Genomic DNA, 91,163 nt, shown 5'->3' with positions numbered 1-91,163 from the left:
CAGGAGTAAAGGAGCGGCGTTGTTTGGTCATCTGACACCTCGATCTGGCGAGCATTCTCGCCTAAATGGGTGTCCGGTTTCATTAGACCACTACAGAATTGGGCTATGTTCGCCTGCACCGACCGATTGAGCGATTCCTTGAGCCGAACCAGCCCGGAAAACGCGTAGCCAGGCGGAACAGTCCCCTCCGTGTAGATTTCTTTTTCAAACAGGGTCTTCCCTGTACGGCGGCTCACAACGGTGTAGCGCGCACGCGCGGGCGTGACCATGGTGATGCCACCGGCTGGTGGATCTAGCTCCAGTACCTTTACGAAGATGTTGACCTTGTCCGGGGCGTCGTCGCTGAACACCCCAGCCTTGTCTATCGCTTCCACCAGCGACTTCTCCCATAGGATGGGGAAACCTTCACCGTAGGTTGGAATGTCGCCCTTGAGTTCGCTGGGGAGGCCATAGGAAACGGAAACGGCCTTGAGTTCTACTGCCTGCTGGTTGGCGGTCCGCTGGACGCCTGGAACTGAGAAGTTCGTTGGCGGAGCTGTGACGCAACCAGTTAGTGTCGCTCCCATTAAGGCGAGTAATGCGATTCTCTTGAGCATGTCGAAGTCCCTTTCATAGTTGCGCGGATGATACCGATACATTTCGGGCGCGTCCTACAACATCAATGGACAGGACGCTGACGACATCGAGCGGGTTCACAAAAGCGTTGCCCTGGACCTCCCCGTCACTTCCTCCCTGAAGCTGATGATTTACGTGCAGCAAATGACACGCCGCCTGCACACAACCAGGCCGATGCTGGAGGCCTCGGAATGAGCTACCTTCAAAAGTTCGCCTTTGACCCCTTAGACGTCCGCCTGGTGGAGCGGGATGGTAGCCCCAGGTTTGTCGCCGCCGACGTCCACCACTCCCTGGGCATGGCTCAAGCTGGCACGAACTTCAGCTTCCTATCAGCCGATGAGATACGCCCTCTAGCCAGAGGTTTAACCTCTACCAAAGGAATGGGAACGGCAAAAAACCTTACGGAGTCCGGCGTGTACAAGCTAGTGATGCGCAGCGATAAGCCTGCAGCCCGCGCCTTCCAGGATTGGGGAACACGGGTAGTCCTCCCGGCCATCCGCAAGGACGGCGCATATGTCCTGGGCGAAGAAAAGGTAGCGACCGGTGAGATGCGCGAAGACGAGTTGGTCATGTAGGCAATGAACATCATCTCCAGGAAGGTCGACCGACTGACCCAGGAACGTGACATCCCGACCAAGAAAAGAGAACGGGGCAGTTCCCCACCCCGTGGATGCTTAGAAGTCGAACATCAACTGCGTCCAAGGTGGACTGCGGTAATGCTCACACACGCTCTCCCGCTGCCCGTAACGAGTACGACTGTAAGAGCTGACATGTACGGTCCGGAGGTACTGCGGTGTGCGACGCCTAACACGTCGTCGTTTCATATCTCTCATGGCTGATTCCCTTGTGGGTCGCCATGACAGGAGAGCAGGAAATGTGTGCCAGCTATCTGCTAGAAGTTATACGGTATTGTATTAGCATACCGTATAGCCCACACTTCCCCCACAGCCCCTGCCTATGGCATTGGTTGAGTCGCTGAAGGGCTATTACCTGCAAGTTTTCCCCCTTCAGCAGCGCTGATACCCTGTCCCCTCACGGGACGGGGTTTTTTGTGCCTGGCAATAAGCCAAACAACAAAATTTTTTATCTTTCAGATCGTATCTTGTCACCTTTATGTTGAAGACAAGCCCCGCGAACAAGGCTGTCAAGGCATGTTGCGCATGGTAACAGCAAAGGCCAGCCAAAGTGCAGCCAGCCCGGCGCATCCGAGGAACACAACCGACAAACCGCCATGCTGAAACATCCACCTATTCAATTTTCATAGTGAAGCCAGGCTCACCATCTCAATCACGGGCGCTAGAACATCCGGTTTAAAGTCCTTCCCGTAGCGACCGAACGTGATTCCACCTGACTGATGACCCAGCACGCCACCAACTAATGACTCAGAGACACCTTTCTGCTTTAGGTGGTCAGCCAAAGTATGACGAAAGCTGTGAAAGTCCTTCTTGGCAGCGTCATCGCGGAAGCCCAACTGCTCACGTACCCGAGTAAACCACTTCGACGGCGCAGCACTGTAACCGTGCTTCTTGTGGCAAGTCAGCTCCGGGAACACACGCTCGTTGCCCGCATCTTTCACCTTCGTCACGTACTCTAGGAAACCCAATGCCAAAAGCTTGAAATGGATCGGCACAAGTCGCTCGGATGACGCCGTCTTTAGCTTCTGGTCCGGCCTCGTAGCCCGTATGTGGATGCAGGCAATACCGTCGATGGTCACCACGTCGTCAGTGTAAAGCTGGCACAGTTCGTTGAGCCTGGCCCCCGTATAGAGCCCCAGGAGAGGGAGCCAGTATTGATTTGGTTTACCACCATGGGCCGGCGCATACGTGGCTGTATGAAACAAAGCCTTCAGGTCCTCGGCACTGAAAGCACTTCGCTCCTCGCTGACCTTGCGCCGAATATGCACACGCAGACCATCGAACGGATTGCGACTGCAATAGCCCTCCTTGACCGCGTACGAAAAGAAGGTCGTCAAGTTCTTCACGTAGTTGTTGAAGGTCGTCACACTGATGGTCGTGGTCGCCTCCGCAATCGGCTGCTCAAGGGGCTGGTCCGGCAACTGGTGCAAGCGCGGCGGAAGCTTCAGCGCCGTCTCCCGGAACAGGTGGGCGTCCTTTCGGGTTATCTGATCGATGGGCATGTCACCGATGATTCGGGTCAGCAGCACGGCTACCGCACGCTTGTCGTCTAGCGACTTGACCGCGACGCCTTCCCGGCGCTGCTGGACCAGTTGTTCGTCGACCACTGCAAGGAAGCCAGGCGATTGCTGTACCGACCCTTTTGCTATCACGGAAGGCGTAGCTGTGGGGGCCTGTAAGGCGACTGGGGGCGCTTCCCGCAAGACTTCAGGCGCAGAGGCATGGCGACGCCAAGCAACTGCTGCTGACGCAGCCACGACGCCCAACACGCGAGGCGCTTGCCCCCTGCCTCCCAGGCACCGCGCAGAAGCTCAACAGAGGGTCTACTCCCCTGGAACGCTTGCGTGAACAGACCTTGGACCTGAGCCAGAATGTCACGCCCACGAATCAGCGCCTCCCGCTTGCAACGAGTTTGCAGGGAGCGACGAATTTCTCTTTGAGCGAATAACGGACGAATGACATCCGGCACCACGATTCGGAAGTAGTAGACCGAGTGGCGGGACAGCAATAGGTAGGACGGGATGGTCGACACGGATGTATCACTCCTTGTACCACCGCGTGGCAAAGGGTGAAAAACCGTTAAGAATCAATCACTTGGATGATTGGAGGCAACCCCACCAGCCACACCCCGGCACACAATGTTCCCGCTGTGGCTGCTGCCTTCCGGCTCTGACCAGGTTCACGGGTAATCGTTGCGGGGGGACCGATGGGGTCACCATAACGACGCTGGCCTCTCGGCAAGCGGGGCCATTGTACCGATCTCATCGGAAGTTACAACCGTTGGGGCCGGATTAAAAAATGAGGGGGTTCAAGTACTTGTCATAGCTCTGGAGATTGGCGTGTTCTCCTGTGGGAGGGAGCAAGCCCCCTCCCACCTTGGCTCATCACTGTGCGTGCACGACCTCATCTGCCCTTCCGCCCTCTTCCTGGATCACCAGGTGAATAAAGTGCAGCTTGGCGATCACCGCCGGTGGTAGCACGAAGGGATAGAAATCTGGCTGGCCCATGCTGCGCGACAGTTCGTTGAGCATTCCGGCCAGTTCGATCCAGGCGTTGACGAACGATAGGAACGCCGCGCCGCCAGGGTGCTCGGGGTCGTAGAGCGTGCTGAGGGGGAATGGCTGGTAATCCAGGTCCATCTCGCGACCGCTCATGCCAAAGCCGAGGGCGGTGTCGACGGCGTCCATCATGTGCAGGTAGTGGGCCCAGGTTTCGGCCCAGTCTTCCCAAGGGTGCATGGTGGCGTAGGCACTGACGCAGGTTTGCTGCCAGTCGGGGCGCGGGCCGTTCTGGTAGTGCTGGTCGAGCGCCTCGGCGTAACTGGCGCGTTCATCGCCGAACAGGGCGCGAAAGGCTTCAAGCCAGTGCGTATCGGCGATCAGGCGGTCCCAGTAGTAATGGCCGACCTCATGGCGAAAATGGCCGAGCAGGGTGCGATAGGGTTCGCGCATTTGTACGCGGACTTTTTCACGGTGGGCGTCGTCGGCTTCCTTGATGTCGAGGGTGATCAAGCCATTCGCATGACCCGTCATCGGCGCATTGCCTTCCAAGTCGATACCGACGAAGTCGAAGGCCAGGCCGTTGTCTTCGTCGGCGGTTTTGGGCACGACTTGCAGGCCGAGGCTGATCAATTGCGCGACCAGGCGGCGCTTGGCGGTTTCTACTTTGCGCCAGCGCTCATGGTTTTCCGGAATCGACAGGTCGGGGATGGTGCGGTTGAGGCTGCACGCCACGCACAGCGGCGCAGTGCTGTGGGCCGGGATCAGCCAGTTGCAGGCAGCCGGCGTGTCGAGGTTGGCGCAGCGGCGGAAGGCGCCGGCGTCGAGATTGTCATCTTGCAGCCACGTGCCTTCTACGGGGCCGGGCTGCAGGGACGCGAGTCGACTTTGTTGCGGTTGATAACCCAGCAGTGCCTGACAAGCCAGGCACTGGCTGTTGCGAAAGAACAGGGATTGGCCGCAGCGGCACTGCCATACCTTGCTGTCGCGAGACGGGCCGGCCGCGAAGGGCGCAGCAATACGCGAACTGAGTTGCTCGAAGTAGCGGAACATGGCGATCTCTCCCAGGGTGACTGAGACTAGATCATTTCGCCGCCGAAATCGTTCCACATTATTGTAGTGAGCGGGCTTGCCCCGCGCTGGGTGGTGAAGCTGCCCCAGATCCAGGCACTTCGGTCTATCTGAAACACCTCAGCGTCTGTGTGGGGGCTGCTTCGCAGCCCGGCGCGGGGCAAGCCCGCTCACTACAACAAGCCCGATCACCACAGCAATCGGGCTCACCACAAAGGTCCCGAATCAGACGGGGATGTTGTGTTTGGCGAGGAAGGCGACGAAAGCTTCTTCATCCAACACCTTCAGGCCCAATTCACTGGCCTTGGCCAGCTTGGAACCGGCACCCGGCCCCGCCACCACGCAGTGGGTTTTCGCCGAGACCGAACCCGCCACCTTGGCGCCCAGGCTTTCAAGTTTATCCTTGGCCACGTCACGGCTCATCAGCTCCAGCGAGCCGGTGAGCACCCAGGTATGCCCGGCCTCGGGCAAGCCTTCGACTACCTTCTTCTCGCTGTCCCAATGCATGCCAAAATCCTTGAGCTGCTGCTCGATGGCCAGGGCGTGGTTGGCGTTGTCTGCGTTATCGAAGAATTCGCGCACAGCCTTGGCCTGCTTCTCGGGCAGTGCCTGACGCATATCCAGCCAGTCGGCCTTGATCACGCCTTCCAGGGTAACGAACTTGTCCGCCAGCTTCTGCGCAGCGCCAGGGCCGACGCTGGGCACGTGGAGCTTGTCGAGCAAACCACCCAAGGTGGTGCTGGCGGCGAATTCGGCGCTCAGTTCGCCCTGATCTTGCAATTGCAGGCCGCATGCCTGCGGCGACAGCAGCGCGCCGATCACGTCCTGGTTGTGGCTGTCTTCGAAGAAGCTGTGAATCTCGTGCGCCACTTCCAGGCCCACGTCCGGCAGGTACGTCAGCACTTCCGGCAAGGCTTTTTGCACGCGCTCCAGAGACGCCAGGGAGCGCGCCAGCACCTTGGCGGTTTCCTCGCCTACGTCGGGAATGCCCAAGGCGTAGATAAACCGCGCCAGGGTCGGGGTCTTGCTGTTTTCGATGGCGGTGATCAGCTTTTTGCTGGAAATATCGGCAAAGCCTTCCAGGTCGATGATCTGCTCGTACTTGAGCGTGTAGAGGTCGGCCGGCGAGCCGATAAGCTTTTCATCCACCAGTTGCTCGATGGTCTTGTCGCCCAGGCCGTCGATGTCCATGGCGCGGCGCGAAACGAAATGGATAATCGCCTGCTTAAGCTGGGCGCCACAGGCCAGACGGCCGACGCAACGGTACACCGCGCCTTCGCTGACGGTTTCCTTGCCCTTGCTGCGCTTGACCAGTTGCGTGCGCTCCACATGGGAGCCACACACCGGGCAGCTTTCGGGGATCTGCACCGCGCGGGCATTTTCCGGGCGGCGCTCGGGGACGACCGACACGACCTGCGGAATCACATCACCGGCGCGGCGGATGATCACGGTGTCGCCGATCATCAGCCCCAGGCGCGCAACTTCATCCATATTGTGCAACGTGGCGTTGGACACGGTCACACCCGCGACCTTGACCGGTTTAAGTCGCGCGACCGGCGTGACGGCACCGGTACGGCCGACCTGGAATTCCACGTCGAGCAGTTCGGTCAGTTCTTCCATGGCCGGGAACTTATGCGCGATGGCCCAGCGCGGTTCGCGGGCGCGGAACCCCAACTCGCGCTGGGAGGCGATGCTGTTGACCTTGAATACGACACCGTCGATTTCATACGGCAGGCTGTTACGCCGCTCGCCGATGTCGCGGTAGTAATCCAGACAATCCTGGATACCCTTGGCCAGTTTCAGCTCGTGGCTGATCGGCATGCCCCACTTCTTCAGTTGTTGCAGGTTGCCGATATGGGTATCACTGATGTCGGTGGTCACACCGTAGCAGCAGAACTCCAACGGGCGGCTGGCAGTGATCTTCGAGTCCAGCTGGCGCAGGCTACCAGCAGCGGCGTTACGCGGGTTGGCGAAGGTCTTGCCGCCGACGTCCAGTTGCGAGGCATTGAGCCGTTCGAAACCGGCCTTGGACATGAACACTTCACCCCGCACTTCCAGGGTCGCCGGCCAGCCGCTGCCGTGCAGCTTCAACGGAATATTGCGCACGGTGCGTATGTTGACGCTGATGTCTTCGCCGGTGGTGCCGTCGCCACGGGTGGCGCCGCGTACCAGCTCGCCGTCCTGATACAGCAGGCTGACCGCCAGGCCATCGAGCTTCGGTTCGCAGCTGTACTCCACCGCTGCCCCGCCGCCAAACAGATCGCCCACCGGCAGGTCGAGCCCTTCGGTCACCCGGCGATCAAATTCGAGCATAGTGGTTTCATCGAAGGCATTGCCAAGGCTGAGCATTGGAATGTCGTGCTTGACCTGGGTGAACGCCGACAACGCCGCACTGCCGACCCGCTGCGTCGGTGAATCACGCGTGACCAGGTCCGGGTGCTCGGCCTCCAGGGCCTTGAGCTCGTGGAACAGCCGGTCGTACTCGGCGTCCGGAATGCTCGGCTCGTCAAGGACGTGGTAACGGTAGTTGTGCTGATCCAGTTCAGCGCGCAGTTCGAGTATGCGGGTGTGGGCGGCGGTCATGGGTGTTCTCTCATAAAGCAAAAGAGCAGCCGAAGCTGCTCAATATGTTAGTGCACGGATTCTACAGACAACGCTTAAGATCGAACCTCAACGTTTCTGTGTCAGGGCGCGACGCTCGAACTCGACGATGCGCTGACGGTAGTGTTCGATGGTTTGCGCGGTCAAGACGCTGCGCTGGTCATCCTTGAGCTCGCCGTTCAGTTCCTGGGACAGCTTGCGGGCTGCCGCCACCATCACGTCGAACGCCTGTTTCGGGTGACGCGGGCCTGGCAGGCCGAGGAAGAAGCTCACGGCCGGGGTGCTGAACAGGTCGATATCGTCCAGGTCGAACGTGCCCGGCTTGACCGCATTGGCCATGGAGAACAGCACTTCGCCGTTACCCGCCATGCTTTCGTGACGGTGGAAGATATCCATCTCGCCAAACCGCAGGCCGCTTTCCAGGATGTTCTGCAACAGGGCCGGGCCTTTGAAGCCGGCGGCGTCGCGGCAGATGACGCTGATCACCAGCACTTCTTCGGCGGGCGGCTGATCGTTCACGGACTGGCGCGGCGCGTTCTTGCCCGCGTTTTCATCCGGGAAATCATCATCGCGGCTGCTGAAGCTCGGGCCTTCATCGACGTCGAGGTTCAGGTCACCCTGATGCGGCTCGGCCACGCCGGCGTTGGCGCGTTTGCCACGCTTGGAGGATGGCTCGCGGGCTTCACGCACTGGCGCGCTCATCGACGGCAAGTCGTGCTCGTCCAGTTGGGGTTCTTTATGGGTATCCAGCACGCGGGGCGGCCCCAGCAGCTCGGCGCTGCCGTCGTCGTCGGGCAAGTTGGACAGGTTGCGGTCCAGACGGAATTTGAGCTTGCCCTTGCCACCGCGCATTCGGCGCCAGCCATCAAAAAGAATACCGGCAATGACAATAATGCCGATGACGATCAGCCACTCGCGCAGACCGATTTCCATGTAATCCCGTGCCTCTAATAAAAAATGCTGAAAAATAAGGGGTTTAGCACCGTGCAAACCGCTTTAAAACGTGGCGCCAACTCTATGTTCTGACTGACGTTTTGCCCACGCATACGAAAAATTGACATTAAACTAGCACGACCAAAGGTAACTTTACACCGTCTGTCAAAATGCCTTGAACAAATATGTCCATTTGCCACTTTCGCCAGACCGGTAAACCGTCTTACAGCGTGCTAAAAAAATTCTCTCGCGACAGGGTTCAAGACTCCACCATCGCCATCGCTTCTTCCACATCCACGGCCACCAAACGCGAACAGCCCGGCTCATGCATCGTTACCCCCATCAACTGATCAGCCATTTCCATGGCGATCTTGTTGTGGGTGATATAGATGAACTGCACGGTCTGGGACATCTCTTTGACCAACCGCGCGTACCGTCCAACGTTAGCGTCATCCAGCGGAGCGTCAACTTCATCGAGCATGCAGAACGGCGCCGGGTTCAACTTGAAGATGGCAAATACCAGGGCCAATGCGGTCAGGGCTTTCTCGCCGCCGGACAACAAATGGATGGTGCTGTTCTTCTTGCCCGGAGGCCGCGCCATGATCGTTACCCCTGTATCGAGTAGATCTTCGCCCGTCAGTTCCAAGTAAGCGCTGCCACCGCCGAAAACTTTTGGGAATAAGGCCTGTAAACCGCCATTAATCTGATCAAAGGTATCTTTGAAGCGGTTACGGGTTTCCTTGTCGATCTTGCGGATCACGTTTTCCAGGGTGTCCAGGGCTTCCACCAGGTCGGCGTCCTGGGCGTCCAGATAACGTTTACGCTCGGATTGCTGCTGGTATTCGTCGATGGCGGCGAGGTTGATCGCGCCGAGTCGTTGGATACGTGCAGCAATGCGCTCAAGTTCTTCTTCGGCGTCTTTCTCGTTGGCCTGGGCGGTCAGGGTGTTAAGCACGCCGTGCAGGTCATAGCCGTCTTCCAGCAATTGGTCCTGGAGGGTCTTGCGGCGCACTGTCAGGGCTTGCCATTCCATGCGCTGTTGTTCGAGCTGGCCGCGGATCAGCTGGGATTGCTGCTCGGCCTGGGTCCGGCGTTTTTCGGCGTCGCGCAGTTCGCGGTCGGCGTCTTCCAGGGCGATCTGTGCGGTCTTGAGTTCCTCGTCGACGGTCATGCGCTTGTCGAGCAACTCTTCGAGCTTGAGGCGCAACTCTTCCAGCGGCGCCTCGCCTTCTTCCAGGTTGAGGCTCAGTTGCTCGCGCTTTTCGGTCAGGCGCTCGGACTGCATCTCCAGGCGCTCAAGGGCCTGGGCCGTGGACGCGTGCTGGGCCTTGAGCGACCCTAAGCGTACCGCCAACTGGTGAGCGTGGTCCTTGTGCTGCCGCGCTTCCTGGCGCACGCGGTCAAGGCGCTCGCGCAGGCTGTCGCGCTGGGCCAGCAGCAATTCGCGCTGCTCGGTGTCCAGCGCCATGCTGTCGAGGGCTTCCTGCAACTGCAGGCGGGCTTCGCCGATCTGTTCGTGTTCGAGGGCGCGTTGCTCGCCCATCTCGGCAACTTCTTCGTCCAGACGGGTGCGGCGCAGGGTCAGTTGCTCGACCTTGGCTTTGCTCGCGGAGAGCTGGGCTTTCAATTCGCCTTGCTGGCGCGCTTCGTCCTGCAACAGGCGGCGCAGGTGTTCACGACCGGTCTCTTGCTGGCGCTGGGTGGCCCGCAGGGTTTGCAGTTCGGTTTCCAGGCTCTCCAACGTGGCTTCGCGCTCTTCACGCTCGGCGATCAGGTTGACGATTTCCTGGCCACGGGCCAGAACACCGCTTTCCGCTTCACTGGCGCGCCGTACACGCAGGAAATGGCGACCCACCCAATAGCCGTCGCGGCTGATCAGGCTTTCGCCGGCCGCCAGTTGGCCACGTTGGGCCAGGGCCTGCTCAAGAGATTCGACCGGTTTGACTTGGCCGAGCCACGGCGACAGATCAATCGCCGCCTCAACTTTATCCAGCAAACTGCCCGGCACCCGCGCGCCGTCAGCGGCCGGGCTGAGCAAACGCAAATCGCCCTGGGCAAAACCGGCCAGGTCAAAACCGCCAAAATCGTCCACCAGTACGGCTTGCAGGTCGGCGCCTAAAACGGTCTCTACCGCCAGCTCCCAACCGGCTTCAACTTTTAATCCTTCAGCCAGGCGCGGGCGTTCGGCCAGGTGCTGGTCGCGCAGCCATTCGGCGGTACCGGTGCCTGGGTCCAAAGCGGCTTGCTGCAACGCCTCAAGGGATGCCAGACGGCCATTGAGCCGCTGCAAATCCCCCTGGGCCTGTTGCTGAGCCTGGGTCGCTTGTTGCAGTTGCTGACGCAATTGCTCAAGGCGCTCCACTTGTTGTTCTTCGCTGGCTTCCAGTTCCTCCAGCGTCATTTCGCTTTCGGCCAGTTGTTCGCTCAGCTCCATGATCGCCGCGTCTTCCGGGTCGGCGGCGAGCAACACGCGCTCTTCCTGCAGACGACGCTGGCGCTCGGCCAGGCGCTCCATGCTGGTTTCCAGCTGTTGGATGCGTGACTGCTGCACCTCGGCCTGGCGGCGTGGCTCGGCGGACTTCAGGTTGAAGGTGTCCCACTGTTCCTGCCAGCCGTGCATGGTGGTTTCGGACTCTTCCAGGGCGGCGGCGGCTTCTTCGGCGGCGGCGCTGGTGAGTTCCTGCTCGGGCGTGAGCATGTCCAGCTCTTCGCCGAGGGTCAGCAGCAAGGTGCGATCGTGGCCCAGGTGCGATTCGGTTTCCAGGCGCGCGCGTTCGGCTTCCTTCAGGTCATCCTGCAATTGGCGCAGGCGCTGCTGACCGTGCTGGATGCTCTGCTCCACGCGAGCAATGTCGCCACCCACCGAATAGAAACGGCCTTGCACCAGATTGAAGCGCTCGGACAGGTCATGGTGGCCGTCACGCAGGCGCTCGATGCTGGCGTCGGCATTGCGCTGCTCGGCCACCAAGGCTTCGAAGCTGATTTCCTGGGTGCCAATGATCGCTTCGCGCTGCCCCACCTGGTCATTCAGCGCCTGCCAGCGCAGGGCCGAGAGTTGTGCCTTGAGCTGGCGCTCCTCGCCTTTGTATTCCTGGTACTTCTCGGCGGCCTGGGCCTGGCGGTGCAGGCGCTCCAATTGGCGCTCCAGCTCTTCACGCAGGTCGGTCAGGCGGGCGAGGTTCTCGTGGGTGCGGCGGATACGGTTTTCGGTCTCGCGGCGGCGCTCCTTGTACTTGGAGATACCGGCCGCTTCCTCGATAAAGTTACGCAGGTCTTCGGGCTTGGCTTCGATCAGCTTGGAGATCATGCCCTGCTCGATGATCGAGTAGCTGCGCGGGCCCAGGCCTGTGCCGAGAAAGATATCGGTGATGTCCCGACGGCGACACTTGGTGCCGTTGAGGAAGTAGCTGTTCTGGCTGTCGCGGGTCACTTTGCGGCGGATCGAAATTTCCGCGTAGGCCGCGTACTCGCCGATCAACGTGCCGTCGGAGTTATCGAACACCAGTTCGATGCTCGCCTGGCTCACCGGCTTGCGGCTGGTTGAGCCGTTGAAGATGACGTCGGTCATCGACTCGCCACGCAGGTTTTTAGCCGAGCTCTCGCCCATCACCCAGCGTACGGCGTCGATGATGTTCGACTTGCCGCAACCATTGGGCCCGACCACCGCCGCCATGTTACTGGGGAAGTTGACCGTGGTCGGGTCGACGAAGGATTTAAACCCCGCCAGTTTGATGCACTTGAGCCGCACGCTTAGGCGTCCGCCAACGCAGCGATGACCAGCGAGGAACTGCGCTGGCAGTAAGCCGACAGCACGAGGCGAATCTGCGGCAGGTCACGGGCGAGTACGGCGGCGAGCAGTTGCTCGAACAGCGCCAGGTACTCGCTCATGGACGCCTTGCGTTGATCCAGGGCTAGGTAATAAGCACGGTTCATCGCCGGCTGCAGGTTCTCGACTGTCTCTTGCAGATACGGGTTGTTGGCGAAGGGGTAAGCGGCGCGCATCACATTGAAGCACTCTTCGACGAAGGCGCGGATGTCCTGGCGCTCGAAATTGGTCACCAGGCGCTGTTGGATCTGCACAAAGGGCGCCATGTCCACCTGGGTTTGCCAGCCTTGGGCAACCGCATTGCCCAGGAGGATGTACAACTCGCTCATCAAGGTGCACAGGCTCTGCACTTTGTGCGCGGTGAGTTCGGTGACGTGGGCGCCACGGCGCGGCAGGATCGCGATCAGGTGACGGCGCTCGAGGATCAGCAAGGCTTCGCGCACGGAACCACGGCTGACATTGAGTGCCAGCGTGACCTTTTGCTCCTGGATCCGCTCCCCAGGCTTGAGATCGCCGCGAATGATGCGTTCGGCGAGGTGGTGAGCAATTTGCTCGGCGAGACTGTCCGGCGCCTTGAACGTCATGTTTTCCCTTCAAAATCTTCTATCGGTACAAGCGCGGCAGTGTAGCGCATTGGCCCGCTGATGGCGCTACGCCCACGGCGGCGAATTTGGCATGAAATAAGCAACGTTGAACACCCAAAAGCCTTTAAAAACACCGGTTCCAGAAGACTGAACCATAATTGAAAGTGTTGTGACTGCATTTTCTTGACCCTTAAGTCAGAAAACCATTGACCGAAAAGTCAGACATGACTAGATTCGGCGCAAAGCGGTTAACAACAATAATGAGTCTGCGAGGCCTTCCGTGATCCAGTTTTTACTTAACCAGGAACTCCGTAGCGAGCACGCCCTGGACCCCAACCTGACCGTGCTCAACTATTTGCGTGAGCACCTGGGCAAATCCGGTACCAAGGAAGGCTGCGCGAGCGGCGATTGCGGTGCGTGCACTGTGGTGGTCGGCGAACTGCACACGGATGACCAAGGCACCGAGCAGATTCGTTATCGCAGCCTCAATTCCTGCCTGACCTTTGTATCATCGCTGCACGGCAAACAACTGATCAGCGTCGAAGACCTCAAGCACCAGGGCCAACTGCACAGCGTGCAACAGGCCATGGTCGAGTGCCACGGGTCGCAATGTGGCTTTTGCACCCCCGGTTTTGTGATGTCATTGTTTGCCCTGCAAAAGAACAGTGACGCCCCCGACAGCCAGAAAGCCCATGAAGCCTTGGCCGGCAACCTGTGCCGCTGCACCGGTTATCGCCCAATTCTCGCCGCCGCCGAGCAGGCCTGCTGCAACAAGCCCCAGGACCAGTTCGACAGCCGGCAAGCTGAGACCATCGCCCGCCTTAAAGCCATTGCGCCGACGCAAACCGGTGAACTCAACAGCGGCGATAAACGCTGCCTGGTGCCGCTCACCGTCGCTGACCTGGCCGACCTCTACGACGCCTACCCGCAAGCCCGCCTGCTGGCCGGTGGCACCGACCTGGCGCTGGAAGTCACCCAGTTCCACCGCACGCTGCCGGTGATGATCTACGTCGGCAACATTGAAGAAATGAAGCGCATCGAACACTTCGACGACCGCCTGGAAATCGGCGCCGCCGCCGCCCTCTCCGACTGCTACACCGCGTTGCACCACGCCTACCCGGACTTCGGCGAACTGCTGCACCGCTTCGCCTCCCTGCAGATCCGCAACCAGGGCACCCTCGGTGGCAACATCGGCAACGCTTCGCCGATTGGTGATTCGCCGCCGCTGCTGATCGCTCTCGGCGCGCAGATTGTGCTGTGCAAGGGCGAGACACGCCGCACCCTGGCGCTCGAAGACTACTTCATCGACTACCGCGTCACCGCCCGCCAGGACAGCGAGTTCATCGAGAAGATCATCGTGCCGAAGGGCCACGCGTTGTTCCGTGCCTACAAGGTATCCAAGCGCCTGGACGATGATATTTCCGCCGTCTGCGCCGCGTTCAACCTGAAGATCGACAACGGCGTGATCCGCGAGGCCCGCGTTGCGTTCGGCGGCATGGCCGCCACGCCCAAACGCGCCAAAAGCTGCGAAGCCGCCTTAGTCGGCGCCACGTGGAACAGCGCCACCGTGGAGATAGCCTGCGCCGCCCTGGCCGAGGATTTCACCCCGCTGTCGGACTTCCGCGCCAGCAAGGAATACCGCCTGCTCAGCGCGCAGAACCTGCTGCGCAAATACTTCATCGAACTGCAAACGCCGCACATCGAGACTCGGGTGACCGCTTATGTCTAACCATCACGCCGTCGTTAAAACCCAGGCCGAGCTTGCCGAGCTGTTCGCCCAGGACCTTACCTCCGGGGTCGGCCGCAGCGTCAAGCATGACAGCGCCGCCAAACACGTGTCCGGTGAAGCGCAGTACATCGATGACCGCCTGGAATTCCCCAATCAGTTGCACCTGTATGCGCGCATGTCCGACCGCGCCCACGCGAAAATCATCAGCATCGACACTGCGCCCTGCTACGCCTTCGATGGCGTGCGCATTGTCATCACCCATGAAGATGTGCCGGGCCTGAAAGACATTGGCCCGTTGATGCCCGGCGATCCGTTGCTGGCCATCGACACCGTGCAGTTTGTTGGCCAGGTGGTGCTGGCGGTGGCCGCCCGCGACCTGGAAACCGCACGCAAGGCCGCGATGGCCGCAGTGATCGAATACGAAGACCTGGAACCGGTGCTGGACGTGGTCGAGGCCTTTCGCAACAAACATTTCGTGCTGGACAGCCACACCCATCAGCGCGGAGATTCGGCCGGCGCACTGGCGACCGCGAAACATCGTCTCCAGGGCACGCTGCACATCGGCGGCCAGGAACACTTCTACCTGGAAACCCAGATCTCTTCGGTGATGCCCACCGAAGACGGCGGCATGATCGTCTACTGCTCCACGCAGAACCCCACCGAAGTGCAGAAGCTGGTGGCCGAAGTGCTGGACGTGTCGATGAACAAGATTGTGGTCGACATGCGCCGCATGGGCGGCGGTTTCGGCGGCAAGGAAACCCAGGCCGCCAGCCCGGCATGCCTGTGCGCGGTGGTGGCGCGCCTGACCGGCCAGCCGACCAAGATGCGCCTGCCGCGCGTCGAAGACATGTTGATGACCGGCAAGCGCCACCCCTTCTACATCGAATACGACGTGGGCTTCGACGATAGCGGCCGCCTGCACGGAATCAACCTGGAACTGGCGGGTAACTGCGGCTGTTCACCGGACTTGTCCAACTCGATTGTCGACCGCGCGATGTTCCACGCCGACAACTCGTATTACCTGGGTGATGCCACCGTCAACGGTCATCGCTGCAAGACCAACACCGCCTCCAACACCGCCTATCGCGGCTTCGGGGGCCCGCAAGGCATGGTTGCCATCGAGGAAGTGATGGACGCCATCGCCCGTCACCTGGCGCTCGACCCGCTGGCGGTGCGCAAGGCCAACTATTACGGCAAGACCGAGCGCAACGTCACCCACTACTACCAGACCGTCGAGCACAACATGCTCGAAGAGATGACCGCCGAGCTGGAAGCCAGCAGCCAATACGCCGAGCGCCGCGAAGCCATCCGCCGGTACAACGCCCACAGCCCGATCCTGAAAAAAGGCCTGGCGTTGACCCCGGTGAAATTCGGTATTTCGTTTACCGCCAGCTTCCTCAACCAGGCCGGCGCGTTGATCCATATCTACACCGACGGCAGCATCCACTTGAACCACGGCGGCACCGAGATGGGCCAGGGCTTGAACACCAAGGTCGCGCAGGTGGTGGCCGAGGTGTTCCAGGTCGAAATCGACCGCGTGCAGATCACCGCCACCAACACCGACAAAGTGCCCAACACCTCGCCGACCGCGGCGTCCAGCGGTGCCGACTTGAACGGCAAGGCCGCGCAGAACGCCGCCGAAACCATCAAGCAGCGCCTGGTGGAGTTCGCCGCCCGCAAATACGACGTGAGCGAAGCCGATGTGGAGTTCCGCAACGGTCATGTGCGAGTGCGTGAGCAGATCCTGTCCTTCGAGGCGCTGATCCAGCAGGCGTATTTCGCTCAGGTCTCGCTGTCGAGCACCGGGTTCTACAAGACCCCGAAAATCTTCTACGACCGCAGCCAGTCACGGGGTCGGCCGTTCTATTACTACGCGTTCGGCGCGGCGTGCTGCGAAGTGATCGTCGACACCCTCACCGGCGAATACAAGATGCTGCGCACCGACATCCTCCACGACGTGGGCGCCTCGCTGAACCCGGCCATCGACATCGGCCAGGTCGAAGGCGGCTTTATCCAGGGCATGGGCTGGCTGACCATGGAAGAGCTGGTGTGGAACAACAAGGGCAAGCTGATGACCAACGGGCCGGCCAGCTACAAGATCCCGGCAGTGGCAGACATGCCGCTGGACCTGCGGGTGAAGCTGGTGGAAAACCGCAAGAACCCCGAAGACACGGTGTTCCATTCCAAGGCCGTGGGCGAGCCGCCGTTCATGCTCGGGATTGCATCGTGGTGCGCGATCAAGGATGCGGTGGCGAGCTTGGGTGAGTATCGCCATCAGCCCAAGATTGATGCGCCGGCGACGCCGGAGCGGGTGTTGTGGGGTTGCGAACAAATGCGCCAATTGACTGTGGCGAAGGTGGTTGAGGCTGATACCGAGATGGCTTCGCTTTAGATCGAGGCGCTGCCATCGGGGGCAAGCCCCCTCCCACACTGGAATGTATTCGCAGCTCTAAATGTGGGAAGGGGCTTGCTCCCGATGACGGCCGAACTGACAACAGAAATGTTGAGGTAAACATGAACAATTGGATCAGCGCCCTCGCCGACCTGCAAAACAGCGGCGAACCCTGCGTCCTGGTGACCATCATCGAAGAGCTCGGCTCTACACCGCGCAATGCCGGTTCTAAGATGGTGATCAGCGCCACCCAGACCTTCGACACCATCGGCGGCGGGCACCTGGAATACAAGGCGATGCAGATCGCCCGCGACATGCTCGTGCGTGGCCAGCAGAACACCCACCTGGAGCGCTTCAGCCTGGGCGCGAGCCTGGGCCAGTGCTGCGGTGGCGTGACCGTGTTGCTGTTCGAACCCATGGGCCAAGTGCAAGCGCAGATTGCCGTGTTTGGCGCCGGCCACGTGGGGCGTGCGCTGGTGCCGTTGCTGGCAAGCCTGCCGTGCCGGGTGCGCTGGATCGATTCGCGTGACCAGGAATTTCCGGAACAGATCCCGCAAGGCGTGCGTAAAATCGTCAGCGAAGAACCGGTCGACGAAATTGCCGACTTGCCGGTGGGCAGTTACTGCATCGTCATGACCCACAATCACGCGCTGGACCTCGAACTGACCGCCGCCCTGCTCAAGCGCAATGACTTTGCCTACTTCGGCCTGATCGGTTCGAAGACCAAACGCGTCAAGTTCGAACACCGCCTGCGCGACCGTGGTTTCGACGCCGCGCAATTGCAACGCATGCGCTGCCCCATGGGCCTCACCGAGGTGAAGGGCAAGTTGCCGGTGGAGATCGCCATCTCCATCGCCGGCGAAATCATCGCCACTTATAACGCGAATTTCGGCCAGCACACTGCCGGCGCCGAACCCATTGCCAAACTGCTTGTGGCTTCGCGCCGCAGCCAAGCTTTGACTTCTTTTGCCAAGAATTGAGACGACCATGCCTTTGACCCGCAAAGCCTACCGTGCCGCCCTTCTGCACAGCCTCGCCGACCCCGCTGAAGTGGGCATCGAAGCCTCCTACGAGTATTTCGAAGACGGCCTGCTGGTCATCGAAAACGGCCAGATCAGCGCCGTCGGCCACGCCAGCGACTTACTGCCGACCCTGCCCGCCGATATCGATATCACCCATTACCAGGACGCGCTGATCACCCCCGGCCTGATCGACACCCATATCCACCTGCCGCAAACCGGCATGGTCGGCGCGTATGGCGAGCAGTTGCTGGATTGGCTCAACACCTACACCTTCCCGTGCGAAAGCCAGTTCGCCGACAAGGCGCACGCCGAAGAAGTCGCGGATATTTTCATCAAGGAACTGCTGCGCAACGGCACCACCACCGCGTTAGTGTTCGGCAGCGTGCATCCGCAATCGGTGAATGCGTTTTTCGAAGCGGCCGAAAAGCTCGACCTGCGCATGATCGCCGGCAAGGTGATGATGGACCGCAACGCGCCGGACTATCTCACCGACACCGCCGAATCCGGCTACCAGGAAAGCAAAGCACTGATCGAGCGCTGGCACGGCAAGGGCCGCCTGCACTATGCGGTGACGCCACGCTTTGCGCCGACCAGCACGCCGGAGCAACTGGCGCTGGCCGGGCAACTGCTGGGCGAATACCCGGATCTGTACATGCAGACGCACATCAGTGAGAACAAGCAGGAAGTGGAATGGGTGAAGGAACTGTTCCCGGAGCGCACGGGCTACCTGGATGTGTACGACCACTACAAACTGCTGGGCGAGCGCTCGGTGTTTGCCCATGGCGTGCACCTGTGTGATGACGAATGCGCACGGCTGGCGGAAACAGGTTCGGCGATCGCGTTCTGCCCAACCTCGAACTTCTTCCTCGGCAGCGGTTTGTTCAACCTGCCGATGGCTGAGAAACACAAACTGAATGTGGGCCTGGGCACTGACGTGGGCGGCGGTACCAGTTTTTCGCTGCTGCAAACCCTGAACGAAGCGTACAAAGTCATGCAGTTGCAGGGTGCACGGTTGAGCCCGTTCAAATCGCTGTACCTGGCCACCCTGGGCGGTGCGCGGGCGCTGCGGTTGGAAGACAAGATCGGTACGTTGCAACCGGGCACGGATGCGGACTTTCTGGTGCTGGACTACAACGCCACGCCGCTGCTGAGCTACCGCCTGAAGCAGGCGAAGAACATTGCCGAGACGTTGTTTGTGTTGATGACGCTGGGGGATGATCGGACGGTGTTGCAGACGTATGCAGCCGGGCAATTGGTGCACCAGCGCTAATTCCACAAACACCCCAAAACAAATGTGGGAGGGGGCTTGCCCCCGATAGCAGAGTGTCAGTCTCTGGATTAATTGACTGATGCACCGCTATCGGGGGCAAGCCCCCTCCCACATTGTTGGTCGTATTTACAGCTTGATGGAAGAGCGACCTGGCTTTTTCGTCTGCAACAAATGCGAGAACACCGCATGCAAATCATCCGACGCACTTTCCTCATCGAGGTTGAGCTTGCTGTCGATATGGTCCATGTGGTGCATCATCAGGTTCACCGCCAGCGCCGCATCCCGTGCTTCGATCGCATCGATCAATTGGGTGTGTTCATCGTACGAACAGTGCGAGCGGTTGCCGCTTTCGTACTGGGCGATGATCAATGAGGTCTGGGACACCAGGCTGCGCTGGAAGCTGATCAACGGCGCGTTCTTCGCCGCTTCGGCCAGCTTGAGGTGGAATTCGCCGGAGAGGCGGATACCGGCACCGCGATCGCCACGGGAGAAGCTGTCGCGCTCGTCATTGACCATCTGACGCAGCTCGGCCAGTTGTTCGGCCGTTGCGTGCTGCACCGCCAATTCAGTGATCGCCCGCTCCACCAGACGCCGCGCGAGGAACACTTGGCGCGCTTCCTCGACGCTCGGGCTGGCCACCACCGCACCGCGATTGGGCCGCAGCAACACCACGCCTTCATGGGCCAGGCGCGACAGGGCGCGGCGAATGATGGTGCGACTGACGCCGAAAATTTCGCCCAGAGCCTCTTCACTCAACTTGGTACCGGGTGCCAGGCGTTGTTCGAGGATCGCCTCGAAGATATGCGCGTAGACGATATCGTCCTGGGTTCCGCTGCGACCGGCCTTGCCGGCTCGCGGTTGTTTCTTGAGAGGTTGCAACTGTTCGTTCATGGGCACTCGGGTTTGGAGAACGGCGGCGAATTAACGGTAATACGGCAACGGCGTGTCGCTGGCAAGTATCACCTAAAAACAGGGCACATTGTACACAACCGGATGCGCCAACACACTGTACGGCTGTTTGCGGCGCCGGCTGTATTGCAATGACTTGTCAGGTTTGAGTTTAGGCTTGAATCCGTGCCGCCACCGGCAAACTTCCAGGTAAAAGGAACACCGCTCCATGACCGACGCCACCCAAGCGCCTTTGCGCCCGCTGGCCGACACTTCTGCGTCGGCCGTCGTCGCCGGCTTCATCGCCATGATGACCGGCTACACCAGCTCCCTGGTCCTGATGTTTCAGGCCGGACAAGCCGCCGGTTTGACCACGGCGCAGATTTCTTCCTGGATCTGGGCGATTTCCATCGGCATGGCGGTGTGCAGCATCGGCCTCTCGCTGCGCTATCGCACGCCCATCACCATCGCCTGGTCGACGCCGGGCGCAGCGCTGCTGATCACCAGCCTGGGCGGTGTGAGTTATGGCGAGGCCATTGGTGCCTACATTACCTGCGCCGTGCTGGTGACGATTTGCGGGTTGACCGGCAGCTTTGAAAAACTGGTCAAGCGCATCCCGGCATCGCTGGCAGCCGCCTTGCTGGCGGGGATTCTGTTCAAGATCGGCAGTGAGATCTTCGTCGCCGCGCAGCATCGCACCGGGCTGGTGCTGGGGATGTTCTTCACCTACCTAGTGATCAAGCGTCTGTCGCCGCGTTATGCGGTGCTGGCCGCGCTGCTGATCGGCACCGCCTTGTCGGGGTTGATGGGGCTGTTGGACTTCAGCGCTTTTCACCTGGAAGTGGCGACGCCGGTATGGACCACGCCACACTTCTCGTTGGCGGCGACCATCAGCATCGGCATCCCGTTGTTTGTGGTGGCGATGACGTCGCAGAACATGCCCGGCGTCGCGGTGCTCAGGGCCGACGGCTATAACGTGCCCGCCTCACCCTTGATCACCGCCACGGGTCTGGCCTCCCTGGTGCTGGCGCCCTTCGGCTCCCACGGCATCAACCTCGCGGCGATCAGCGCGGCGATCTGCACCGGGCCGCATGCCCATGAGGACCGTAACAAGCGCTATACCGCGGCGGTGTGGTGCGGGGTGTTCTACGGGATTGCAGGGGTGTTCGGCGCGACCTTGGCGGCCTTGTTCGCGGCCTTGCCCAAGGAACTGGTGCTGTCGATTGCAGCGTTGGCGTTGTTTGGCTCGATCATCAATGGCTTGAGTATCGCCATGAATGAGCCGAAGGAACGGGAAGCGGCGCTGATCACCTTTATGGTCACGGCGTCTGGCTTGACGCTGTTTTCCATCGGCTCGGCGTTCTGGGGGATTGTGGCGGGGGTGTTGACGCTGCTGATTCTGAATGGGCGCAAGGCATAAAAAAACGGCGACCCTGAGGTCGCCGTTTTTTTAGTATCACTTAGCCGCGTTGATCGGCTTTTCCGGATACCAAACGTCCAGCAGCGGGCTGACTTCAGCGCTTTTCAGTTCGCTGCGGCCTTTGAGCCAGCTTTCAACAGCTGCGCGCTGTTCTTCGTTGACCGAGCCACGCTTCTGCAGGCAAACCAGACCGAAGTCATCGCCGCCGACATAGCCCAGACCATTGGCTTCCATGGCTTCTTTGATGAATGCTTCGAGGAAAGCATCGGTAGCTTCTTCACTCAGGCCTTCTTTGAAGTCCAGGTTCAGTTCGAAACCCAGCTCTTGAAATTCATCAACGCACAGTTTTTTGCGCAGACGCTGGGAACGGTTAGTCGCCATTGGAACAATCCTCATAAGTAATAACGGGCGGCACTTTAGCAGTTTAAGGCGGCGATTGCCCGACTCTCTGGGACAGGCGGCCATTTACCGGTAAAAAAAACGCCCATAACCCGCTATCGTTCAGCTACAAGTGGCTACGCCTTGGGGCATAATGCCGACACTTTCATGACCATTGAGGGATTTTCTTATATACCCCTCGCCTTTTTCACCCTCCTCAGCAGTAGGGTTTTACTTCTTATGATCAAATCTTTGCGCTCCGTACTACTCGCCGGTTTCCTCCTTCCACTGGCTTTTTCCACCTCCGCTGCCCCCGTCAATAACACCCTGCCACCGAATGTTCAGCAGGCGCTTGCGAAAGCCAAGCTGCAAAACACCGCGCTGTCCCTGGTGATGATCCCCCTGAACGGCCCCGGCACGCCGACCGTGTTCAATGCCGACGTGTCGGTGAACCCGGCCTCGACCATGAAGCTGGTTACCACCTATGCGGCCCTGGAAATGCTCGGCCCCAACCACCAGTGGAAAACCGAGTTCTACACCGACGGCACCCTCAGCGGTGGCGTGCTGCACGGCAACCTGTACCTCAAGGGCGGCGGCGACCCCAAGCTGAACATGGAAAAACTCTGGCTGCTGATGCGCGACCTGCGCGCCAACGGCGTGCAGCAGGTCACCGGTGACCTGGTGCTGGACCGCAGCTTCTTCAACCAACCGCTGTTGCCCGAATTCAATGACGATGGCAACGACGAGAACAAACCGTTCCTGGTCAAGCCGGACGCGCTATTGGTCAACCTCAAGGCCCTGCGCTTTGTGACCCGCAATGATTCCGGCCGGGTGCTGGTGTCGGTCGAGCCACCGATCGCGAGCATTCGCATCGACAACCAGGTCAAGGTCTCCAACGCCAAGCAGTGCACCGGCGACGTACGTTACAACCCGGTCACCGCCGCCGATGGCAGCGTGACGGTGACGGTCAGCGGCCAGTTGGCCGATGGCTGCAGTTCGCAGACCTATCTGTCGTTGCTGGATCACGCCACCTACACGGCCGGTGCCGTCCGGGCGATCTGGAAGGAACTGGGCGGTACCATCCAGGGCCGTGACATCCAGGCGCCGGTGCCCAAGGATGCCAAAGTGCTGGCTCGGGCGTTTTCGCCGGACCTCGCGGAAATCATCCGCGACATCAACAAATACAGTAACAACACCATGGCCCAACAGCTGTTCCTGAGCCTGGGTGCGCAGTTTCGCAACGATGCCGACGGCGACGATGCCAAGGCCGCGCAACGCGTAGTGCGCCAGTGGCTGGCGAAAAAAGGCATCACCGCGCCGCACCTGGTGATGGAGAACGGCTCCGGCCTGTCCCGTGCCGAACGGGTCAGCGCCCGCGAGATGGCCGCCATGCTGCAAGCGGCGTGGAAAAGCCCTTACGCGGCGGAGTACATCAGCTCGATGCCGATTGCCGGCACTGACGGCACCATGCGCAAGCGCCTGAAAACCACCGCCATGCGCGGCGAAGCCCACGTCAAGACCGGCACCTTGAACACCGTGCGCGCCATCGCCGGGTTCAGCCGTGACAACAACGGCAACACTTGGGCCGTGGTGGCGATCCTCAACGATCCGAAGCCATGGGGTGCTTCGTCGGTGCTGGATCAGGTGCTGCTGGATTTATATCGCCAGCCAAAGGCAGTGGCGGCCGCTCCGGTCCTCTGAAACCGAGTGAGCAACTGTGGTGAGCCCGCTCACCACCACAATCCAGTGCATCACACACAATCCCGAGCACCACAACAATCCCGCGCATCACACAACAGGGCCGGTCAGCAAACCGGGGGCGCTTCGACCCGGTCGCGGCCGCCCTGCTTGGCCACGTACACCGCCGAGTCGGCGCGCAGCAACAGCCCGTCGATACCTTCATCCACCCGCCAACTGGCCACGCCAAAGCTGGCGGTGACAATGCCGACCGGCTCCATCGGCGCACTGCGCAGCGACGCCCACAACTCCGTCGCCAGGCTGTAGGCCTGCTCGCCGTCCGTGTGAGGGCACAGCACCATGAATTCCTCACCGCCCAGGCGGCAGAACACATCGGTGCGGCGCAGGCGCTGGCTGATGCGTTTGCACAGCTCCTGCAACACCCCATCGCCAACGGCATGCCCGTGCTGATCGTTGATACGCTTGAAGTGATCGATATCAAGCATGATCACCGACAATGCCCCCGAGGTGCGGTTGAGCCTCACCATCTCGGCCTTGAGGCGATCCTGGAAATAGCGGCGGTTGTGGATGCCGGTCAATGAGTCGGTGATGGACAGCGCGCGCAGCTCTTCCTCCACCCGTTTGAGATCGGAAATATCCGACACGTAGCCATGCCACAACGTGCCGCCTGCGGGTAACTCTTCCGGCGTCGCCTCGCCACGAATCCAGCGCAGGCCGCGTTGCGGCAACTGCACCCGGTACTCCTCGCGCCAATGACTCAACTGCAATGCCGACAAGCGAATCGAGGCGCGCACCCGTTCCGCGTCCAGCGGGTGGATACGCTCGAAGACCTTCTTCGCATCCTGCTGCAACACACCAGGCTCGATTTCATAGATGTCGCGCATGCCATCGCTGGCGTAGATGAATTTCCAGTTGTCCTGGGGCTCCAGGGTGAACTGGAAGATTCCGCCGGGGACATGGGCGCTGAGCTTTTTGAGCAGGCGATCCCTGGCAGCCAAGGCCTCGTAAGCGCGCTTTTGTTCGGTGATGTCCAGGTAAATCGCCAGGTGACCGATCCACAAACCATGGTCGTCCAGCAACACCGTGGCCAACATGTTCACCGTCAACGGGCTGCCGTCTTGGCGGATCAGGGTCCATTCACGGGCTTCGTGCAGGTTGTCAGGGCTTTCCACCAGCATGGCCTGGCTCGCCGGAATACGCTTGCCCAAGGCCACACTCAAGCTGGCCGCACGCACTTCCAACTCCGTCGCCAGGTGCAGGCTTTCCAGGGTATATGTCCCCACCACGTGCTCGGCCTGGAACCCCAGCATCTGTTCCGCACCGGCATTGAAGGTGTTGATGATGCCGCGCAGGTCGGTGGCAATAATCGCCACCTGCGTGGCCGCGTTGAGCACGCTGCGCAACTGACCATGGGCACCGCGCAACTCCTGCTCGCGCAGACGCAGTTGTACGGTACGTTGCTCAACCAATTTCAACGCGCGCTGGCGTTGGCTCACCAGCATATAGAGCAAGGCGCTGAGCAGCAGGCTGAGCAGGCCGCCCATGGTCAAGACAGTGGACAACGAAGAGTGGTTCGCTTGGTCGAACACCTGGCTCGGACGCAGGCTCAAGGCGTACACGTGATCGCCCAAGGTGAGACGACGCGCGCCGACCAGGTCACTGTCGGACACAACCGTGCCGGACTCGAAGAGCACGCGCTTTTGCAGGTCGGAGGTATCGACTATCTGCATCGTCAGGTTGTCCCGGTCGGGCTTGGGCAAACCGTCGGCCACCAGCTGGCGCATGCTGATCACCGCCATCACGTAGCCATAGGGCTCATTCTGGGACTGTTCGGATGTGGGCAGGCGGCTCACCGGCGCGACCAGTAAAACCCCGGTGGAATAAGCCGGCTCGACCCCCACTAATTGCATCGGCTGAGAGACCGCCAGCTTGCCGGTCTTCTGCGCACGCTCAAGGGCCGAGCGCCGCACCGGCTGGGCCAGCAGATCAAAGCCCAGCGGCGCCCCCAGCAAGCTTTGAGTCTGGCTGTACAGCACCGGCACGTATTCATCGCGCTCGGGCGCAGGCGCCAGTTCACCGGCCGAATTCAATTCACGGATAACAAAGGGTGTGCCGCGCTGGTCGGACACCGTCTGCTCAAATTGCTCGCGCTGCTCGCGATACACGCGGGGCGCCCAGGAGTAAGCGCGGGCGCGCAACAACAAGGGCAGTGCAAACCCGTCGAATTCTTCACGGGACACCTCGTCGGAATTGACGAAGAAACGCCGTAGGCTGTTGAGGCGTTGCTCCTGGTCTTCGAAGCGTTCCTGCAAGCGGGTATAACGCTCGTTGACCAGCAACTGAAAGCGCTGGCGCACCTGTTGCTGATAAAGGTCGGACGCGGCCCAGGCGACGATTGCCGTCAGGGTAAACCCTGCCAGCAACACCACCAATGCCACCAGCCAAGCCGACGCCTGCTCACTGATAAAGCCTAGGATTTTCGGGCGAACGGCTTGCAACGGCATAGGCAACACTCACAACGCCAGCCTGCGGGGGGGTGTCACTTTGGCTAGGCCTTAAGTTATAGCTACCGACCCAGCGTTTGACCAGCGTAAAAAAGCCGCAAGGCCGGAATAATCCAGGCTTGCGGCTTTGGGTGACGGCGATCAGCGCGCGGTGATTTTCCACGCCCGGTGGATCTTCGCGTTACGCGCGAAATCCGGGTCGAGGGTCTTGTCGCTGATTTCCTCGACCGCATAGCGCTCGCTGAGGTTGTCCTCGAGCACAAACTTGCGGAAGTTGTTCGAGAAGTACAGCACGCCACCCGGCGCCAGGCGGGCCATGGCCAAGTCGAGCAACTGCACGTGGTCGCGCTGTACGTCGAAGATGCCTTCCATGCGCTTGGAGTTGGAGAAGGTCGGCGGGTCGATGAAGATCAGGTCGAACTCATCACGGCTGGCCTCCAGCCACGCGATCACGTCACCCTGCTCCAGACGGTTCTTGTCGGAGAAACCGTTGAGGGAGAAGTTGCGACGCGCCCAGTCCAGGTAAGTCTTGGACAAATCGACGCTGGTAGTGCTGCGCGCGCCGCCCTTGGCCGCGTGCACGCTGGCGGTGGCGGTGTAGCAATACAGGTTGAGGAAGCGCTTGCCGGCCGCTTCCTTCTGGATGCGCATGCGCATCGGACGGTGGTCGAGGAACAGGCCGGTGTCCAGGTAGTCGGTGAGGTTGACCAGCAGCTTCACGCCGCCTTCGCTGACTTCAGTGAACTTGCCCTGGGCGCTCTGGCGCTCATACTGCTTGGTGCCGCTCTGACGCTCGCGACGCTTGACCACCACACGGCTCTTGTCGATGTTCAGCGCCTGGGGAATCGCCGCCAAGGCATCGAACATACGCGCGGAGGCTTTTTCCGGGTCAATGGACTTCGGTGCGGCGTATTCCTGTACATGGACCCAATCGTGGTACAGGTCGATGGCCATGGAATATTCCGGCATGTCGGCGTCGTACACACGGTAGCAATCCACGCCTTCACGCTTGGCCCACTTACCCAGCAGCTTGAGGTTCTTCTGCAGGCGGTTGGCAAACATCTGCCCGCCTTCGCTCAGGCGCGCCTGCTCGACCACCGGTGCCGGGGCGGGTTTGATCGGGTTGCCGTTCTTGTTGTACTGACGCTCTTGCGGCTCGACCGGGGCTTGATCGTAAGCGGCTTGCTCACGCTCGGCCTGGCGCTGCTCCGGGGTGCGACGCTCGCCGGTGACGAACTGGTCAGGGTTGACCTTGATCAGCAGCAATTTGCACGGCAACGCGCCGTTCCAGAACGAATACTGTTTGTGACTGCGAATGCCCATGCGCTTGCCCAGGTCCGGCGCGCCGGTGAACACCGCCGCCTCCCAGCCCATGCACGCTTGGCGCAAACGCTCGCCGAGGTTCTGGTAGAGGTACAACAGGCTGGCTTCGTCACCCAGGCGCTCGCCGTACGGTGGGTTGCAGATGACCAGGCCTTTCTGGTTCTGGTCCGGGCGCGGCTCGAAGGTACCGACTTCGCCCTGGTACACCTTGATCCAGTGGCTCAGGCCGGCGCGCTCAATGTTGTTGCGCGCGGGTTGGATCAGCCGAGGATCAGCTTCATAGCCACGCACCCACAGCGGCGGCTTGTTCATGCCGATGGCCGCGCGCTCAGTCGCCTCAGTGTGCAGCTTCTTCCACAGCGCCGGGACGTGACCGAGCCAGGTGGTGAAGCCCCACAGTTCGCGATTCAGGTTGGGCGCCATATCGGCAGCAATCATCGCGCCTTCGACCAGGAAGGTACCGACGCCGCACATCGGGTCGGTCAGCGCGCCGCCTTCGGCAGCAATGCGCGGCCAGCCCGAACGAATCAGGATCGCGGCGGCCAGGTTTTCCTTCAACGGTGCCGCGCCCTGCTGCAGGCGGTAGCCACGCTGATGCAGGCTGTGGCCGGACAGGTCGAGGGACAGGATGGCTTCGCCACGGTCCAGGCGCAGGTGGATGCGCAGGTCCGGGTTGATCTTGTCGATGGACGGGCGCTCGCCGGCCGGGGTGCGCAGCTTGTCGACGATCGCATCCTTGACCTTCAGCGCACCGAAGTGGGTGTTGTCGATGCCAGAACCGTGGCCGCTGAACTCAACCGCCAGGGTGCCATCCGGCACCATGTGGTCGGCCCACTCGATATCCAGTACGCCGTGGTAGAGGTCTTCGGCGTCCTTCATCGGGAAGCGCTTGAGCACCAGCAGCACGCGGTTGGCCAGTCGCGACCAGAGGCACAGGCGGTAGGCGGTTTCCATGTCGGCCATGCCGCGCACGGCCGAGGTGTGCTCGCGGGCTTCCTCAAGGCCAAGCCCGACGGCTTCCTCGATCAGCAGGCCTTCGAGGCCCTTGGGGCAAGTGAGGAAGAGTTCAAAACGGTCCGACATGGGGCAATCCAGGCTTTTCAGCAATAAATGAACGGGCGACGCATCGCCGGCTCGGTTTTCAATCAAGCACTTTTCTTGAAGAGTGCTCGCGTGGCACGAATGTGCCGTCCCACCCCGTCTAACGAGCCCTTGGGCCTTTATCGACGGGGCAGAGAGAGAATTTGCAGCAACAAAAAGAAATATTCCGACCCTTCGTCGAATAATAACCGACCGCAACGGGCGGACATTCTCACTAAAGGATTAAACCCATCCTCTTTGCAGGGTGCATCATAGCTGGCTTTGCCCAATAAAAGGGGCGAAAAGCCATCCCAGCTTATGGCTATAGCATCGTTATCGTTACGTGCTTATGACAAAACGATCATTGAATCCATGTGACCTATTGGTTAGAACTCAACACAGGTTGGCGCCGTAACGACGCCGACACCTAGGCTCGCCACGCCGGCAGCGAGCCCACCAACGGCAGAAAAACTCTGCCCGGCCTCAGACGAGGCCGAAGGATATCAAGACAGTCAACAAGTGAGGGAAACACCCTATGAGAAGACTTAAGCGTGATCCGTTGGAAAGAGCATTTTTACGCGGATATCAATATGGCGTTCATGGCAAATCCCGTGAGCTTTGCCCATTTACTCTACCGTCGGTACGCCAAGCCTGGATCAACGGCTGGCGAGAAGGACGCGGCGACAACTGGGACGGTATGACTGGCACTGCGGGCATCCACAGACTCAACGAACTTCACGCCGTCGGCTAATCAAGGGCAATAAATTCCGACACCACCACGAATATGTAACGACTTAACCACGCACGCCCTATCCAGGCGGCGGGCTTCGGCCCAGGGGCTCCTTTTGAGGAGCCCTTTTTAATGGGCGCTGTTTAGGGTTTCTCAGGCTTTGGGCAGGGCTGCAATCGCATCCACCGACTGGCGAATCAGTGCCGGCCCCTTGTAGATAAAGCCGGAGTACAACTGCACCAGGCTCGCGCCGGCAGCAATCTTCTCCGCCGCGTGCTTGCCTTCGGTAATGCCGCCGACCGCGATGATCGGCAAGCGCCCGGCCAGCTCGGCAGCCAGTACCTTGACAATATGCGTGCTCTTGTCACGCACTGGCGCACCCGACAGGCCGCCCGCTTCGTCGCCATGGGCCAGGCCTTCGACACCGACGCGGCTGAGGGTGGTGTTGGTGGCGATGACTGCATCCATGCCGGAATCGACCAGGGCCTGGGCCACCAGTACGGTTTCTTCGTCGCTCATGTCCGGGGCAATCTTGATTGCCAACGGCACGCGCTTGCCATGGCGCACGGCCAGGTCTTCCTGGCGCTGGCGCAGAGCCTCGAGCAATTGCTTGAGCGAGTCGCCGAACTGCAGGCTGCGCAGGCCCGGGGTATTGGGTGAGCTGACGTTAACGGTGACATAGCTGGCGTGGGCGTAAACCTTGTCCAGGCAAATCAGGTAATCATCCACTGCACGCTCAACCGGGGTATCGAAATTCTTGCCGATATTGATGCCCAGGATGCCCTGGTACTTTGCCGCTTGAACCCGCGACAACAGATGATCAACGCCCAGGTTGTTGAACCCCATGCGGTTGATGATCGCCTCGGCTTCCGGCAGGCGGAAGATACGCGGCTTGGGGTTGCCCGGTTGTGGTCGCGGGGTCACGGTGCCGATCTCGACAAAGCCGAAACCCAACTGTGCAAAACCATCGATGGCCGCACCGTTTTTATCCAAGCCAGCCGCGAGCCCGACCGGGTTGGGGAAATCGAGCCCCATCACCGATACCGGCACCTTTGCCGGTGCCTTGCAAACCAGGCCATTGAGCCCCAGGCGACCACCGGCACCGATCAGGTCCAGGGACAGATCGTGGGAGGTTTCCGGGGAGAGTTTGAACAACAGCTGGCGGGCCAGGGTATACATGGGCGGGCTAGACTCGGATGGCGGCGAAAGGTGGCGGCGATTATAGCCGGGGTGATAGGGAGCGTGCGAGGCGTGAACCTCAATCGTCAGTAGCGATGCGCAACCAGTTGCTCATAATACGCCCAGATTTTCTGTGCATACTGCATGCGCAACGCCTCACGCTCGGGCCCGGCCCCCGTCCCTGCGTTATATGACCCTACCGCTGTCCAGTTGTAGCCAAAGCGCTGGATGAACTCGGCGAGAATCGAAGCCCCCACCTCCACCGACAGGCAGGGCTCATTGAGCAACCGATCCTCGGTAATGCCCTGCTTGAGCAGGCGAGGCAAGTGGATACTGTTGATCTGCATCAGACCGATGTCTCGGGTGCCATTACGGTTGGCATGATTCATCGCTTGCGCCCGATAACCCGACTCTACGGCGGCGATCGCTTGCAGTAACTCCGGCTCGATATTGTAGTGACTGGCCGCCTCCTCCCAGCAATAGGCCAGCGCCTGGTTGCTGGTCATCATCACACTCAACACCCAGCCCTTGCTCCAGAACCTAGCCACGGGTTACCGAACCACGCTTTAACCCGCCATGGCTGACTTGGCCGCATACCGAGCACACATGCGCCCTATGACCCGGCGCATGCCCTTCGACGCTCACCGGGCAGGTAAAACGGTAGCCACGACCGTATATCGTCTTGATAAACCCCTTGTCGGCGCCAAGGTACTTGCGCAGCGAGTATATGCAGCGTGTCAGTGACTCCTCGGCGACCTCCCCCTGGGGCCAGGCCAGCTCCAACAACCGATCCTTGGTCATCAAAACGCCCTCGGACTCCAGCAGCAATCGCAACACCTGCAGTTCCTTGGGCGGTAACTGGTCGTCCGACCCCTCGCCGATCAGGCGACCATCGTCATACAAGGCCCAATGCGAAAAAAACAGGGTAATGGCCGTCCCTCCATTATCCATGACGGCCATTACCACCTCGACCTCCGACGAATGACATTGAAGTCCCCATTTCCATTTCTGGCTCAAGTACCGATGTCACGACTATATAGAGCCTGCCTCGCCGCTCACGTTAGGAAAAGGCTCATACGCGCAGCGCTTTTCAAAGTCATGTTGTAAGACGTTTCGCTATTCACCTGATGCAGGTGCGAGATCACGCTCCGGCCGTACAAATGCACGTTGAACACGGTCGTATTGCGCAGCCGTCAAGGGGGGTGGGCCTGCGCGCTCGACCGCGTCCTTCAACTCGCCGCCCACGGCTCTGGCCTGGACCACAAATAGCCGCACTTGGGCCGGACGCCCTCGCCCTTCTGACTTGCGGTTAAACGCGCCCAGCCATAGGCGCCTGCCTGGAGGTAAACGCACCACACTGTTGACACCCACTCGCCCCACCGCCGTGTTTTTTTCACGCCCCGGCGCCTCACTCATCTGGCGTCCGTCCTGAACCTCAAGGCGCATCTCGATCTGGTTAGCCTCGGCAAAACGCGGCAGTACGCTGACCTGGGTGCCATAACGCACAGGTTTCCAGTCAGTTCGGTCACTTCCGGGAGGTGGCATATAGAACGTGTGGTTATCTTGAAACACCGCGGGTACGTTCTCCTGGGTGAGAATCACCGGCAATGTCGCCACCGTCGCCCGCCGCCGACGCTCCAATGCGCCGATGCTGGCCATCAAGTGACTGTCGTCCACGGGCGCCAGGACACGCGTGGTCGAAGTGTTGGTGTCGTCGCCCCAGTCCATGCCCAGCTTCTTCAGTTCGTCGCGCTCCAGATCCACCAGCCACAGCGAGACTTCGATCGATCGCTTGGGTATGTCGAGTTCCGCCACCAGTTTCTGGATGAAACTCACCTGCGCCGGCTTGCCCTTGATCAGTAGGCTGTTGCTATCCGGGTAAGCAATCACGCCAAGGCTCTTGTCGGCCAGCATCCCCTGGTGCTCAGTGGCCAGCAGGGTTTCGATCATCGACGCCATCCCCGGTAGGGTGACCGGGCTGTCGCTCGTGCCGTACTGTCGGTCGGCCACATCGGTATTGAGCACCTGCACCACGCCAAAAGCCTGCTTGCCCACCCGCAGATCGGCCCTTTGCCGGTCCATCAATTGGGTCAGGCGCAGCACTTGGTCGACATAGTTTGGTGGGCCGGACACATAAAATGTGCGCACTCCACTTTCACGCAAGGGATAGCGTGACTCATCGAGACCCGATCGGCGCATGAGGCTACGCAGCCTGTCGACGGAAATATGCCGCAAGGTCACCGCAGAGCTTTTCGCCTCGTCAGCGTCATAGACATAGAGCGCTTGACCGTCGCTGTACCAGATCAACCCTTGTTGCAGTGCAAGCGCCTCCAGGGCCGGCTGCGGCGTCTCGAAATCAAGCGCTGCGCTGACGCGTTTGCGCGCCACCGCGGCGCTGACAACGATGGGCAACCCCAGCGGCTCCGACAGGGCGGTGAACACGGTATGCAGGCTTTCGTCCTGCGCCTGGTAAAGCTCGCCCCAGACGAGCGCACTTTCCGACACCAGCACGGCAAGCAGCACGGTAAACAACAACCGACGGCACAGCCAGAGACGGGGCATCGTTGCAATGAAGTCGGCGTACACCGGGGGGATTCCTGGGCAGTCTGGCATTGAGAGTGCCGCCATACTGAAAGGCCCCCCGGTTTCAATCTTGATGGAAAGTTGATGGCTGCCCGAGGCGCACCGCCCGTGGCATGTGCCTTGCTATGAACTCGGTATCAGAGCACGCACCAACGGCGGCGCGAGCTGACAGACAAAGGCGTCGTTACTCGCAGTGGCTTACATCGCCATCTGGGGGAACGACGCTTTTTTTTGAATGAAAAGGTAGGTGTAGATGAACGATTCGGTTGGCAACAGCCCGATGAACGACCCGCTGGCCTGGGTCAACGGCAGTGATGCCCCGGAAAAGAGCAGCCTCGACCTCGGCTTCATGGCCCTGAGCGACTGCGCCTCGATGGTGGTGGCAGCCACCCAAGGGTTCGCTCAACCTTACGGCCTGACCCTGAACCTCAAGCGTCAATCGTCCTGGGCCAACCTGCGCGACAAACTGGTCAGCGGCGAACTGGATGCCGCCCACAGCCTGTACGGGTTGATCTATGCCGTGCACCTGGGCATCGGCGGCGTCGCGCCCACCGACATGGCTGTACTGATGGGACTCAACCAGAACGGCCAGAGCATCAACCTGTCCCACGGTTTGCAGCAGCAAGGGGTGATCACTCCTGAGGCGCTGGACCGTCACGTGCACCAAAGCCGAACAAAACTGACCTTCGCCCAGACCTTTCCTACGGGCACCCACGCCATGTGGCTCTATTACTGGCTGGCGAGCCAAGGGATTCATCCATTACAGGATGTGGACAGCGTGGTGGTGCCGCCACCGCAAATGCTGGCGCACCTGCAAGCCGGGCGCATCGATGGGTTTTGCGTCGGCGAACCCTGGTGTGCCAGCGCGGTAAAGCAAAACCAAGGATTTACCTTGGCAACCACCCAGACGATCTGGCCGGATCATCCGGAAAAAGTGCTCGGTTGCACCCAGGCGTTTGTCGAACAGTACCCCAACACCGCGCGTGTACTGGTGATGGCGATTCTGGAAGCCAGTCGGTTTATCGAAGCGAGCAGCGAAAACCGCCGCTCCACCGCGCAATTGCTCAGTGGCCGCGAGTACCTCGACGCCCCGCTCGATTGCATCGAACCGCGCCTGCTGGGCGCCTATGACGACGGCCTGGGCAACCGGTGGCAGGATCCGCACGCCCTGAGGTTTTTCGCCGGTGGTGACGTCAACCTGCCCTACCTCTCCGACGGCATGTGGTTCATGACCCAATTCCGACGCTGGGGCCTCTTGCGCGAAGACCCCGACTACCTCGGTGTCGCACGCCAGGTGCAGCAACTTGGGCTCTATCGCCAGGCCGCCGAGGCGCTGGGTATCACCACGAAAGACCAGGACATGCGCAGCAGCCAACTGATCGACGGCAAAATCTGGGACGGCTCCGACCCCGCCAGCTATGCCCGCAGCTTCCGCCTGCATGCCCTGGCCGATCACACCCACCGCCAAGCCTTGCGCTGACAGGAGGACGTCCATGCTGCGAATCCTGTTAATCAACGACACCCCGCGCAAGGTCGGCCGTCTCAGGGCAGCGCTGATCGAAGCCGGTTTTGAGGTGATCGATGAGTCCGGCCTGACCATCGACCTGCCCGCGCGCGTCGAAACGGTGCGCCCGGATGTCATCCTGATCGATACCGAGTCACCGGGCCGCGATGTGATGGAGCAAGTGGTGCTGGTCAGCCGCGATCAACCTCGGCCCATCGTGATGTTTACCGACGAACACGACCCGAACGTGATGCGCCAGGCGATCAAGTCCGGCGTCAGCGCCTACATCGTCGAAGGTATCCAGGCCCAGCGCCTGCAGCCGATCCTCGACGTGGCCATGGCCCGCTTCGAAAGCGACCAGGCCTTGCGCGCCCAACTCCAGGCGCGGGACCAACAGCTCGCCGAGCGCAAGCGCATCGAGCTGGCCAAGGGCATGCTGATGAAAATGAAGGACTGCAACGAGGAAGAGGCATACACGCTGATGCGCCGCCAGGCCATGAGCCGCCAGCAGAAGCTGATCCAGGTAGCGGAGCAGATTATCGCCATGAGTGAGTTGCTTGGCTGATTTGGCGCAGCTCTTGCTAAGTAAACATCACAGGTAGCCAACGGCGGTTGCCCCTCCACGACAAAGACGTCGCACACCCGGTTTGCCCTCGCGAACCCGGTGGCGGCGTTTTTTTGTTTTGGCCCCGGAAACGGGGCCGGTGGGGCGGCCTTAGCCGGCTGTTCCATCACCAGGCCTTCTTACAAGACTCCCAACCGTTGAGGTGCGTGATGAAATCAAGCTTCTGGAAATCCGGGCACACCCCGACCCTGTTTGCCGCCTTCCTGTATTTCGACCTGAGTTTCATGGTCTGGTACCTGCTTGGCCCACTGGCAATCCAAATTGCCGCCGACCTGCACCTCACCACCCAGCAGCGCGGCCTGATGGTGGCGACGCCGATTCTCGCCGGCGCGGTGCTGCGCTTCCTGATGGGCATGCTCGCGGACAAACTGTCGCCCAAGACCGCCGGCATGATTGGACAGGTGATAGTCATCTGCGCCTTGTTCGGCGCCTGGAAACTGGGCATCCACAGTTACGAGCAAGCCTTGTTGCTGGGCGTGTTCCTGGGCATGGCCGGCGCGTCGTTTGCGGTTGCACTGCCGCTGGCGTCCCAGTGGTACCCGGCCGAGCATCAGGGCAAAGCCATGGGCATCGCCGGTGCAGGTAACTCCGGCACGGTGTTCGCCGCATTGCTGGCGCCGGTATTGGCCGCTGCATTTGGCTGGAGCAACGTCTTCGGCTTCGCATTGATCCCACTGGTGCTGACCCTGATCGTCTTTGCCTGGCTCGCCCGCAACGCCCCTGAACGGCCCAAAGCCAAGTCCATGGCCGACTACTTCAAGGCGCTGGGCGACCGTGACAGCTGGTGGTTCATGTTTTTCTACAGCGTGACCTTCGGCGGCTTTATCGGCCTGGCGAGCGCTCTGCCCGGCTATTTCAACGACCAGTACGGCCTGAGCCCGGTGACTGCCGGCTACTACACCGCCGCGTGCGTGTTCGGCGGCAGCCTGATGCGCCCACTGGGCGGCGCCCTGGCGGACCGTTTCGGCGGGATCCGGACCCTGTTGGGCATGTACAGCGTAGCGGCGATCTGCATCGCGGCGGTGGGCTTCAACCTGCCGAGTTCCTACGCGGCGCTGGCCCTGTTCGTCTGCACCATGCTCGGCCTGGGGGCAGGTAATGGCGCGGTGTTCCAACTGGTGCCACAGCGTTTTCGGCGTGAGATCGGCGTGATGACCGGCCTGATCGGCATGGCCGGCGGCATCGGCGGCTTCGCCCTGGCGGCGGGCATGGGTGCGATCAAACAAAGCACCGGCAGCTATCAAATGGCGCTGTGGCTGTTTGCCAGCCTGGGCGTGTTGGCCTGGTTTGGCCTGCATGGCGTGAAACGTCGCTGGAGAACCACCTGGGGTTCGGCCGCTGTGACGGCTGCCCGCGTCTGATGAGCCTGCAACTGAGCGTCGCCCAGGCCAGTGCCATCGGCCCACGCACGGAAAACCAGGACGCGCTGCGGGTGGTGACGCCCGTGGCCGAACTGGCGGCCAGCAAAGGCTACCTGTGCGCCATCGCCGACGGCGTAAGCCAGTGTGCCGATGGTGGCTTGGCCGCACGCTCGACCTTGCAGGCGCTGGCCCTGGATTACTACGCCACGCCGCAAACCTGGGGCGTGGCCCAGGCCCTGGAACGTTTGCTACTGGCACAGAATCGCTGGTTGCAAGCCAATGGGGGTGGCCAGCCCTTGCTGACCACCCTCAGCGCCCTGGTGTTTCGCGGCCAGCGCTTTACCCTGGCGCATGTCGGGGATTGCCGGGCGTATCGCTGGCTGGACGGTGAGTTGCAGCGCATCAGCGAGGATCACGTCTGGGAACAGCCGGGCATGCAACACGTGCTGAAGCGCGCATTGGGCCTGGACCAGCACCTGGTGCTGGACTTCCTGGATGGCCAATTGCGCGAAGGCGAGTGTTTCCTGCTGCTCAGTGACGGCGTGTGGGCAACCCTGGGCGATCACAGCATCAGCGCCATCCTGCGCGAACAAACGGACTTGGATCTGGCGGTCAACACGCTAGTGAACGCCGCGCACCTGGCGGGCAGCCAGGACAACGCCAGCGCCCTGTTGGTGCGCGTGGACACCCTCGGCGCGGCCACGTTGGGCGATGCGCTGGTGCAATTACAGCAATGGCCACTGCCGCCAGCCTTGAAGGCCGGACAACGTTTTGAAGGCTGGCAGGTAGAAACCGTGCTGGCGCAAAGCCGACAGTCGTTGCTGTACCGGGTGCGGGATGCCCAACAGCAACCCTGGCTGCTGAAAACCCTGCCGTTGAGCCGCGACGATGACAGCGACGCCGGCCAGGCGTTGTTGTCGGAGGAGTGGTTTTTACGACGCGTCGCCGGGCGGTCCTTTCCTGAAGTCCATCCCGCCAGCGGGCGTCAGCATTTGTACTACGTCATGCGCGAATACCCAGGGCAAACCCTGGCTGAAGTGTTCAAGCAACAGGGTACGTTGCCCCTGGCGCAGTGGCAGTCCATTGCCGAGCGCTTGCTGCGGGCGGTGGGCATGCTGCATCGACGGCAAATCCTGCACCGCGACATTAAGCCGGAGAACCTGCTGCAAGGGGACGACGGTGAACTGCGGGTGCTGGATTTCGGCCTGGCCTACTGCCCCGGCCTTTCGGAGGACCGCGCTCACGTACTGCCTGGTACGCCGAGCTTTATCGCACCCGAGGCATTCAATGGTGACCCTCCTACCGCTCAACAGGATTTATATAGCGTCGGCGTCACCCTCTATTACCTGCTGACCGGGCATTACCCCTACGGTGAGATCGAGGCCTTCCAACGCCCCAAGTTTACCCAGCCGGTCAGCGCCAGCCGTTATCGCCCCGACTTGCCGGATTGGCTGCCGCTCAGCCTGGAGCGAGCCGTGGCCGCCCAGCCTGCGCATCGATATGAAACCGCTGAGGAATGGTTGCTGGTGCTGGAACAGGCAGACCGCCAGGAACTGAGCATCCGGCCCAGGCCTTTGCTGGAGCGCGAGCCATTGAAAGTCTGGCGGACTCTGGCGCTGGCTTCGCTGCTGATCAATCTGGTGTTGCTGTATTCACTCTTTCACCGCTGACGTCATCTCTACACGAGGGAAAACACATGAACGCGAAAGTCTGGCTGGTAGGCGCAGGTCCCGGTGACCCAGAACTGTTGACCCTCAAGGCCGTACGGGCCATGCACGAAGCCGATGTGGTGCTGATCGATGATCTGGTCAACCCGGCCGTACTGGAGCATTGCGCCGGGGCACGAGTGATCACCGTCGGCAAACGCGGCGGCTGCCGCTCAACGCCGCAAGACTTTATTCACCGCCTGATGCTGCGCTATGCCCGTCAAGGCAAGTGCGTGGTGCGACTGAAGGGCGGCGACCCATGCATTTTCGGGCGCGGTGGCGAAGAAGCTGTTTGGCTGCGTGAACGAGGTGTCGAAGTGGAGTTGGTCAACGGGATTACGGCGGGGCTGGCGGGCGCGACGAATTGCGCGGTTCCGTTGACGTTGCGCGGCGTGAGTCGCGGCGTGACCCTGGTCACAGCGCACACCCAGGACGACAGCAGCCTGAATTGGCGTGCACTGGCAGAGGGCGGGACCACCTTGGTGGTGTACATGGGCGTAGCGAAGCTGGAGGAGATCCGTCAGCAATTGCTCGACGGCGGGATGGCGGCGGATATGCCGGTGGCGATGATCGAAAACGCATCGCTGCCCCAACAAAGGGAATGCCGCAGCGAGCTGTCCCGGATGTATGAAGATGCACAGGCATTTGCCCTGAAGAGCCCCGCGATCCTGGTGATCGGCCGTGTTGCCGCCGCCGAACAGGCCGCCTACCTCGCAGAAGCCGTACGCGCCTGAGGCAAATTGCAGGCGAAAAAAAGCCCGGCCTAAGCCGGGCTTTTTTCTACCACTCAGTAATTACTGAGCTTGAGCTTCAACCGACGCTTCTACGCGACGGTTAACAGCACGACCAGCTTCAGTTGCGTTGTCAGCAACTGGGCGGGATTCGCCGTAACCTACTGCGGTGATGCGGCTTGGAGCAACGCCATCTTTAACCAGGACTTGCTTAACAGCGTCAGCACGACGCTGGGACAGCTTCTGGTTGTAAGCGTCTGGACCTACGGAGTCAGTGTGACCAGCAACTTCTACGTTGGTAGCTGGGTACTGAGCCATGAAGTCGGCCAGGTTTTTCACGTCGCCGTAGCTGTTAGGCTTAACAACCGACTTGTCGAAGTCGAACTTAACGTCCAGCTCAACACGAACAACCTGAGCAACTGGAGCTTCTGGCTCTGGAGTTGGCTCTGGAGCTGGTGCTGGGGTAGGAGCTGGAGCAGCTGCGCCAGCGTTACCGCCGAAGTTCACGCCCAGGCCAACCAGTGCGGAGTAGTCCCACTTGCCGTTGTCCAGACCGTAGTCAGCTTCAACACCGGCACGAGCGTACAGGTTGTTGGTGAAGTAGTACTTCACGCCAGTACCAACGGTAGCGAAGGTAGTCTGGTCGCGACCGCTGTGGCCATCAGCCTGAACGTTGGTACGGCTCTGGTGGCCGAAACCGCCTTCTACGTATGGACGCAGGCTGTCTACGCCAGCTTGACCGAAGTGATACTGGGCAACCAGGCTGCCGGTATCGCCTTTGATCTTCTGGTTACCAGTACCGTCGTTCGAACGGGTGTGGTTGGTTTTGTCGTAGGACAGGTTCAAGGACAGGTCGTCGGTCAGGAAGTAACCGATGCGAGCGCCAGGATTGAAGCCGTCTTCGATGTGCTTGACGCTATCGTTGTACTGCTTCTTGTAGAACAGCTCGCCTTCAACTGCGCCTTGGCCTTGTGCCAGAACGCCGAAAGAAGTAGCGGCAATAAGAGAACCAATGGCCAAGCCCAAGGTGTTTTTCAGTTTCATCCGTTAAATCCCCATCTGGTGATTGTAAAGCAGTCCCACAAACCGGGGGACAACTCGGCGACAAGTCTAACAGAACTTGCCTACACGTAAGAGATATTTGCCACGCACTAAGTTTCAGTCTCGCCCGCAAATTTCTCACGTAATTTATCAAGAGCACGTTTGTAACGCATTTTTGTAGCACTCAAACCCATGTGCATGATGTCGGCGATTTCCTGAAATTCCAGCTCTGCGACAAATCGTAGCACCAGAATTTCCCGGTCAATCGGATTCACATACACCAGCCAGCGATCGAGTCCGCCCTTCTCCTCGGGTGCCGGCGCCTTTTCTTCAGACGCCTCCTCAAGGGGGTCCAGACTCAAAGCGTCCATCAAGCGACGCTTTCGCCGTTCCTTCCGATACTGCGTGATGCACTCGTTGTACGTGATGCTGTACAGCCAGGTCTTGAACTTCGATTTGCCCTCGAAGTTCTTCAGGCCGTACAACACCTTGAGCATCACTTCCTGACAGACATCATCCGCATCTCTATCGTTCCCTAAATACCTTGAACAAACGTTGAACAAAGTGCGTTGATATCTGCGCATCAATTCTTCGTACGCGCGAGTTACGTGAAACAGCTCCGTGTGCGCACGCGCGACCAACTCCTCATCAGAGAGCTCACGGGGGTCATAGCGCGTGGACAGCGTTTGGGCTTTATTCAAAACAAGTCGTGCCGACAGTCAGGTCAATGTCCGCCACAGCCCGATCAGCCGGGTTCGCGGCGGCGTACATTAGCAGGGTTTGCCGGGTTAGCGGCTACTGACCTGCTGCTCAAGGAGAATCCGATTGGACAGCGACACCAGGTCGCCGTCATCGGTCAGCACCGTTGTCTTGACTGTGCCGATCTCCTCGATTTGCCCTTCGACCTCGCCCACACGCACCTGTTGCCCAACCTGATACAGCTCACGCACATAGATTCCCGCAAGAATCTGACCGGCAATTTCCCGGCTTCCCAAGCCCATCGCCAGCGCAACTGCCAGACCAACGGTAATCAAAACGATCACAATCACATGGTTGAGCAGGTCAGTCTTGACCTCCAACTGGCTGATCGCGACCGAAATACTGATGATGATCACCAGCCCTTGAGCGATTCGCCCCAAGCCGGCGGCGTAATCCAGTCCCACGCCTTCGGCGGCGCCACGCACCAGCCCATTGGCCAATTGTGCCAGCAAAACGCCTACCAGCAGTACCAGCGCGCCGCCAAAAACCTTCGGCAAATACAGCGCCAGCATGTCGAGCGTAGCTGAAACTCGCTCAAGTCCAAGGGATTGAGCCGCAGAAACCAGAAAAATCAGCAAAACAAACCAATAAACAATCTTGCCGATCAATGTTGAGATCGGTACTTGCAGCCCGGCACGGCCCAACAGCTTGGTCAGGCCGGTGCCTGCCATCAGCCGGTCCAGGCCCAGTTTTGCCAGCAATTTGGACAGCAGGGTGTCGAGCAGCTTGGCTACGACAAAACCCAACAGCACCAGCACCAGCGCACCAAACAGGTTGGGAATGAAATTCGCCACCTTGGTCCACAATGCGGTCATCGCGGTGACCAGGCTCTGCGTCCAGAGATCAAGTTCCATATTCAATCAGCCTTATCAGCAGTACGAGCAAGAGGTTTACGACGGGAAACAGGCGATACGTGGGCCGAACCATTGTTCAGCGCCATCATCAGCGCCGGCATCCAGCGGCCGAGCAGACCGAACAGGTCACCCGCACCCACCTGGCGGTTGGCGGTTTTCAACACGCGGCCCAGGCAGGCATCGTCATCCCGGTTGGACGGCGAGGCATTGAGCATGTCACGCAAAGACTGTTCGAACGGATCGTGCATAAAGACCTCTCGCAAGTGATTTAAAAGACGAGGGTAAAATTCCTGAGGTCACATAGGACCCTTCATACGTTCAGGTCATATTCAGCTCAAACCCAGCGCAACCGTCGAAAAAGCCACCATTGTCCAAGCGCAACCGAGACCATCAACAGGCACGCAATCATGAATCCATAGGGGCTGGCAGAGAACGGAATCCCGCCCACATTTATACCCAGCAGCCCCGTGAGAAAACTCATCGGCAGGAAGATCCCGGTGATGATCCCGAACCGGTACATGGTGCGGTTCATGCGTACGCTCAAGCGCCGGTCTTCGGCCTCAAGCACAAGCCCCACGCGCTCCCGGGTCAATTCGAGCTCTTCCAGGTAGCGGGTCAGGCTGTTGTTCAATTCGTTCCAATAGTCGGCATCGTCGTCACAGAACCACGGCAATTTGATCCGCGTGAGCTGGGCAAAAATATCTCGCTGCGGTGCGAGGAATCGCTTCAGCCCAGCGGCGCGTCGACGGATCTGCAAAACGCTGCCATGTTCCGGCGTATACCGTTCGTCGGTATCGAGTTTTTCTTCCTCTGCATCGACGACTTCAGACAAGTCCGTGACCAGATCCTGCACTTTATTGGTCAGGTACTGCGCCATATAAAGGATAAGTTCCGAGGCCGTTTTCGGGCCCTTGCCGTCCGCCAACTGCACCAGCAGCTCGTCAGTAGCGCGCAACGGGCGCAAACGCAGGGAAATCACACGACTGGCTGCGGCGAAGATACGCACCGACACCATGTCTTCCGGTTCAGCCCCTGGGTTGAGGTTGACCCCACGCAGAAACAACAGCAGTTCCGACTCCGGCAACGGCAACAGACGCGGACGAGTGTTCTCCTCCAGCAACAGGTCACAGGCGAACTCGCTCAACCCACTGGATTTACGCAGCCAGGTCTGGGTCTGCGGATGGCTGCGATCCCAATGCAACCACAGGCTTTCCTGAGGTTGCAGTTGCAAGTCGTCGAGCTCTGTCCGGGCAATCGAACGCGCACCGCCTTTACCGTCCAGCACCAGGGCATGCACCAGCCCCCATTGCGCGTTTTCTTCCTCGAACATCCTCACCCCGTCGGTTATTGCGGTTTATTCAGGCATTTTCAGCGGGCTGGGCGACACGATCACGCCGTTGTTGTCGGCGTAGATGTACTCACCCGGACGGAACGTCACACCCGCAAACGTGACCACCACGTTCAAGTCACCGATGCCGCGTTTGTCGGTCTTCATCGGGTGACTCGCCAAGGCCTGCACCCCCAGGTCGGTCTGGGCGATCACATCGACGTCACGGATGCAGCCGTAGATCACCAGGCCTTCCCAGCCATTTTTTGCGGCTTTCTCGGCGATCATGTCGCCCAGCAGCGCGCGGCGCAGGGAACCACCCCCATCGACCACCAGCACCTTGCCGGCGCCAGGCTGGTCGGCCTGTTCCTTGACCAAGGAGTTATCTTCGAAGCATTTGAGGGTGACAATTTCACCACCAAAGGAGTCTCGGCCGCCGAAATTGCTGAACATCGGCTCAAGCACCTGCACCAGTTCCGGGTAGGCGTCGCACAGGTCAGGGGTCACGTAATGGTTCATTGAAAAATTCCTTTCTGTCAAAGAGGTGTCTTTCGAAAGAAGCGCCAGCCCAAGCAGGGGCGAAACATCCCATCCGCATCGCCGCAACGCAATAGCCACTGCGCGACTGAATATGACCAGAAGCGTTTAACGCGTCATATCTTAGCCGCAACCACACACGAGTGAAACGCCCTTGGCAGAGCGTTGCCTCAAACCGTGGCCAGCACCTCGGCCTGCACACCGAACAAGGGTGTGAGCGGATCTTTCAACCACTGCTCCACCAATGGCCACACTTGAACCTGTGCGGCTTTGCTGACGAGCATTTCCACGTGCCCGAAATCCTCGGTAAACCCTTGCTGGCGCCCCAGGCACAGGTATTGGCGGTGCTCGGATCCGACTTGCTCGAATAGTCTGCGACACGCCCAGTCAGGGTCCTGATGGTCGCCGGCGGCGCTGACCGCCAACAACGGCACATCGACACTTGCCAAGCCTTTCCACCAGTCGTTTTTACCCTCGCCAAAGCGGCCGAACAGACCATTCCAACGCATGGCTTCGATCAACACGCCCGCGGGCTCGTCCTCCGGGCCACGCTTGAACCGTGAGCCGGACAGTTCGCCGAAGCGTTTCAGCAGCAAGCGGCCAGTCCACTCCACCGGTGGCAATTTCAACGGCCAGTGGGTGCGGCTGACCTGGCAACCAAACAAGGCCACCGAAGCCACTGCCGGCGCGCCAAGGTGTTGCCCACCCAGCGCTGCAGCCAGGCTTGTGCCGCCCAGGGAGTGGCCGATCCAGTGGGGAATCTGCGCACTTTGCTCACGCACAAACGCGCCAATCGCCGGCAAGTCATAGCGTGCATAGTCAGCGACGCGATTGCGGGCGTAGTCATGATTGCGCTTGGACAAACCATGGCCGCGCATTTCCGGGATCCACACATCAAACCCCTGGCGTGCCAGATAAGCCCCCAGGCCAATGCCCTTGGGTGAGTACCAGAAGCGCCGGTTGGAAAAACTGCCATGCAACAAAATAACCGGGATGCCCCGGTTTTCCGGGACATCGGCCAAGCCCAAACGAGTAACGGCCAGCTCGACGGTACCGTCGGGGCTGTTACCGGGTTTGAGGCGGTACACATCTTCACTCAGGTCGCCACGACGTTCAGCGCTGATCAGGGCGACGGGAAACAGGTTGCTGCTGCTTTGCATAATGCTCTTGCACAAAAAAGGGCGGCGTCCGGAAGGAATTCCGCCCTGCACAGATAAGAATGCCGGTCACCCTCGAGAGGTGACCGGCACTTTTGACGTAACGACCTTAGACGGACGCTTGGCCTTCCGCCAGGAAGAACCAGGTTTCCAGCACGGAATCGGGGTTCAGAGAGACGCTTTCGATGCCCTGCTCCATCAGCCATTTGGCCAGGTCAGGGTGGTCGGAAGGGCCTTGTCCACAGATACCGATGTACTTGCCGGCCTTGTTACACGCCTGGATGGCATTGGCCAGCAGCTTCTTGACCGCAGGGTTACGCTCATCGAACAGGTGCGCGATGATCCCGGAGTCGCGGTCCAGGCCCAGGGTCAGCTGGGTCAGGTCGTTGGAACCGATGGAGAAACCGTCGAAGAATTCCAGGAACTCTTCGGCCAGGATGGCGTTGGACGGCAGTTCGCACATCATGATCACGCGCAGACCGTTTTCGCCACGCGACAGACCGTTTTCAGCCAGCAGGTCGACCACCTGGCTCGCCTCGCCCAGAGTGCGCACGAACGGCACCATGATCTCGACGTTGGTCAGGCCCATCTCGTTGCGCACGCGCTTGAGGGCGCGGCATTCGAGTTCGAAGCAATCACGGAACGCTTCGCTGATGTAACGCGAGGCGCCACGGAAGCCCAGCATCGGGTTTTCTTCTTCCGGCTCGTAGAGCTTGCCGCCGATCAAGTTCGCGTATTCGTTGGACTTGAAGTCCGACAGGCGCACGATGACTTTTTTCGGGTAGAACGCCGCCGCCAAGGTGCTGATGCCTTCCACCAGCTTCTCGACATAGAAGCCGACCGGGTCGTTGTAGCCGGCGATGCGCTTGTCGACGCTTTCCTTGATATCCAGCGGCAGGCCGTCGTAGTTCAACAGGGCCTTGGGGTGCACGCCGATCATGCGGTTGATGATGAACTCCAGGCGGGCCAGGCCCACACCGGCGTTCGGCAACTGCGCGAAGTCAAAGGCGCGGTCCGGGTTGCCGACGTTCATCATGATCTTGAACGGCAGGTCCGGCATGGCGTCGATGGAGTTTTGCTTGATGTCGAAGCCCAACTCGCCTTCGAAGATGAAGCCGGTGTCGCCTTCGGCGCAGGACACGGTCACGCCCTGGCCATCCTTGAGCAGTTGGGTGGCGTTGCCGCAACCCACTACGGCCGGAATCCCCAGCTCACGGGCGATGATCGCCGCGTGGCAGGTACGCCCGCCACGATTAGTGACGATGGCGCTGGCGCGTTTCATCACCGGCTCCCAATCCGGGTCGGTCATGTCGGAGACCAGAACGTCACCTGGCTGGACTTTGTCCATTTCGGACACGTCCTTGATGATCCGCACCTTGCCCGCGCCGATGCGCTGGCCGATGGCACGACCTTCCACCAGCACGGTGCCGGTCTCTTTCAACAGGTAGCGTTCCATGACGTTGGCCGAAGTACGGCTCTTCACGGTTTCCGGACGGGCCTGCACGATGTACAGCTTGCCGTCGTCACCGTCCTTGGCCCATTCGATGTCCATCGGGCACTTGTAGTGCTTTTCGATGATCATCGCTTGCTTGGCCAACTCGCTGACTTCCGCGTCGCTCAGGCAGAAACGGGCGCGTTCGGCCTTGTCCACCTCAACGGTTTTAACCGAGCGACCGGCTTTGGCCTCGTCACCGTAGATCATCTTGATGGCCTTGCTGCCCAGGTTGCGGCGCAAGATGGCCGGGCGACCGGCCTCAAGGGTATGTTTGTGTACGTAGAATTCGTCCGGGTTGACCGCGCCTTGTACGACGGTTTCGCCCAGGCCGTAGGCACCGGTGATAAACACCACGTCACGGAAGCCCGATTCGGTATCGAGGGTGAACATGACGCCGGCAGTGCCGGTTTCCGAACGCACCATGCGCTGTACACCGGCAGACAAAGCCACCAGCTTATGGTCGAAACCCTGGTGCACACGGTAGGAAATCGCGCGATCGTTAAACAGCGAGGCGAAGACTTCCTTGGCTGCGCGAATCACGTTTTCGACGCCGCGTATGTTCAGGAAGGTCTCTTGCTGGCCGGCGAAGGAGGCGTCCGGCAAGTCTTCGGCGGTGGCCGAGGAGCGCACGGCAACAGCCATATCCGGGTTGCCGGCCGACAGGGTGGCGAAGGCGGTGCGGATTTCTTCGTTGAGCTTCTCGGGGAACTCGGCGTCCATGATCCATTGGCGGATCTGGGCACCGGTCTTGGCCAGGGCATTGACGTCATCAACGTCCAGAGCGTCCAGCGCGGCGTGGATCTGAGCATTGAGGCCGCTCAGTTCGAGGAAATCGCGGTAAGCCTGGGCCGTGGTGGCGAAACCACCGGGCACCGATACACCTGCGCCTGCAAGATTACTGATCATCTCGCCGAGGGATGCGTTCTTGCCCCCCACGTGCTCTACATCATGGACGCCGAGCTTATCGAGGGAAACTACGTACTCTACCAAGGTGATCTCTCCACTTTCTGTGTTGGAAAAGCTCAGGACGCCGGCTGCTCAGTAGGAGCGTTCGCCAGCGCTTGTGGCCTGGACCTGGAAAATAAGTGAGAATGCGGCCCACCGCGGGACGGCAAAATCGCGCCTATCATATCCAAGATTCGCCATCAGCTTAAGGCCCAGGGCTCAAATGAAACGATCTGCTTTCTTTATCTCCGACGGCACCGGCATCACAGCCGAAACATTGGGCCAGAGCCTGCTCGCGCAGTTCGAAAACATTACCTTCGCCAAATTCACGCGCCCGTACATCGACAGCGTGGATAAAGCGCGGGCCATGGTACAACAAATCAATCTGGCGGCTGAAAAAGACGGTTTCCGGCCGATCATTTTCGACACCATCGTCAATCAAGACATCCGTGAGATTCTCGCAACGTCGAATGGTTTCATGATCGACATTTTCTCGACCTTCCTGGCGCCGCTGGAGCAGGAGTTGAGTGAACACTCCTCCTATTCGGTCGGAAAGTCCCATTCCATTGGGCATAACTCCAATTATATGGAGCGTATCGAGGCGGTGAACTTTGCCCTCGACAACGACGACGGCGCCCGTACCCATTACTACGACAAGGCCGACCTGATCCTGGTCGGCGTGTCGCGCTGCGGCAAAACGCCCACCTGTCTATATATGGCCATGCAATTTGGTATTCGCGCAGCCAATTACCCGCTGACCGAGGACGACATGGAGCACCTGACGCTGCCGGCCGCCCTGCGCGCGCACTCGCACAAGCTGTTCGGCCTGACCATCGACCCGGACCGTCTCACAGCGATCCGCAATGAGCGCAAGCCCAACAGTCGCTATTCCAGCTATGCGCAGTGTGAGTTCGAAGTGCGCGAAGTAGAAAATCTGTTCCGTCGCGAGAATATTGCGCACATCAATTCCACGCATTTTTCGGTGGAGGAGATTTCGGCGAAGATTCTGGTGGAGAAAGGCGTGGAGCGGCGCTTCAAATAGTCATTACCGCCTGCCGCTTTTGTAGTGAGCGAGCTTGCCCCGCGCTGGGCAAGCCAGCTCACCACAATAAAGCGAGCCCGCCGTTACAGGTGGAAGCGCCCGCCTCCCTGCCCCAATGCTGTAGCCAGCGCATCAAACCCCGCCCGTAACAACTGATCATCCCCCGACGTATTGCAGATACTCGCCCGAATGAACTGAGGCACCGCCGTCTGCCCCACCGCAAAGGCTTCAGCGGTAGCGATCAGGTAATTATTCTGCTTGAGCTCCGCCTCGATTTCCGACGCACGCCACGGCTCCGGCACCTCAATCCAGAAATGCGGGCTGTTGAGATGGGTGCGGTATTCCAGCCCGGTCAGCAGGTCGCGGACCAGGGCTTTACGTCGGCTGATTTCGTTGATCTGCTGGCGCAGCAGGTATTCCGCCGTGCCATTTTCGATCCACTGGGTGGCCAGCTCAAGGGTCACGGGCGTGGCCATCCAGCAGGTCGAACGCAGGGCTGCCGAAATACGGCTGACCAACGCCGGCGGCGCATGCACATAGCCCACGCGCAGCCCGGCGGACACCGCTTTGCTCAGGCTGCTGATCAGAATCGTACGCTCAGGGGCGAAATAGCTGAGTGGCGGCGGCCGGTCTTCGACCAACACACCGTGGGCTTCATCCTCAAGAATCAGCAGGTTGTGTTCCCTACACACTTTGACCAGCGCTTCGCGACGCGCGACCGAGAGCACCGCCGTGGTCGGGTTCTGGATCGTCGGCGTGCAGTACAGCGCTGAAATCCGGTGATTACGACAGACTTCGTCCAGCGCGCTCGGCAGCACGCCCTCCTCGTCCATGTCCAGGCCGATCAGGCGGATACCCAGCATGCGCGCGGCCGTAATGAGGCCAGGATACGTCAGCTGTTCGGTGACCACCGTATCGCCCGCCCGCAACAGCGCCATCATTGAGCACAGCAGGCCGTGCTGGCCGCCGTTGACGCAGATGACTTGCTCGGGAATCGGATGAAAATCACGCTGCACCAGCCATTGCGCGCCCGCTTCACGGTAGCGCGGCAGGCCGGCGTCCGGGGTGTAGGCACTGATGTCCTGGAGGAACTTGGCGTTGGTCGACAGGGTTTGGAAGCTCTGGGCCAGGAACACCGTCTCCTGTCCGGGGATGTGCATGTTGCGGCTCATGTCGAAGTACTGGCGCGGCTCTTCGCTGAAGTTGCGAAAACCTTCATCGCGCTGGCGCTCCATCCCACGCTTGCGCACGAAGGTGCCGTCGCCGACTCGCGCCACAACCAACCCCAGGCGTTCCAGTTCGCCGTAGGCCCGGCTGATGGTGCCTATCGTCACACCCAGGTTGTCGGAAAGCACCCGATGGGGCGGCAGTTTTCTTCCCGGTTCAATCAAGCCTTCAAGGATGCCCCGTTCCATGACATCGGACAGGCGCTTGTACTTCACGCCCTGCCCGTTGGACAACCCCTCACGCATAATTGACACCATGTCAATATTTGTTTTGACAGCCATCTTTCGCCCTAATAGTGTGCTTTTACGGGTTCAATCGCCGATTTTTACAACTCATTACAAGCTCAATATAGAGTTCAATTCCGGCTCAGGGAAGCAATAAACGATGCCAATGTCCGCCGTTCTCGAAAACACCGCCAAGACCAAAACCCAAAAACAGTGGCTGGCCGGGCTGATCACCAGCGTGATGTTCCTGATCGTTTGCCTGAGTTGGGGCACTACGTGGCTGGGGATCAAGATTGCCGTGGAGAGCGTGCCGCCGCTGACGTCCGCCGGCCTGCGCTTCCTGATCGCTTTCCCGCTGTTCCTGTGTTTTGCCATGGTGCGCCGCGAGCCGATCCTGTTTCCCCGTGAAAGCCGCTGGTTCTTCGTGTTCGTAACCCTGTCCTACTTCAGCGTGCCCTACTACCTGCTCAACTACGGCGAAATGCATGTCTCGTCCGGCCTTACCGCGCTGCTGTTCAGTTGCATGCCGGTGTTCATCCTGATCTTCTCCGCGCTGTTCCTGCGCGAGCGCATCTACTTTTCCCAGGTGGTCGGTATCGGTATCGGTTTCGGCAGCCTCTACATGATCATCAAGAGCCAGGGCCTGCACCTGGACCACGCCGAGTTCTTCGGGGTACTGGCGATTCTGACCGCTGCGATCATGCATGCCTTGTGCTACGTCATTACCAAGCAGAAAGGCAGCGCCATCAGCGTGATCACCTACAACACCCTGCCCATCGGCATTGCCGGGCTGATGCTGTTCGTCGCCGGGCTGTGGTTTGAAGCGCCGACCTTCGACGCCATCACCCTGCGCTCGTGGGGCGCCCTGTTCTACCTGGGCCTGGTGGCCTCGGTGGGCGGGTTCATCGTGTACTTCATGCTGCTCAAGCGCTTGAGCCCGATCATCCTGTCATTCGTGTTCATCATTTTCCCAGTGTTCGCGGTGATCATTGGCGCCTGGTACGAAGGCGTGTCGATTTCCCGTGACCTGATGCTGTACTCGGCCATCCTGCTGGCCGGCTTTGCGATCACCAAGTTGCCGGTTGAAAAACTCCTGGCCAAGAAAAAATGACCCCTTCCCTGCCCCATCAACATCAGCAACGCGAGAGCCACATGGACGTCCTCCGCCCCACCGCCCTGGAACAGATCTACGCCCACGCCCGCCGCAGTTACCCCGAAGAATGCTGCGGTTTCATCTTCGCCGACGGCAGCGTGTACCTGGGCAGCAATATCCAGAATGAACTGCACCGCAAGAACCCCGAGATGTACCCGCGCAGCGCAGCCAACGGCTACACGTTCTCGGTGGCCGACACCCTGCTGATGAACAAAGCCTTTCGCAGCGACAACCCAGTGGTGGTGATCTACCACTCCCACCCGGACGTCGGTGCCTATTTCAGTGACGAAGACCAGGACAAGGCGCTGTTCCTGGGCGAGCCGATCTACCCCGTGAGCTACCTGGTGGTCGACGTTCGCCAGGGCCAGGCCCTGGGCTCCAAGCTGTTTGCCTGGGATGGCAAGCATTTCGCCCTTCAACCTTTCAACGACCTGCACACGGAGTTGTCCATGAACGCTGTCTCTTTCCCCGACATTCTGGTTCGCGTGGCCAAGCTGCCGGAATCGACCCTCGAGGGCACCGGATCGACATTGCGCGAAGTCATTGAAAACCTCTGCAGCAGCCACCCACAGTTGCGTTCGCACCTGTTCCACGAGAAGAACAACCAGCTCAAGGAACACTTCCTGTTTACGGCCGAGGAAGCGCTGATCGATGCCGACGAGCCCTTGCCGCAAAAGGCCAAAATCGAAGTCCTGCTCGCGACCTCTGGCGGCATGGATGTCGACGCACTGAGCAATGAAGAAGTACAGCGCTACGTGCGCCATATCACCCTGCCCGGCGTAGGTCGCGAAGGTCAACTGAACCTCAAGAAAGCCAAGGTGCTGATCATCGGCACCGGCGGCCTCGGCTCACCGATCAGCCTGTACCTGGCCGCCGCCGGCATCGGCACCCTGGGGCTGGTGGACTTTGATGTGGTGGAAAGCAGCAACCTGCAGCGCCAGATCGTCCACGGCAACAGCACACTCGGCATGCCCAAGGTCGAGTCCGCCAAGCAACGCCTGCAAGACCTCAACGGCCATATCCAGATCAATGCCCACGACACCGCGTTGAACGCTGACAACGCCCTGGAATTGGTAGGCGCCTACGACCTGGTGATCGACGGCACCGACAATTTCGACACCCGCTACCTCGTCAACGATGCCTGCGTGCAACTGGGCAAACCCTTGGTGTACGGCGCCATCTACCGCTTCGACGGGCAGATCAGCGTGCTCAACTATCAAGGCGGGCCTTGCTATCGCTGCCTGTTCCCCAGCCCGCCGCCCGCCGAACTGGCACCCAATTGCAGCGCCGGTGGCGTGATCGGGGTATTACCCGGCGTGGTCGGGATGATCCAGGCCACCGAGGCCATCAAACTGCTGATCGGTATTGGTGAACCCTTGTCGGGCCGCTTGATGCGCTTTGACGCGCTGGCGATGAAGTTCAGCGAGATCCGCTTCAAGCGCCGCGCCGATTGCCCCTGCTGTTCCGAGGCACGCCACAGTGAAACCCTGGCGCCCGCTGTCTGCGCGGATGCCGTGCCCAACCCACCGTCCCTGGCCGAAGAGCGCTACATCAAGCCCCGGGTACTCAAGCAAGTGCTTGAACACCCCAGCAGCGCCGACGTGCTGCTGGACGTGCGCGAAGCCAGCGAATTGGAGGTGTGCAAGTTGCCGGGGGTGGTGCACATCCCCCTCGCCGAACTGGACGGCCACCTCGACAGCCTCAGCCGTGACAACACCCACTACCTGATCTGCTACGCCGGCAGCCGCGCCGAGCAAGCCGCCAGCACCTTGCTGGCCGCCGGTTTCGCCAACACCAAAGTCCTGCAGGGCGGCATGAAACATTGGGTTCGCGACGTCGAACCCGACATGCCTTTGTATTGAACCGAGGGTTGAATGATGTTGCATAACTCCATTCTTGAGGTGATCGGCCAAACGCCGATCGTGCGTTTGGCGCAGTTCTCCGAAGACCTCGGTATCGAGGTCTACGCCAAGCTCGAATCCCTCAACCCCGGCGGCAGCCACAAGGCGCGCATCGCCTTGGGCATGATCCTCGACGCCGAGCGCCGGGGCGTGCTGATCCGTGACTCCGGGCAAACCATCATCGAGCCCAGCGGCGGCAACACCGGTATCGGCCTGGTGATGGCCGGCAATGTGCTGGGCTACAAAGTGGTGCTGGTAATCCCTGACAACTACAGCCCCGAAAAACAGAAGCTGCTGCGTTTATATGGGGCCAAGGTGGTGCTGTCGGACAGTCGTCTGGGTAACAATTCCCACGGCGAAAAGTGCATGGAGCTGCAGCTGGAAAACCCCAGCTACGTGATGCTCAACCAGCAGCGCAACGGTGCCAACCCGCAGACCCACCGCGACACCACCGCACCGGAAATCCTCCGCGCCTTCGGCGAGCGACGCGCAGACTACTTTGTCAGCGGCATCGGCACCGGCGGGCATATCACCGGCATCGGCGAAACCCTGAAAGCCGCCTGGCCTGGCCTGCGCGTCATGGGCGTGGAACCGGAAGAATGCGACCTGCTGAAAAACCAGCACGCGCCGCATCATATCCAGGGCCTGTCGATCGGCCTGATCCCGAGCATCCTCAACCTGGACGTGATCGACGGCATGCTCAAGGTCTCGCGCCAGGACTGCATCGATATGATGAAACGCATCATGCGCACCGACGCCATCAGCCTGGGTCTGTCGTCCGCCGCCAACATGGTGGCTATCGCCAAGCTCGCTCCCGAACTACCGCCCGACACGGTGGTGTTGACCATGGTCTACGACAATGCCGACAGCTACCTGCCCAGTTTTGAATAACGGGTTTTCCAACCACATAGAATGCGGGGGTGCCTCGATGGGCGGCTTTATCGACATGCAACAATTGCACGATGAGTTGCTGACTCACCTCATCAAGACCCTCACACCCGTACAGATGAAACAGCTGGAACCGCACCTCGCGCCGCTGATCCAGAATGCCGCCCAGGCGGTGGCCGAAGACCTGATCGCCTATGCCTACCGTGACCCGGCGTCGCGTGGGCGCGGCGAGTTGATCCTGGAGTCCTACGCTTCGTTCAAGGCGGTGCTGTATTACCGCCTGGCACACGTGGTATGGAATTTCCCCGACCAGCACAATGGCGTGTTCTCGCGCATCGCGCTCAAGCTAAGCAACCAGGGCAAGATCCTGTCCGGCGCCGAAATTCACCCGGCGGCGCGCATCGGGCGACGCTTCGTGCTCGACCACGGCTACGGCACTGTGATCGGCGAAACCTGCGAGATCGGTAACGATTGTTACATCCTCTGCGGCGTGACCCTGGGCGCCCGCGGCATCGCCAACAACCCCGACGGCAAGCGCCATCCACGCCTGGGCAATAACGTTGAGGTAGGCGCCGGCGCACGCGTGCTGGGTTATGTGTTGATCGGCGACAACGTATTTATCAGCCCATCCTGCGTGATCACCCAGGACGTGCCCGCCGGCACCAAGGTCAAGGTGGTCAACCAGATTCAGCTGCAAAAAAACGATGAATCGGACAACAGCAACTACCTCGGTGCATTCGCCCTGGACGAGCGGTTGCATGTGGTCGGCGAGATCAACGCCAGCCACAAGGTCACCGTGCTGGACGCCGATTTTCATCCGTTGCAGGGGCTGATGCTGGAGCCCACGGTGAAGGAGCGTCATCACCTGCAATTTCGCCTGCACCGCGTCGAGTCGGGCAACCACTTGCCGCGCCTGCCGCTGAACCTGAAGGTCTGCGGCCCCGAATTTGAAATCACCCTGCTCTCCCCCCCTGGCTTGAGTGCAATGGTGCGTCACCTGCTGCAAGCCAGCCCATTGATCGTCGGAGGTTGAACATGTCCGTGCATACCATGGAAACCCTGGCGCTGTTCGACAGCGCGCCTTATCAGAACGCGTTCAGCGCCCGGGTGATTGCCGTCAGCGAACACGGCATTGCCCTGGAACACACACTGTTCTATCCCACCGGCGGCGGGCAGCCGGGAGACACCGGCCACCTGACATTGGCGGACGGTACGCGCGTCGAGGTGACCGGCACAGTGCGCGACCCGGTGCTGCGCTCGATTATCTGGCACCAAGTGGAGCACTGGCCCGAGCAGTTGACCGCAGGGGTGCAGGTGGACGCCGGCCTCGATTGGGAACGTCGTTACCAGCACATGAAAATGCACACCTGCCTGCACCTGCTGTGCTCAATCATTGATGCCCCGGTGACCGGTTGCAGCATCAGTGCCGACAAGGGCCGCCTGGATTTCGACCTGCCGGAAATGACCCTCGACAAAGACAGCATCACCCGCGACCTCAACGCCCTGATCGAACAGGCCCACGCGGTGAAAACCCTGTCGATGCCGGCCTCCGAATATTCCACCCTGCTGCAGATCACCCGCACCCAGGCGGTGGCGCCGCCGGTAATCCAGGGCTCGGTGAGGGTCATTGAAATTGCCGGGATCGATATCCAGCCCTGCGGGGGCACCCATGTGCTCAATACCGAGGAAATCGGCCGGGTGTTCTGCGAGAAGATCGAGAAGAAGAGCAAGCACAATCGCCGGGTGATTCTGCGATTCGAGTGAACACGGTCAACTGTGGGAGGGGGCAAGCCCCCTCCCACATTTATTGGGTTTACACAGATGAATACGGGGTGTCTGCTAGATCACGAACAAGTCCACAAACCGATTGACCGCTGTGGCTTCAAGCGTCGCCTGGTCCTTGCACAACGCAAAAATCTCGGCGCTGCGCTGCGCGGTAAACCGTGTGGCCAGGTTGGCCTTGAACTTGTCTTCCAGCAACGGAATGCCATCGACTCGACGGCGGCGATGGCCGATCGGGTACTCCACCGCCACTTGCTCGGTGCAGCTGCCGTCGTTGAAAAACACCTGCACCGCGTTGGCAATGGAGCGCTTGTCGGCCTCCAGGTATTCCCGGCTGTAGCGTGGGTCTTCGACGATGACCATCCTGTCGCGGAGCGCATCGATGATCGGGTGGGCAGCATGGAATTCATCTTCGTACTGCTCCGCCACCAAATTGCCGAACGCCAACGGCACGGCGGTCATGTATTGCAGGCAATGGTCGCGGTCGGCGGCGTTGGCCAGTTGACCGACCTTGGAGATGATGCGAATTGCCGACTCATGGGTCGTGATCACGATACGCTCGATTTCGTGCAGGCGATCTTTCACCAACGGGTGCAAGGTCACCGCCGCTTCGCAGGCGGTTTGCGCGTGGAACTCGGCGGGGAAGCTGATCTTGAACAGCACGTTTTCCATCACATACGTGCCGTAGGGCTGGGAAAGGCTGAACGCGCGCTTGTCCTGCGGCTTGAGTGCCAGGTCCTTGTTGGTGTGGCTGAACAGCACGTCATAGAACCCCCACTGCGGCGCGCTCAATACCCCGGGAATGCCCATCTCGCCGCGCAACGCGATATCCGCCAAACGCACGCCCCGGCTCGACGCATCCCCCGCCGCCCAGGATTTGCGCGAACCGGCATTCGGTGCATGCCGATACGTACGCAACGCCTGCCCATCGACAAACGCATGGGACAACGCCGCAAGCAACTGCTCACGGTTGGCGCCCATCAGCTTCGCGCTCACCGCCGTAGAGGCGACTTTCACCAACAGCACATGGTCGAGGCCGACACGGTTAAAAGAGTTTTCCAGGGCAATCACCCCCTGGATTTCGTGGGCCATGATCATTGCTTCCAGTACCGCGCGTACTGTCAGCGGTGCGTCGCCGTTGGCCACGCGCTTTTGCGACAGGTGATCAGCCACGGCGAGGATGCCACCGAGGTTATCCGAGGGATGACCCCATTCGGCGGCGAGCCAGGTGTCGTTGTAGTCGAGCCAACGCACGATGCAGCCGATGTCCCACGCGGCCTTGACCGGGTCCAACCGGAACGACGTGCCCGGCACCCGCGCGCCAAACGGCACCACCGTGCCCTCGACGATCGGCCCCAGGTGCTTGGTGCATTCCGGGAAACGCAAGGCCAGTAGGCCGCAGCCCAACGTATCCATCAGGCAGTTGCGGGCGGTGTCCAAGGCGTCCTGCGAGTCGATCCGGTAGTTGAGGACATAGTCGGCGATGTCCTGCAGGACCTGGTCGTAGTCGGGACGGTTGTTCTGGTCGACGTTGGCGCTCATGGCAGTTACTCCTAAAAGGTTGGGTTAGTCCTCAGGATCACGGTTGATCGCTCCATCGCAGATCTGGCCGCCTGCTTGGGGGTATGGAGATCCAATGTGGGAGGGGGCAAGCCTCCTCCCACATTGGAGACAGTGTGGGTTGCTAGAAAGCGTCGCCCGGCACGCGGACGAAGCCTTCCATCAGCACTCGGGCGCTGCGGCTCATGATGGCTTTCTTCACCACCCATTCGCCGTTCACCTGAGTGGCTTCAGCACCGACACGCAAGGTGCCGGACGGATGCCCGAAGCGCACCGCATTGCGTTCAATACCGCCCGCCGCCAAGTTGACCAACGTCCCGGAAATCGCCGCGGCCGTGCCAATCGCCACGGCCGCCGTGCCCATCATCGCGTGGTGCAATTTGCCCATGGACAGCGCGCGCACCAGCAGGTCCACATCACCGGCCTTGATCGCCTTGCCACTGGACGCCACGTAATCCGCCGGCTTGGCCACAAACGCCACCTTCGGCGTGTGCTGGCGCTGGGCAGCTTCGTCCAGGTGCTTGATCAGGCCCATGCGCAACGCGCCGTAGGCCCGCACGGTTTCGAACATCGCCAGGGCCTTGGGGTCGCTGTTGATCGCGCCTTGCAGCTCCGTGCCGGTGTAGCCGAGGTCTTCGGCGTTGATGAAAATCGTCGGGATACCGGCGTTGATCAACGTGGCCTTGAAGGTGCCGACACCGGGCACTTCCAGGTCGTCGACCAGGTTGCCGGTGGGGAACATCGAGCCGCCGCCGCCCTCTTCTTCCGCCGCTGGGTCCATGAACTCCAACTGCACCTCGGCGGCCGGGAAGGTCACGCCGTCAAGCTCGAAGTCGCCGGTTTCCTGCACCGCGCCGTCGGTGATTGGCACGTGGGCGATGATGGTTTTACCGATATTGGCCTGCCACACCCGTACCACGGCTACGCCGTTGTGGGGCACGCGGGCGGGGTCGAGCAGCCCGGCGCTGATGGCGAAGGCGCCGACCGCCGCCGACAGGTTGCCGCAGTTGCCGCTCCAATCAATAAACGGCTTGTCGATGGAGACCTGGCCAAACAGGTAGTCCACGTCGTGATCGGCGCGGGTGCTTTTCGCCAGGATCACGGTTTTGCTGGTGCTCGATGTGGCGCCGCCCATGCCGTCGATCTGTTTGTCGTAAGGGTCTGGACTGCCGATTACCCGCAACAGCAAGGCGTCACGCGCCGCCCCCGGCACCTGCGCCGCCTCGGGCAAGTCCTTGAGGTTGAAAAATACGCCCTTGCTGGTACCGCCACGCATGTAGGTGGCGGGGATCTTGATTTGCGCTACGTGTGCCATGGTTACCCCTCAGGCCGTCGCCGCCGATTCCAGGAAGTCCTGGGCAAAACGTTGCAACACGCCGCCCGCCTCGTAGATCGACACTTCTTCGGCGGTGTCCAGGCGGCAGGTCACCGGCACTTCGACACGCTCGCCATTCTTGCGGTTGATCACCAGGGTCAACCGCGCACGCGGGGTGCGCTCGCCGACCACATCGTAGGTCTCACTGCCGTCGATCTTCAGCGTGTGGCGGTCGGTGCCGGGCAGGAACTCCAGCGGCAACACGCCCATGCCCACCAGGTTGGTGCGGTGGATGCGCTCGAAACCTTCAGCGGCAATCGCTTCCACACCGGCCAGGCGCACGCCCTTGGCCGCCCAGTCACGGGACGAGCCCTGGCCGTAGTCGGCGCCGGCAATGATGATCAGCGGCTGCTTGCGTTCCATGTAGGTCTCGATGGCTTCCCACATCCGCGTGACCTGGCCTTCCGGCTCGAGGCGCGCCAGGGACCCCTGCTTGACCTTGCCGTCTTCAACCACCATTTCGTTGAACAGTTTCGGGTTGGCGAACGTCGCGCGCTGCGCGGTCAAATGGTCGCCGCGATGCGTTGCGTAAGAGTTGAAGTCCACTTCAGGCAGGCCCATTTTCGCCAGGTATTCGCCGGCGGCGCTGTCGAGCATGATCGCGTTGGACGGCGACAAGTGGTCGGTGGTGATGTTGTCCGGCAGCACCGCCAGCGGGCGCATGCCCTTGAGCGGGCGTGCCCCGGCCAGCGCGCCTTCCCAGTAGGGGGGGCGGCGGATGTAGGTGCTTTGTGGGCGCCATTCGTACAGCGGCGCGACTTTCGGGCCGGTGTCTTCGTGAATCGCGAACATCGGAATGTACACCGCGCGGAATTGCTCAGGCTTCACCGAAGCCTTGACCACAGCGTCGATCTCTTCGTCGCTCGGCCAGATGTCTTGCAGGCGGATTTCCTTACCGTTGGCGTCGAGGCCGAGCACGTCTTTCTCGATATCGAAACGGATGGTGCCGGCAATCGCATACGCCACCACCAGCGGCGGCGACGCAAGGAAAGCTTGCTTGGCGTACGGATGAATCCGTCCGTCGAAGTTGCGGTTGCCGGACAACACGGCCGTGGCGTACAGGTCGCGGTCGATGATTTCCTGCTGGATCACCGGGTCCAGTGCACCGGACATGCCGTTGCAGGTGGTGCAGGCGAAGGCCACCACGCCGAAACCGAGCTTCTCCAGCTCAAGGCCCAGCCCCGCCTCTTCCAGGTACATGGCCACGGTTTTCGAGCCGGGTGCCAGGGACGACTTGACCCACGGTTTGCGCGTCAGCCCCAGTTTGTTGGCATTGCGCGCCAGCAGGCCTGCCGCGATCACGTTGCGCGGGTTGCTGGTGTTGGTGCAGCTGGTGATGGCCGCGATGATCACCGCACCGTCGGGCATTTGCCCTGGCACGTCATCCCACTGGCCGGAAATGCCTTTGGATGCCAGGTCGCTGGTCGCCACGCGGGCGTGCGGGTTGCTCGGGCCAGCCATGTTGCGCACGACGCTGGACAGGTCGAAGGTGAGGCCACGCTCGTATTGCGCGCCCTTGAGGTCATCGGCCCACAAGCCGGTGTGGCGAGCATATTGCTCCACCAGGGTGACTTGTTCGTCCTCGCGACCGGTGAGTTTCAGGTAGGCGATGGTCTGCTGGTCGATGTAGAACATCGCCGCAGTGGCGCCGTATTCCGGGGCCATGTTGGAGATGGTTGCGCGGTCGCCGAGGGTGAGGTTTGAGGCCCCTTCACCGAAGAACTCCAGCCAGGCACCCACCACTTTCTGCTGACGCAAAAACTCGGTCAGCGCCAGCACCATGTCGGTGGCGGTGATGCCCGGCAACAATTTACCGGTGAGCTCTACGCCGACGCTTTCCGGCAGGCGCATCCACGAGGCGCGGCCAAGCATCACGCTTTCGGCTTCGAGGCCGCCGACGCCGATGGCGATCACGCCCAAGGCGTCTACATGCGGGGTGTGGCTGTCGGTGCCGACGCAGGTATCCGGGAAGGCCACGCCGTCGCGCACCTGGATCACCGGGGACATTTTCTCCAGGTTGATCTGGTGCATGATGCCGTTGCCGGGCGGGATGACGTCGACGTTCTTGAAGGCTTTTTTAGTCCACTCGATAAAGTGAAAACGGTCTTCGTTGCGACGGTCTTCGATGGCGCGGTTCTTCTCGAACGCATCCGGGTCAAAACCACCGGCTTCGACGGCCAGGGAGTGGTCGACGATCAGTTGAGTCGGCACCACCGGGTTGACCTGCGCCGGGTCGCCGCCTTGCAGGGCGATGGCATCGCGCAGGCCCGCGAGGTCCACCAGCGCGGTCTGGCCGAGAATGTCGTGGCAGACCACGCGTGCCGGGAACCACGGGAAGTCGAGGTCGCGTTTGCGGTCGATCAGTTGGCTCAGGGAGGCATTGAGGGTGGCCGGGTCGCAGCGGCGTACGAGGTTTTCGGCGAGCACGCGGGAGGTGTAGGGCAACGTGGCATAGGCGCCGGGGGTGATTGCCTCGACAGCCGCGCGGGCGTCGAAGTAATCCAGGCGGCTGCCGGGAAGCGGTTTGCGAAATTCAGTGTTCATCGTCAGGACTCGGTCACGGTGGTTGCAAAAGGAGCCGATTGATCCAGCGTTGAAATGCAGTTCAAGTGTGGGAGGGGGCTTGCCCCCGATGGCAGTGTGTCAATCAACCCATCTGTTACTGATACACCGCTATCGGGGGCAAGCCCCCTCCCACATTTGACCCCATTCCAATTCCGGAAGAGCCAGCCTTCAGCGACGTTCGATTGGCACGAACTTGCGCTGCTCAACGCCGGTGTACTCGGCGCTTGGACGGATGATGCGGTTGTTGGCGCGCTGCTCGAACACATGCGCCGCCCAGCCCGTCAGGCGCGAGCACACGAAGATCGGCGTGAACAACTTGGTCGGGATGCCCATGAAGTGATACGCCGAGGCATGGTAGAAGTCGGCGTTGGGAAACAGCTTCTTCTGCTCCCACATGGTTTTGTCGATGGCTTCGGACACCGGGAACAACACCGTGTCGCCCACTTCGTCGGCGAGTTTTTTCGACCAACCCTTGATCACTTCATTACGTGGGTCGTTGTCTTTGTAGATCGCGTGACCGAAGCCCATGATCTTGTCCTTGCGCGCCAGCATGCCGAGGGTGCCTTCGACGGCTTCTTCAGCCGACGAGAAACGCTCGATCATTTCCATCGCTGCTTCGTTGGCGCCGCCGTGCAGCGGGCCGCGCAGGGAACCGATGGCGGCAGTGACGCAGGAATACAGGTCGGACAGGGTCGACGCACACACCCGGGCGGTGAAGGTCGAGGCGTTGAATTCGTGCTCCGCGTAGAGGATCAGCGACACGTTCATCACCTTGACGTGCAGTTCGCTCGGCGGCTTGCCATGCAGCAGGTGCAGGAAGTGGCCGCCGATGGTCGGCTCGTCGGTCAGGCAGTCGATGCGCTTGCCGTCGTGGCTGAAGCGGTACCAGTAGCACATGATCGCCGGGAAGGCGGCGAGCAGGCGGTCGGTGACGTCGCGCTGCACGCTGAAGTCTTTTTCCGGCTCGATATTGCCCAGGAACGAGCAACCGGTGCGCATCACGTCCATTGGGTGGGCGTCGGCGGGGATGCGCTCCAGCACTTCTTTCAACGCCTGCGGCAGGTCGCGCAGCTTGCTCAGTTTGGCGCTGTAGGCCGCCAGCTCGGCCTGGGTCGGCAGTTCGCCGTACAGCAGCAGGTAGGCGACTTCTTCAAATTGCGCATCGGCGGCCAGTTCGCGCACGTCGTAGCCGCGGTAGGTCAGGCCGGCACCGGCCTGGCCCACGGTGGACAGTGCGGTCTGCCCGGCGACCTGGCCACGCAGGCCGGCGCCACTCAGTACTTTTGCTTCAGCCATGGTTTTTCTCCAATTTTGTCTTTATTCAGGGAGGCGTGTTCGTCACTTTTTCGCGGCAAACAACGCGTCAAGCTTCTGCTCGAAGGTGTGGTAGTCGATGCGATCGTAAAGCTCCATACGGGTTTGCATGGTGTCGATCACGTTCTGCTGGGTGCCGTCGCGACGGATCGCGGTGTAGACATTTTCGGCGGCCTTGTTCATGGCGCGGAAGGCCGAAAGCGGGTACAGCACGATGGAAACATCGGCAGATTTCAACTGTTCGGTGGTGTACAGCGGCGTGGCGCCGAACTCGGTGATGTTGGCCAGGATCGGCGCTTTCACACGGGCGGCGAACAGCTTGTACATCTCCAGTTCAGTGATGGCCTCCGGGAACACCATGTCGGCGCCGGCTTCGATGCAGGCGGCGGCGCGTTCCAGGGCTGACTCCAACCCCTCGACGGCCAGGGCATCGGTACGGGCCATGATCACAAAGCTGTCATCGGTGCGCGCATCCACAGCGGCCTTGATGCGGTCGACCATTTCCTGCTGGGACACGATTTCTTTGTTCGGACGATGACCGCAGCGCTTGGCGCCGACCTGGTCTTCGATGTGGATCGCGGCGGCGCCAAACTTGATCATCGACTTGACCGTACGCGCCACGTTGAAGGCCGAGGAGCCGAAACCGGTGTCCACGTCTACCAGCAGCGGCAGGTCGCATACGTCGGTGATGCGGCGTACGTCAGTGAGTACGTCGTCCAGGCCGGTGATGCCCAGGTCCGGTACACCGAGGGAGCCCGCCGCCACCCCGCCACCCGACAGGTAGATCGCCTTGAACCCGGCGCGCTTGGCCAGCAGGGCGTGGTTGGCATTGATCGCGCCAACGACTTGCAACGGCTGTTCACTGGCAACGGCGTCACGGAAACGCTGGCCTGGAGTGCTCTTATTGTTGGAACTCATGACTCACCTCGTGATTGGGCAGCACCGTCCGGGAAGTGACGGGCAATGTTGCGTTTGGAAGCGCCGATATGCCGGCGCATCAACAGTTCGGCCAGTTCACCGTCGCGATCGGCAATCGCGTCAAGAATGCGGTGGTGCTCGGCAAAGGCCTGGCGTGGACGATTGGGGGTAGCGGAAAACTGGATGCGGTACATGCGCACCAATTGGTACAGCTCACCGCAGAGCATTTGCGTGAGGGTGCGGTTGCCGGCGCCTTGAATGATCCGGTAATGAAAATCGAAGTCGCCTTCCTGCTGGTAGTAGCCGACACCGGCCTGGAACGCGGCATCGCGTTCATGGGTGTGCAGCACCTGGCGCAGCTCTTCAATCTCCGCGTCGGTCATGCGCTCGGCCGCCAGGCGGCAGGCCATGCCTTCGAGGGATTCGCGGATTTCATAGAGTTCGATCAGTTCAGCGTGGCTCAGCGAAACCACCCGCGCACCGACGTGAGGCACGCGCACCAGCAGGCGCTGGCCTTCCAGGCGGTGGATCGCCTCGCGCAGCGGGCCACGGCTGATGCCGTAGGTACGCGCCAGCTCCGGCTCGGAAATTTTGCTGCCGGGGGCGATCTCGCCTTTGACGATGGCGGCCTGGATACGCCGGAAGACGTTCTCGGACATGGTCTGGGAATCGTCTTGCACCACCACCGGGGTTTCCAGCTGATCCAGCATATTGTCGACACCTTTAAAATCAATGTGGCAAAAACTAGCCAATCAGACCCCATTAGTCAAAGAATAAATCAACATTGTCGACAATCGTCTAATAACCCTGAGTGCACGCTCCTGGGGCATGGCCGCCTGCCAGCGCTGGCGCCAAAAAAGCATCATGTTAGAATGCCCGCCGCATTTGCCTGACATCACTAGATGAAACGGCGCACGAGGGAGCTTGCGCAGTAATGCCAGTCGCCTTGAATCAAACATCGCACTGCACCGCCTCAGGATTTATGAGACTCAAGCCCTTCCCCCTGTTTTGCCTACTGTTCATTCCAGGCCTTGGCGCTGCCGCCGAGAAAACGGTGTATGGACTCAACGAATACGCCCAATTGGCCGGCATCGACCTGGAAGTCGCCGCCAAACTGGACACCGGCGCCAAGACCGCTTCCCTCAGTGCCCGTGATATCAAGCGCTTCAAGCGCAACGGCGAGTCCTGGGTGCGCTTCTACCTGGCCATCGACACCGCCCATTCCCATCCCATCGAGCGCCCCCTGGCCCGCGTCAGCAAGATCAAGCGCCGCGCCGGTGACTACGACCCCGATGAGGACAAGAACTACACCGCCCGTCCGGTGATTGCTCTGGATATCTGCATGGGCACCGCTTTACGCAGCATCGAAGTGAACTTGACTGACCGTAGCGCCTTCCAATATCCGCTGCTGATCGGCTCCGAAGCGTTGAAACGCTTTGATGCGCTGGTCGACCCCAGTCTTAAATATGCAGCAGGCAAGCCCGCCTGTGCCGCCGACGCTCATACCGCCGAGTAAACCGAATGCGCTCTCTGACCCTGCACCTGAAAATCCTGATCGCCATCCTGGTGGTGCTGGGTATTTCGGTCACCGCCTATCAGATCTTCGTGCTGGGGATCCCCGTCACCGAGGACGCCACCGACGACTTGTGGAACATCGACGCCAAGGTCGAGTTCGTCGCCAACCCGAAAGACCCTGTGAAAATCCAGATGTTCGTGCCGCCCTTGAGCCGCGACTTCGTCAGCCTCAACGAGAGTTTTATCTCGAACAACTACGGGGTGAGCGTCAACCGCACCGACGGCAACCGCAAGGTCACCTGGTCGGCACGCCGCGCCAAGGGCAACCAGACCCTGTATTACCGGCTGGTGCTGACCAAGCGTTACAGCGGCGAAAAGGTCAAGGTCAAGGGCCCCACGTTCCGCGATAGCATCGCCGTGGAAGGTCCGGAGAAAATCGCCGCCGAAGCCTTGCTGGCGCCGATCCGCCAGCACTCGGCCGACGTCGAGACCTTTATTACCGAAGCCATCAAGCGCACCAATAACCTCAACGACGACAATGTGAAGCTGCTGCTGGCGGGCGATCCGTCTATCCCGCACAAGGCCAAGATTGTCGAGTTGCTGCTCTCTATTGCCCACGTGCCGGTGGAAAAGGTGCATACCATCCGCCTGGTGGCCGACCAGCCGCAAACCCCGGAACTGTGGCTGCGCAGCTTCAACGGCAATGACTGGTTGTACTTCAACCCTGAAACCGGCGAACAAGGCCTGCCCGCCGACCGCCTGCTGTGGTGGACCGGTGATGAAAACCTGATCACCGTCGACGGCGGCAAGAAGGCCATGGTGACCTTCAGCCTGAACAACAGCGAGATGAACGCGATTCGCCTGGCCAAGCTGACCGACGAGAACACTGACGCCAACTTCCTCGAATACTCGCTCTACGGCCTGCCGCTGCAGACCCAGCAGACGTTCATGATCATGGTGATGATCCCGATTGGCGTGCTGGTGATCCTGATCCTGCGCAACCTGATCGGCCTGCAGACCCTGGGCACTTTCACCCCGGTGCTGATCGCCCTGGCGTTCCGCGAGACGCAGTTGGGCTTCGGGATTGTGCTGTTCACGATTATCACGGCACTGGGGCTGTCGCTCAGGTCGTACCTGGAACACTTGAAATTGCAGATGCTGCCGCGGTTGTCGGTGGTGTTGACCTTCGTGGTGGTACTGATCGCAGCCATCAGCCTGTTCAGCCATAAATTGGGGCTGGAACGCGGGTTGTCGGTGGCGCTGTTCCCGATGGTGATCCTGACCATGACCATCGAACGCCTGTCGATCACCTGGGAAGAGCGCGGCGCGAACCATGCGCTGAAAGTGGCGATTGGTACGCTGTTCGCCGCCTCCCTGGCGCACCTGATCATGAGCGTGCCGGAGCTGATCTACTTTGTGTTCACCTTCCCGGCGATCCTGCTGATCCTGGTGGGTTTCATGCTGGCCATGGGTCGTTATCGCGGCTACCGCCTGACCGAGTTGGTGCGGTTCAAGGCTTTTCTCAAGGCTGACCAGTAATGTTCGGGTTCTGGAAGACCTGGAAGGCCCTCGAGGCGCGGGGGATCATGGGCATCAATCGGCGTAACGCCGACTACGTGCTCAAGTACAACAAGCGCAGCCTGTACCCGATTGTGGATGACAAGATCATCACCAAGGAGCGCGCGCTCGCGGCGGGCATCCACGTGCCGGAAATGTACGGCGTGATCTCCACTGAGAAGGAAATCGACAAGCTCGACGAGATTATCGGCGGGCGCAGCGACTTTGTGATCAAACCGGCCCAGGGTGCCGGCGGTGACGGCATCCTGGTGGTGGCGGACCGCTTTGAAGGGCGCTATCGCACAGTGTCCGGCAAGATCATCAGCCATGAAGAGATCGAGCATCAGATCTCCAGCATCCTCACCGGCCTCTATTCACTGGGCGGCCACCGTGATCGTGCGCTGATCGAATACCGCGTGGTGCCTGACCAGATCTTCAAGAGCATCAGCTATGAAGGCGTGCCGGACATCCGCATCATCGTGCTGATGGGCTACCCGGTGATGGCCATGCTGCGCTTGCCGACCCGCCAGTCGGGCGGCAAGGCCAACCTGCACCAAGGGGCGATAGGCGTGGGTGTCGACCTCGCCACCGGCCTGACCCTGCGCGGAACCTGGCTGAACAACATCATCACCAAACACCCCGACACCACCAACGCGGTGGATGGCGTGCAACTGCCCAACTGGGACGGTTTCATGAAGCTCGCGGCCGGTTGCTATGAACTGTGCGGGCTGGGTTATATCGGTGTGGACATGGTGCTGGACCAGGAGAAAGGCCCCCTGATCCTGGAGCTGAATGCACGGCCAGGATTGAATATCCAGATTGCCAATGACTGTGGTTTGACCCTGCGCACCCATGCGGTGGAAGCGCGGTTGGAAGACCTGAAAGCCGCCGGCGTGACGGAAACGCCGGAGGAACGCGTGAAGTTCGTGCAGGAAATGTTTGGGCATATTCCGCCTGTGGAAGGCTGAAGACCGCATCGCCGGCAAGCCGGCGCCTACAGTGGAATGCGGTACAATCCCCGCCCCTCTATGCTCATAGCTGATTCGCCTCGCATGTCGACCTGCTCCGTACACTCACTCCCCTACCGGGCCAACCCCGCCGAGTTTTTTGCGGCGATTCGCCATGCGCCTGGTGCCGTGCTGTTGGACAGTGGCCGACCCGCGGCCGAACGCGGGCGGTATGACCTGCTGAGCGCCTGGCCGCAGGCGACGTTGACGGTATCGCCTGACGAAAGCGGTAGTGATTTCCTGCAACGCTTGCGGGAAAACCTGACCCAGTTGGGGAAAGCGGACTTGCCGACCGGTTTTACGCTGCCGTTTGCCGGTGGCCTGATCGGTTACCTGAGCTACGATTTCGGCCGCCACCTGGAACAAATGCCGCACCTGGCCGCAGACGATCTGCACCTGCCGGATGCGCGCTTCGGGCTGTATGCCTGGGCATTGATCAGTGATCACCAGGCGCAGACCAGCCAGTTGGTCTTTCATCCCGCGCTGGCCGACAGCGAGCGACACCGCTTGATCGCTTTGTTCAGCCAGGATGTTGTCGACACCTCGGCCACCTTCACACTTCAGGGCAGCATGGCGCCGGACCTCACCGCCGAGGCTTACCGGCAAGCCATCGTGCGTATCCAGGACTACATTCAGGCCGGCGATTGCTATCAGGTCAACTTCGCCCAGCGTTTTCGAGCACCGTGCAGCGGCGATCCGTGGGTGGCTTATTGCGCCCTGCGCGAAGCCTGCCCGACGCCGTTCTCCGGGTTCCAGAGCCTGCCGGACGACGGCGCGGTGCTGAGCCTGTCGCCGGAGCGTTTCGTGCGCATCACCGAACGCCAAGTCGAAACCCGCCCGATCAAAGGCACTCGCCCACGGGGTGAGACGCCCGAAAAAGACGCCGCCAACGCCGCCGAACTGCTGGCCAGCCCCAAGGACCGCGCCGAAAACCTGATGATCGTCGACCTGCTGCGCAACGATCTCGGCCGCACCTGCCGCACCGGCTCCGTGAGCGTGCCGGAGCTGTTCAGCCTGGAGAGCTACCCCAATGTGCATCACTTGGTCAGCAGCGTCATCGGCACACTGGCCGACGACAAAGACGCCCTCGACCTGATCGCCGGCAGCTTTCCCGGCGGCTCCATCACCGGCGCGCCGAAGATTCGCGCGATGCAGATCATCGACGAACTGGAGCCAACCCGGCGCGGCTTGTACTGCGGCTCGCTGCTGTACCTGGACGTGCGCGGCGAAATGGACAGTTCCATCGCCATCCGCAGCTTGCTGGTCAAGGATGGGCAGGTGTGCTGCTGGGGCGGCGGTGGGATTGTGGCGGATTCGCAGTGGGAGTCGGAGTATCAAGAGTCGCTGACGAAGGTACGGGTGTTGTTACACACGTTGGAAAACCTGCCTTAGCCACGCCCCTCCTGGCTCTCGGGTGCAGAGCCGCTCGACTGGAAAGAACCTGAATCAGAACGTCTATGGACGGCGTTTGAGCTGGAAGATAGCGTCCAGCCCGAACGCCCAATGGCCGTCTGTGAGGGATCACATGAAACGACCGCTTACCTGTCAGAAATTATTTCCGAGATTGCATCTCACCCAAACCGCACCTACCATCTCCCAAATTGGGAGGTTGCAGCGATGCGAATAATCGCTCTCTCTACCCTAAGACTGTTTTGGGAAAGCCACTCAGCCTATTCCGACGCCAAAACACCGCTGGTCGAGCTGTACCGCCATATGGAAAAAGCGACTTACCCAACACCACAAGCGCTCAAAGCGGAACTTAGAACGGCAAGCATCCTTAAAAGTGGCAGGGTTGCATTCAACGTCGGCGGCAACAAGTATCGAGTAATCATGGCGATCGACTATCAGCGACAGCTTGGGTTCGTACGTTTCGTAGGGACTCACGCGCAGTACGATCAGATCAACGCGGAGACCGTGTGATGAACATCAAACCTATACATTCCCAGGAAGACCTGACCGCTGCGCTCGCACGGGTGGAGCAGCTCTGGGGAGCGGAAATGGGCTCACCCGAAGGGGACGAGCTGGAAGTTCTTGCAGTGCTCATTGAGAAGTACGAGGCAGAGCATTTTCCGATGCCACCTTCGGATCCAGTGGAGGCCATCAAGTTCAGGATGGAGCAACTGGGTATGACCGCCCGCGATCTGGAGCCATTTATCGGCACCAGTGGGCGGGTGTCGGAGGTGTTGAACCACAAACGCAAGCTGAGCCTGTCGATGATCAAGCGCCTGCATGAAGGCTTGAGCATTCCTTATGAGCGGTTGCTTGCAGGGGTTTAACGGGGAAATATACGCTGGCTGTACTGGCCCCTTCGCGAGCAAGCCCGCTCCCACATGGGTACGCGTACATCCCGTGGAATGCGGTCGAATGTGGGAGCCGGCTTGCTCGCGAAGAGGCCATCAGCAACGCCGAATAACCTACAGGCTCAACGGCCGATTCGACGCCTTGATAAATTCTTTCTTCAACGCCTCAAACGTATGCACCGCCGGAAACTGCGGGAATTCACGAATCACATTCTCCGGTGCATGGAACAGGATCCCCCGATCGGCTTCGCCCAGCATGGTGGTGTCGTTGTAGGAGTCGCCGGCGGCGATCACGCGGTAGTACAGCGTCTTGAAGGCCAGTACCGATTGACGCTTGGGGTCTTTCTGGCGCAACTGGTAGCTCACCACGCGGTCGTTTTCGTCGGTGATGAGGCGGTGGCAGAGCAAGGTCGGGAAGCCAAGCTGGCGCATCAGCGGCTGGGAGAATTCGTAGAAGGTGTCTGACAGGATCACCACCTGGAAGCGCTCGCGCAGCCAGTTGACGAACTCGATCGCACCGTCCAGCGGCTTGAGGGTGGCGATCACTTCCTGGATGTCGGCGAGCTTGAGGCCGTGTTCATCGAGGATGCGCAGGCGTTGCTTCATCAATACGTCGTAGTCGGGAATGTCCCGGGTGGTAGCCCGCAGGGATTCAATACCGGTTTTTTCGGCGAAGGCGATCCAGATTTCCGGAACCAGCACCCCTTCCAGGTCGAGACAGGCAATTTCCACAAGACACTCCATTTTGATGTTGTTGATTGAGCGAGCAAAAGGACTGCCGAACTCTAGCGATTCAAGCTCGTCGCCGCAACGCAGAGCGTATTTTGATACCATCGCTTCCCTATAGAGCGCTCAGCGCCACTGACCTGTAGGAACCGTCCTGATGAACCAAACCTTCGACGTCGCTGAACTCGCCGCGACTTACGCCAACAAATCCGCCCAGGACATTCTCAAACTGGCGTTCAGCCAGTTCGGTGATGACCTGTGGATTTCCTTCAGCGGCGCCGAGGACGTGGTGCTGGTCGACATGGCCTGGAAGCTGAACAAGAACGTCAAGGTGTTCAGCCTCGACACCGGCCGCCTGCACCCGGAAACCTACCGGTTTATCGAGCAGGTGCGCGACTTCTACAAGATCGACATCGAGCTGATTTCGCCGGACCAGAGCAAGCTGGAACCCTTTGTCAAAGAGAAAGGCCTGTTCAGCTTCTACAAGGACGGCCATGGCGAATGCTGTGGCGTGCGCAAGATCGAGCCGCTGCGCCGTAAACTCGCAGGCGTGAATGCCTGGGCCACCGGCCAGCGTCGCGACCAGAGCCCCGGCACCCGCAGCCAGGTGGCAGCGCTTGAAATCGACACGGCCTTCTCCACGCCGGAACGTACCCTGTACAAATTCAACCCACTGGCGCAGATGACCAGTGAGGAAGTCTGGGGTTACATCCGCATGTTGGAGTTGCCGTACAACAGCCTGCACGAGCGCGGTTTTATCAGCATCGGCTGTGAGCCCTGCACCCGTCCGGTGTTGCCGAACCAGCATGAGCGTGAAGGCCGCTGGTGGTGGGAGGAAGCCACGCAGAAGGAATGCGGGCTGCACGCGGGGAATATCATCAGCAAGGCGTAAGCACTGGCGCGGCAAGAAAATGTGGGAGGGAGCTTGCCCCCTCCCACATCTTGTTTGTGTTTGCCACCAAAGATGTACACACAGATGTAACCATCGGTGCCATTTATGTGTGTAATCCATCTAAACCCGCACCGTTATGTAACACCTTTCCCCACGCATTTTTTGCGCTCTTCTATGTTCCTTTTCGACAGAAAAATAAATAGCTGTTCAAACGGTCAATTTATATCGCTTTCAATTCAGTAAGTTATTTTCACTGACTGCAAAAACGAAATGACCCGCAGTTTTCATAGATCGAAAACTGGCACGCATGTGGCTTAAGGTGAAATGCGCTTTGTATACAATAAATACAAAATCTACATACACTTTGCCATCCGCGGCCCGGCTGCCGATGTGCTGGAGCCTGCCGGAATGCGTACAAGCCTCTCGAACACTATCGCACTGGATCTGCCCTCCTCTTCCCTGAATCCCGAAGCCATGGTTCCCGGTCCCTTGGTGCTGAGCCCGCGCCTGCACAACAAGGACCTGGCGCCGACCAAGGTCGAAGGCCGGCGATGGGGGCGTTACAGCATCTTCGCGCTGTGGACCAATGATGTGCACAACATCGCCAACTACTCGTTCGCCATCGGCTTGTATGCGTTGGGCCTGGGCGGCTGGCAGATCTTGCTGTCACTGGGGATCGGGGCGGCGCTGGTGTACTTCTTCATGAACCTGTCGGGCTACATGGGGCAGAAGACCGGCGTGCCGTTTCCGGTGATCAGCCGTATCAGCTTCGGCATCCATGGCGCGCAGATACCGGCGCTGATCCGCGCAGTGATTGCGATCGCCTGGTTCGGTATCCAGACCTACCTGGCTTCGGTGGTGTTGCGCGTGTTGCTGAGCGCCATTCACCCGGGCTTCGCCGATTACGACCACAACTCGATCCTGGGCTTATCAACCCTGGGCTGGGTGTGTTTTGTGGCGATCTGGTTTGTGCAATTGGTGATCCTGGCCTACGGCATGGAAATGGTGCGCCGCTATGAAGGCTTCGCCGGGCCGGTGATCCTGCTGACCGTGGCCGCACTGGCCGGCTGGATGTACTTCCAGGCCGGCGGCCATATTGCCTGGTCGGTCCGCGAGCCGCTGACCGGTGGTGAGATGTGGCGCAATATCTTCGCCGGTGGCGCGCTGTGGCTGGCGATCTACGGCACGTTGATCCTCAACTTCTGCGACTTCGCCCGCTCCTCCCCATGCCGCAAGACCATCAAGGTCGGCAATTTCTGGGGCCTGCCAGTGAATATCCTGGTGTTCGCCGCAATTACCGTGTTGCTGTGCGGTGGCCAATTCCAACTCAATGGCCGGGTGATCGAAAGCCCCACCGAAATCATCGCCGCCATCCCCAATACGTTCTTCCTTGTGCTGGGCTGCCTGGCCTTCCTGATTGTCACCGTGGCAGTGAACATCATGGCCAACTTCGTCGCGCCGGCCTTCGTGCTGAGCAACCTGGCGCCCAAGTACCTGAACTTCCGGCGTGCCGGGCTGATCAGCGCCACCGTGGCGGTGCTGATCCTGCCGTGGAATCTCTATAACAGCCCGCTGGTGATCGTGTATTTCCTCTCCGGCCTGGGCGCACTGCTGGGGCCGTTGTACGGGGTGATCATGGTCGATTACTGGCTGATCCGTAAAAGCCAGGTCGACGTACCGCAGCTGTATAGCGAAGACCCGAACGGCGTTTATTACTACAGCCGTGGCGTCAATCTGCGGGCGGTGGCGGCGTTCATTCCCGCAGCCGTGATCGCCATTCTCCTGGCCCTGCTGCCCGGTTTCGCCAGCGTCTCACCGTTTTCCTGGATGTTTGGCGCCGGTATTGCAGGGCTGCTGTACTTGCTGATTGCCAAGCGCCAGCCGTTCTACGCCGATGTCAGCGGCGAAAGCATTGCAGTCGATAACGTCAGTCATTAATCAAGGACCTTACATGCGCATCCTCGTGGTCAACGTCAACACCACCGAATCCATTACTGAAACCATCGCCCAGCAGGCACGGGCGGTGGCCGCGCCGGGCACCGAGATTGTCGGGCTCACGCCTTACTTCGGCGCGGAGTCAGTGGAGGGCAATTTTGAAAGCTACCTGGCGGCCATTGCGGTGATGGACCGGGTCATGGCTTACGACCAACCGTTCGACGCGGTGATCCAGGCCGGCTACGGTGAACATGGCCGCGAAGGCCTGCAGGAGTTGTTGAACGTGCCGGTGGTCGACATCACCGAAGCGGCCGCCAGCACGGCAATGTTCCTGGGGCACGCCTATTCGGTGGTGACCACCCTGGACCGCACCGTGCCACTGATCGAAGACCGCTTGAGATTGGCCGGCCTGTACCAACGCTGCGCCTCGGTGCGTGCCAGTGGGATGGCCGTGCTGGCGCTGGAACAAGACCCACTGGCCGCGATGGAAGCCATCGTGCGCCAGGCGGAACTGGCCATCAGCGAAGACAAGGCCGAGGTGATCTGCCTGGGCTGCGGCGGCATGGCCGGGCTGGATGAGCAGATTCGCCAGCGCACCGGCGTCCCGGTGGTGGACGGTGTAACCGCAGCGGTGACCATTGCCGAATCGCTGGTGCGGTTGGGGTTGTCGACGTCGAAGATCAGGACTTACGCGACGCCAAGGGCAAAGAAAGTGGTTGGCTGGCCGGGTAAGTTCGGTCGCTGAAGGTCAACTGTGGGAAGGGGCTGGCTCCCTCCCACATTTAGATCGCGCTGAACCTTTGGCCCAGCTTCGCTTCGGCAAACTGCTCGATGATGAAATCCACAAACGCCCGGGTCTTGCCGGGCAGCAGTTTGTGTTCGGCGTAATAAATGGAGATATTGCCGTCGTCGACGTACCAGTCGGGCAACACCCGCACCACCGCGCCACTGTCGAGGAACGGCACCGCCATGGGCATGCTCACCAACGCGATGCCCAGGCCCTGGGCGCTGGCACAGCAGGCGGCTTCGGAGTCGCTCATGGTCATGCTCGGTTTGAGCACCAGCGGGCGGTGTTCACGCTCGATACTGGTCAATTGCCAGGAACGTATGCGGCCGGTTTGGGGAGAGCGAATCAGAATACCCGCGCACCGCGCCAGATCTTCGGGGGTCAGTACCGGCGCGCGCTGCACCAGGTAGTCCTTTGAGGCAACCAACACCCGATGCGCCGGCGTCAACTTACGCGCCACCACGCCCTGAGGCAGCTCGAAGCCACCGCCAATGGCCGCGTCAAAGCCCTGGCCGATCAGGTCGACCTGGCGATTATCGAAATGCCAGTCCGGGCTGATATCCGGAAAGCGCTGCATGAACGCCCCCAACAGTGGCACCACATACCGATTACCGAACACCGTGCCCATGCTGACCTTGAGCGTACCCACCGGCCGCCCTTCGGCGCTGGCCAGGTTGGCGACGGCGTTCTGGATGGTGGTAAGGCTGCCGCTGACTTCGTCGAGAAACAGTTTGCCGGCTTCGGTAAGGGCCAGTCGTCGGGTGCTGCGCTGGAACAGGCGCACACCCAGGCGCGCTTCCAGCTTGGCGACACTTTTGCCGACGGCTGCCGGTGTGAGACTCAGGTGCCGGGCGGCCTCGGCAAAGCTGCCACCTTCGGCGCTGCGCACGAAGCATTCGATACTGCCAAAGCTTTCCATGTCACCCACTCTCAACTTTTGGTTTACACAGACTATAGCAATCACGGTCTACCGGTAGGCACTGCCCAGGTCGATACTCGGCTCCATCAGCAAGGCATCCCGCCTTGAACAGTTAGGAGATCGACATGACCACACAGAACCTCAGCGGCAAAGTCGCCTTGATTCAAGGCGGTTCGCGCGGCATCGGTGCCGCCATCGTCAAGCGCCTCGCAGCACAAGGCGCAGCGGTTGCCTTTACCTATGTGAGCTCCGCCGCCAAGGCCGACGCATTGCAGAACAGCGTGATCAGCGAAGGCGGCAAAGCCTTGGCGATTCAGGCCGACAGCGCTGATGCGGCCGCGATTCGCAATGCGGTCAACGCCACCGTTGAAGCCTTTGGACGCATCGATATCTTGGTCAACAACGCAGGGGTGCTGGCCATCGCCCCGCTGGAAGATTTCAAGCTGGAAGACTTTGACCAGACCTTGGCGATCAACGTACGCAGTGTGTTTATCGCGACCCAGGAAGCGGCCAAGCACATGGGTGAAGGTGGCCGCGTGATCAACATCGGCAGCACCAACGCCGAACGCATGCCGTTTGGCGGCGGCGGCCCGTATGCGATGAGCAAGGCAGCGCTGGTCGGGTTGACCAAGGGGTTGGCGCGGGATTTGGGGCCTCGCGGAATCACCATCAATAACGTGCAGCCTGGGCCGGTGGATACCGACATGAACCCGGCGAACAGTGATTTTGCCGAGAGCCTGATCGGGTTGATGGCCGTGGGTCGGTATGGACACGTGGAAGAGATTGCCAGCTTCGTGGCTTACCTGGCTGGGCCGGAAGCCGGTTACATCACCGGTGCAAGCCTGACCATTGATGGTGGCTTCAGCGCCTAGGCTTTCCGCAACACTGCAAAATCAAAGGTGGGAGGGGGCTTGCCCCCTCCCACCTTTTTGAGCGTGTTTTATTCAGGGGAAAGGTGGCAGGCCGTAAGCCGCCAAATCAAAATCCGCGAGCTTGCGGATGATCTGGTCAGCGTGCTGGTACTTGCTGTCGGCCATGGCCTCATCCGGCACGGCGATGGCGGTCATGTGGGCTGCTTTCGCGGCGGTGACCCCAAACGGGGAGTCTTCGAACACCAGGCAATCCTCGGGTGCAACGCCCAGGCGGCGGGCGGCGGTGAGGAAGATGTCCGGCGCAGGTTTGGCAGCACCGACTTCCGGGTCGTCGGCGGTGACGATGGTCCCGAACAGTCCAAACCATTCACGGTGCAACGTGGTCTTGTGGCCAAACGAATTGCGCGACGAACTGGTACCCACGGCGATCGGAATATTGTGCGCCTTCAAGTGACGCACCAATGCTTCGGCGCCGGGCATGCCCAAGGCCTTGGGGAAGCGTTCGCTCATCAGTGGTTCACGGATCTCCAGGAACTCGGCCGGTGTGATCGGCAGATCCAGCGCCTTCACGACGTAGTCCGCCAGGTCCTGGGCGCCGCGCCCGATGATGTGCTGCTTGATGCCCCAGTCATAGGTACGGCCGTAGCGTTCGGCGATGATCTGCGTGACTTCGGTGTAGATGCCTTCGGTATCCAGCAACAACCCGTCCATATCGAAAATCACGGCCTTGATCGGACCGACTGCGGTACGCGGTGCATTCATCGCAACAGAACCTTGGGGGAAGACTAAAAGGATTCAGCACAATAACGGCCACGCTTGCACGCAAGCAACCCTTTAGACTATGGACCTCCCCTTTTGAAGTGTGCGTAATGCTCTACCGTCTAGCTGCCGACAGCCTGGTGCTGTTTCACCTCACGTTCATCCTGTTTGTGCTGTTTGGAGGCCTGCTTGCCCTCAAGTGGCGGCCTGTCCTCTGGCTGCACCTGCCCGCTGTGGCCTGGGGGATTGCCGTTGAAGTGTTTCACCTGCCCTGCCCGCTCACTCGATGGGAAAACCTGTTTCGCCATCTTGCCGGGCAAGACGGCTATGGCGGCGGGTTTATCGAGCACTACCTCCTGACCCTGATCTACCCCGCAGGGCTGACCCCGCAGATCCAGTTGGGCTTGGGCGCATTGGTGCTGGCGATCAACATTCTGGTGTATGGGCGGTTGATCCGGCGTTACGGACAGGCTTGAGACAGCTTCACTGGTGAAGAATCAGAGTCCCTCAGTCCCTTCACAGACGCCCCCATGTCCGAAGCCTTCGAAGTCCCCAGCCCCCACGAAAAACACATCGAACACACCACCGAACATGCCCACGGCCGTGGCGACAATTTCGCCAGCCGCATCGCCGTGATGACCGCCCTGATGGCCACCCTCGGCGCGATGCTCAGCTACCAGGCCGGCTCTACCGAAAGCGAGGCGGCGATGGACAAAAACAACGCCGCCATCATCAAGACCGAAGCCGCCAACCAGTGGAATTACTACCAGGCCAAATCCAGCCGGCAGAATCTTGCGGAACTGGCCACCCATATTCCCGGTGTGGACGCGGCGCATTACAAGGATGAGATCGAGCGTTACAAGAGCCAGAAGGAAGACGTGCGCAAGCAGGCCGAAAAACTTGAAGCCACGTCGAAGGAATGGGATGAGAAGTCGGAGCAGGCGTTGCACCAGCATCATCGCTGGGCCCAGGCGATGACGGCGATCCAGATCGCAATTTCATTGGCGGCGATTACGTTGTTGACCCGGCGGGAATGGTTGAAGCGGATGTCGTATGCGGCGGCGGGTGTGGCGGTGGTGTTGGGTAGTTTGGCCTGGCTGCATATCTGACCCCATCAGTTACGGGCAACCGATGTACCCGTGGCGAGGGAGCAAGCCCCCTCGCCACAGTCTATGCAGGGTGTGGCATCGAATCAGGCCTGATCCACCGCACGGCTGTGGTGGAAGTACAGATAAGCCAGCCCAATAGGCGCAATGAAAACCGCCATGGTCCAGCAGATCGCCATGGTGAACACCTTGACGGTCAGCATCAGAATCGCGTTCACGAAGAACACGTTGTTGCCAAAAATGTAATCCATGATGCTTTCGTAAACGAAACGCGCGTAGGGGTAGAGCACGCTGTTGACGACGCAATAGGCCAACGCGCCGAGTGTGAACACACCGGTTTTCGAATGGGTCAGCGCGGTGTAGATCAGTACGGGGAAAATCAGCCCGAACAGAAAATTGCGAATGTAGTACTGGGCAGAAAGCCCGCCGAATGTCTTGCGAAGTACCGGGTGCATTTAGATCCCTCTGAATGGCGTATTGGAAAGGCGGCGACCTTAGCAAGTCCTGGAATTCACCACCAGCGTTTATGAGCCCTTTGCCATTACTTTCCATTCTGGGATTGCGGGTATTGGAGTGGCTATACCGCCAAGATTTCGGGTGATGTGATCAAGCTGAAAACCGCGCAGTAAATCCCACGGGATTTAACCTGAGCAAGCGACGTATCATGGGCTGAACACTCGAGGACGGCCCATGAACCTTAGCATTCTGTATGCCCTCGCGGCCGCCGCCCTGTTCGGCGCCAGCATCCCGCTCGCCAAAAGTTTCGGGCTGGGTCTCTCGCCCGTACTGCTCGCCGGCCTGCTCTATCTGGGCAGCGGCATAGGTCTCGCCGGCGTGCGCCTTATCCGCGATCGCGGCTGGAAACCCACCGGTCTGACCCCATCCGAATGGCCCTGGCTGATCGGCGCCATCACCTTTGGCGGCATCCTCGGGCCCGTGGCCTTGATGTTCGGCCTGACCCTCACCGCCGGCGCAACCGCCTCGCTGATGCTTAACCTTGAATCGGTGTTGACCGCCGTTATCGCCTGGGTGGTGTTTAGAGAAAACGCAGACCGCCGCCTAATCCTCGGGATGATCGCGATAGTCATGGGCGGTTTAGTGTTGTCATGGTCCGACGGCGGCGGCGCCACCCACGACTGGACCGGCCCGTTTGCAGTGGCCGTGGCATGCTTGTGCTGGGGGATTGATAACAACCTGACGCGCAAGGTTTCAGCGTCGGACGCGTTGTTTATCGCAGGGGCCAAAGGGCTGATTGCCGGGGTGGTGAATTGCAGCCTGGCGCTTTATCTAGGCGCGCAGATACCGGCTGTGGCGCAGTTGGCGCCTATCTTGTTGGTGGGGTTTCTGGGGTATGGCATCAGCCTGGTCATGTTTGTGCTGGCGCTGCGTGGGCTGGGCAGTGCGCGCACCGGTGCCTACTTCTCCACGGCGCCGTTCCTGGGCGCCGTAGTAGCCCTGCTGGCGTTCGGGGAGTCGGTGACCGTCGCGTTCTGGATTGCGTCGGCGCTGATGGCCGTGGGGGTTTGGCTGCACCTGACGGAGCGGCATGCCCATGAACATCTGCATGAGGCGACGGAGCACGGGCACCGACATGTGCATGATGAACACCATCAGCATGAGCATCACTTTGAATGGGATCCGGCGGAGCCGCATAGTCATGTGCATGTGCATAGCGCGATGAGGCATAGCCATGCGCATTTTCCGGATGTGCATCATCGGCATAGGCATTGAGGGCGACAGAGAGTCGCCCGTATTGGCAACTGGATACATATGGCTCCCTCAGCGAGCCTCCAACTGCGGATTTTCGATAAAAAAAGCCGCTTCACTGAAGCGGCTTTTCTTTACTTGGAGATGTTTGCTAATACTGCTGCTTTCGCGTCTTTACCGTCGACGGTAGTCACACCAGCCAGCCAGCTATCCAGAGTCTCAGGATGAGCGGCCAGCCATTTTTTTGCTGCACTCAAAGCGGGCTCCTTTTTGTCGAGGGCGTTCATGATGCTGCTCTCCATGTCGACCGTGAATTTCAGATTGCTGTACAACTTGCCAACGTTACCGCAGCGCTCGGCATAGCCTTTGGATGTGATGGTTTTGACCGTTGCTGCGCCGAAATCGGGACCGAAGGAATCATCACCACCCGTTAGATACACGATGTCCATGTTCACGTTCATTGGGTGAGGCGCCCACGCCAGGAACACAATGGGCTTCTTGCGTTGAATCGAGCGACCTACCTCTTGGATCATGCCTGCTTCACCAGACTCGACCAGTTTGAAATCCTTCAAACCATACGAGTTGTCCTTGATGATCTTCTGCACCAACGTGTTTCCGCCGCTACCAGGCTGGATGCCGTAAATGCGGCCTCCGAGCTGAACTTTAAATTTCTCGATGTCCTTGAAATCCTTCAACCCCTCATCGGCCAGAAATTTTGGAACTGCGAGTGTGTATTTTGCACCTGTGAGGTTAGGGGCCGGGAGAACGGACAAAGCGTCCTTTAGGGGGGTAATCAGAGGATCCTGAGATGGCGACCAGTAGTTAATGAACGTATCCAGCTTGCCATCGCTAAGAGACTTCAGAACGATTGGAAGTGAAAGCATGCTGTCGTCAAATTTATAGCCCAGGCCTTCGGCAACCACCTGAGTCAATGCGTTTGTCGATATACCATCGAGCCATCCCACGTTCGCCGTCTTGATGACTTGGCAACTGCTGGGTTCTTGAGCTATAACCAACACGCTTTGAGATGCCAAGGTTAATGCGATCACGGTTTTGTAAAACTTGTTCATCCGACTCCCCTCTAGAGTTGTACTAACTCTGTTTGACGTATCTGGATGGCAGACTCAAATTTGCACGTGGCTGACGCTTATGAATTGCGCCTTTCCCGCTTCGATTATCGGCCAATCGCCAGTACGGCATAACCGCGTTTCTATTATGAGGAGCATGCGGTTTTCTTATGGATCAGTAGGGAGGGGGTCCACCTGGATATGCACTTAATAGCGGCAGCACGCTGCCGCTATTACGCAAATTTGAACCGTAAGTAAAATGCCTAGGCCACAGGTTGGTCGAGCGCGCTGCGGCCCATAGTCTGGTCACCAACGTACTTTTGATCGAATGCTGGCCGAGTGAAAATCCTCCGGAGCATAGGCTCGAAGTGCTCCAAAGGGCGAGTCGGGTAATCGGGGTCAAAGGACGATTGGTCCCATTCCTCACAGAAGCGCACACAGCTCTCGTAGTAAGGGTGATCCTTGTACAGATCCCGCTCATTCCGATCACCGCCGAAGAAGTGAACGTAGTAGTAGTTCTGGAAAAGGCCGTGATAATTGATGACCCAGGTCACCTCTGGACGAACATAAGGGCGAAGGATGGATGCTGCATACTGGGAGTGGTTGTAGGGGGCGAGCTCGTCGCCTAGGTCATGGATCAGCGCTGCAACCACCATTTCCTCATCTGCACCAGCGTCCTCAGCTCTACATGCGGTCTGAAGCGAATGAGCGAGCCTGCTCACCTTATAACCGCTTAGAGAGTGTTCCAGATCCCGCAGGCATTTGAGGAGCCGGTCAGGAAGCTCCTTTGCGAAATCAGTTTCCAGCTGGGTCAGCATTTCATATTCGGCTTTGGTGCCGTCTTTCATCTGGGTAAAAGCTACGGTTTCCATCATCAGTCCTCAGGCTTTCGAATCTTATTGAGCTTTCAAGCTTCTTTTCATGGCTTTGTAGATGCCTTTGGGGCCATCCATATCCATGTAGCAACCTTGCAGATGACGGCGACCTTCATTGGTATCAAAGCTCGTCCGGCCATGGAGGACACGTGTGTTATTGAACATTTGCAGCTCGCCCTTCTCCAGCTTGAAACGTCGCTCAAATGCCGGATCCACAAAGAGCTCGCCCATGCGACGACGTGCACGGTGGAATACGGCCATGTCGTGTTCATTCAGCAACGGTAGATAGTCGAGGCGTGGGCTATAGCTGACACCTGTCATTCGGCCCAGCGCGTCGGTCATGATGATTGGCCGCCGCTCAATCAGCTCAACGTCGTTATCGACGTGGCGGTAACGCACAGGCACGTTGGCCAGCAGTTCGAAGCCTTCGGGATCTTCCAATTTAAGCTGCTCTGCGACCGCGAGACTGTCAACGAGTGTAGAGAGCCCCCCCGATGTTTCGTTGATCAGGCAGTGCAAAAGCTGGATGCCAGGCATCGGATCGCGATAAGGGTTATCGGTATGAGGATCGAGGTGAATTGAGCGATAAGCCAGGTCATTGGAGTTCGGCCGGGAGTACACCTCGAAGTACTTGCCGAAATTGGTTTCGCGCACCTGGCCAAAGATTCTGCCTACATCCAGAACTGACTCGGCTTCGGTAGGCACGTTCTGGATAACGACAACCCCATAGGTCAAAAACTTGCTGAATGCCTCCAATCGATAATCGAAGTCGGTCAGTCGGTTGAAGTCGATGTAGATGAGTTGGGTGTCAATGTTGCTCTTCCAACTGATGGGCGTTGGCAGGCCATCCAACGGATCGAAGTCGGCACGAAACTCCGTGAGGTCATACAGCCCCGCATAACCATCACTGAATGACAGCCATGCCTGATCTACGCCTTTGGCTTCTGCTTCAACCAGAGTGATGCCGTCAGGAAGGTTATGCGGGTTAAACAGTCTTTGCTGAGTAGTGACATCAAGACTGACAGCGTCCTGGCAGCGCTCCCGCAACCACAGAGGCGCTAGCACAATGGTTTCCCCTGGCAACTGTGCGATCACGGATGCCGGTTGTTGCTTGATTTCAAAAGTGACCTGTACCATGAGAACCTCCAAATAGGTGGTCTCAGTATCCTTACGTGCTCAGGGGATAAACACCCGCAATCCCCTTATTAGAGGTATGCATAAACGTTATGGAGCCGAGCGAACAGGACCTCCCGCCACTTAAATCTTTGGTCGCCTTTGAGGCCACAATCCGCTTGGGTTCGATGACGGCCGCAGCTGTTGAATTGGGCACTACTCAACCGGCGATTTCTCAGCGGATTCGCACCTTGGAGGAGTCGCTTGGGTGTGTACTCTTCGAACGTAACGGTAAGCTGTTGCGACCCACCTATGAGGGTCAGCAGATTTATTCAGGCCTAGCATCCCCGGTGAGTGAAATTAAGGCCGCGGTCAAGCGCATGCGTCGCCATTTCAACAAGCAGAAACCTACCCTCTCGATCGCTGCGAATTTTGGATTCTGCTATTTCTGGCTTATGCCAAAATTGCCTGCGCTCCAGGGCCAGTTCCCCCAGATCCAATTCAAGATTCGCCCAGTAAACCTTGACGATGATCCAATGCTTCAAGATGCCGATATCGCCATTCAGTTTGGATCCCTCGACGGTGACTTCCGATTTGAAAAGCTACTGATCCCCGAGACGGTATTCCCAGTATGCAGTCCAGACCTGGCTGAAAAACTGGGGCTAATGGAAGGTACGAAAATAAGCAGTATCGAGGATCTACCGCTGCTTCATAAGGACAGCGATGACTCCCGATGGCTGGATTGGCATCACTGGTGCCTGCACGCGAAGATCACTCCGCCAGAGGAAGCGCCAGTTTTTTGCTTCAATAACTATCCGTTGCTGCTGACCGCTGCGCAGGAGGGTCAAGGTATCGCCTTGGGCTGGGCTGGGCTGATCGAAGAGCAGATCAAGGCGGGCAAATTGATCGCTCTCGGGCCTTCAGTAGACCGGCCTCACCGGGGTTACATTGTGAGATCGAACTATCACGAGACACTTCTGGTGAGGGATGTCCTTCAGTGGCTGATTGCGGCAAGCTGACCTAGAAGCCTGCGCCGTTGAATGTCCGCCAAATCCGTTTCCGCTGCTGAAAATCGTGCTGGCGAGGTATTAGATTAACTCGATGCCGATCCCGCCAGGGACCAGACTCGTCTATCTGGCGAGCATTCTCGCCTAAATGGGTGTCCGGTTTCATTGGACCACTACAATTGCCTAGGACTACTGGTCAGAGAGGCGTTCGTATGGCTCAAGCGCCAAACCCTACACGTGCTGACCGAGAGCTCGAGCGCGTTAATCAATAGCCATGTATGTCTCCTGCCTTGGCCTGATTGGATAGTTTCAGCCAATCAATGACTTCCTTGCCGAGGCTCCTCATGTCACTTACTCGCACCGCTCGCATTTTCCTGTATTTCCTGTTGCTCAGCACTGTCTGGCCCAGCCACGCCAGAGACCTGGCCGAGGGACTTACCGAACAGTCACCTTCCGCGGCGCTTGAAAATAAAGACCACCGTTACCCGCAATGGACCGGCATCGGCTCACTGAAAAACGCCTTAGGCCAGACCTGCAATGCCGTTCTGCTCGACACTCGTGATCACCGGGGCAAGGCCGTCGGCCCGGCTTATGTGCTGACCAGCGGGCACTGCGTGTTCTTCAGCTACGGTACAGCGCGCCTGCGTCAGGCGATCACCGCCGATGTCACCTTCAATTACTTTCATGACACGCCCGAACGGCATGTCACCTACGCCGTCAAGACAGCACACTGGAGCAGCATGGCGGGTACCGATTTGGCCGTGCTCGAACTGGATACGTCACTGGCCGTGCTGGTGACCAACGCAATCATGCCACTCAAGCTGGCATCTCAGCGTCAGGCGACAGATCGAGAAGTGATCAACGTGGGAGCGCCGACCGGTTTTCTGAAAAAGGGACTACGCATGAGTGCCTGCGTGGAGTCGACCATCAACAATTTTGCCGAACATCCCGGCGTGTTCCCCAGCGCCTTGCGCAACCGCTGCAATGGTCTGCGCCCAGGCAGCTCCGGCAGCCCAATGCTGGACCGGAACACCAATGAAATCACCAGCATCATCAGCAAGGTCGCGTCTGCCATTCAGAGGGACATTCTCAACAGCTGCCAGAACAACTCGGCGTGCGAAGCCGCGAAATTCAACTACAGCTATCCCGCCAACGACTTGTACTACTGCTTTGTAGACGGTGTTTTCCGTAACGACACCCTGAACTGCCAGCTCAAGGCCGTTGAAATCACGCTGGACGAGCCGTGGAACCTGAAACCCTATGTGCATTTACAACGTGACGCCGCCGACCAAGTTATCCGTCCGACGTGGAACCTGAGGTTCTCGATCCAGGAACCGTTCTACCGATTCAAGGCCGTGAATGACATCAGCGATTGCGCACGCACGCATGGCTACCAGATCGCTGTCGCCTCTGACGAGGCCTACATCAACCTGCCCATCGGCCCAGTGCTGGGGTCGCATGTGCTGTGCATACTCGGCGTGCAAAAGGCCGAGCAACCGCTGACCGTAGCGCTGCTGCGCAATGTATTCACCCATTCGGTATTCCTGACCAACCCAGCCCCGGCACCGCAGCTCAAACACCGCTACCACATCACCTGGGAAAACCAGCACAGCAGTTTCAGCCGGCATTACTACTACAGCGTGAACTCGGCGATCAGCACCCCCTGCGGCGATATTGACGACGAACGCTACACCCTGTCCCTGGACGGCATTTTCCTCGAAATGGCAGAGCTGCCGATCACGTTATGCAGCTATGCACGCAACAACACCGGGCAACCATCGGCCATTCGCACAGACGTGATCGAAGGCGCAACGGTTCGCTCGCAGCGTCATGCCAGGTGAGGCAGCACGCTATTTTCAGCTACTTTTGATGACTCGAGTCCTGTCACGAACGGGGGGACGGACGGGGGTACGCTGCGAAATCGCGGGCAAAAAAAATCCCGCAGAGTGGTTAACTCGCGGGATTTTTTCAAGAATGTGGCGGTGAAGGAGAGATTCGAATTAACCGCAGCTACGGGCCTTTAAACCCCGTATTTAGGGGCTTACATCTTGGATAGTAGTACAATCGAGTAGTACAATTCGCTGTACTACTCCCCTCTCTCAGCGTGCCCCCATGGCCGACAACCTGATCCAGAAACGCGGCTAATCCACATGGTATTGCAGACTTGCTGTACCTGCTGATGTTCGCGCCGCGATGGGCGGCAAGACCGTTCTCATTAGGTCACTACAGACCGGCCTACGCTCCGAAGCCATGGAACGCCGCTTGGTGGTGCTAGCCGAATGGAAGGCGCAGATTGCACAGGCCAGAGGGAAACGAGCAGCGCGGGGTGATGCTTGGAAAGAGCCGGTAACAGTAGCGGCCCAAGACCTGGCCCAGAAAATACGGGAAATGAAGACGGCGGTGGTTCTCGGTGAAGAAGACCAAACCAACCTTGCTACGTCCAGGCTCAAAAGCAGTTTCACTTCCTTCAACCGCATTCCAGAACTGGATTCACGTCGGGAGGAGGCTGAAAGGATTTCCGCTATGCCAGGGATAGACGGAAAAGTGGCTAACATCGTGTTGGCAAACGAAATAGCCTTGGACATGCTGGCTAGAAGGTTTGGTGCAATGCACGACCTTTCTCCAGCCGAGCTGGCAGAAGCTCAACTATTGCTTAAGGATCCCAAGGCACACAAACCAAAGTCACCCATCACGCCCGCCAGACTCAAGGCATATCGAGAATTCCGTGATAGCCGTGGAGGTGCACCGAAACACGTGGACCAACAAGTGGGCAAGATGGACCGGCTTTCGAACTACCTGAAGGAAGAGGGACTGCCCCTCAACTTCGACACGGTAGACCGCTGGTTGAAATCCTTGAATCGGGCGCCAGCAACGTTAGGCCAGTACCTCATGGCTGGCACTTCGTTTTGGAAGTGGGCGACGAAATATGATTCAGGATGGCGCTTGGAGTTTGCAGATAAGGCAAACCCATTCACGGGCCACGAACTGCCAAAGGGTGGCGGATCTGCAATAGCTGGCCAAGATAGAAAAATTTACGCCCCCGAGGATGCCTACAAACTCCTTCAGGCGGCGCTGGACAATGCGGATCAACCACTCGCCGACCTCATTACGCTGGGATGGTATACCGGCGCCCGAATTGAGGAGCTTTGCCGACTATCGAAGGAAAGCGTAATCACAGCTGATGGTGTTCGGTGCTTCGTCTTTCCTAAAAGCAAAAGTAGAGCCAGCAAACGGGTAGTGCCGATTCACCCTAGCTTGATATCGACCATTGACCGCTTGTTCAAGGCGAGTACTGATGGTTTCTTAATCCCTACCACCTCACACGGCCGCTACGGAAAACGCTCACATGCCATATCAAAGGCGTTTGGCAGACTGCGTACAGCGGCTGGATTTAGCAGACTCCACGTGTTCCATAGCTTCCGTCACACGGTAGTAACTGCTCTGATCAGGGCGGACGTGCCGGATGCACTGGCAAAAGAGCTGGTAGGTCACGAAGTGGGCAATGTCACCCATGACACCTATTCGAAGGGTGCGAGCACTGCCCAGAAGCTTGCAGCTATCAAGAAACTATCCGCAATCCCAAGCCATTAGCAGCTACGTCACGCGCCGCAATTTCCTTCGCGACATGCTGTATGTATACCCAGCACAAAAGACAGAAATACGGCACCAACATGATAGAAATACACCTCCCGTCAAAAAATAGCCTTTGACGAAAATTTTAGACTATTCGGTGATAAACGGCTGAATGTAGTAGCCATGCGGGTTACAAGGGCGTTCCACGTTTCATACACATTTTACGTACAGCGTTATCCACAGGTAGTGCGTTGCTAAGCCCCGCAAAACGCACTATCTTGTGTCCAGACGCAAAAAAAACCCTACATGTAGGGGTTAGCGTTGGCCGTGCCCTAACATGGGCAGGTAAGAAGACAGCGGGTGATCACGCTTCGTTTTTGCGGACAGAACGTAATCACTCGCCCCTCAAGCCAGCGGTTTGTTGTAACCCGACCTGAGAACCGGCATTAGAGCGAATGAGTACCCCATCGTCAAATGATGGATTATGAAAACTGCTCAACGGTGCCTTTTTCAGGCGGGCAAATCCCAACTGAAATAGGTACTGCCATCATGAGCAAAAACACCAAGCAATCATCGCCGAAGGTCGCCACCCTTGCGTCCGAAATCCTTCGCGATCCTAGCGCATCAGCCATTGCGAAAAGCTTGGCGGCGTCTGCGCTGTCCCAGTCCTCTTCTGCAAAGGAGACAGGGAAAGCAATGGAGACGAAGGCGTCGCAGGTACTGCAATCTGAGAAGTATAGCGATACCACCAAGACGCTCGCTGCGTCAGTCCTATCTCAATCTGACAAGCTGCGATAAGGAGAACAGATATGGCGCTCTACTTCTTGGAATACGACCTACGAAAGCAACGCAACTATAAGCCCCTGTATGACGCATTAGCGACATTCGGCGCTGTGCACATCCTTGAATCGCTATGGTGCTTTAAACGCGATAACACTAGTACAGTGGGCCTGCGTGACTACTTCCGGACGCTGATAGATAACGATGACGGAATTATCGTGTCACAGGTGTCCGACTGGGCCTCCTTCAACGTGAGAGCTCTGCCCAGTCAACTGAAGTGAGGCTATGGAGAGAGCCCTGATCTAGGGGCTCTTTTCCTCATAGCCTAGTGTCCGCCCGAAACCTCACAACCCTACCCCGCCGCTCAAGCAAGATCGCAACCCAATGAGCGATTGGGGTTTCAAGCTGGAAAATAATCCACAGAGGACATAGCGACTTGCGAGCGCTGCTAAACAACCTGCAACAGGCCAAATGCAAACGGTTCGTAAATCCAAAATAAGTATGGCCCTGGGTGCCGCTGAGCGAGCCGAGGGCTGTCACTTGGGATCGAATGCAACGAAGCCCGCTCAGGGCGGGCTCTGTGAGACGTTACATTCAACCTTTCATTGCACGCTGAACGGTGCTCAAGCTGACACCAAGGGCCTTTGCCACCTTGCGGAAGCTCGCCCCATCCTCTGCCATTGCCTTGCGGATAGCGTCATCGTCCACAGACTTAACGCGTCCCTTGTAGACACCCTTCTCCTTTGCCTTGGCGATGCCCTCTGCCTGACGCTCACGAATCAACGCACGCTCGAACGGAGCAACACTGCCCAGCAGACCCAGCATTAGCTCCTGCATGGGGTTGGCTTCGCCGGTGAAGTGAAGTTGTTCCTTATGGAACGAGACAGCCACACACCTACTGATCAATCCCTTTACAAGGGCCAGCAGATCTTCCAGTGAGCGGGCTAACCGGTCAATGCTGTGGACGTGGAGAACGTCGCCCTTGCGAACATGGCGAAGCATTGCCTGTAGTTCGGGGCGGTCAGTGTTGGCCGCTGATGGGGTACACCAATGGCAACATGATCCGCCAGCACCACGGAACGTGGATCAATGAGGACGGGCCAGATGTGGTGGGCATGCTGCAGTTGGCATTAAAACTTTCGCCGGTCACAGTTCTACACTGAAACCCGTGAGGCCCACGGCCTCGGCAAAACGCCCCACGGCGGTCAAGCTTGACCAGGTGCGCAACGGCTCACGCCGCGAGCGCACTGGCACCAGGCGCGCGTTCGGACCGCCTAGGCGGATGGACAGCATCCACTTGCTGTTGTGGCCTGCAATGCGGCCCACTACGGCCTCCCGCACAGCGTGTTGGCTGACCAGAGCTTTCAGCGTGTCCGACTGGATCGCTTGGCTGTTCACGGCGTCATCGGACTAAGCGTATCCAGGGCGGCGCGCAGCTCGTACAGCGGGAAATGCTCACCGCGCTTGCCGATCAGGCATTTATCCCTATGCGCCGGGAAGGGTTGGCCACCACCGCCGCCGTGGAACGTCTGCTTGGCGCCGCAGTTTCGACACTTCAAAAAAGTCGTGCCCAGATCCCAGTCACGGGTCCATTCCTCCAGGGCGGCAGTGACGGCATAGTTCACGTCGTTACGATCACGCAAGCTCATCACAACCACCCATTTGCACGGCCACTGTCCAGACGCTGGCTCATGGCGCTCATTTGCTCGGCCGTTAGAGCCCCGGCCACCATCAGCCCCCATAGGAAGCCGCGTAACTGGTTTTGCGTGCGCAGCATGCCTGCGTGATTCAGAGCTTCAAATCGAAAGTCTTCTACCTGGGGCCGCAGGTGTGGCAACGCGGCTGCAGGGTCGGCCAGAGCAATAAGATCGTCAAAATACAGATTGGCGGCGGCAATCGCGGCCGGGTCCTTCAGTGGCTCGTACACAGATGATTCCTTTCGAGTGAGTGGCAGGAGTTACGTGAAACCACTCTATGGGGTGTTGGTATGCCAGTCCAGGGGGTTATGGTTTCCGCCGGCACACAAAAAGGCCCCCGCACCTGGGCCAAGTGTGGGGGCCTTTTGAACATAAGCGGCGTTATTTGTACCGGCAGAAACTCAGACTATTTTATTTCGGCGCAGGAATTTTCTCAATTATTAACTTAGCTAACTCTTGAACATTTATCGGGTAGTTATCATAACTAGCACTAGCACTTTCTTGCATACCAAAAATCTTAGACGCAACCTCCGACTTGATCTTATTTTGCTCCTCTGGAGGTAAAGTCGCAATATAAGGCGACATCGCCCTTAAATCCAAAGAAATCCTTCTATTTATATGCTCTTGACTTCTGTGTTTTGCAGACTCTCGCGCAAGATAGGCAGCCGGTACTGATAGCGCAATCGCGGTAAAAAATCTGAATAACGATTGCTTCCAATCCAACCCACCATTAATAGACTCATAGAGTGCTACGCAAAGAATTAAACCAGTAAGCGCCATGCACACTAATGACCAGCCTCTCAAAGAATTGGCAGATTCTTTTTCAGCTTTAGCTGTTTCTGCGTAGTCAACCAGGAGAACCTTTGATGCCGTCAGCCCAAGTAATCCGTCAATTTGGGAGTGAATCTCTTTACTACGCCCTTCCGCCTCTTCAGATATTTTCTCAGCTTTTCCAACCTCCTTATGTATGTGTTCTTGAAGATCAGAAATTTCAGTTTTTAGAGCCTCAATATTACGACGAAGTATTGATACTTCGTCTAGAGACTTTTGCGAGTTCTCAAAGCTTTTTCGCTTTAGGCCCTCGATTTCCTCTACTCCCTTCGCAATATCCCTTTCAAACGTTTCGATTTCTGATCGAAGCTTTGTTTGGAGCTCGATAATATTTTTCTCATAGTCTGAGATAGAATCGAAACCAATAGGCAATTCAGTTTGAAGTTTTTTATTTACCGAAAACACGTATGGCAACGAAAACTCTTCGCTAGTTTCTATAATACTTCGCAAATAGGAAGCCTTATCCTGCAAAATTTTGGCAGTGGTCTTCACTTCATCACTATAATTTTCCTTTTGACTTATCCTCATACCTAAGAGTTTGGCATGTATAGCTGAGCCACTAGCACTAGAAATCGCTGCTTCAATATCGGGTGGCGAAGAAGAGGTGCGGCCAATGAAATTCTTATAATTTATCTCAAAATTAGTGAGTGCGTCGCGATCTTCTCTAGCCAGAGGGCTTTCGCCTATTTGCTTCATGAGCGTCTGCAACAGATCATAAATGACGTTGAGATTCTCACGACATATGTGTATTGGACTATTCATATCACTTCCTTGCGAGAGACGTTTTACAAGTTATTCGGCAAAATGGGCCAAGTTGTTTGCCGTTCGCTATTCACCACTTTCTATTTTCGCACCAAAATAGAGCGCCAGTCCCATCCCGGTCCCATACGCCTTTTTTTCAGGCGCCAAAAACCACAAACCCCCGACTTTCTCTAGGAAAATCAGGGGTTTGCGTTTTCAGAATGTGGCGGTGAAGGAGAGATTCGAACTCTCGATACAATTTCTTGTATACACACTTTCCAGGCGTGCTCCTTAAGCCACTCGGACACTTCACCGTATCTCGTCAAACCAGTTCAGTCTGTCGAGGCGCGCTAATGTAGTCGAAAGCCTTTCTGATGGCAAAGGTTTTTTTCAGAATATTCATGCGGTTAGCAGGTTGTGCCGCTCAATGCCCGGCAAGGGGCGGTG

79 protein-coding genes, 1 tRNA gene, 1 other RNA gene and 3 pseudogenes are annotated in these 91,163 nt (G+C 59.4%); 38 read left to right on the top strand and 46 right to left on the bottom strand.

Features of this window, described 5'->3' with window-relative positions; translation table 11 throughout:
• A partial coding sequence (locus tag BM403_RS25520; protein ID WP_175538103.1) for a hypothetical protein occupies nt 1-596 on the bottom strand: 596 nt, incomplete at its 3' end.
• Between the two features lie 210 nt (nt 597-806).
• Here BM403_RS25520 and BM403_RS25515 point away from each other — a divergent pair.
• On the top strand, nt 807-1,190 hold the full coding sequence (locus BM403_RS25515; protein WP_093545601.1) for a BRO-N domain-containing protein: 384 nt from the start codon (nt 807-809) through the stop codon (nt 1,188-1,190).
• A 572-nt stretch (nt 1,191-1,762) separates the two neighbouring features.
• Here the strand turns inward: BM403_RS25515 and BM403_RS32280 are convergent.
• The 9 genes and pseudogenes from BM403_RS32280 to BM403_RS25480 form a co-directional block, all read right to left on the bottom strand.
• Nucleotides 1,763-1,870, bottom strand: a pseudogene (locus tag BM403_RS32280) (hypothetical protein); the annotation flags it as partial.
• Between the two features lie 3 nt (nt 1,871-1,873).
• The gene (locus BM403_RS25510; protein ID WP_256577215.1) at nt 1,874-2,857 is read right to left on the bottom strand and encodes a site-specific integrase; all 984 of its coding nucleotides are present in this window, start codon (nt 2,855-2,857) and stop codon (nt 1,874-1,876) included.
• A gap of 41 nt (nt 2,858-2,898) precedes the next feature.
• Nucleotides 2,899-3,219 carry a DUF6538 domain-containing protein gene (locus BM403_RS32660; RefSeq protein ID WP_371914032.1) on the bottom strand — a complete coding sequence of 107 codons (321 nt, stop codon included), beginning with the start codon at nt 3,217-3,219 and terminating at the stop codon, nt 2,899-2,901.
• A 143-nt stretch (nt 3,220-3,362) separates the two neighbouring features.
• Nucleotides 3,363-3,459: signal recognition particle sRNA small type (gene ffs, locus BM403_RS25505), an RNA gene on the bottom strand.
• Between the two features lie 175 nt (nt 3,460-3,634).
• Entirely contained in the window at nt 3,635-4,801 is a 1,167-nt protein-coding gene (locus BM403_RS25500) for a zinc-binding metallopeptidase family protein (RefSeq protein ID WP_093545598.1), read from the bottom strand.
• A gap of 243 nt (nt 4,802-5,044) precedes the next feature.
• On the bottom strand, nt 5,045-7,402 hold the full coding sequence (ligA, locus tag BM403_RS25495) for an NAD-dependent DNA ligase LigA (RefSeq protein ID WP_093545595.1): 2,358 nt from the start codon (nt 7,400-7,402) through the stop codon (nt 5,045-5,047).
• A gap of 87 nt (nt 7,403-7,489) precedes the next feature.
• Nucleotides 7,490-8,353 (bottom strand): cell division protein ZipA, encoded by an 864-nt coding sequence (gene zipA / locus BM403_RS25490; RefSeq protein ID WP_015885325.1) that lies wholly within the window; start codon nt 8,351-8,353, stop codon nt 7,490-7,492.
• 259 nt (nt 8,354-8,612) lie between these two features.
• A complete protein-coding gene (gene smc, locus BM403_RS25485) occupies nt 8,613-12,101 on the bottom strand; it encodes a chromosome segregation protein SMC (protein ID WP_093545592.1) in 3,489 nt (1,162 codons plus the stop codon).
• 2 nt (nt 12,102-12,103) lie between these two features.
• The gene (locus BM403_RS25480) at nt 12,104-12,763 is read right to left on the bottom strand and encodes a GntR family transcriptional regulator (RefSeq protein WP_015885327.1); all 660 of its coding nucleotides are present in this window, start codon (nt 12,761-12,763) and stop codon (nt 12,104-12,106) included.
• 280 nt (nt 12,764-13,043) lie between these two features.
• Between BM403_RS25480 and xdhA the strand changes: the two genes are divergently transcribed.
• The 4 genes from xdhA to guaD all read left to right on the top strand — a co-directional run bounded on the left by xdhA (nt 13,044) and on the right by guaD (nt 19,176).
• The gene (gene xdhA / locus BM403_RS25475; protein WP_093545589.1) at nt 13,044-14,492 is read left to right on the top strand and encodes a xanthine dehydrogenase small subunit; all 1,449 of its coding nucleotides are present in this window, start codon (nt 13,044-13,046) and stop codon (nt 14,490-14,492) included.
• Entirely contained in the window at nt 14,485-16,884 is a 2,400-nt protein-coding gene (xdhB, locus tag BM403_RS25470) for a xanthine dehydrogenase molybdopterin binding subunit (protein WP_015885329.1), read from the top strand. Before xdhA ends, xdhB begins: the two co-directional genes overlap by 8 nt.
• Nucleotides 16,885-17,006: 122 nt before the next feature.
• Nucleotides 17,007-17,864, top strand: a complete 858-nt coding sequence (gene xdhC / locus BM403_RS25465; protein WP_046036420.1) for a xanthine dehydrogenase accessory protein XdhC — start codon at nt 17,007-17,009, stop codon at nt 17,862-17,864.
• A gap of 7 nt (nt 17,865-17,871) precedes the next feature.
• Nucleotides 17,872-19,176: a guanine deaminase gene (gene guaD, locus BM403_RS25460; protein ID WP_064052654.1), complete on the top strand. Its 1,305-nt coding sequence runs from the start codon at nt 17,872-17,874 to the stop codon at nt 19,174-19,176.
• A 126-nt stretch (nt 19,177-19,302) separates the two neighbouring features.
• On the opposite strand, the gene BM403_RS25455 is transcribed toward guaD, so the two are convergent.
• The gene (locus BM403_RS25455) at nt 19,303-20,067 is read right to left on the bottom strand and encodes a GntR family transcriptional regulator (RefSeq protein WP_015885332.1); all 765 of its coding nucleotides are present in this window, start codon (nt 20,065-20,067) and stop codon (nt 19,303-19,305) included.
• A 226-nt stretch (nt 20,068-20,293) separates the two neighbouring features.
• On the opposite strand from BM403_RS25455, the gene BM403_RS25450 reads away from it, so the two are divergent.
• The gene (locus BM403_RS25450; RefSeq protein ID WP_015885333.1) at nt 20,294-21,484 is read left to right on the top strand and encodes a benzoate/H(+) symporter BenE family transporter; all 1,191 of its coding nucleotides are present in this window, start codon (nt 20,294-20,296) and stop codon (nt 21,482-21,484) included.
• Between the two features lie 36 nt (nt 21,485-21,520).
• Here BM403_RS25450 and BM403_RS25445 read toward each other — a convergent pair whose 3' ends face one another.
• Complete coding sequence (locus BM403_RS25445; RefSeq protein WP_046036418.1) at nt 21,521-21,865, bottom strand: YggL family protein; 345 nt, start codon at nt 21,863-21,865, stop codon at nt 21,521-21,523.
• A gap of 237 nt (nt 21,866-22,102) precedes the next feature.
• Here BM403_RS25445 and dacB point away from each other — a divergent pair, with 237 nt between their 5' ends.
• Complete coding sequence (gene dacB / locus BM403_RS25440; protein WP_015885335.1) at nt 22,103-23,563, top strand: D-alanyl-D-alanine carboxypeptidase/D-alanyl-D-alanine endopeptidase; 1,461 nt, start codon at nt 22,103-22,105, stop codon at nt 23,561-23,563.
• Nucleotides 23,564-23,667: 104 nt separating this feature from the next.
• Here dacB and BM403_RS25435 read toward each other — a convergent pair whose 3' ends face one another.
• Complete coding sequence (locus BM403_RS25435; protein WP_093545586.1) at nt 23,668-26,064, bottom strand: sensor domain-containing diguanylate cyclase; 2,397 nt, start codon at nt 26,062-26,064, stop codon at nt 23,668-23,670.
• A 141-nt stretch (nt 26,065-26,205) separates the two neighbouring features.
• Complete coding sequence (gene rlmKL, locus BM403_RS25430; protein ID WP_043205747.1) at nt 26,206-28,470, bottom strand: bifunctional 23S rRNA (guanine(2069)-N(7))-methyltransferase RlmK/23S rRNA (guanine(2445)-N(2))-methyltransferase RlmL; 2,265 nt, start codon at nt 28,468-28,470, stop codon at nt 26,206-26,208.
• 532 nt (nt 28,471-29,002) lie between these two features.
• On the opposite strand from rlmKL, the gene rmf reads away from it, so the two are divergent.
• Nucleotides 29,003-29,218 carry a ribosome modulation factor gene (rmf, locus tag BM403_RS25425; protein ID WP_002553055.1) on the top strand — a complete coding sequence of 72 codons (216 nt, stop codon included), beginning with the start codon at nt 29,003-29,005 and terminating at the stop codon, nt 29,216-29,218.
• A 132-nt stretch (nt 29,219-29,350) separates the two neighbouring features.
• Here rmf and BM403_RS25420 read toward each other — a convergent pair whose 3' ends face one another.
• The 4 genes from BM403_RS25420 to sctC form a co-directional block, all read right to left on the bottom strand.
• Nucleotides 29,351-30,376 (bottom strand): quinone-dependent dihydroorotate dehydrogenase, encoded by a 1,026-nt coding sequence (locus tag BM403_RS25420; RefSeq protein ID WP_015885338.1) that lies wholly within the window; start codon nt 30,374-30,376, stop codon nt 29,351-29,353.
• Between the two features lie 86 nt (nt 30,377-30,462).
• A complete protein-coding gene (locus BM403_RS25415) occupies nt 30,463-30,885 on the bottom strand; it encodes a transglycosylase SLT domain-containing protein (RefSeq protein WP_279615280.1) in 423 nt (140 codons plus the stop codon).
• Between the two features lie 31 nt (nt 30,886-30,916).
• Nucleotides 30,917-31,336 carry a winged helix-turn-helix domain-containing protein gene (locus tag BM403_RS25410; RefSeq protein ID WP_043205749.1) on the bottom strand — a complete coding sequence of 140 codons (420 nt, stop codon included), beginning with the start codon at nt 31,334-31,336 and terminating at the stop codon, nt 30,917-30,919.
• 156 nt (nt 31,337-31,492) lie between these two features.
• On the bottom strand, nt 31,493-32,938 hold the full coding sequence (gene sctC / locus BM403_RS25405; RefSeq protein ID WP_015885340.1) for a type III secretion system outer membrane ring subunit SctC: 1,446 nt from the start codon (nt 32,936-32,938) through the stop codon (nt 31,493-31,495).
• 274 nt (nt 32,939-33,212) lie between these two features.
• Here sctC and BM403_RS25400 point away from each other — a divergent pair, with 274 nt between their 5' ends.
• The 5 genes from BM403_RS25400 to cobA all read left to right on the top strand — a co-directional run bounded on the left by BM403_RS25400 (nt 33,213) and on the right by cobA (nt 38,889).
• Nucleotides 33,213-34,439, top strand: coding sequence for a CmpA/NrtA family ABC transporter substrate-binding protein (locus tag BM403_RS25400; RefSeq protein ID WP_043205750.1), 1,227 nt, complete (start codon nt 33,213-33,215; stop codon nt 34,437-34,439).
• A 13-nt stretch (nt 34,440-34,452) separates the two neighbouring features.
• On the top strand, nt 34,453-35,028 hold the full coding sequence (locus BM403_RS25395; RefSeq protein ID WP_015885342.1) for an ANTAR domain-containing response regulator: 576 nt from the start codon (nt 34,453-34,455) through the stop codon (nt 35,026-35,028).
• A gap of 209 nt (nt 35,029-35,237) precedes the next feature.
• Nucleotides 35,238-36,449: a nitrate/nitrite transporter gene (locus BM403_RS25390; protein WP_043205751.1), complete on the top strand. Its 1,212-nt coding sequence runs from the start codon at nt 35,238-35,240 to the stop codon at nt 36,447-36,449.
• Nucleotides 36,449-38,119 carry a bifunctional protein-serine/threonine kinase/phosphatase gene (locus BM403_RS25385; RefSeq protein WP_093545583.1) on the top strand — a complete coding sequence of 557 codons (1,671 nt, stop codon included), beginning with the start codon at nt 36,449-36,451 and terminating at the stop codon, nt 38,117-38,119. Before BM403_RS25390 ends, BM403_RS25385 begins: the two co-directional genes overlap by 1 nt.
• Nucleotides 38,120-38,145: 26 nt before the next feature.
• A complete protein-coding gene (cobA, locus tag BM403_RS25380; RefSeq protein WP_015885345.1) occupies nt 38,146-38,889 on the top strand; it encodes a uroporphyrinogen-III C-methyltransferase in 744 nt (247 codons plus the stop codon).
• Nucleotides 38,890-38,949: 60 nt separating this feature from the next.
• Here the strand turns inward: cobA and BM403_RS25375 are convergent, their stop codons facing one another.
• The 8 genes from BM403_RS25375 to ppsA form a co-directional block, all read right to left on the bottom strand.
• The gene (locus BM403_RS25375) at nt 38,950-39,930 is read right to left on the bottom strand and encodes an OmpA family protein (protein ID WP_015885346.1); all 981 of its coding nucleotides are present in this window, start codon (nt 39,928-39,930) and stop codon (nt 38,950-38,952) included.
• Nucleotides 39,931-40,037: 107 nt separating this feature from the next.
• A complete protein-coding gene (sigX, locus tag BM403_RS25370) occupies nt 40,038-40,628 on the bottom strand; it encodes an RNA polymerase sigma factor SigX (protein WP_003175518.1) in 591 nt (196 codons plus the stop codon).
• Between the two features lie 87 nt (nt 40,629-40,715).
• Nucleotides 40,716-41,540 carry a mechanosensitive ion channel family protein gene (locus tag BM403_RS25365; RefSeq protein WP_003175519.1) on the bottom strand — a complete coding sequence of 275 codons (825 nt, stop codon included), beginning with the start codon at nt 41,538-41,540 and terminating at the stop codon, nt 40,716-40,718.
• A gap of 2 nt (nt 41,541-41,542) precedes the next feature.
• The gene (locus BM403_RS25360) at nt 41,543-41,788 is read right to left on the bottom strand and encodes a hypothetical protein (RefSeq protein ID WP_015885347.1); all 246 of its coding nucleotides are present in this window, start codon (nt 41,786-41,788) and stop codon (nt 41,543-41,545) included.
• 86 nt (nt 41,789-41,874) lie between these two features.
• Nucleotides 41,875-42,870: a zinc transporter ZntB gene (locus BM403_RS25355; RefSeq protein ID WP_093545580.1), complete on the bottom strand. Its 996-nt coding sequence runs from the start codon at nt 42,868-42,870 to the stop codon at nt 41,875-41,877.
• A 24-nt stretch (nt 42,871-42,894) separates the two neighbouring features.
• On the bottom strand, nt 42,895-43,386 hold the full coding sequence (rraA, locus tag BM403_RS25350) for a ribonuclease E activity regulator RraA (protein WP_064052646.1): 492 nt from the start codon (nt 43,384-43,386) through the stop codon (nt 42,895-42,897).
• Between the two features lie 188 nt (nt 43,387-43,574).
• Nucleotides 43,575-44,564 (bottom strand): alpha/beta fold hydrolase, encoded by a 990-nt coding sequence (locus BM403_RS25345; protein WP_093545577.1) that lies wholly within the window; start codon nt 44,562-44,564, stop codon nt 43,575-43,577.
• Between the two features lie 106 nt (nt 44,565-44,670).
• The gene (gene ppsA / locus BM403_RS25340) at nt 44,671-47,046 is read right to left on the bottom strand and encodes a phosphoenolpyruvate synthase (protein ID WP_015885351.1); all 2,376 of its coding nucleotides are present in this window, start codon (nt 47,044-47,046) and stop codon (nt 44,671-44,673) included.
• A 178-nt stretch (nt 47,047-47,224) separates the two neighbouring features.
• On the opposite strand from ppsA, the gene BM403_RS25335 reads away from it, so the two are divergent.
• A complete protein-coding gene (locus BM403_RS25335) occupies nt 47,225-48,043 on the top strand; it encodes a posphoenolpyruvate synthetase regulatory kinase/phosphorylase PpsR (protein ID WP_003193298.1) in 819 nt (272 codons plus the stop codon).
• 83 nt (nt 48,044-48,126) lie between these two features.
• Here the strand turns inward: BM403_RS25335 and BM403_RS25330 are convergent, their stop codons facing one another.
• Nucleotides 48,127-49,551 carry an aminotransferase-like domain-containing protein gene (locus BM403_RS25330; protein ID WP_046036409.1) on the bottom strand — a complete coding sequence of 475 codons (1,425 nt, stop codon included), beginning with the start codon at nt 49,549-49,551 and terminating at the stop codon, nt 48,127-48,129.
• A 160-nt stretch (nt 49,552-49,711) separates the two neighbouring features.
• On the opposite strand from BM403_RS25330, the gene BM403_RS25325 reads away from it, so the two are divergent.
• From BM403_RS25325 to BM403_RS25305, 5 genes are read left to right on the top strand one after another with little or no spacing between them, the layout of a single operon-like run.
• Nucleotides 49,712-50,605, top strand: a complete 894-nt coding sequence (locus BM403_RS25325; protein ID WP_162471081.1) for a DMT family transporter — start codon at nt 49,712-49,714, stop codon at nt 50,603-50,605.
• A 41-nt stretch (nt 50,606-50,646) separates the two neighbouring features.
• The gene (gene moeB, locus BM403_RS25320; protein ID WP_093545609.1) at nt 50,647-52,509 is read left to right on the top strand and encodes a molybdopterin-synthase adenylyltransferase MoeB; all 1,863 of its coding nucleotides are present in this window, start codon (nt 50,647-50,649) and stop codon (nt 52,507-52,509) included.
• Nucleotides 52,510-52,524: 15 nt separating this feature from the next.
• Nucleotides 52,525-53,439 carry a PLP-dependent cysteine synthase family protein gene (locus BM403_RS25315; protein WP_043206318.1) on the top strand — a complete coding sequence of 305 codons (915 nt, stop codon included), beginning with the start codon at nt 52,525-52,527 and terminating at the stop codon, nt 53,437-53,439.
• Between the two features lie 37 nt (nt 53,440-53,476).
• Nucleotides 53,477-54,469 carry a serine O-acetyltransferase gene (locus tag BM403_RS25310; protein ID WP_015885356.1) on the top strand — a complete coding sequence of 331 codons (993 nt, stop codon included), beginning with the start codon at nt 53,477-53,479 and terminating at the stop codon, nt 54,467-54,469.
• A 2-nt stretch (nt 54,470-54,471) separates the two neighbouring features.
• Nucleotides 54,472-55,200 (top strand): alanyl-tRNA editing protein, encoded by a 729-nt coding sequence (locus BM403_RS25305; protein ID WP_046036408.1) that lies wholly within the window; start codon nt 54,472-54,474, stop codon nt 55,198-55,200.
• Between the two features lie 75 nt (nt 55,201-55,275).
• On the opposite strand, the gene prpD is transcribed toward BM403_RS25305, so the two are convergent.
• The 6 genes from prpD to BM403_RS25275 all read right to left on the bottom strand — a co-directional run bounded on the left by prpD (nt 55,276) and on the right by BM403_RS25275 (nt 63,660).
• Entirely contained in the window at nt 55,276-56,760 is a 1,485-nt protein-coding gene (gene prpD / locus BM403_RS25300; protein ID WP_093545574.1) for a 2-methylcitrate dehydratase, read from the bottom strand.
• A 142-nt stretch (nt 56,761-56,902) separates the two neighbouring features.
• Entirely contained in the window at nt 56,903-58,093 is a 1,191-nt protein-coding gene (prpF, locus tag BM403_RS25295; protein ID WP_093545571.1) for a 2-methylaconitate cis-trans isomerase PrpF, read from the bottom strand.
• Nucleotides 58,094-58,102: 9 nt separating this feature from the next.
• Nucleotides 58,103-60,697 carry a Fe/S-dependent 2-methylisocitrate dehydratase AcnD gene (gene acnD / locus BM403_RS25290; protein ID WP_046036404.1) on the bottom strand — a complete coding sequence of 865 codons (2,595 nt, stop codon included), beginning with the start codon at nt 60,695-60,697 and terminating at the stop codon, nt 58,103-58,105.
• A gap of 189 nt (nt 60,698-60,886) precedes the next feature.
• Entirely contained in the window at nt 60,887-62,014 is a 1,128-nt protein-coding gene (gene prpC, locus BM403_RS25285; RefSeq protein ID WP_093545568.1) for a bifunctional 2-methylcitrate synthase/citrate synthase, read from the bottom strand.
• 42 nt (nt 62,015-62,056) lie between these two features.
• On the bottom strand, nt 62,057-62,950 hold the full coding sequence (gene prpB, locus BM403_RS25280; RefSeq protein WP_015885362.1) for a methylisocitrate lyase: 894 nt from the start codon (nt 62,948-62,950) through the stop codon (nt 62,057-62,059).
• Nucleotides 62,947-63,660 carry a GntR family transcriptional regulator gene (locus tag BM403_RS25275; protein WP_046036402.1) on the bottom strand — a complete coding sequence of 238 codons (714 nt, stop codon included), beginning with the start codon at nt 63,658-63,660 and terminating at the stop codon, nt 62,947-62,949. Before BM403_RS25275 ends, prpB begins: the two co-directional genes overlap by 4 nt.
• Nucleotides 63,661-63,932: 272 nt before the next feature.
• Here BM403_RS25275 and BM403_RS25270 point away from each other — a divergent pair, with 272 nt between their 5' ends.
• From BM403_RS25270 to BM403_RS25245, 6 genes are all read left to right on the top strand, one after another.
• Nucleotides 63,933-64,466 carry a retropepsin-like aspartic peptidase RloA gene (locus tag BM403_RS25270; protein ID WP_015885364.1) on the top strand — a complete coding sequence of 178 codons (534 nt, stop codon included), beginning with the start codon at nt 63,933-63,935 and terminating at the stop codon, nt 64,464-64,466.
• Nucleotides 64,467-64,471: 5 nt separating this feature from the next.
• Entirely contained in the window at nt 64,472-66,004 is a 1,533-nt protein-coding gene (locus BM403_RS25265; RefSeq protein ID WP_015885365.1) for an osmotic stress tolerance membrane protein RloB, read from the top strand.
• Nucleotides 66,004-66,990: an alpha-L-glutamate ligase-like protein gene (locus BM403_RS25260; protein WP_046036400.1), complete on the top strand. Its 987-nt coding sequence runs from the start codon at nt 66,004-66,006 to the stop codon at nt 66,988-66,990. Before BM403_RS25265 ends, BM403_RS25260 begins: the two co-directional genes overlap by 1 nt.
• A gap of 84 nt (nt 66,991-67,074) precedes the next feature.
• Nucleotides 67,075-68,421 carry an aminodeoxychorismate synthase component I gene (gene pabB / locus BM403_RS25255; protein WP_093545565.1) on the top strand — a complete coding sequence of 449 codons (1,347 nt, stop codon included), beginning with the start codon at nt 67,075-67,077 and terminating at the stop codon, nt 68,419-68,421.
• Nucleotides 68,422-68,646: 225 nt separating this feature from the next.
• Entirely contained in the window at nt 68,647-68,949 is a 303-nt protein-coding gene (locus tag BM403_RS25250; protein WP_093545562.1) for a type II toxin-antitoxin system HigB family toxin, read from the top strand.
• On the top strand, nt 68,949-69,305 hold the full coding sequence (locus BM403_RS25245; protein WP_043205753.1) for a helix-turn-helix domain-containing protein: 357 nt from the start codon (nt 68,949-68,951) through the stop codon (nt 69,303-69,305). The genes BM403_RS25250 and BM403_RS25245 overlap by 1 nt, the downstream gene beginning before the upstream one ends.
• A 138-nt stretch (nt 69,306-69,443) precedes the next feature.
• Here BM403_RS25245 and thrH read toward each other — a convergent pair whose 3' ends face one another.
• Nucleotides 69,444-70,061 (bottom strand): bifunctional phosphoserine phosphatase/homoserine phosphotransferase ThrH, encoded by a 618-nt coding sequence (thrH, locus tag BM403_RS25240; RefSeq protein WP_015885369.1) that lies wholly within the window; start codon nt 70,059-70,061, stop codon nt 69,444-69,446.
• A gap of 151 nt (nt 70,062-70,212) precedes the next feature.
• On the opposite strand from thrH, the gene BM403_RS25235 reads away from it, so the two are divergent.
• The 3 genes from BM403_RS25235 to BM403_RS25225 all read left to right on the top strand — a co-directional run bounded on the left by BM403_RS25235 (nt 70,213) and on the right by BM403_RS25225 (nt 73,627).
• Nucleotides 70,213-70,947 (top strand): phosphoadenylyl-sulfate reductase, encoded by a 735-nt coding sequence (locus BM403_RS25235; protein WP_015885370.1) that lies wholly within the window; start codon nt 70,213-70,215, stop codon nt 70,945-70,947.
• A 408-nt stretch (nt 70,948-71,355) separates the two neighbouring features.
• Nucleotides 71,356-72,885, top strand: a complete 1,530-nt coding sequence (locus BM403_RS25230) for an NCS1 family nucleobase:cation symporter-1 (RefSeq protein WP_064052850.1) — start codon at nt 71,356-71,358, stop codon at nt 72,883-72,885.
• Nucleotides 72,886-72,898: 13 nt separating this feature from the next.
• Complete coding sequence (locus tag BM403_RS25225) at nt 72,899-73,627, top strand: aspartate/glutamate racemase family protein (RefSeq protein ID WP_046035675.1); 729 nt, start codon at nt 72,899-72,901, stop codon at nt 73,625-73,627.
• Between the two features lie 37 nt (nt 73,628-73,664).
• Here the strand turns inward: BM403_RS25225 and BM403_RS25220 are convergent, their stop codons facing one another.
• Nucleotides 73,665-74,588 (bottom strand): LysR family transcriptional regulator, encoded by a 924-nt coding sequence (locus BM403_RS25220; RefSeq protein ID WP_015885373.1) that lies wholly within the window; start codon nt 74,586-74,588, stop codon nt 73,665-73,667.
• Nucleotides 74,589-74,713: 125 nt separating this feature from the next.
• Between BM403_RS25220 and BM403_RS25215 the strand changes: the two genes are divergently transcribed.
• Nucleotides 74,714-75,460: a 3-oxoacyl-ACP reductase family protein gene (locus tag BM403_RS25215; protein ID WP_015885374.1), complete on the top strand. Its 747-nt coding sequence runs from the start codon at nt 74,714-74,716 to the stop codon at nt 75,458-75,460.
• A 72-nt stretch (nt 75,461-75,532) separates the two neighbouring features.
• On the opposite strand, the gene BM403_RS25210 is transcribed toward BM403_RS25215, so the two are convergent.
• A complete protein-coding gene (locus tag BM403_RS25210; protein ID WP_015885375.1) occupies nt 75,533-76,222 on the bottom strand; it encodes an HAD-IA family hydrolase in 690 nt (229 codons plus the stop codon).
• A 107-nt stretch (nt 76,223-76,329) separates the two neighbouring features.
• Here BM403_RS25210 and BM403_RS25205 point away from each other — a divergent pair, with 107 nt between their 5' ends.
• Entirely contained in the window at nt 76,330-76,695 is a 366-nt protein-coding gene (locus BM403_RS25205; RefSeq protein ID WP_064052632.1) for a DUF2784 domain-containing protein, read from the top strand.
• A gap of 54 nt (nt 76,696-76,749) precedes the next feature.
• On the top strand, nt 76,750-77,328 hold the full coding sequence (locus tag BM403_RS25200; RefSeq protein ID WP_015885377.1) for a DUF4337 domain-containing protein: 579 nt from the start codon (nt 76,750-76,752) through the stop codon (nt 77,326-77,328).
• Between the two features lie 83 nt (nt 77,329-77,411).
• On the opposite strand, the gene BM403_RS25195 is transcribed toward BM403_RS25200, so the two are convergent.
• A complete protein-coding gene (locus BM403_RS25195; RefSeq protein ID WP_015885378.1) occupies nt 77,412-77,780 on the bottom strand; it encodes a hypothetical protein in 369 nt (122 codons plus the stop codon).
• 235 nt (nt 77,781-78,015) lie between these two features.
• Between BM403_RS25195 and BM403_RS25190 the strand changes: the two genes are divergently transcribed.
• Entirely contained in the window at nt 78,016-79,056 is a 1,041-nt protein-coding gene (locus BM403_RS25190; protein WP_015885379.1) for a DMT family transporter, read from the top strand.
• 110 nt (nt 79,057-79,166) lie between these two features.
• Here BM403_RS25190 and choX read toward each other — a convergent pair whose 3' ends face one another.
• From choX to BM403_RS25175, 3 genes are all read right to left on the bottom strand, one after another.
• Nucleotides 79,167-80,102 carry a choline ABC transporter substrate-binding protein gene (choX, locus tag BM403_RS25185; protein WP_015885380.1) on the bottom strand — a complete coding sequence of 312 codons (936 nt, stop codon included), beginning with the start codon at nt 80,100-80,102 and terminating at the stop codon, nt 79,167-79,169.
• Between the two features lie 260 nt (nt 80,103-80,362).
• The gene (locus tag BM403_RS25180) at nt 80,363-80,971 is read right to left on the bottom strand and encodes an HD domain-containing protein (protein WP_043206319.1); all 609 of its coding nucleotides are present in this window, start codon (nt 80,969-80,971) and stop codon (nt 80,363-80,365) included.
• Between the two features lie 24 nt (nt 80,972-80,995).
• Complete coding sequence (locus BM403_RS25175) at nt 80,996-82,111, bottom strand: TauD/TfdA family dioxygenase (protein WP_043205756.1); 1,116 nt, start codon at nt 82,109-82,111, stop codon at nt 80,996-80,998.
• Nucleotides 82,112-82,200: 89 nt separating this feature from the next.
• Here BM403_RS25175 and BM403_RS25170 point away from each other — a divergent pair, with 89 nt between their 5' ends.
• From BM403_RS25170 to BM403_RS25155, 5 genes and pseudogenes are all read left to right on the top strand, one after another.
• Nucleotides 82,201-83,106 (top strand): LysR substrate-binding domain-containing protein, encoded by a 906-nt coding sequence (locus BM403_RS25170; protein WP_015885383.1) that lies wholly within the window; start codon nt 82,201-82,203, stop codon nt 83,104-83,106.
• A 332-nt stretch (nt 83,107-83,438) separates the two neighbouring features.
• Complete coding sequence (locus BM403_RS25165) at nt 83,439-84,935, top strand: trypsin-like serine peptidase (RefSeq protein WP_052308688.1); 1,497 nt, start codon at nt 83,439-83,441, stop codon at nt 84,933-84,935.
• A gap of 352 nt (nt 84,936-85,287) precedes the next feature.
• Nucleotides 85,288-85,341 (top strand): annotated as a pseudogene (locus tag BM403_RS32655) (hypothetical protein); the annotation flags it as partial.
• Nucleotides 85,342-85,359: 18 nt separating this feature from the next.
• Nucleotides 85,360-86,685, top strand: a complete 1,326-nt coding sequence (locus tag BM403_RS25160; RefSeq protein ID WP_256577216.1) for a site-specific integrase — start codon at nt 85,360-85,362, stop codon at nt 86,683-86,685.
• Between the two features lie 531 nt (nt 86,686-87,216).
• Nucleotides 87,217-87,465: a hypothetical protein gene (locus tag BM403_RS25155; RefSeq protein WP_093545607.1), complete on the top strand. Its 249-nt coding sequence runs from the start codon at nt 87,217-87,219 to the stop codon at nt 87,463-87,465.
• Between the two features lie 576 nt (nt 87,466-88,041).
• Here the strand turns inward: BM403_RS25155 and BM403_RS25145 are convergent.
• Complete coding sequence (locus tag BM403_RS25145) at nt 88,042-88,449, bottom strand: recombinase family protein (protein ID WP_093545556.1); 408 nt, start codon at nt 88,447-88,449, stop codon at nt 88,042-88,044.
• Between the two features lie 35 nt (nt 88,450-88,484).
• Between BM403_RS25145 and BM403_RS32275 the strand changes: the two are divergent.
• A pseudogene (locus BM403_RS32275) lies at nt 88,485-88,610 on the top strand (site-specific integrase); the annotation flags it as partial.
• Here BM403_RS32275 and BM403_RS25140 read toward each other — a convergent pair.
• From BM403_RS25140 to BM403_RS25120, 5 genes are all read right to left on the bottom strand, one after another.
• A complete protein-coding gene (locus tag BM403_RS25140; RefSeq protein WP_093545553.1) occupies nt 88,594-88,845 on the bottom strand; it encodes a hypothetical protein in 252 nt (83 codons plus the stop codon). The pseudogene BM403_RS32275 and the gene BM403_RS25140 sit on opposite strands and share 17 nt — an antisense overlap.
• Nucleotides 88,842-89,096 (bottom strand): hypothetical protein, encoded by a 255-nt coding sequence (locus BM403_RS25135; protein WP_093545550.1) that lies wholly within the window; start codon nt 89,094-89,096, stop codon nt 88,842-88,844. The genes BM403_RS25140 and BM403_RS25135 overlap by 4 nt, the downstream gene beginning before the upstream one ends.
• Complete coding sequence (locus BM403_RS25130; RefSeq protein WP_017527421.1) at nt 89,096-89,374, bottom strand: hypothetical protein; 279 nt, start codon at nt 89,372-89,374, stop codon at nt 89,096-89,098. The genes BM403_RS25135 and BM403_RS25130 overlap by 1 nt, the downstream gene beginning before the upstream one ends.
• A 181-nt stretch (nt 89,375-89,555) precedes the next feature.
• Nucleotides 89,556-90,737 carry a hypothetical protein gene (locus BM403_RS25125; RefSeq protein ID WP_093545547.1) on the bottom strand — a complete coding sequence of 394 codons (1,182 nt, stop codon included), beginning with the start codon at nt 90,735-90,737 and terminating at the stop codon, nt 89,556-89,558.
• Nucleotides 90,738-90,940: 203 nt separating this feature from the next.
• Nucleotides 90,941-91,030: transfer RNA gene (locus tag BM403_RS25120), tRNA-Ser, on the bottom strand.
• Nucleotides 91,031-91,163: the final 133 nt, after the last annotated feature.

Source organism: Pseudomonas sp. OV546 (assembly GCF_900116845.1).
Lineage (GTDB): Bacteria > Pseudomonadota > Gammaproteobacteria > Pseudomonadales > Pseudomonadaceae > Aquipseudomonas > Aquipseudomonas petroselini.
Note: the sequence above shows the minus strand (reverse complement) of the source record. Positions and strands in the feature narration are given on the sequence as shown.

Excerpts from the sequence above, each read along its gene's own strand:
- BM403_RS25390 (WP_043205751.1), top strand. The coding sequence starts at position 35,238 with ATGAAATCAAGCTTCTGGAAATCCGGGCACACCCCGACCCTGTTTGCC.
- BM403_RS25375 (WP_015885346.1), bottom strand. The coding sequence starts at position 39,930 with ATGAAACTGAAAAACACCTTGGGCTTGGCCATTGGTTCTCTTATTGCC.
- guaD (WP_064052654.1), top strand. The coding sequence starts at position 17,872 with ATGCCTTTGACCCGCAAAGCCTACCGTGCCGCCCTTCTGCACAGCCTC.
- BM403_RS25400 (WP_043205750.1), top strand. The coding sequence starts at position 33,213 with ATGAACGATTCGGTTGGCAACAGCCCGATGAACGACCCGCTGGCCTGG.
- BM403_RS25420 (WP_015885338.1), bottom strand. The coding sequence starts at position 30,376 with ATGTATACCCTGGCCCGCCAGCTGTTGTTCAAACTCTCCCCGGAAACC.
- BM403_RS25235 (WP_015885370.1), top strand. The coding sequence starts at position 70,213 with ATGAACCAAACCTTCGACGTCGCTGAACTCGCCGCGACTTACGCCAAC.
- BM403_RS25365 (WP_003175519.1), bottom strand. The coding sequence starts at position 41,540 with ATGGAACTTGATCTCTGGACGCAGAGCCTGGTCACCGCGATGACCGCA.
- BM403_RS25500 (WP_093545598.1), bottom strand. The coding sequence starts at position 4,801 with ATGTTCCGCTACTTCGAGCAACTCAGTTCGCGTATTGCTGCGCCCTTC.
- BM403_RS25305 (WP_046036408.1), top strand. The coding sequence starts at position 54,472 with ATGTCCGTGCATACCATGGAAACCCTGGCGCTGTTCGACAGCGCGCCT.
- BM403_RS25250 (WP_093545562.1), top strand. The coding sequence starts at position 68,647 with ATGCGAATAATCGCTCTCTCTACCCTAAGACTGTTTTGGGAAAGCCAC.
- BM403_RS25145 (WP_093545556.1), bottom strand. The coding sequence starts at position 88,449 with ATGCTTCGCCATGTTCGCAAGGGCGACGTTCTCCACGTCCACAGCATT.
- BM403_RS25455 (WP_015885332.1), bottom strand. The coding sequence starts at position 20,067 with ATGAACGAACAGTTGCAACCTCTCAAGAAACAACCGCGAGCCGGCAAG.
- BM403_RS25345 (WP_093545577.1), bottom strand. The coding sequence starts at position 44,564 with ATGCAAAGCAGCAGCAACCTGTTTCCCGTCGCCCTGATCAGCGCTGAA.
- BM403_RS25220 (WP_015885373.1), bottom strand. The coding sequence starts at position 74,588 with ATGGAAAGCTTTGGCAGTATCGAATGCTTCGTGCGCAGCGCCGAAGGT.
- xdhB (WP_015885329.1), top strand. The coding sequence starts at position 14,485 with ATGTCTAACCATCACGCCGTCGTTAAAACCCAGGCCGAGCTTGCCGAG.
- rlmKL (WP_043205747.1), bottom strand. The coding sequence starts at position 28,470 with ATGTCGGACCGTTTTGAACTCTTCCTCACTTGCCCCAAGGGCCTCGAA.
- BM403_RS25450 (WP_015885333.1), top strand. The coding sequence starts at position 20,294 with ATGACCGACGCCACCCAAGCGCCTTTGCGCCCGCTGGCCGACACTTCT.
- xdhC (WP_046036420.1), top strand. The coding sequence starts at position 17,007 with ATGAACAATTGGATCAGCGCCCTCGCCGACCTGCAAAACAGCGGCGAA.
- BM403_RS25410 (WP_043205749.1), bottom strand. The coding sequence starts at position 31,336 with ATGGCCGTCATGGATAATGGAGGGACGGCCATTACCCTGTTTTTTTCG.
- BM403_RS25515 (WP_093545601.1), top strand. The coding sequence starts at position 807 with ATGAGCTACCTTCAAAAGTTCGCCTTTGACCCCTTAGACGTCCGCCTG.
- sctC (WP_015885340.1), bottom strand. The coding sequence starts at position 32,938 with ATGCCCCGTCTCTGGCTGTGCCGTCGGTTGTTGTTTACCGTGCTGCTT.
- BM403_RS25205 (WP_064052632.1), top strand. The coding sequence starts at position 76,330 with ATGCTCTACCGTCTAGCTGCCGACAGCCTGGTGCTGTTTCACCTCACG.
- BM403_RS25355 (WP_093545580.1), bottom strand. The coding sequence starts at position 42,870 with ATGTTCGAGGAAGAAAACGCGCAATGGGGGCTGGTGCATGCCCTGGTG.
- BM403_RS25215 (WP_015885374.1), top strand. The coding sequence starts at position 74,714 with ATGACCACACAGAACCTCAGCGGCAAAGTCGCCTTGATTCAAGGCGGT.
- BM403_RS25245 (WP_043205753.1), top strand. The coding sequence starts at position 68,949 with ATGAACATCAAACCTATACATTCCCAGGAAGACCTGACCGCTGCGCTC.
- BM403_RS25310 (WP_015885356.1), top strand. The coding sequence starts at position 53,477 with ATGGGCGGCTTTATCGACATGCAACAATTGCACGATGAGTTGCTGACT.
- BM403_RS25165 (WP_052308688.1), top strand. The coding sequence starts at position 83,439 with ATGTCACTTACTCGCACCGCTCGCATTTTCCTGTATTTCCTGTTGCTC.
- prpB (WP_015885362.1), bottom strand. The coding sequence starts at position 62,950 with ATGAGTTCCAACAATAAGAGCACTCCAGGCCAGCGTTTCCGTGACGCC.
- BM403_RS25385 (WP_093545583.1), top strand. The coding sequence starts at position 36,449 with ATGAGCCTGCAACTGAGCGTCGCCCAGGCCAGTGCCATCGGCCCACGC.
- BM403_RS25480 (WP_015885327.1), bottom strand. The coding sequence starts at position 12,763 with ATGACGTTCAAGGCGCCGGACAGTCTCGCCGAGCAAATTGCTCACCAC.
- BM403_RS25135 (WP_093545550.1), bottom strand. The coding sequence starts at position 89,096 with ATGAGCTTGCGTGATCGTAACGACGTGAACTATGCCGTCACTGCCGCC.
- dacB (WP_015885335.1), top strand. The coding sequence starts at position 22,103 with ATGATCAAATCTTTGCGCTCCGTACTACTCGCCGGTTTCCTCCTTCCA.
- BM403_RS25330 (WP_046036409.1), bottom strand. The coding sequence starts at position 49,551 with ATGGCTGTCAAAACAAATATTGACATGGTGTCAATTATGCGTGAGGGG.
- BM403_RS25190 (WP_015885379.1), top strand. The coding sequence starts at position 78,016 with ATGAACCTTAGCATTCTGTATGCCCTCGCGGCCGCCGCCCTGTTCGGC.
- BM403_RS25315 (WP_043206318.1), top strand. The coding sequence starts at position 52,525 with ATGTTGCATAACTCCATTCTTGAGGTGATCGGCCAAACGCCGATCGTG.
- BM403_RS25200 (WP_015885377.1), top strand. The coding sequence starts at position 76,750 with ATGTCCGAAGCCTTCGAAGTCCCCAGCCCCCACGAAAAACACATCGAA.
- BM403_RS25415 (WP_279615280.1), bottom strand. The coding sequence starts at position 30,885 with ATGATGACCAGCAACCAGGCGCTGGCCTATTGCTGGGAGGAGGCGGCC.
- prpF (WP_093545571.1), bottom strand. The coding sequence starts at position 58,093 with ATGGCACACGTAGCGCAAATCAAGATCCCCGCCACCTACATGCGTGGC.
- BM403_RS25270 (WP_015885364.1), top strand. The coding sequence starts at position 63,933 with ATGAGACTCAAGCCCTTCCCCCTGTTTTGCCTACTGTTCATTCCAGGC.
- rraA (WP_064052646.1), bottom strand. The coding sequence starts at position 43,386 with ATGAACCATTACGTGACCCCTGACCTGTGCGACGCCTACCCGGAACTG.
- BM403_RS25180 (WP_043206319.1), bottom strand. The coding sequence starts at position 80,971 with ATGGAAACCGTAGCTTTTACCCAGATGAAAGACGGCACCAAAGCCGAA.
- zipA (WP_015885325.1), bottom strand. The coding sequence starts at position 8,353 with ATGGAAATCGGTCTGCGCGAGTGGCTGATCGTCATCGGCATTATTGTC.
- BM403_RS25170 (WP_015885383.1), top strand. The coding sequence starts at position 82,201 with ATGGAGCCGAGCGAACAGGACCTCCCGCCACTTAAATCTTTGGTCGCC.
- choX (WP_015885380.1), bottom strand. The coding sequence starts at position 80,102 with ATGAACAAGTTTTACAAAACCGTGATCGCATTAACCTTGGCATCTCAA.
- moeB (WP_093545609.1), top strand. The coding sequence starts at position 50,647 with ATGGACGTCCTCCGCCCCACCGCCCTGGAACAGATCTACGCCCACGCC.
- BM403_RS25230 (WP_064052850.1), top strand. The coding sequence starts at position 71,356 with ATGCGTACAAGCCTCTCGAACACTATCGCACTGGATCTGCCCTCCTCT.
- BM403_RS25275 (WP_046036402.1), bottom strand. The coding sequence starts at position 63,660 with ATGCTGGATCAGCTGGAAACCCCGGTGGTGGTGCAAGACGATTCCCAG.
- BM403_RS25210 (WP_015885375.1), bottom strand. The coding sequence starts at position 76,222 with ATGAATGCACCGCGTACCGCAGTCGGTCCGATCAAGGCCGTGATTTTC.
- BM403_RS25445 (WP_046036418.1), bottom strand. The coding sequence starts at position 21,865 with ATGGCGACTAACCGTTCCCAGCGTCTGCGCAAAAAACTGTGCGTTGAT.
- pabB (WP_093545565.1), top strand. The coding sequence starts at position 67,075 with ATGTCGACCTGCTCCGTACACTCACTCCCCTACCGGGCCAACCCCGCC.
- prpC (WP_093545568.1), bottom strand. The coding sequence starts at position 62,014 with ATGGCTGAAGCAAAAGTACTGAGTGGCGCCGGCCTGCGTGGCCAGGTC.
- BM403_RS25225 (WP_046035675.1), top strand. The coding sequence starts at position 72,899 with ATGCGCATCCTCGTGGTCAACGTCAACACCACCGAATCCATTACTGAA.
- prpD (WP_093545574.1), bottom strand. The coding sequence starts at position 56,760 with ATGAGCGCCAACGTCGACCAGAACAACCGTCCCGACTACGACCAGGTC.
- BM403_RS25155 (WP_093545607.1), top strand. The coding sequence starts at position 87,217 with ATGAGCAAAAACACCAAGCAATCATCGCCGAAGGTCGCCACCCTTGCG.
- BM403_RS25435 (WP_093545586.1), bottom strand. The coding sequence starts at position 26,064 with ATGCCGTTGCAAGCCGTTCGCCCGAAAATCCTAGGCTTTATCAGTGAG.
- BM403_RS25395 (WP_015885342.1), top strand. The coding sequence starts at position 34,453 with ATGCTGCGAATCCTGTTAATCAACGACACCCCGCGCAAGGTCGGCCGT.
- cobA (WP_015885345.1), top strand. The coding sequence starts at position 38,146 with ATGAACGCGAAAGTCTGGCTGGTAGGCGCAGGTCCCGGTGACCCAGAA.
- BM403_RS25265 (WP_015885365.1), top strand. The coding sequence starts at position 64,472 with ATGCGCTCTCTGACCCTGCACCTGAAAATCCTGATCGCCATCCTGGTG.
- BM403_RS25195 (WP_015885378.1), bottom strand. The coding sequence starts at position 77,780 with ATGCACCCGGTACTTCGCAAGACATTCGGCGGGCTTTCTGCCCAGTAC.
- BM403_RS25175 (WP_043205756.1), bottom strand. The coding sequence starts at position 82,111 with ATGGTACAGGTCACTTTTGAAATCAAGCAACAACCGGCATCCGTGATC.
- BM403_RS25260 (WP_046036400.1), top strand. The coding sequence starts at position 66,004 with ATGTTCGGGTTCTGGAAGACCTGGAAGGCCCTCGAGGCGCGGGGGATC.
- BM403_RS25125 (WP_093545547.1), bottom strand. The coding sequence starts at position 90,737 with ATGAATAGTCCAATACACATATGTCGTGAGAATCTCAACGTCATTTAT.
- BM403_RS25335 (WP_003193298.1), top strand. The coding sequence starts at position 47,225 with ATGAAACGATCTGCTTTCTTTATCTCCGACGGCACCGGCATCACAGCC.
- rmf (WP_002553055.1), top strand. The coding sequence starts at position 29,003 with ATGAGAAGACTTAAGCGTGATCCGTTGGAAAGAGCATTTTTACGCGGA.
- BM403_RS25360 (WP_015885347.1), bottom strand. The coding sequence starts at position 41,788 with ATGCACGATCCGTTCGAACAGTCTTTGCGTGACATGCTCAATGCCTCG.
- ligA (WP_093545595.1), bottom strand. The coding sequence starts at position 7,402 with ATGACCGCCGCCCACACCCGCATACTCGAACTGCGCGCTGAACTGGAT.
- acnD (WP_046036404.1), bottom strand. The coding sequence starts at position 60,697 with ATGAACACTGAATTTCGCAAACCGCTTCCCGGCAGCCGCCTGGATTAC.